104 protein-coding genes, 1 tRNA gene and 6 pseudogenes (1 of these 111 running past the window's edge) are annotated in these 115343 nt (G+C 65.4%); 56 read left to right on the top strand and 55 right to left on the bottom strand.

The window, feature by feature from the left end:
• From AB0L63_RS04535 to AB0L63_RS04500, 8 genes are all read left to right on the top strand, one after another.
• Positions 1-164, top strand: the 3' portion of a protein-coding gene (locus AB0L63_RS04535) for a PAC2 family protein (protein ID WP_364494521.1). The gene continues 781 nt to the left of window position 1, outside the view; 164 of the gene's 945 nt are visible here — the last part of the coding sequence; its start codon lies beyond the left edge, outside the window; it ends in the stop codon at positions 162-164.
• A 49-nt stretch (positions 165-213) separates the two neighbouring features.
• The gene (locus AB0L63_RS04530) at positions 214-2712 is read left to right on the top strand and encodes a DUF3516 domain-containing protein (RefSeq protein ID WP_364494518.1); all 2499 of its coding nucleotides are present in this window, start codon (positions 214-216) and stop codon (positions 2710-2712) included.
• 126 nt (positions 2713-2838) lie between these two features.
• Positions 2839-3939, top strand: coding sequence for a type III PLP-dependent enzyme (locus AB0L63_RS04525; protein ID WP_364495622.1), 1101 nt, complete (start codon positions 2839-2841; stop codon positions 3937-3939).
• A gap of 8 nt (positions 3940-3947) precedes the next feature.
• Positions 3948-5150: an adenosylmethionine decarboxylase gene (gene speD, locus AB0L63_RS04520; RefSeq protein WP_364494516.1), complete on the top strand. Its 1203-nt coding sequence runs from the start codon at positions 3948-3950 to the stop codon at positions 5148-5150.
• Positions 5151-5281: 131 nt separating this feature from the next.
• Entirely contained in the window at positions 5282-8647 is a 3366-nt protein-coding gene (locus AB0L63_RS04515; protein WP_364494514.1) for a DUF4132 domain-containing protein, read from the top strand.
• Positions 8648-8725: 78 nt separating this feature from the next.
• Entirely contained in the window at positions 8726-9808 is a 1083-nt protein-coding gene (locus tag AB0L63_RS04510; RefSeq protein WP_364494511.1) for an AAA family ATPase, read from the top strand.
• A 6-nt stretch (positions 9809-9814) separates the two neighbouring features.
• Positions 9815-13792 (top strand): DUF5682 family protein, encoded by a 3978-nt coding sequence (locus AB0L63_RS04505; RefSeq protein WP_364494508.1) that lies wholly within the window; start codon positions 9815-9817, stop codon positions 13790-13792.
• Between the two features lie 3 nt (positions 13793-13795).
• Complete coding sequence (locus tag AB0L63_RS04500; protein WP_364494505.1) at positions 13796-16246, top strand: hypothetical protein; 2451 nt, start codon at positions 13796-13798, stop codon at positions 16244-16246.
• A gap of 33 nt (positions 16247-16279) precedes the next feature.
• Here AB0L63_RS04500 and AB0L63_RS04495 read toward each other — a convergent pair whose 3' ends face one another.
• Together AB0L63_RS04495 and AB0L63_RS04490 are read right to left on the bottom strand one after the other, a co-directional pair.
• Positions 16280-16741 carry a gamma-glutamylcyclotransferase family protein gene (locus tag AB0L63_RS04495; protein WP_364494502.1) on the bottom strand — a complete coding sequence of 154 codons (462 nt, stop codon included), beginning with the start codon at positions 16739-16741 and terminating at the stop codon, positions 16280-16282.
• Between the two features lie 388 nt (positions 16742-17129).
• Positions 17130-17975 carry an NAD(P)H-binding protein gene (locus AB0L63_RS04490; protein ID WP_364494499.1) on the bottom strand — a complete coding sequence of 282 codons (846 nt, stop codon included), beginning with the start codon at positions 17973-17975 and terminating at the stop codon, positions 17130-17132.
• Positions 17976-18060: 85 nt separating this feature from the next.
• Between AB0L63_RS04490 and AB0L63_RS04485 the strand changes: the two genes are divergently transcribed.
• Complete coding sequence (locus AB0L63_RS04485; protein ID WP_364494496.1) at positions 18061-18495, top strand: MarR family transcriptional regulator; 435 nt, start codon at positions 18061-18063, stop codon at positions 18493-18495.
• A 10-nt stretch (positions 18496-18505) separates the two neighbouring features.
• Here AB0L63_RS04485 and AB0L63_RS04480 read toward each other — a convergent pair whose 3' ends face one another.
• A complete protein-coding gene (locus AB0L63_RS04480; protein WP_364494493.1) occupies positions 18506-19420 on the bottom strand; it encodes a hydrogen peroxide-inducible genes activator in 915 nt (304 codons plus the stop codon).
• A 114-nt stretch (positions 19421-19534) separates the two neighbouring features.
• On the opposite strand from AB0L63_RS04480, the gene AB0L63_RS04475 reads away from it, so the two are divergent.
• From AB0L63_RS04475 to AB0L63_RS04460, 4 genes are all read left to right on the top strand, one after another.
• On the top strand, positions 19535-20122 hold the full coding sequence (locus AB0L63_RS04475; protein WP_364494490.1) for a peroxiredoxin: 588 nt from the start codon (positions 19535-19537) through the stop codon (positions 20120-20122).
• A 49-nt stretch (positions 20123-20171) separates the two neighbouring features.
• Positions 20172-20711: a carboxymuconolactone decarboxylase family protein gene (locus AB0L63_RS04470; RefSeq protein ID WP_364494487.1), complete on the top strand. Its 540-nt coding sequence runs from the start codon at positions 20172-20174 to the stop codon at positions 20709-20711.
• Positions 20712-20844: 133 nt separating this feature from the next.
• Positions 20845-24123, top strand: a complete 3279-nt coding sequence (locus AB0L63_RS04465) for a DUF4132 domain-containing protein (protein ID WP_364494485.1) — start codon at positions 20845-20847, stop codon at positions 24121-24123.
• A gap of 142 nt (positions 24124-24265) precedes the next feature.
• Positions 24266-24940 (top strand): PhzF family phenazine biosynthesis protein, encoded by a 675-nt coding sequence (locus AB0L63_RS04460; protein ID WP_364495619.1) that lies wholly within the window; start codon positions 24266-24268, stop codon positions 24938-24940.
• Between the two features lie 265 nt (positions 24941-25205).
• Here AB0L63_RS04460 and AB0L63_RS04455 read toward each other — a convergent pair whose 3' ends face one another.
• Positions 25206-25898: a DUF5134 domain-containing protein gene (locus AB0L63_RS04455; RefSeq protein ID WP_364494482.1), complete on the bottom strand. Its 693-nt coding sequence runs from the start codon at positions 25896-25898 to the stop codon at positions 25206-25208.
• Between the two features lie 245 nt (positions 25899-26143).
• Entirely contained in the window at positions 26144-27181 is a 1038-nt protein-coding gene (locus tag AB0L63_RS04450) for an AraC family transcriptional regulator ligand-binding domain-containing protein (RefSeq protein ID WP_364494479.1), read from the bottom strand.
• 187 nt (positions 27182-27368) lie between these two features.
• Between AB0L63_RS04450 and AB0L63_RS04445 the strand changes: the two genes are divergently transcribed.
• Complete coding sequence (locus tag AB0L63_RS04445) at positions 27369-28097, top strand: SDR family NAD(P)-dependent oxidoreductase (RefSeq protein WP_364494476.1); 729 nt, start codon at positions 27369-27371, stop codon at positions 28095-28097.
• A gap of 4 nt (positions 28098-28101) precedes the next feature.
• On the opposite strand, the gene AB0L63_RS04440 is transcribed toward AB0L63_RS04445, so the two are convergent.
• From AB0L63_RS04440 to AB0L63_RS04425, 4 genes are all read right to left on the bottom strand, one after another.
• Positions 28102-29745 carry an acyl-CoA synthetase gene (locus tag AB0L63_RS04440; protein WP_364494474.1) on the bottom strand — a complete coding sequence of 548 codons (1644 nt, stop codon included), beginning with the start codon at positions 29743-29745 and terminating at the stop codon, positions 28102-28104.
• A 438-nt stretch (positions 29746-30183) separates the two neighbouring features.
• The gene (locus tag AB0L63_RS04435; RefSeq protein WP_364494472.1) at positions 30184-31164 is read right to left on the bottom strand and encodes a hypothetical protein; all 981 of its coding nucleotides are present in this window, start codon (positions 31162-31164) and stop codon (positions 30184-30186) included.
• Complete coding sequence (locus AB0L63_RS04430; protein ID WP_364494469.1) at positions 31151-32440, bottom strand: hypothetical protein; 1290 nt, start codon at positions 32438-32440, stop codon at positions 31151-31153. Before AB0L63_RS04430 ends, AB0L63_RS04435 begins: the two co-directional genes overlap by 14 nt.
• The gene (locus tag AB0L63_RS04425) at positions 32437-32802 is read right to left on the bottom strand and encodes a hypothetical protein (RefSeq protein WP_364494466.1); all 366 of its coding nucleotides are present in this window, start codon (positions 32800-32802) and stop codon (positions 32437-32439) included. The genes AB0L63_RS04430 and AB0L63_RS04425 overlap by 4 nt, the downstream gene beginning before the upstream one ends.
• A gap of 293 nt (positions 32803-33095) precedes the next feature.
• On the opposite strand from AB0L63_RS04425, the gene AB0L63_RS04420 reads away from it, so the two are divergent.
• A complete protein-coding gene (locus tag AB0L63_RS04420) occupies positions 33096-33560 on the top strand; it encodes a L,D-transpeptidase (RefSeq protein WP_364494464.1) in 465 nt (154 codons plus the stop codon).
• Between the two features lie 60 nt (positions 33561-33620).
• Here the strand turns inward: AB0L63_RS04420 and AB0L63_RS04415 are convergent, their stop codons facing one another.
• From AB0L63_RS04415 to AB0L63_RS04405, 3 genes are all read right to left on the bottom strand, one after another.
• A complete protein-coding gene (locus tag AB0L63_RS04415) occupies positions 33621-35216 on the bottom strand; it encodes an MDR family MFS transporter (RefSeq protein ID WP_364494461.1) in 1596 nt (531 codons plus the stop codon).
• Entirely contained in the window at positions 35213-35845 is a 633-nt protein-coding gene (locus AB0L63_RS04410; RefSeq protein WP_364494458.1) for a helix-turn-helix domain-containing protein, read from the bottom strand. Before AB0L63_RS04410 ends, AB0L63_RS04415 begins: the two co-directional genes overlap by 4 nt.
• A 277-nt stretch (positions 35846-36122) precedes the next feature.
• Complete coding sequence (locus tag AB0L63_RS04405) at positions 36123-36953, bottom strand: SDR family NAD(P)-dependent oxidoreductase (protein ID WP_364495617.1); 831 nt, start codon at positions 36951-36953, stop codon at positions 36123-36125.
• 182 nt (positions 36954-37135) lie between these two features.
• On the opposite strand from AB0L63_RS04405, the gene AB0L63_RS04400 reads away from it, so the two are divergent.
• The 5 genes and pseudogenes from AB0L63_RS04400 (at position 37136) to AB0L63_RS04380 (ending at position 41336) form a co-directional block, all read left to right on the top strand.
• Positions 37136-37531: a hypothetical protein gene (locus tag AB0L63_RS04400; RefSeq protein ID WP_364494455.1), complete on the top strand. Its 396-nt coding sequence runs from the start codon at positions 37136-37138 to the stop codon at positions 37529-37531.
• Positions 37532-37537: 6 nt separating this feature from the next.
• Positions 37538-38080: a YceI family protein gene (locus tag AB0L63_RS04395; RefSeq protein ID WP_364494453.1), complete on the top strand. Its 543-nt coding sequence runs from the start codon at positions 37538-37540 to the stop codon at positions 38078-38080.
• Positions 38081-38215: 135 nt separating this feature from the next.
• A complete protein-coding gene (locus tag AB0L63_RS04390) occupies positions 38216-39160 on the top strand; it encodes an alpha/beta hydrolase (RefSeq protein ID WP_364494450.1) in 945 nt (314 codons plus the stop codon).
• Between the two features lie 117 nt (positions 39161-39277).
• Positions 39278-39451: a hypothetical protein gene (locus tag AB0L63_RS04385; protein ID WP_364494447.1), complete on the top strand. Its 174-nt coding sequence runs from the start codon at positions 39278-39280 to the stop codon at positions 39449-39451.
• 452 nt (positions 39452-39903) lie between these two features.
• A pseudogene (locus AB0L63_RS04380) lies at positions 39904-41336 on the top strand (aminobutyraldehyde dehydrogenase).
• A gap of 12 nt (positions 41337-41348) precedes the next feature.
• Here AB0L63_RS04380 and AB0L63_RS04375 read toward each other — a convergent pair.
• Entirely contained in the window at positions 41349-42572 is a 1224-nt protein-coding gene (locus AB0L63_RS04375) for an aminotransferase class III-fold pyridoxal phosphate-dependent enzyme (RefSeq protein ID WP_364494444.1), read from the bottom strand.
• Between the two features lie 263 nt (positions 42573-42835).
• Positions 42836-43093 (bottom strand): annotated as a pseudogene (locus AB0L63_RS04370) (Pr6Pr family membrane protein); the annotation flags it as partial.
• 214 nt (positions 43094-43307) lie between these two features.
• Here AB0L63_RS04370 and hrpA point away from each other — a divergent pair.
• Complete coding sequence (gene hrpA, locus AB0L63_RS04365; protein WP_364494441.1) at positions 43308-47519, top strand: ATP-dependent RNA helicase HrpA; 4212 nt, start codon at positions 43308-43310, stop codon at positions 47517-47519.
• 228 nt (positions 47520-47747) lie between these two features.
• On the opposite strand, the gene nrdR is transcribed toward hrpA, so the two are convergent.
• From nrdR to AB0L63_RS04350, 3 genes are all read right to left on the bottom strand, one after another.
• The gene (gene nrdR / locus AB0L63_RS04360) at positions 47748-48224 is read right to left on the bottom strand and encodes a transcriptional regulator NrdR (protein WP_364494438.1); all 477 of its coding nucleotides are present in this window, start codon (positions 48222-48224) and stop codon (positions 47748-47750) included.
• A gap of 176 nt (positions 48225-48400) precedes the next feature.
• The gene (locus AB0L63_RS04355; protein WP_364494435.1) at positions 48401-49654 is read right to left on the bottom strand and encodes a hypothetical protein; all 1254 of its coding nucleotides are present in this window, start codon (positions 49652-49654) and stop codon (positions 48401-48403) included.
• Positions 49655-49805: 151 nt separating this feature from the next.
• Positions 49806-50246 (bottom strand): hypothetical protein, encoded by a 441-nt coding sequence (locus AB0L63_RS04350; RefSeq protein ID WP_364494432.1) that lies wholly within the window; start codon positions 50244-50246, stop codon positions 49806-49808.
• Positions 50247-50568: 322 nt separating this feature from the next.
• Here AB0L63_RS04350 and lexA point away from each other — a divergent pair, with 322 nt between their 5' ends.
• A complete protein-coding gene (gene lexA / locus AB0L63_RS04345; RefSeq protein WP_364494429.1) occupies positions 50569-51279 on the top strand; it encodes a transcriptional repressor LexA in 711 nt (236 codons plus the stop codon).
• 27 nt (positions 51280-51306) lie between these two features.
• Here the strand turns inward: lexA and AB0L63_RS04340 are convergent, their stop codons facing one another.
• Entirely contained in the window at positions 51307-51609 is a 303-nt protein-coding gene (locus tag AB0L63_RS04340) for a hypothetical protein (RefSeq protein ID WP_364494427.1), read from the bottom strand.
• Between the two features lie 81 nt (positions 51610-51690).
• On the opposite strand from AB0L63_RS04340, the pseudogene AB0L63_RS04335 reads away from it, so the two are divergent.
• Positions 51691-51966: pseudogene (locus AB0L63_RS04335) on the top strand (cytochrome P450); the annotation flags it as partial.
• 327 nt (positions 51967-52293) lie between these two features.
• Positions 52294-52938, top strand: coding sequence for a TetR/AcrR family transcriptional regulator (locus AB0L63_RS04330; RefSeq protein WP_364494425.1), 645 nt, complete (start codon positions 52294-52296; stop codon positions 52936-52938).
• On the opposite strand, the gene AB0L63_RS04325 is transcribed toward AB0L63_RS04330, so the two are convergent.
• On the bottom strand, positions 52919-53584 hold the full coding sequence (locus tag AB0L63_RS04325; RefSeq protein ID WP_364494423.1) for a class I SAM-dependent methyltransferase: 666 nt from the start codon (positions 53582-53584) through the stop codon (positions 52919-52921). The genes AB0L63_RS04330 and AB0L63_RS04325 overlap by 20 nt on opposite strands.
• A gap of 519 nt (positions 53585-54103) precedes the next feature.
• Between AB0L63_RS04325 and AB0L63_RS04320 the strand changes: the two genes are divergently transcribed.
• The 5 genes from AB0L63_RS04320 (at position 54104) to AB0L63_RS04300 (ending at position 58789) form a co-directional block, all read left to right on the top strand.
• Positions 54104-54847 (top strand): condensation domain-containing protein, encoded by a 744-nt coding sequence (locus AB0L63_RS04320; protein ID WP_364494421.1) that lies wholly within the window; start codon positions 54104-54106, stop codon positions 54845-54847.
• Positions 54847-55605 carry a DUF6875 domain-containing protein gene (locus AB0L63_RS04315; RefSeq protein ID WP_364494418.1) on the top strand — a complete coding sequence of 253 codons (759 nt, stop codon included), beginning with the start codon at positions 54847-54849 and terminating at the stop codon, positions 55603-55605. Before AB0L63_RS04320 ends, AB0L63_RS04315 begins: the two co-directional genes overlap by 1 nt.
• Positions 55606-56025: 420 nt before the next feature.
• Positions 56026-56670, top strand: coding sequence for an SUMF1/EgtB/PvdO family nonheme iron enzyme (locus tag AB0L63_RS04310; RefSeq protein WP_364495615.1), 645 nt, complete (start codon positions 56026-56028; stop codon positions 56668-56670).
• A gap of 356 nt (positions 56671-57026) precedes the next feature.
• Positions 57027-58055 carry an AraC family transcriptional regulator gene (locus AB0L63_RS04305; protein ID WP_364494416.1) on the top strand — a complete coding sequence of 343 codons (1029 nt, stop codon included), beginning with the start codon at positions 57027-57029 and terminating at the stop codon, positions 58053-58055.
• 344 nt (positions 58056-58399) lie between these two features.
• Positions 58400-58789, top strand: coding sequence for a nitroreductase family deazaflavin-dependent oxidoreductase (locus tag AB0L63_RS04300; RefSeq protein ID WP_364495612.1), 390 nt, complete (start codon positions 58400-58402; stop codon positions 58787-58789).
• Between the two features lie 151 nt (positions 58790-58940).
• On the opposite strand, the gene AB0L63_RS04295 is transcribed toward AB0L63_RS04300, so the two are convergent.
• Both AB0L63_RS04295 and AB0L63_RS04290 read right to left on the bottom strand, forming a co-directional pair.
• Positions 58941-59609, bottom strand: coding sequence for a TetR/AcrR family transcriptional regulator (locus AB0L63_RS04295; protein ID WP_364494413.1), 669 nt, complete (start codon positions 59607-59609; stop codon positions 58941-58943).
• A gap of 32 nt (positions 59610-59641) precedes the next feature.
• Positions 59642-60247 (bottom strand): helix-turn-helix domain-containing protein, encoded by a 606-nt coding sequence (locus AB0L63_RS04290; RefSeq protein WP_364494410.1) that lies wholly within the window; start codon positions 60245-60247, stop codon positions 59642-59644.
• Between the two features lie 559 nt (positions 60248-60806).
• Here AB0L63_RS04290 and AB0L63_RS04285 point away from each other — a divergent pair.
• Entirely contained in the window at positions 60807-61433 is a 627-nt protein-coding gene (locus AB0L63_RS04285; protein ID WP_364494408.1) for a histone deacetylase, read from the top strand.
• Positions 61434-61676, top strand: coding sequence for a VOC family protein (locus AB0L63_RS04280; protein ID WP_364494406.1), 243 nt, complete (start codon positions 61434-61436; stop codon positions 61674-61676).
• Here AB0L63_RS04280 and AB0L63_RS04275 read toward each other — a convergent pair.
• The 9 genes from AB0L63_RS04275 to AB0L63_RS04235 form a co-directional block, all read right to left on the bottom strand.
• Positions 61673-62545 (bottom strand): alpha/beta hydrolase, encoded by an 873-nt coding sequence (locus AB0L63_RS04275; RefSeq protein WP_364494403.1) that lies wholly within the window; start codon positions 62543-62545, stop codon positions 61673-61675. The two genes, AB0L63_RS04280 and AB0L63_RS04275, sit on opposite strands and share 4 nt — an antisense overlap.
• Before the next feature lie 153 nt (positions 62546-62698).
• Positions 62699-63844, bottom strand: coding sequence for an acyl-CoA dehydrogenase family protein (locus tag AB0L63_RS04270; RefSeq protein WP_364494400.1), 1146 nt, complete (start codon positions 63842-63844; stop codon positions 62699-62701).
• Positions 63845-64011: 167 nt separating this feature from the next.
• On the bottom strand, positions 64012-65025 hold the full coding sequence (locus AB0L63_RS04265) for an alpha/beta hydrolase family protein (RefSeq protein ID WP_364494397.1): 1014 nt from the start codon (positions 65023-65025) through the stop codon (positions 64012-64014).
• Between the two features lie 99 nt (positions 65026-65124).
• Positions 65125-66024: a lysophospholipid acyltransferase family protein gene (locus AB0L63_RS04260; RefSeq protein ID WP_364494394.1), complete on the bottom strand. Its 900-nt coding sequence runs from the start codon at positions 66022-66024 to the stop codon at positions 65125-65127.
• Between the two features lie 242 nt (positions 66025-66266).
• Positions 66267-67730: a GTPase HflX gene (gene hflX, locus AB0L63_RS04255; protein ID WP_364495609.1), complete on the bottom strand. Its 1464-nt coding sequence runs from the start codon at positions 67728-67730 to the stop codon at positions 66267-66269.
• 234 nt (positions 67731-67964) lie between these two features.
• Positions 67965-68852: a diaminopimelate epimerase gene (gene dapF / locus AB0L63_RS04250; protein ID WP_364495607.1), complete on the bottom strand. Its 888-nt coding sequence runs from the start codon at positions 68850-68852 to the stop codon at positions 67965-67967.
• Positions 68853-68879: 27 nt separating this feature from the next.
• Entirely contained in the window at positions 68880-69725 is an 846-nt protein-coding gene (locus tag AB0L63_RS04245) for a TrmH family RNA methyltransferase (RefSeq protein WP_364494392.1), read from the bottom strand.
• Positions 69722-70639, bottom strand: coding sequence for a tRNA (adenosine(37)-N6)-dimethylallyltransferase MiaA (miaA, locus tag AB0L63_RS04240; protein WP_364494389.1), 918 nt, complete (start codon positions 70637-70639; stop codon positions 69722-69724). Before miaA ends, AB0L63_RS04245 begins: the two co-directional genes overlap by 4 nt.
• Positions 70636-71424: a hypothetical protein gene (locus tag AB0L63_RS04235; protein ID WP_364495604.1), complete on the bottom strand. Its 789-nt coding sequence runs from the start codon at positions 71422-71424 to the stop codon at positions 70636-70638. Before AB0L63_RS04235 ends, miaA begins: the two co-directional genes overlap by 4 nt.
• A 264-nt stretch (positions 71425-71688) precedes the next feature.
• On the opposite strand from AB0L63_RS04235, the gene AB0L63_RS04230 reads away from it, so the two are divergent.
• On the top strand, positions 71689-73119 hold the full coding sequence (locus AB0L63_RS04230) for a DUF349 domain-containing protein (protein WP_364494386.1): 1431 nt from the start codon (positions 71689-71691) through the stop codon (positions 73117-73119).
• Positions 73120-73515: 396 nt separating this feature from the next.
• Here the strand turns inward: AB0L63_RS04230 and AB0L63_RS04225 are convergent, their stop codons facing one another.
• Both AB0L63_RS04225 and miaB read right to left on the bottom strand, forming a co-directional pair.
• Positions 73516-74097 (bottom strand): hypothetical protein, encoded by a 582-nt coding sequence (locus AB0L63_RS04225; RefSeq protein WP_364494384.1) that lies wholly within the window; start codon positions 74095-74097, stop codon positions 73516-73518.
• A gap of 326 nt (positions 74098-74423) precedes the next feature.
• The gene (gene miaB, locus AB0L63_RS04220; RefSeq protein WP_364494382.1) at positions 74424-75980 is read right to left on the bottom strand and encodes a tRNA (N6-isopentenyl adenosine(37)-C2)-methylthiotransferase MiaB; all 1557 of its coding nucleotides are present in this window, start codon (positions 75978-75980) and stop codon (positions 74424-74426) included.
• A 253-nt stretch (positions 75981-76233) separates the two neighbouring features.
• Here miaB and gluA point away from each other — a divergent pair, with 253 nt between their 5' ends.
• The 4 genes from gluA (at position 76234) to AB0L63_RS04200 (ending at position 79553) form a co-directional block, all read left to right on the top strand.
• Positions 76234-76962: a glutamate ABC transporter ATP-binding protein GluA gene (gene gluA / locus AB0L63_RS04215; RefSeq protein WP_364495602.1), complete on the top strand. Its 729-nt coding sequence runs from the start codon at positions 76234-76236 to the stop codon at positions 76960-76962.
• 65 nt (positions 76963-77027) lie between these two features.
• A complete protein-coding gene (locus AB0L63_RS04210) occupies positions 77028-77861 on the top strand; it encodes a glutamate ABC transporter substrate-binding protein (protein ID WP_364494379.1) in 834 nt (277 codons plus the stop codon).
• Positions 77862-77982: 121 nt separating this feature from the next.
• Entirely contained in the window at positions 77983-78657 is a 675-nt protein-coding gene (locus tag AB0L63_RS04205) for an amino acid ABC transporter permease (protein WP_364494376.1), read from the top strand.
• On the top strand, positions 78654-79553 hold the full coding sequence (locus tag AB0L63_RS04200) for an amino acid ABC transporter permease (RefSeq protein WP_364494373.1): 900 nt from the start codon (positions 78654-78656) through the stop codon (positions 79551-79553). Before AB0L63_RS04205 ends, AB0L63_RS04200 begins: the two co-directional genes overlap by 4 nt.
• Here the strand turns inward: AB0L63_RS04200 and AB0L63_RS04195 are convergent.
• Positions 79537-80031 (bottom strand): LysR substrate-binding domain-containing protein, encoded by a 495-nt coding sequence (locus tag AB0L63_RS04195; RefSeq protein WP_364494370.1) that lies wholly within the window; start codon positions 80029-80031, stop codon positions 79537-79539. The two genes, AB0L63_RS04200 and AB0L63_RS04195, sit on opposite strands and share 17 nt — an antisense overlap.
• A gap of 29 nt (positions 80032-80060) precedes the next feature.
• Here AB0L63_RS04195 and AB0L63_RS04190 point away from each other — a divergent pair, with 29 nt between their 5' ends.
• A complete protein-coding gene (locus tag AB0L63_RS04190; RefSeq protein WP_364494367.1) occupies positions 80061-80225 on the top strand; it encodes a hypothetical protein in 165 nt (54 codons plus the stop codon).
• A 163-nt stretch (positions 80226-80388) separates the two neighbouring features.
• Here AB0L63_RS04190 and recX read toward each other — a convergent pair whose 3' ends face one another.
• From recX to AB0L63_RS04165, 5 genes are all read right to left on the bottom strand, one after another.
• Positions 80389-80979 carry a recombination regulator RecX gene (gene recX, locus AB0L63_RS04185; RefSeq protein ID WP_364494364.1) on the bottom strand — a complete coding sequence of 197 codons (591 nt, stop codon included), beginning with the start codon at positions 80977-80979 and terminating at the stop codon, positions 80389-80391.
• A gap of 418 nt (positions 80980-81397) precedes the next feature.
• Positions 81398-82444, bottom strand: a complete 1047-nt coding sequence (recA, locus tag AB0L63_RS04180) for a recombinase RecA (RefSeq protein WP_364494361.1) — start codon at positions 82442-82444, stop codon at positions 81398-81400.
• Positions 82445-82890: 446 nt separating this feature from the next.
• Positions 82891-83340, bottom strand: coding sequence for a nuclear transport factor 2 family protein (locus AB0L63_RS04175; RefSeq protein WP_364494358.1), 450 nt, complete (start codon positions 83338-83340; stop codon positions 82891-82893).
• A 26-nt stretch (positions 83341-83366) separates the two neighbouring features.
• Positions 83367-84254, bottom strand: a complete 888-nt coding sequence (locus AB0L63_RS04170; protein WP_364494356.1) for a pyridoxamine 5'-phosphate oxidase family protein — start codon at positions 84252-84254, stop codon at positions 83367-83369.
• A 36-nt stretch (positions 84255-84290) separates the two neighbouring features.
• Positions 84291-84752, bottom strand: coding sequence for a VOC family protein (locus AB0L63_RS04165; protein ID WP_364494353.1), 462 nt, complete (start codon positions 84750-84752; stop codon positions 84291-84293).
• A 154-nt stretch (positions 84753-84906) separates the two neighbouring features.
• Between AB0L63_RS04165 and AB0L63_RS04160 the strand changes: the two genes are divergently transcribed.
• Positions 84907-85422, top strand: coding sequence for a CGNR zinc finger domain-containing protein (locus tag AB0L63_RS04160; protein ID WP_364494350.1), 516 nt, complete (start codon positions 84907-84909; stop codon positions 85420-85422).
• A 2-nt stretch (positions 85423-85424) separates the two neighbouring features.
• Here AB0L63_RS04160 and AB0L63_RS04155 read toward each other — a convergent pair whose 3' ends face one another.
• The 3 genes from AB0L63_RS04155 to AB0L63_RS04145 form a co-directional block, all read right to left on the bottom strand.
• On the bottom strand, positions 85425-86636 hold the full coding sequence (locus tag AB0L63_RS04155; RefSeq protein ID WP_364494347.1) for a phosphotransferase: 1212 nt from the start codon (positions 86634-86636) through the stop codon (positions 85425-85427).
• Positions 86633-86827 (bottom strand): DUF3046 domain-containing protein, encoded by a 195-nt coding sequence (locus AB0L63_RS04150; protein WP_364494344.1) that lies wholly within the window; start codon positions 86825-86827, stop codon positions 86633-86635. The genes AB0L63_RS04155 and AB0L63_RS04150 overlap by 4 nt, the downstream gene beginning before the upstream one ends.
• 92 nt (positions 86828-86919) lie before the next feature.
• Positions 86920-88080 carry a nucleotide disphospho-sugar-binding domain-containing protein gene (locus tag AB0L63_RS04145; protein WP_364494342.1) on the bottom strand — a complete coding sequence of 387 codons (1161 nt, stop codon included), beginning with the start codon at positions 88078-88080 and terminating at the stop codon, positions 86920-86922.
• Between the two features lie 379 nt (positions 88081-88459).
• On the opposite strand from AB0L63_RS04145, the gene AB0L63_RS04140 reads away from it, so the two are divergent.
• Complete coding sequence (locus tag AB0L63_RS04140) at positions 88460-88780, top strand: hypothetical protein (protein WP_364494339.1); 321 nt, start codon at positions 88460-88462, stop codon at positions 88778-88780.
• Between the two features lie 55 nt (positions 88781-88835).
• Positions 88836-88920 (top strand) — tRNA-Leu (locus AB0L63_RS04135).
• Between the two features lie 107 nt (positions 88921-89027).
• On the opposite strand, the gene AB0L63_RS04130 is transcribed toward AB0L63_RS04135, so the two are convergent.
• The 3 genes from AB0L63_RS04130 to AB0L63_RS04120 form a co-directional block, all read right to left on the bottom strand.
• Entirely contained in the window at positions 89028-89687 is a 660-nt protein-coding gene (locus tag AB0L63_RS04130; RefSeq protein ID WP_364494337.1) for a DJ-1/PfpI family protein, read from the bottom strand.
• Positions 89688-89817: 130 nt separating this feature from the next.
• Positions 89818-90201: an alpha/beta hydrolase gene (locus AB0L63_RS04125; protein WP_364494334.1), complete on the bottom strand. Its 384-nt coding sequence runs from the start codon at positions 90199-90201 to the stop codon at positions 89818-89820.
• Between the two features lie 147 nt (positions 90202-90348).
• Positions 90349-90696 (bottom strand): alpha/beta fold hydrolase, encoded by a 348-nt coding sequence (locus tag AB0L63_RS04120; RefSeq protein WP_364494331.1) that lies wholly within the window; start codon positions 90694-90696, stop codon positions 90349-90351.
• A gap of 1034 nt (positions 90697-91730) precedes the next feature.
• Between AB0L63_RS04120 and AB0L63_RS04115 the strand changes: the two genes are divergently transcribed.
• On the top strand, positions 91731-91934 hold the full coding sequence (locus tag AB0L63_RS04115) for a cold-shock protein (protein WP_327099590.1): 204 nt from the start codon (positions 91731-91733) through the stop codon (positions 91932-91934).
• Positions 91935-92004: 70 nt separating this feature from the next.
• On the opposite strand, the pseudogene AB0L63_RS04110 reads toward AB0L63_RS04115, so the two are convergent.
• Positions 92005-93000 (bottom strand): annotated as a pseudogene (locus AB0L63_RS04110) (IS30 family transposase); the annotation flags it as partial.
• A gap of 478 nt (positions 93001-93478) precedes the next feature.
• Here AB0L63_RS04110 and AB0L63_RS04105 point away from each other — a divergent pair.
• From AB0L63_RS04105 to AB0L63_RS04095, 3 genes and pseudogenes are all read left to right on the top strand, one after another.
• On the top strand, positions 93479-94153 hold the full coding sequence (locus AB0L63_RS04105; RefSeq protein ID WP_364494328.1) for a tyrosine-type recombinase/integrase: 675 nt from the start codon (positions 93479-93481) through the stop codon (positions 94151-94153).
• Positions 94137-94409: a hypothetical protein gene (locus tag AB0L63_RS04100; RefSeq protein WP_364494326.1), complete on the top strand. Its 273-nt coding sequence runs from the start codon at positions 94137-94139 to the stop codon at positions 94407-94409. The genes AB0L63_RS04105 and AB0L63_RS04100 overlap by 17 nt, the downstream gene beginning before the upstream one ends.
• Positions 94410-94804: 395 nt before the next feature.
• Positions 94805-95809: pseudogene (locus tag AB0L63_RS04095) on the top strand (RNA polymerase sigma factor); the annotation flags it as partial.
• Here AB0L63_RS04095 and AB0L63_RS04090 read toward each other — a convergent pair.
• From AB0L63_RS04090 to AB0L63_RS04075, 4 genes are all read right to left on the bottom strand, one after another.
• Entirely contained in the window at positions 95780-96058 is a 279-nt protein-coding gene (locus AB0L63_RS04090; protein WP_364494324.1) for a hypothetical protein, read from the bottom strand. The pseudogene AB0L63_RS04095 and the gene AB0L63_RS04090 sit on opposite strands and share 30 nt — an antisense overlap.
• Positions 96059-96353: 295 nt before the next feature.
• A complete protein-coding gene (locus AB0L63_RS04085) occupies positions 96354-97424 on the bottom strand; it encodes an acyl-CoA desaturase (protein ID WP_364494321.1) in 1071 nt (356 codons plus the stop codon).
• A gap of 617 nt (positions 97425-98041) precedes the next feature.
• The gene (locus tag AB0L63_RS04080; RefSeq protein WP_364494318.1) at positions 98042-98185 is read right to left on the bottom strand and encodes a hypothetical protein; all 144 of its coding nucleotides are present in this window, start codon (positions 98183-98185) and stop codon (positions 98042-98044) included.
• 1031 nt (positions 98186-99216) lie between these two features.
• On the bottom strand, positions 99217-99945 hold the full coding sequence (locus AB0L63_RS04075) for a TetR/AcrR family transcriptional regulator C-terminal domain-containing protein (protein WP_364494315.1): 729 nt from the start codon (positions 99943-99945) through the stop codon (positions 99217-99219).
• A 348-nt stretch (positions 99946-100293) separates the two neighbouring features.
• Here AB0L63_RS04075 and AB0L63_RS04070 point away from each other — a divergent pair, with 348 nt between their 5' ends.
• Positions 100294-100677, top strand: coding sequence for a DUF5994 family protein (locus AB0L63_RS04070; RefSeq protein ID WP_364494313.1), 384 nt, complete (start codon positions 100294-100296; stop codon positions 100675-100677).
• Positions 100674-101168, top strand: a complete 495-nt coding sequence (locus AB0L63_RS04065) for a DUF5994 family protein (protein ID WP_364494310.1) — start codon at positions 100674-100676, stop codon at positions 101166-101168. The genes AB0L63_RS04070 and AB0L63_RS04065 overlap by 4 nt, the downstream gene beginning before the upstream one ends.
• Before the next feature lie 17 nt (positions 101169-101185).
• Here AB0L63_RS04065 and AB0L63_RS04060 read toward each other — a convergent pair whose 3' ends face one another.
• Positions 101186-102277, bottom strand: coding sequence for a glycosyltransferase family 4 protein (locus AB0L63_RS04060; protein WP_364494307.1), 1092 nt, complete (start codon positions 102275-102277; stop codon positions 101186-101188).
• Between the two features lie 246 nt (positions 102278-102523).
• On the opposite strand from AB0L63_RS04060, the gene AB0L63_RS04055 reads away from it, so the two are divergent.
• Together AB0L63_RS04055 and AB0L63_RS04050 are read left to right on the top strand one after the other, a co-directional pair.
• Positions 102524-103705 (top strand): glycosyltransferase, encoded by a 1182-nt coding sequence (locus tag AB0L63_RS04055; protein ID WP_364494304.1) that lies wholly within the window; start codon positions 102524-102526, stop codon positions 103703-103705.
• Positions 103702-104712 (top strand): glycosyltransferase, encoded by a 1011-nt coding sequence (locus AB0L63_RS04050; RefSeq protein WP_364494302.1) that lies wholly within the window; start codon positions 103702-103704, stop codon positions 104710-104712. The genes AB0L63_RS04055 and AB0L63_RS04050 overlap by 4 nt, the downstream gene beginning before the upstream one ends.
• Before the next feature lie 74 nt (positions 104713-104786).
• On the opposite strand, the gene AB0L63_RS04045 is transcribed toward AB0L63_RS04050, so the two are convergent.
• Positions 104787-105089 carry a hypothetical protein gene (locus AB0L63_RS04045; protein WP_364494300.1) on the bottom strand — a complete coding sequence of 101 codons (303 nt, stop codon included), beginning with the start codon at positions 105087-105089 and terminating at the stop codon, positions 104787-104789.
• Between the two features lie 113 nt (positions 105090-105202).
• Between AB0L63_RS04045 and AB0L63_RS04040 the strand changes: the two are divergent.
• The 5 genes and pseudogenes from AB0L63_RS04040 to AB0L63_RS04020 all read left to right on the top strand — a co-directional run.
• Positions 105203-105544: pseudogene (locus AB0L63_RS04040) on the top strand (alpha/beta hydrolase); the annotation flags it as partial.
• Positions 105545-105852: 308 nt separating this feature from the next.
• Positions 105853-106098 carry a hypothetical protein gene (locus AB0L63_RS04035; RefSeq protein ID WP_364494297.1) on the top strand — a complete coding sequence of 82 codons (246 nt, stop codon included), beginning with the start codon at positions 105853-105855 and terminating at the stop codon, positions 106096-106098.
• Positions 106099-107245: 1147 nt separating this feature from the next.
• Positions 107246-107455, top strand: a complete 210-nt coding sequence (locus AB0L63_RS04030) for a hypothetical protein (protein ID WP_364494294.1) — start codon at positions 107246-107248, stop codon at positions 107453-107455.
• Positions 107452-108480 carry a site-specific integrase gene (locus AB0L63_RS04025; protein WP_364494291.1) on the top strand — a complete coding sequence of 343 codons (1029 nt, stop codon included), beginning with the start codon at positions 107452-107454 and terminating at the stop codon, positions 108478-108480. The genes AB0L63_RS04030 and AB0L63_RS04025 overlap by 4 nt, the downstream gene beginning before the upstream one ends.
• Positions 108481-108961: 481 nt before the next feature.
• Positions 108962-109852, top strand: a complete 891-nt coding sequence (locus tag AB0L63_RS04020) for a DUF2637 domain-containing protein (RefSeq protein ID WP_364494288.1) — start codon at positions 108962-108964, stop codon at positions 109850-109852.
• Positions 109853-110012: 160 nt separating this feature from the next.
• Here the strand turns inward: AB0L63_RS04020 and AB0L63_RS04015 are convergent, their stop codons facing one another.
• Entirely contained in the window at positions 110013-110252 is a 240-nt protein-coding gene (locus tag AB0L63_RS04015) for a hypothetical protein (RefSeq protein WP_364494285.1), read from the bottom strand.
• 464 nt (positions 110253-110716) lie between these two features.
• Here AB0L63_RS04015 and AB0L63_RS04010 point away from each other — a divergent pair, with 464 nt between their 5' ends.
• Positions 110717-111325, top strand: a complete 609-nt coding sequence (locus AB0L63_RS04010) for a hypothetical protein (protein WP_364494282.1) — start codon at positions 110717-110719, stop codon at positions 111323-111325.
• Positions 111326-111436: 111 nt separating this feature from the next.
• The gene (locus tag AB0L63_RS04005; RefSeq protein WP_364494279.1) at positions 111437-111559 is read left to right on the top strand and encodes a hypothetical protein; all 123 of its coding nucleotides are present in this window, start codon (positions 111437-111439) and stop codon (positions 111557-111559) included.
• A 477-nt stretch (positions 111560-112036) separates the two neighbouring features.
• Here the strand turns inward: AB0L63_RS04005 and AB0L63_RS04000 are convergent, their stop codons facing one another.
• Entirely contained in the window at positions 112037-112219 is a 183-nt protein-coding gene (locus AB0L63_RS04000; protein ID WP_364494276.1) for a hypothetical protein, read from the bottom strand.
• Between the two features lie 388 nt (positions 112220-112607).
• On the bottom strand, positions 112608-112928 hold the full coding sequence (locus AB0L63_RS03995) for an alpha/beta fold hydrolase (protein WP_364494273.1): 321 nt from the start codon (positions 112926-112928) through the stop codon (positions 112608-112610).
• A gap of 214 nt (positions 112929-113142) precedes the next feature.
• Between AB0L63_RS03995 and AB0L63_RS03990 the strand changes: the two genes are divergently transcribed.
• Complete coding sequence (locus tag AB0L63_RS03990) at positions 113143-113982, top strand: site-specific integrase (protein ID WP_364494271.1); 840 nt, start codon at positions 113143-113145, stop codon at positions 113980-113982.
• Between the two features lie 59 nt (positions 113983-114041).
• On the opposite strand, the gene AB0L63_RS03985 is transcribed toward AB0L63_RS03990, so the two are convergent.
• Entirely contained in the window at positions 114042-114788 is a 747-nt protein-coding gene (locus AB0L63_RS03985) for a hypothetical protein (protein ID WP_364494268.1), read from the bottom strand.
• Between the last annotated feature and the right edge of the window lie 555 nt (positions 114789-115343).

The following is a 115343-nucleotide window of genomic DNA, read 5'->3' as shown; positions in this document are numbered from 1 at the left end:
TCGAGCGCCAGTACGACAGCTTCGTCACCGCCCAGGAACGCCAATCGAGCTTGCTGGTCGGCGACGGTGAGCTGCCGAGCGGCGATGAGTTGGGCGCCGAATTCGAGCGCTTCCTGGCCGAACAGGGCGGCTACGACGGCGACGGGGACGCAGAGTCCAACTGACCCGATCACCCTGACGGGGGCGTGAACGGCTGCACGTAGGGTAGTCGGAGTGGATCTGACCGAACTGCTCGAGATACCGGGAACCGACGCCGACGCGCTCTACGAATCCTTCGGGGCGTGGGCGGCCGAGCAGGGCACCCCACTGTATCCGGCGCAGGACGAGGCGCTGCTGGAATTGGCGTCCGGATCCAATGTCATCCTGGCCACCCCTACAGGGTCCGGTAAATCGCTGGTCGCGGTCGGCGCGCATCTGTTCGCGCTGACTCGTGGTCTGCGCACCTACTACACCGCACCGATCAAAGCCCTGGTCAGCGAGAAGTTCTTCGCCCTGTGCGATGTCTTCGGCGCGGATCGGGTCGGCATGGTGACCGGTGACGCGGCGGTGAATCCGCAGGCGCCGATCATCTGCGCCACCGCCGAGATCTTGGCGAATATGGCGCTACGCGAGGGCGCGGCCGCCGAAGTCGGCCAGGTCGTAATGGATGAATTCCACTTCTACGCCGATCCGGACCGCGGCTGGGCCTGGCAGGTGCCGCTGCTCGAACTTCCACGCGCTCAATTCCTGCTGATGTCGGCCACTCTCGGCGAGGTAGACTTCTTCGCCACCGATCTGGAGCGCCGCACGGGTAATCCGACCGCCATCGTCGCGGGCACCGAACGTCCTGTCCCGCTGAGCTTTTCCTACGCACGCACCCCGATCACCGAAACCCTCGAAGATCTCGTCACGACCAACCAGTCACCGGTGTACGTCGTGCATTTTACCCAGGCCGCCGCGTTGGAACGCGCCCAGGCACTGACCAGCGTCAACTTCGCCACCCGCGCCGAAAAGGACGCCATCGCAACGGCACTGGGCGATTTCCGCTTCTCCTCCGGCTTCGGCAAGACCCTGTCCCGGCTGATCCGCCACGGTATCGGCGTACATCACGCGGGCATGCTGCCCAAATATCGCCGCCTGGTGGAGCGCCTGGCCCAGGACGGCCTGCTGAAGGTGGTGTGCGGCACCGACACCCTCGGCGTCGGCATCAACGTGCCGATCCGCACGGTGCTGCTCACCGGCCTCACCAAATTCGACGGTGTGCGCACCCGCAGGCTCAAGGCCCGCGAATTCCACCAGATCGCGGGCCGCGCGGGCCGGGCGGGCTACGACACCATGGGCACCGTCGTCGTGCAGGCTCCCGACCACGAGGTGGAGAACACCCGGCTGCTGGCCAAGGCGGGCGACGATCCGAAGAAGCAGCGCAAGGTGGTGCGGCGCAAACCGCCGGAAGGGTTCGTCTCCTGGAGCGAGGAGACCTTCGACCGGCTCGTCGCCGCCAGCCCCGAACCGATGGTGTCGCGCTTCAACGTGACGAACTCCATGCTGCTCAACGTGATCGCCCGGCCGGGCAATTGCTTCGATGCCATGCGTCACCTGCTCGAGGACAACCACGAGCCCCGCCCCGCGCAACGCCGCCATATCCTGCGCGCCATCCGCCTCTACCGTGCCCTGCGCGATGCCGGTGTGGTGCAACAACTTCCGGAGCCGGACGCACAGGGGCGCCGCGCCAGACTCACCGTCGACCTACAGCGCGATTTCGCCCTCGACCAGCCCCTGTCCCCCTTCGCCCTCGCCGCACTCGAGCTGCTCGACAAGGACGTCTCCGGCTACACCCTCGACGTCATCTCGCTCATCGAATCGACACTCGAGGATCCGCGCCAACTGCTGATGGCCCAGCAGCACAAGGCCCGCGGCCAAGCGATCAACGAGATGAAGGCCGACGGCATCGAATACGACGAACGCATGGAGCTACTGGAAGAGGTCACCTGGCCCAAACCGCTGGCCGAGCTGATAGAACCCGCATTCGAGACTTACCGCGCCGGCCACCCCTGGATGTCGGAATTCGCCCCCTCCCCCAAATCGGTCGTTCGCGACATGATCGAACGTTCGATGACCTTCGCCGAGTTGATCTCGCATTACGAACTCGCCCGCTCCGAGGGGGTGGTGCTGCGCTATCTCGCCGACGCCTACCGCGCGCTGCGGCGCACCGTACCGGACGCCGCGCGCACCGAGGATCTCGACGATATGACCGAATGGCTGGGTGAGCTTGTGCGCCAAGTGGATTCGAGCCTGCTCGACGAATGGGAACAGCTCACCAATCCGGGCGCGGAGACCGATGCCGATCAGATCGCCTTCGGCGCGGAATCGGTGCGTCCGATCTCGGCCAACGAACGCGCGTTCAAGGTGATGGTCCGCAATGCCATGTTCCGTCGCGTCGAACTCGCCGCGCTGCGCCGCTGGGAGACCCTGGCCGAGCTGGGCACCGGGCCGGACTGGGCGGCCGAGCTGACCCCCTACTTCGACGAGTACGCGAGCATCGGCACCGGCCCGGACGCCCGCGGTCCACAACTGTTCCAGGTGGAACAACGCCCCGGTTTCTGGCGGGTGCGTCAAGTGCTCGACGATCCTGCCGGGGACCACGGCTGGGCGCTGGCGGCAGTGGTCGATCTCGCCGAGTCCGATGCCGCGGGCGAGGTCGTATTCGACGAGGTCACGGTAGTCGCGGGGTGATCATGACCAGGGTATCGTCAACGAGTTGGTTACCGGGGGCATCGCGCTGATACTCTCTCGCGCGGTACCCGAACAGCGGCCGACCCTCAAACGACGGAGAGTTCCCTTAGATTGACCAGTTCAAACCTGCCCGAATCGCCCTATCTGGTCATCCACCCGGAGCGGGTGCGTGAGAACTACCGCGCACTCCGGGCCGCCGTATCCGGAGCCCGAATTCGCTTCGCGGTCAAGGCGAGTCCGGTGCCGGAAATCATCCGTCTGCTCGACCATCACGGCGCGGAGTTCGATGTCGCCAGTGTCGGTGAGATCGAGCTGTGCCTGCGCGAGGGCGTCGACCCGGGCCGCATGTGCTACGGGAACCCGATCAAGAAGGCCGCCCATATCGCGGCCGCCTACGCCGCGGGCGTGCGCCGCTACGCCTTCGACACCGAGGACGATCTGCTGCGCATCGTCGAGCACGCGCCGGGCTCGGAGGTCGAGTGCCGGTTCCTGTCCTCGGCGCCGCAGTCGACGACGCCCTTCGGCACCAAATTCGGCTGCTCCCCGACCGAGGCGCTGCGCCTGCTGGTACGCGCCCGCGATCTCGGACTGATCGTCGGTGGTCCGTATTTCCACGTCGGCTCCCAGCAGACCGATCCACGGGCCTGGCGCATCGGTATCGAGCAGGCGGGCCGCATCGTGACAGCGTTGGCGGACAAAGATATTCCGGTACGCACCGTGAATATCGGTGGCGGCCTGCCCATTTCGTACGTCGAGGCAGCACCCGCGCTCGACGATATCGGTGCCGTCATCGCCGCCGCCGCCGCCGAATTCCTGCCCGAGACCGCCGGACTCGTCGTCGAGCCCGGCCGCGCGCTCGTAGGTTCGGCGGGCACCATTCACGCCGAGGTCATCGGCGTGCGCAGCGCGCCGGACGGACGGCGCTGGGTGTATCTCGACATCGGCCGCTACAACGGAATGGCCGAGACCGAGAACGAGTACATCGCATACCGCTTCGTCACCGAACGTGACGGAGATCCCGTGGACGAAGCGGTGGTCGCCGGACCGACCTGTGATGGCGACGATGTACTGTATCAACGCACGAAGGTCCTTCTTCCGACCTCGTTGCAAGCCGGTGATCGCATCCAGATCCTCGATACCGGCGCCTACACCGCGAGCTATTCGTCGGTGTCCTTCAATGGTTTTCCGCCCTTGACCGTTCATGTCTCGGGCGCTGAGCGAGAGTGAGTTTGCCCATGACGGCGGAATTCACCGGCTGGCATGTGCTGGCCGAGTTCGGTGGTGTCGATGCAGATCTCTGCGACGATCTCGAACGACTCGAATCGGCGTTGCGTGAGTCTCTGATCGCGGCGGGCGTCACCATCTGCGATGTCGTACACAAGAAGTTCGATCCGCAGGGGGTGACCGTCCTCGCGCTGTTGTCGGAGTCCCACGCCTCGATTCACACTTATCCGGAGTCCGGCGACATCTTTGTCGACGTCTTCACCTGCGGAAGTATCGGCGCCGGCGCGTCGAAGGCCGTCGAGCTACTGCGCGATAAGTTGTCTCCCAAAGATGCTCGCGTACAGATCATCCAGCGCGGGCACGGCTCGACACGGATCGAGGAGCCGGTCGGCAATGGCCTGACCCGCATCTGGGATCTGCACGAGGTCATCGTCGACACCCGTACTCCGTACCAGCACATGGTGATCGCGCGCACCGAACAGGGCATCAGCCTGTTCTCCGACGACGATCGCCAGTCGACGGAGTTCTCCCAGCTGACCTATCACGAGGCGATGATGGTCCCTGCCTTCGCGCTGGCCGCGAAGCTGGACAAGGTCCTGATCATCGGCTCGGGTGAGGGTGTGGCCAGCCAGATGTCGGTCGCCGCGGGCGCGACGCTGGTGGATCACGTCGATATCGACCAGCGCGAGGTCGAGTTGTGCGCTGAGCACCTGCCCTACGGTTACACCAGCGACGAGCTGGCCGCCGCGGTGAAGGGCGAAGGCCCGGTCAAGGTGCACTACGCCGACGGCTGGGACTTCCTGGCCAACGCGTCCGAGGCGGGTACCCGCTACGACGTGATCGTCATCGATCTGCCCGACGAGCGGGTCGAGGACGCGCAGCACAACCGGCTCTACGAGTCGGAGTTCCTGTCGCGATGTCAGGCACTGCTCGCACCCGGCGGCGTGCTCAGCGCACAGGCCGGATGCGCGACGATGTGGCGCAACGAGACGTTGAAGCGCTCATGGAAGCGCTTCCACGACCAGTTCGACACCGTGGTGCAGTACGGCAGTGATGAGCACGAGTGGACATTCCTGTTCGGGTTGAACGAGCGAATCGATGACCCGGTGCAGGCGATGACCGATCGGCTGGGCACGCTGCCCTACCGCGCCGACACGATCGACGCGCGCGCGCTGGTGCGCGGCGCGATCGAACCGCACGCACTGCGCGTTTAGCAGCACTCACGAATCGCGCCGGCTCCCAAGGGATTTTCCCTCGAGCCGGTGCGACTCTGCGTTCGGCCGGGTGCGCGCGACCGGACTCGGTTTTCCGGACTTGTCGGAGGGGGCCGCTACATTCGGTGTCGATGACGTTCCAAGAGACCGAGGGATTGATGATCCAGACTGCGCATGCCGATGAGGATCGGTGGGCGGTGCCCGCCGAATGGTGGACGGAGGCACTGCCGTTCCGAGGGTTGGGGCCCGTCCGGGCGCCGGGTGTGACCGAGGATGCGGCAGCACAATGGGTGGCGCTGCTGGCGGAGAACACCGAATCTATTCGACGGTTGTTGTCCCACAATACTTTTCAATCGGATGCCGAGCTTGCACACGCGGCAATGACAATTCTCGACCAGCCGGACGGTCACACGCCGCTCGGGGTGGCGGCGGTCGCGCTGGCCAGTTGGGCCATGTCCGAGGATTGGCGCTGGGACGAGTGGAACACCCGGATCGCCGATGGCTGGATCGCGCGCTATGGTGCGGGCTTCGCCGCGGAGACCGCGGTGCGGTTCGCCGGGCTGGGTTACAGCTATTCGGGACAGCGTCACCGGCTGCCGATGCGTCTGCCATCGGATTCGAACGGTGATCGTGGGGCGTACCAGGTGCTGGCTCGGGTCCGGGCGCACCTCGCGGTGCTGTCGGATGCCGAATACCGCGGCGTCATCGCCAGGCTGTCCGAAGTGCGAGCGTCGGGTCCGCGCTCGGCGCGCATCGCGGCGACCTATCTGATTCCCACCCAACAGGATTGGCTCGACAGCGAACTCGCTGCCGATGAACCGGTGGACAGTCGCGGGCCGTTCCCGCTGCTCATGACCTGCGCCACGGATATCGCCCAGCTGGACCTGCTTACCGAGCGCTTGAACGAGAGCCCGTTCTCTCCCAACCCGCACAGCTACGACGCTGGGCGGAGTCGCGCCCTTCGCAGCGCCCTCGCACATATCGGGCCCGACTGCGCCGCGCTGGTCGGCCGTGCCCTGAACCAAAAGGACCTGCCCAAGGATTACGTCGAGGTGCTGGCCGAGGTATTGGCCCAGTTACCCACCGATCAAGCATTCGAGCTTCTGCTCCGTCATCTCGACCGCCCGGGTGCGGCGGACGCGGTTTTCGCTGCGGTGCAGCGGTTTCCGCGACGGGCGATGCGACTGCTCGCGGCGTCCGCGCGGTCGTCCAGCACGCGGTATCTCCTGCGGACCCATGCGACGACGCATCCGGAGCTGGCGGTCGAATTCGGGGCAGCATCCGAGCACCAGCCGACATGTACCGAGGATCAGCTGCCCGAACTGCTCAGGAATCCTCCCTGGGAGCGTTCCTATGAAAGCCCACGTCCCGTGGTGTTGACCGCCATTGCCCAGCCACGACCGATCGGGCTGGATTGGGCCCCCGGCGAACAGGACGAGTGGGCGGCGATCCGCGTCGCAGTGCCGGCGTACTTCGGCACCGACTGGGCGGACCGGATCGCCGATGCAGTCGAGCAGCGACAGTGGTCGGTTGTCCCTATCTTCGCCGCCGCACCGCCGGACCTCGTCCGGAAGTACCTGCCCACCGCGAAACCGGCCCATCTGTGGGACGCCGAGGATGGAATGCGTCGCATTCTGGCCAGATTCGGCACCGAGGCGCTCGACTGGGTCCTAGCCAGTGCGCGGGAGAATCGTCCGACCCTCACCGCGGTGATACCGCCGATCACCGGCACGGAAATCACCCGGTTGATGACGAAATGGCTCGGCGGAAAACTCACCTCGGTCACCGCACGAGCCTGGTTCGACCGCCATATCGGCACGGCCGCAACGGATCTGATCGGAGACGCACTGGCCACACCGGGCCGGGACCGAACGGCGGCCGAATCGGCACTGCGCATACTCACCGGCCGGGGCCACCGCGCCGCCATCCTCGCGGCCGCCAATGCACTCGGCGCCGAGGTCGGTGCCGCGATCACCGCGATCATCGATACCGACCCTCTCATGTTGCTGCCGAAGAAGATCCCCGCCGCCCCGTCCTGGCTGGTCCCCGCCGCGCTGCCGCCGATCTTGTTGCGGGACAACGGACTCGCGCTTTCGGACGCCGCCGTTACCAACCTGTGCACCATGTTGGCGATGCCGGGTCCGAGCGGTGACTATGCCGGTGTCGAGCAGGTCGCCGCGATCGCCGAACCCGCATCGCTGGCGGCGTTCACGTTGGAACTGTTCGAGGCGTGGAAGCTCGCGGGGTATCCGCCCAAGCAAGCTTGGGTGCTGCGCGCACTCGGCCTGTTCGGCGACGACGAAACCGTGCGGCGGCTCGGCGCTCTCATTCGCCTCTGGCCGGGCGAATCCGCCCACGCCAGAGCCGTTTCCGCATTGGATGTGCTTACGGCCATCGGCAGTGATGCGGCGCTCACGCAGCTGGCGGGCATCGCGGACAAGGTGAAGTTCAAGGGTCTGAAGACCAAGGCGCGGGAGAAAGTCGCCGAAGTTGCCGCCGAACTCGGTCTGACACCGGACGAGCTCGCCGACCGGTTGGTGCCGACCTTCGGCCTCGATGCGAACGGGACCATGGTCCTGGACTACGGCCCACGCGGATTCGTCATCGGCTTCGACGAACACCTCGCACCCACCGTTTTCGACGCCGCACGCGACGACGGTGGGCAGTGGCGCGCCACCACCCGCCGCAAATCGTTGCCGAAGCCCGGCGTGAAGGATGATCCAGAACTCTCGATGGCAGCCTATAAAGCGTTCGGCGCCTTGAAGAAAGAGGTGCGTACCGGGGCCGCCGATCAGATTCGGCGCTTCGAGCGGGCAATGGTCACCGGTCGGCGCTGGACGGCCGATACGCAGCAGCGCCTGTTCGTCGAGCATCCACTCCTGTGGCATCTGAGCCGACGACTGGTGTGGGCCACCTTCGATGAAACCGGTACCGTCACAGGCTCTTTCCGCATTGCCGAGGATCGCACCCGCGCCGACGCCCACGACGATGCTGTTATCCTCGCCGATGACGTACTGGTCGGCATTGCCCATCCGCTGCATCTCGCCGATACGCTCGGCGCATGGGGTGAGGTCTTCGCCGATTACGAAATCCTGCAACCGTTTCCACAGCTCCAACGCGAGGCTCACGCACTCACCGAGGAAGAACGCGCCGGAGTTTTCCTGCCCCGATTCCATCGGCACACCCTGCCCACCGGCAAGGTCCTCGGCCTGACCAAATACGGATGGGAGCGGGATACCCCGCAGGACGCCGGTATCCAGGGCGCGATGTTGCGGACCGTCGGCACGGATCTGACGGTGATCGTCGAACTGGATCCGGGTATCGCGGCCGGATATGCCATGGAATTCGATGAACAGAAGATCACCGAGGTCAAGCTGGTGAGCGGGGCGTACACCCGCTGGCAGCCCACCGCCGCCGAGCACACCTTCGGCGAGCTCGATGCGATCGTCGCATCGGAACTGTTGCGCGAGTTGGAGATCCTGACCAATGGCCGCTGAGGCAGTCCTCGATTCGACCGATGCGCTGACCGCGTCTGAAATACTGCGCGATATCGCTCGGCTGAAGGCAGGACAACTGTGACGACGACCGAGAATCTGCAGCGACCGCCGGCCGAACTGCGCTGGGCCGAGGATTTGGCGCGGCTGCGTGCGGGCGATACCGCACCGCGGCCACCCGGGTGGGCGCTGTCCATCGATGCCGCCAAGCGGTTCATCGTCGGTGATCCGGCGCTCGGTATCGAGCGCAAATTCGTCGGTGACGCCTCGCTCATCGATCGGGCGCTGGTCAGCCTGGCCACCACGCGCGGGCTGCTCTTGACCGGCGAGCCCGGCACCGCGAAATCGCTACTGTCCGAACTACTCTCGGCCGCAATCTCGGGCGATTCGACACTTACCATCCAGGGCGGCGCGGCGACCACCGAGGACCAGATCCGGTACGGGTGGAACTATGCCCTGCTGGTCTCCGAGGGGCCGTCGCACCGCTCGATCGTGCCGGCACCGATGCTGCGCGGCATACGCGAGGGTAAGATCGTGCGGTTCGAGGAGCTGACCCGGTGTCCACTGGAGGTCCAGGATTCGATCCTTTCACTGCTGTCGGACCGGGTGCTCGCGGTGCCGGAGCTGAGCGAAATGGTCTACGCGGTGGACGGATTCAACGTGATCGCCACCGCCAATACCCGCGACCGCGGCGTCAACGATATGAGTGCCGCGCTCAAGCGCCGCTTCAACTTCGAGACCGTCTTCCCGATTCCGGACCTACGCACCGAGCTGGCACTGGTCGAATCCGAGGCGACGGCGCTGCTGACCCGTTCGGGCGTGCCCGAGGCGCCACCGCGTGACGTGCTGGAGGTGCTGGTCACCACCTTCCGTGAACTGCGCTCCGGCGCTACCGATGCCGGCGATTCCCTGGATCGGATGTCGGCGGTGATGAGCACCGCCGAGGCCGTCTCGGTGGCGCATGCGGTCGGCTTGCGGGGCTGGTATCTGCGCGGCGAACCGGGCAATGCCGCCGATATCGTCGAATGCCTCGCGGGCACGGCCGCCAAGGACAATCCGGACGATCTCGCGCGGCTGCGGCGGTATCTGGAACAGCAGGTGCCGCGCAAATCCGGTCGGGCGTGGAAGGCGTTGCACGACGCCCGATTCCAGTTGCCGGGCTGATCGACCGTGCCAACCGGTCCGGTCACCTTCCTCGGCGTGCGCCACCACAGCCCCGCCTGCGCGCGTTTGGTGCGCGATACCATTCGCGCCCTGCGGCCCGCGCATGTCCTCATCGAGGGCCCCGCCGATATGAACGGCCGCTTGGATGAACTGCTGCTCGGACACGATCTGCCGATCGCGATCTTCACCAGCTATTGCGACTCCGCTACCCGCCATCTGTCGTGGGCGCCGCTGTGCGACTACTCCCCCGAATGGGTCGCCCTGACCGAAGGCCGTGCCATCGGCGCACAGGTCCGATTCATCGACCTACCCGCCTGGCATCCGGCCTTGGCGGACACCGAAAACCGCTATGCCGATGCCGAACGCCGCTACGACCGAGCCATCTCCCGCCTGTGCGCGGAATTCGGCGTCGACAATGTCGACACCCTGTGGGACCACCTCTTCGAAGTCGGCGACGAAGCAACACTGCCCACCCGAATCGACACCTACTTCGACCTGGTACGCGGCGAGGATGCGGCCGCAGACAGCGACCACGCGCGCGAGGATTACATGTCGCGGTGGATTCGTGCGGCATTGGCCGATGTCACCTGGCAAGCGCAGCGCGTAGGTGCCGCTCCGGCTCCAGTTGTCGTGGTCACTGGAGGGTTTCACCGACCCGCACTCGTTCGGCGGATTACGGCACTCGGCGACTCATTCGTCCCGTTGACGGCCAGCCCAGTGACCGCGGAATCGCGGACCCAAGAAACCGAACCCACAGCCGAGACCGATTGGCCGGAGATTCCACGCTTCCCCGACGAGAGTGTCGGCGGCAGTTATCTGGTGCCATACGCCTTCCGCCGGCTCGATGCCTTCACCGGCTATCAGTCGGGGATGCCATCGCCCGCGTATTACCACAGGCTGTGGCACGATGGCGCATCCGTCGCCGCCGACGGCATCACCGAGGCTGTGGTTGCGCGGTTGCGTGGGCGCGGACAAGCCGTGTCGACCGCCGATCTGATCGGGGCCCGAGCCCTCACACTCGGGCTCAGTCGGTTGCGCGGGCATATCGCACCCGCGCGCACCGACGTCCTGGACGGGTTGGCGGGTGCGCTGATCACCGAGGCACTGGATCGGCCGTTGCCGTGGACCGGGCGCGGGCAGTTGCGGCCCGGTACCGATCCCGTGGTGGTGGAGATGGTGGCGGCGCTCGCGGGTGACACCGTCGGCCGCCTGCACGAGCTGACCCCGCATCCGCCATTGGTCGCCGACGCCGAGCGGGAACTCCTACGCTGTGGCATTCCGGAATCCGGTCGATTCACTGGCGATCTGACCACCGCCGCCGGACTCGATGCGAGCCGCGTCCTGCATCGGCTGCGGGTGCTCGAGATTCCGGGATTCGAGCGCAACAGCGGTCCGGCCGCCGACCGCGCACCGGAGCTCACCGAAATGTGGCGGATTTCGAGCACTGAACTGCGACTCCCCGCACTGATCGAAGCGGGCGCGCTCGGTGCGAGCTGCGCCGAGGCCGCCGCCGCCCGGCTCGGCGACCGTTTCACCGACAGTGGCGCCGACCCGGCCGCCTTGGCGGCCATTCTGTTCGACGCCACCCTCTGCGGATTGTCGGAACTGGCCGACGACATTGTCGGGACCATCCGCACCCTGATCGGATCAAGCAGCGACACAACAGCTCTCGGCAGATTGCTGGCGGTCGCTCTCGGATTGTGGCGGCACGACAGGATTTTCGGCACCAGCGCCTCGCCCACCCTCGGGGTGCTCATGGACGCCGTCGTCATCCGCCTGCTCTGGCTGGTGGAAGGAATTCGCGGCGGGCCCGGACCCGCCGACGACGGCCTCTTGCACGCGCTCATCGCCGTCCGCGATGTCGCGCTGCACGCCGAATCCACCATAGGTGTCGAACGAATCGATCTCACCGGCGTCTTCGGTCGATGCGCCGCCGCCGATCGACCCCCGGCACTGCGGGGCGCCGCCGTCGGCATAGTCGCGGTGCTCGAACCCGAGCGCACGACGACCGACCTCGCCCGAGCCGTCCGGCTGGCCGCGGCGCCCATCGTGCTCGGCGACTTCCTCGCCGGTCTCTTCGCCCTCGCCCGGGAGCAGGTTCTCGTGGATCCCGCTGCTGCCCAAGGCAGCCAGGCGTCCTCGCTCATCGCGGTCCTCGACGACCTCATCGCCCGCTTCACCACGCCCGACTTCCTCGCCGCTCTACCCGCCCTGCGCCTCGCCTTCGCCTGGTTCCCGCCCCGTGAACGCGCGGCCATTGCCAACCGCCTACTCGAACTCCGCGGGGTCACCGGCTCCGCCGCCGCTCTACTCCGCCTCCCCGCCGACCCCGCCCTGGTCGCTCGTGCACAGGCCGTCGAACTTCGGGTAGACGAGCTGCTCAGCGATCACGGACTGATCGCTATCGCGGCCAACACGCCCGCCTCGGTGAGCCGAGCTCTCGACGGTGTCCCCGATGCGGGCGACACGCGCATCCCACACAGCGACCGCCTGCATGTCGGGCCGCCGGAACAGGATTCGGCGCGCGAAAGCCTCCAGCCACATGTCGAGGCAACGGGCGAACATCCCGCTACCGACGACGGTTCCCACCCCATCGTGCCGCGAGCGGCGATGACGGCAGGTGTGTCGTCCGCATCGGTTGAGATCGCGAGCAACACCACGCCCCGCATGGCCGATCGCCGATCTGGCCCCGGGCGGCAGAGCGACCAGCAAACAACCGAATCGGCATGCACCGCAGATCATTCGGACACCGCGACCGGTCATCGCGCTACGGGCGTCGACCGTGCGAGCTCGCGCATTCGGCTCGACCAGGGAACCACGTCAGGGACGAGGCCGCCCGAATCCGGTAGCAGTGCAGCGAGTTCCGGTGTGGCAGCCATCGATCCGGTGCTCGAACGATGGCGGCTCATCCTCGGATCCGCAGGGGCGGCCGCGAGCGCTCTGAGCGGCCAGGGTGCGGCACAGGATGCCGCGCTCGACTGGCTGTACGAGCGTGACGACGATATGGATCGACGCGATGTTCGACGGACCGGCGGGGGCGGTCCATCGCTGGTCAACGCGGTGGACTGGCTCGACGATATTCATCGGCTGTTCCCGAAGACTACGATCGAGCGGCTCGAACGGGATGCGGTGCAGCGTTTCGGATTACACGAGGTGATTACCGATCCTGGTGTGCTGGAACGGCTCGAGCCGAATGCCGAGCTGCTCGGTGCGGTCTTGCGCACCAAGCATCTGATGAATCCCGCCGTGCTGCGGATGGCGCGGCGCATTGTGGAGCGGGTGGTGCGCGAGCTCATGGCGAAATTGGCGACCGAGATCCGTACCAGTTTCACCGGAACCCGCTCACGTCGGCCGAGCCGCCTACCGCGCGCCGCCGACTTCGACTTCCCGAAGACAGTGCGCACCAACCTCGCGCACTACCGACCGCAAGAACGCAAGCTCTATGTCGAGACCGCGCATTTCCGGGCCCGTTCCCGACGGCATATGGATACCTGGCAGGTCATCCTGCTGGTCGATCAGTCCGGTTCCATGGCCGGCTCGGTCATCCACTCCGCCGTCACCGCAGCGTGTCTGTGGGGTCTGCCCGGCATCAAAACCCATCTGATCGCCTTCGATACCGCGGTCGTCGATCTCACTGCCGACGTCGACGATCCGGTCGAGCTGCTGATGCGCGTACAACTCGGCGGCGGCACCAATATCGCCCGCGCCGTCGCCTACGCCGCCCAACTTGTTGAACATCCGCGCCGCAGCATCATCGCCGTGATCAGCGACTTCTATGAGGGTGGTGACCCGGCCTGGTTGATCCGCACCGCGGCCGCCCTGGTCGCCGATGGCACCATCGTGCTCGGACTCGCCGCCCTCGACGAACAGGCCGATCCAGCCTTCGACCGCGATATGGGGCAACGACTCGCCGACGTCGGCGTCCATGTCGGCGCGATGACACCCGGTGAACTCGCCACCTTCATCGCCGAGACGATCGGATAGCCGATGCGTGCCGACCTCCTCGCCCTCACCGACGACTCCCTCATCGCCCTCGCCAACCGCGGCATAGTCAAACGCGCGATCAAGGAAAACGCCGCCACCCCACCACAACTCACCGAAAATCCGGACACCACCATCGAGGCCGACTTTCCCGACGGCACTCACACCACCCTGCCTCCAGGTGTCACCGTCGACGCCGCGCCCTGCTCCTGCGGCGCACCTACGCTCTGCCGCCACCGGGTAATGACCGTCCTGGCCTACCGCGACACTCGGACTGCGGCCCCCGCACGCACACGAACCATAGTCACGACGCCAGACGCGCCCAACTCCGAAATAGCCGAACCGAATTCGACACCGACCGACGCCACGGCGCCGGATCCCACAGACGCCTGCTCCCCGGAGACCGGCTCTCGGTCTGGTGAGCCACACGCGGGCAACCTGTCGTCGAACACTGACGAACAGCCGCGAACTGGCGACGCGAGTTCCAACCGCCTCGGGCATCGATCTCCAGCACTCGCCGATGGCCGCGATACGACCGGCGACCTACCGCACTCCGACGACACCGGCAGATCTCCGAGCACCGACTCTCAGCTGACCGAGTCGGCATCGGCAGTCTCCGGCGAGGCAGCGGAGCCGGAAACGGACTTCGTCGGTGTCGCCGGCGATCAACCAGTACAAAATTCGGTCGATGTCCCAGCACGGCACCCGCATATAGCCGACTGGGAATCACCCGAGTTGATGCCATCCGACATACCGACCGGCGACCCGCATCCTCATACCAGCACGATCAACAGTCACACTTCGCATACAGGTTGGACGCCTGGTGATTTCACTGACGACCAACTGAACGAGTTGCTGGGCAAGCGCGCGTTCACGGCGGCTCGTCGTGCACGGCGGACCGGGTATCGGGCTACCGTACGGCGCGCGACGGCCCAGGATCCAGTGCCTTCGGTCGAGCTCGCCGCGGTGACAGTACGGTTTCTGGTTCCCGGCGATCTCGGGTATGCGCGGGCCGATGCCGCGCGTGGTGCACGCCCGGACGCTATCGCGTTGGCGGTGTGGGCATTTCAGGTGGCCAATGCGCTGAATCAATCCGCCGAATCGGTCACGGTGACGGTAGGTGATGCCGCGGATGGCGCTGCGGCGGTATCGGCCGTCCGGCAGATTCTGGCACCGCTAGCCGACCTGCTCGCCGATGGTGTGGCTCATGCCGGGCCCGGACTACCCGCCATTTTCGCCAACGCACGCCGCGACCTCGACCGCGCGGGTGCGCGGTGGCCGCATGACGCGCTCGACGATCTGCTCGACCAACTCGCCGCCCATCGGGATCGCAGTGCGCGGCACGACCCGGTCCGAACGGCGGCACTCATCGCGGAACTCGTTGCGCGACAACGTGCCTGCAGGCAAGACTGGGTTCCGGTGCTCGGAACCGAGGAACCGGCCGAAACCCCGCTGCGGCATCTGCGACTGACCGGTCTGGGTGCGCGAGTCGACGGCGATGCCGAAACCCGCGGTGTCGAGCTGTATCTCGCGCATCCGGAGGCGCGCATCGTGCTGACACTGCACCAGTCGATTACCGTTTCCGCAGATGCCGAGCCACCCGAGGGCGCCGCGCTCGGCGCGCGTCGCAGTGGCCCGGCCCGCATCGCCGATATCGCGGCGGGCAATGTGGTCACCGAAAGCGCCGTCCGGTCCGCAAATCGTGCGGTGCGCCTTGCCAACAGCCGCGTCGCCCGCACCTCGGTCATGCCCTCGTCAGGTGCGTGGGAGACACTGCCACCGGAGCTCTTGATCGGCGATCTCGACGCGGAGTCCGCGCGCATTGCCGCGCTCCCACCAGCACCCATCCGTCCCCGCGTCCGCGGCGAATCGGTGCGCGCCCTCATAGTCGATGCTGTCGAGGACATCCGCTACCTCCCCGGCGAACAACGCCTGGTCGCCCAACTACGCGGACCGGTCGGCACCGCCACCGCGATCTGCATGCATTCCAGTACGACAGCAGGTGCCATCGACGCGCTCACCGAGTCCCTTTCCGGCGCAGTGGGTCCGGTCCGCTATGTCGCCGGGATCCTCGAGCGCCATGCGGGTCACCTCACCATCACTCCCACCGCTGTCGTCGCGGGCCAACGCGTCATCGTTCCGAGCTTCGCGCCCACCGGAACCCTGGCACCACCCAACGGATCAGCAGCCATAGACGACCCGCTCACCGCAACCATCACCACCGCACTCGCCCTTACCGCCGAGGTAGCCCACCGCGGCATCCGCCACCTACCACCGAGCTGGTTCGATCGCGCCACCGATGCCGCGGGGACTATCCGCCGCCACGGTTTCACCAACGCAGCCGCCACCCTCGACACACTCCGCACCGCCCTATCCACCCCCACCTCGACAGATACCACCCTAAACCTCTGGTCCGACACCCACCTCCGCCTCCTCGTCACCGCCGAGCAGCTCTGACTATGGCGGATCCACCCCGTGACCAAGCCCGTATCAGAGCAGCCTTCGCCATTCGACGCAGTGAGCCACGAATGCGCCCAGATGCTCGGCGACAAACCGCCCGGCATACCAATCATCCTGTGTGACAACGGAAGTCCACACATACGTCCACGCCGAAGGCGCGGCACCCGGCCGGACCCGCCGCAATTCGTACTCGTCATCCTCGAACGCATCCAGCACCGCCCACTCCCCCGCATCGAGCCCCGATAGCACCACACCCCGGGCGACCCCGCCCGCGGCGGGCACGAGCCCCGGATACACCCGCCCCGGCAGCACCGCCACCCGCCACCCGGTCAGCTCCGCCGCCACTGAATCCGGACACCGCCCGATCAACTCGACCAATACCTCCGGAAACTGCAACGTCCCGTAGACGAACAGCCGATCACCGTCCACAATCGAGCGACCGCCCCGCCGGCCCGGCTCGGTCGACACCATGGCACCCGACTCGTCCACCACGCCCCCTTTCCAACTGCCCACCAGCGGAGATTACGCCCGATAAGCACAGACAATCCCGACACCTACGCCCTGCTACCGGGAAATCCGCATCAGAACGCGTGCCGTGCCACGGGAGCCGATACGACCGCCGGGCCGCGACCACCAGCAAGCCCCTACAGCAAGGCGCCCTTGATCCGGCGCATGCTCGGCGGCGGGGATTGCCGTCACCATCGTTTCGGTCCCCCTGGCCGAGTGCACGAACGCACTTGACCGCCACCTACAGGCGGATCGGCTGCGAGCCGAGGTCGTCGACAGGATCAACTCGCCGCCCGTGCCCGCGAGCTACGCCAACTCGGTACGAGCCTGCCCGGAGCCGCCATCACTTGGACCAACTCCGGTATCGAAATCGTCAGACGAACGCGGCGACGTTGCGCTCGCACCACTCGGCGAACGTGCGCGGATTTCTACCGAGCAGCTCACACACGGTGTCGGTCCGGAACCCCACCGTATCGGCTCGCATCAACTCGAACCCTTCGATGATCGCCGCCGCCAACGCCGGTGGCGCACCGCCGGGGTAGCGGGATTCCAACGCCTCCTGCGGGGTGGCCGCCGCGCGCACGTCGATGGTGCGGCCGATAGCATGGGCGATGGTCGCGACTTGTTCTGCGACAGTGCAGGTTTGCGCGCCCGTGAGGGTATAGGTCATGCCGTGGTGACCGTCGCCGGTGAGCACCTCCGCCGCCACCGCGGCGATATCGGCAGGATCGATCGGGGCGTAGCGACCGGGGCCGGTGGGGTCGAGGACCGTGCCGCCGGAGCGAATCGTGCGCGCCCACGCGAGCGCGTTCGTCATGAATCCGCCGGGCCGCAACACGGTCGCCGGTATGCCGGATTCGGCGACGACTCGCTCGCGCTCGCGATGCCAACGCCCCATGGCTGGTACCGGATCACCCATCGCATTGAACGACGACAACTGCACGATATGCCGCACTCCGGCCGCGTGCGCCGCGTGCACCGCATCGACGGTGTGCTGCAGGCCGACGCCGGGCACCAGCAAGAACAGCGTGTCGGCACCATCGAATGCGGGCGTCAGGGTTGTCGGATCCGCCAAATCGCCGACGATCAACTCACCCCGGCCCGAATCCGCGACACGGGCCGGATCACGCACGAGAAGACGGAATTCCGCACCTCCGGCAGCGAGTTCGCCGACGAGTTCCCGACCGATATTTCCGGTGCCACCGGTGACCAGTATCATCAGATCTCCATATCATTAGCCGTCTAACGAATTAGAACGTTAGACGGCTAATGATCCATCCGTCAATCGCCAGGGAGTCCGACAAGTGCCCGAGTTCCTCGACCTACACGGCCGCAGTTCGAAGGTGCTGCGCGAACTCGCGGACCGCGAAATGCGGACGCATGGACTGCATCTGGGCCAGAATCATGTCCTGGCATTGCTGTGGGAGCAGGACGGGCGCACCCCGGGTGAGGTCGCCGCCGCACTGAATGTCACGACCCCGACCGTCGTCAAAATGGCCACCCGCATGGCCGGCACGGATTTATTGGAGCGCCGTCGCGACGAACACGACAACCGCTTGGTCCGCCTCTGGCTCACCGATAGGGGCCGCGCCCTGCAACAGCCGGTCGAGACACAGCGACAGGCCCTGGAGGACAAGGTGACCGCCGATCTCACCCCCACCGAACGCCGTCACCTCATGAGTGCCCTGCGCAAGATCCATCGCACCGCGACCCAACTCCTCGGCGAGGCCACACCCTGATCCCACGGACTCAATCCACCGCGGGCCGCCGCGACCGAATGATCTCCGCCAGTCTTTCGTAATCGTCCACACGCGCCGTCGACGCGCGAAACGCCAGACCGAGGGTGCGCCCCGGTGCGGGTGCGGCGAAATGCGCGGTTTCCAAGGTGCCGCGCGCGGTTTCGGACGCCACCGCCATCTCCGGAATCAACGTGACCCCGAGACCGCCAGCGACGCACTGGACCACGGTCGCCAGCGACGCGGCGCGGGTATCACCGACCGCGCCCGGATGGGCGTCGGCGGAGCGGCAGAGTTCCAGGGTCTGATCACGCAGGCAGTGGCCCTCGTCGAGCAGCAGCAGTGGCAGCGCGTCCAGGGTGGCGGGTGCGATATCGGTGCGACCGGCCAGCTCGTGCCCGCGCGGGGTCACCAGCACGAATTCCTCGGCGTACAACGAGATCTCGACCAGCCCCGGCACCTCGGTCGGTAGCGCGACCAGTGCCACGTCCAGGACGCCGGTGCGTAACCCCTCCAGCAGCCGAGCGGTTTGGTCCTCGATCACCTGAGGCTTCAAGGCAGGCAATGCTTTGCGCAATTCGGGCAGCAGACCCGGCAGCACATACGGGGCAACCGTCGGAATGATGCCGATCCGCAGGGTGCCACCCAGGCTGTCACCGGTCGCCGAGGCGACGAATCGATCGGCCGCCTCTAGGGTCGCCGTCGCCTGCGGCAGCAGCCGCATACCCGCGGCGGTAACGAGCACGCGCCGAGTGCTGCGCTCGATCAGCTGCAGTCCCAGCCCCTGTTCCAATGCGGCAAGTGCCTGCGATAACGTGGGCTGGCTCACACTGAGCCGCGCGGCCGCGGTGCCGAAGTGGCGGTACTCCGCGACTGCCACGAACGCACGCAGCTGCGACAGGGTCGGCTGATAAGTCTGATCAGTCATGCCTATCAGTGTAGTGCGACTGATCACCTTTACCTTTCGCCGGACTTTGGGCATGATCACTGGTGAGCTTTTCGATCCACGCGCTCTAGCAAACCGACTGACGAGGAGACAAGCATGGCTTTGCTGACCATCGGCGACCAGTTCCCGGCATACAACCTCACCGCGGTGATCGGCGGTGACCTGTCGAAGGTCAACGCTCAGCAGCCTGACGATTACTTCACCCAGATCACCTCCGACGACCACGCCGGTAAGTGGCGCATCGTCTTCTTCTGGCCCAAGGACTTCACCTTCGTGTGCCCGACCGAAATCGCCGCCTTCGGCAAGCTCAACGACGAGTTCGAGGACCGCGATGCGCAGGTGCTCGGCGCCTCGGTCGACAACGAGTTCGTGCACTTCCAGTGGCGCGCCCAGCATGAGGATCTCAAGACCCTCCCGTTCCCGATGCTGAGCGACCTCAAGCGCGAATTGGCCTCCGCCACTGGTGTTCTCAACGCCGACGGCGTCGCCGACCGTGCCACCTTCATCATCGACCCGAACAACGAGATCCAGTTCGTCTCGGTGACCGCGGGTTCGGTGGGCCGCAATGTCGACGAGGTGCTGCGTGTGCTCGACGCACTGCAGTCCGATGAGCTGTGCGCCTGCAACTGGAAGAAGGGCGACCCGACCATCAACGCGGGCGAACTGCTCGCCGCGAGCGTCTGAGCACTATCCGAACACCTGAAACCCCCTGCGCAAGAAGAGGATTCGCCGAATGAGCATCGAGACCCTGAAGAACTCCCTTCCCGAGTACGCAAAGGACCTCAAGCTCAATCTGTCGTCCATCGCGCGCACCACCGTATTGAACGAACAGCAACTGTGGGGCACGCTGCTCGCGTCGGCGGCCGCGACCCGGTCGGCGACGACGCTGCGTGAAATCGCCGAGGAAGCCGCGGACAATTTGTCGGCGGAGGCCTACAACGCCGCACTCGGCGCGGCCTCGATCATGGGCATGAACAATGTGTTCTACCGGGGCAAGGCGTTTCTGGAAGGCCGCTACGACGATCTGCGTGCCGGTCTGCGGATGAACATCATCGGCAACCCGGGTGTCGACAAGGCTGATTTCGAGCTGTGGTCGTTCGCGGTCTCCTCGATCAATGGCTGCGCGCACTGCCTGGAGGCGCACGAGAAGACACTGCGTGAGGCGGGTGTCTCGCGTGAGGTGATCTTCGAATCGCTGCGCGCCGCCGCGATCGTGGCCGGCGTCGGTCAGGCCGTGCAATCCACGGAGACGCTGACCACCGCCGCGGTCTGATATCTCGCAAGAAGCGCACAACGGCTCCGTCCGGATGGACGGGGCCGTTGTCGTTTCCGCGCCGACCGGCACATGTCGGAGCGGCTCGCTAGCCTGTTCGCGATACGCACCTCGTGAACAAGGGAGCAGGCCGATGGCTGTCCGCACGCCGCCGACCGATGAGAATGCCTGGGTGGTACCCGCCGCCTGGTGGTCGAAAACCGATCCGTTCCGCGGGCGGTGGCCCGCGCGCAAGGTTGCCGTGAACGCGGCTGCGGCACAAACGATCTCCGACAAATTGGCGCAGTCCACGGATGCGATCCGCGCCATCCTGAGTCATTCCGCCTCGCACCGGGTGCTCGCCGAACGGGGTGCGCAGTACCTGGCCGATCGCCACGCCGACCCGCTCGGCGCGGCGGTGTGCGCCGCGATCGGGATGGATGCGCAGCTGTGGGATGCCAAGGCCCTCGGCCGCTACTACGACAACCACGCGGATCTGGCCGATTATCTGGTTGCCACCCACGGTCTCGGCTGTGCCGTGGCGACCGTAGCAGCACTCACCGGTATCCGCGCGGAGGCATCGGATACCCAGGGCGGGCAATCGAATCGCGTGGTGGTGTCACGTCCTTATGATCCGCCCGCCACCCTGGTCCGGCGATTGCGCACCCTGCTGGCCGCCGCCGGGGAGATGGACTACGCCGATGCCAAGGACCAGGCACACCAGCTGCGCCGCGGCCCGCTCTCGATCCGGTTGCTCACCTCGTACCTTTTCCCCACCGAACAGGACTGGGTGACAACCGATCTCGCCGATCCGAAGCTCACCGACGGCTTCGGATCGATATTCCTGCTCGCCTCGGTGACCGATTCGGCGCACGCACACCGCATCCTCGATCTGCTCAGCTGGCATTGGCATCTGCTGCGCGACAACACATCGCTGATCTACAGTGTCACGGCACATCTCGGCCCCGACGCTGCTTCGGTCCTCACTCGACTGTGGGAGGCTGGTCAGGGCAACAGTTCCGCGCCGGGCGCGGAGACCCTGTCGCGCATCCTCGCCCACCTCCCCGCCGACGACGCCATGGACTTCCTGGCCAGGCGTTCATGGCGCAATTCGACCGCGGCGGCCCTGCTGGCCTCGACCGAACGGTTTCCGACCCGCGCCATGCGGGTGCTCGGTGAACGGACCACCCGGCAAGAAAACACCGCCGAGTTCTGCCAGCACGTCCGCCGTCATCCCGAACTCGCCGTCGCCATGCGCGATGAACTGCCCGAATCCGCTCGGCAGTTGATCACCGAAAGTCTGCCCGGCCTGCCGATGGACACCACCCCGGACGAACTGGTACCGGCGATCCTGCGCGATCCGCCCTGGAATCGCCCGCACCCCAAGCCGACTGCCGCCGCCAGCCTCGAAGTGCCATCCACCATTCAGGTTTCGTGGCGCGACGGCGAACGCGAGCATTGGCTCGACTCGCGCGACACACTCACCGAAGACGAGCTGCACAGACGTCTGAAAGATGCCGCGTCCAATCCCCGCGACCTCGGCGACTGGGCACTGCAGGCGCTGGCTCGGGCGGATCTCGCCATCGCGGAACCGATCCTGCGAGCCGAACACACCGGCTGGTTGCTCTGGGACATCCACGGCTTGATGGCGGTCACGGCCGCGCATGGTGCCGCGGCCCACGACCTTGTCATCGGTGCGGTCACGCAGGACCCCCGTGAGCTCGCCGCAGCGATCACACCCTTCGAAAGTCCCGCCGCCGCAGCGCTTGTCGTAGAGTGGCTCAGGCTGCGCTCACGCCGCAGGATCGCCTTGGACTGGCTGCGCCGTCATCCCGCCTATGCCGCCACCGCGTTGATTCCGGGTGCTATCGGCAAGGCGCGCAAGACAAGACGCACCTACGGCGCGGCATTGCGCACCCTCGTAAGCCTCGGGCACACCGATGCGATCATGACCGCAGCGGACGCCTATGGCGCGACCGTCGCGGTGCGTGAGATGCTCGAAGCCGATCCGGCCGACATCGTGCCGACGCGGATTCCGGTTCTCCCGCAATGGTTATCGATTCTGGCACTGCCACCGATCATGCTGACGAGCGAGCGACCACTGCCGCACGACGCCATCGCCAATCTGATCATCTTCATGATGTTGTCCGAGCCGGGCGAACCGCATGGCGCGCTGGCGCGAATTCGTGCGCATTGCGACACGTCAACTCTGGCCGCCGCGACAGGTGCGATCTTCGAGCAGTGGACCAATGGGGGTGCGCGCTCGAAGGACACCTGGGTCTGGGAAGCATTGGCAGCCTTCGGGAATGACGACACGGTCGCGAAGTTGCTACCGAAGATCACCTGGGACACCGGTAAGGACAACGCGCTGGACGTCCTCGCCGCCATCGGCTCGGATTACGCCTTGTCGGCACTGATCAAGATGAGTGAGCAGGGGCGAAACGCCGTGGTTCGGTCAGCGGCACAGCTTCGAGTCACCGAACTCGCCGAGGAAATGGGGTTGACCGAGGATCAGCTCGCCGACCGTCTGGTTCCGGATCTGGGCCTGCGCCCCGACGGCACGGCGCTGCTCGACTTCGGGCCACGCCACTTCGTACTCGGCTTCGATGAACAGCTGCGCCCCACCATCACCGGTGCCGACGGCACCCGCTACAAGGCCCTGCCCAAGGCCGGGGTTCGCGACGACGATGACCTGGCCGCCGCGGCGACGGCGGCATATCGCTCGATCCGCAAGTCCGTCAAGAAGTTCGCCGCCGACCAGATCCGGCGACTCGAACGCGCCATGGTCACCGAACGCCGCTTCACCCTCGATGAACTGTGCACCCTGTTCATCGCACATCCGGTGCGCATCAACGTGACTCGCCGCCTGATCTGGGCGACCTATCGCGACGACCAGGTGCTCGACTCGTTCCGCATCGCCGAGGACAACACCTTCGCCGATGCCGACGACGCCGCACTCGACATCGCCGAGAACGCCGTCATCGGCATCGTCCATCCGCTCCACCTCGGCACCGAGCTGACCGCGGCATGGGCCGATGTGCTCGCCGATTACGAACTCCTGCAACCATTTCCACAGATCGGTCGAGAGGTGCACCATCCGGATCCGGAGCTGCTCGCCAGTTCCATGGTGCCGATTGCCGCGAATGCCACTGTCCCCCTCGGCCGCATCCACGGCTTGACCAACCGCGGCTGGAATCCGCCCGAACGCGGCAACGGCGGTCGCATCGACACCTTCGGCAAACGGCTCACGAACGACCTGATTTTCAGCATCGGAATCGATCCGGGCATGGAGCCGTTCGAACCGGTCGCTCCCGTGCACGAACTCAGGTACGCCGCGCTCGCCGGCCGCGCTTCCTCCACCTTCGCCGACCTCAGCCCGGTCACCGTGTCGGAGATCCTGCGGGATCTCGCGTGGCTCCGCGGCCCGCATTGACATGCACTTCGTGAGCGGACGGCGCAGGCAAATCGGCACGTCGCACGGCAATTCATCCCAGACGGCAATCCTGCGGCGGTGCACCAACCATTTCTCGGCCGTTAGGCTCACGACCATGGGCACACAGAGTGAACCAGCGGCCATGGGTACGCGGGTCGAGGTCGTGCGTGTTTTCACGGACCCGGCCGGGCACGGCGGCAACGAGCTCGGCATCGCTCGCGCCGCCGACGTCGCCGAGGTCGATCGCCAGGCGCTGGCGGCGAAGGCCGGGTACAGCGAGACCGTCGTTGTCGAGGACCCCGTCGACGAGGTCGCCAAGGTAAGGATCTACACCCCCGCGGTTGAGTTGCCCTTCGCCGGGCATCCGTCGGTGGGTACCGCGTGGTGGTTCGCCGAGCAGGGCCAGCCGGTGCGGATTCTGCAGGTGTCGGCTGGTCCGGTCGCCGTCGAACTCACCGACGGGCTCGTCTGGATCACAGCACGCGGCGAATGGGCCCCGGAATTCACCTTCCATCAGCTCAACGATCTCGACGAGCTGGCGAATCTGCGCCCCGACGATTTCGACAGTGGTTCGCACTACCTCTGGACCTGGACCGACGAGCAGCGCGGCGCCCTGCGCTCCCGTATGTTCGCCCCCGACATGGGCGTCGCCGAGGACGAAGCCACCGGCGCCGCCGCCGTCGCCCTCACCGCGCTACTACGCCGCGGCCTGATCATCACCCAGGGCAAGGGCTCCCAGCTGTTCACCGAATGGGACTCCGACGGTTGGGTCCGACTCGGCGGCCGCGTCGTCGCCGACTCGATCATCGACCTGTAGGCCGCGATTGTCCGGCGGTAGGTCCGCTCGCACGGAACGTCTTGCCGCTGACCAGGATCGATGTGGGACACGGCTCGGAGGTCGGCTATCTCTGCCTGCCGCGGGTGGACGATGCTGCCGCGCATGGCGGTCGGAGTTGGCGTGGCGCCGCAGCAGCGTGACCAGCAGAACCCGTTCGGCGGGCGAAAATGCCTCGTAGGCAGCGCCGAGGCCGTCTTCCCGAGTCTCGCAGCGGCCTGATCGGACAACGGCAGCCACTGGCGGTCTATCCGGAGGCGGCAGCGATCAGCATGTAGGCCGTGCCCAGGTCCATGACGATATGGGGCACGATTGCGGATCTCAGTGCGCGGCCGACCAAGGAAGCCGAGTGCTGGGAGTCGGTTCGGATGCCGATCGGGTGGCCGAGCCAGCGCTGGCACCGGCCGGTACTCGCCGCGACGATCAAGGCGAGCGCATCGGCGGTGAACAGCGTGGCCAGCGACAGCGCCGGTCCGGGTGCGGGCCCGCCGACGTGCGCGCTGGCATGGTGTCCCGCCATTGCGTACAACATGACGGCCGCGACCGCGATGTGATAACCGAGCGCGATCATTCGATCATCGGGTAGCGCGCGAGTCGCGTTGCGCCACTGTGCAATTCGGTCTGCCAACAATGCCGCGAAGACGATGATGAGTGCGATCAGCACCCCGCGCAGCACTACCGGATCCGCTCCCATCGGAAAGACCAGCATCGCGAGCATCACCATGCACATGATCAGATGGGCGGCATCGGACTCGTGACATGCCAGCGCACCGGGCGAATGCGCTTGCACACGAACGGGTTCGGCCCCGCCGACGCCATCCGATGCCACCAACCGCCCGAGCACCACCGTGGCCGCGAACAGAAACGCCACAACCACCGACCACCGCAGCGCGGCATACTCCTGCGCGAACTCCACCACACCCATCACCTCCCGACCCACATCCTCCCCTCTATGCTCGCACCCCGACACCCCACCCTGCTGCCCCTTCCCCGCCAACACTCCCACAGCCACACCCCATCTCAGCCTCCGCGCGGCCCGTGTGAACACCCACAACAAGCGCGGAAATCCGAAGGCACCCGTTGGCCGAACGTGCAAACCATGGCGGCAAACCGCGAGAAGCCGGCGCTACCTGTTGTGATCTTGGTCGATCGCGGCGAAATGGCTGGCGGCCAGCCGATCTGGGGTCAGCGTGCGACGCTGGGACGAAGGCGGTCGGCGGCGGCGCGAGCGAAGCGGCCGGGTGTGATGCCACGCCATTGTTTGAAGGCGTTGGAGAAGCTCGGTGCGCCGGAATAGCCTATGCGATAGGCGACGTCCTCGACGGTGAGACCGGTGGCGAGTAGTTCCTCGGCGAGGGCGCCGTAGGTCTCGGTACACAGCCGACGATAGGAGGTGCCCTCGTCGGCCAGTCGCCGACGCATGGTGCGCAGGCTCATATGCAGGCGTTCGGCCACATCCTCCTGGGTGATGCGACCGTTCATCTGATGCAGCAGCACCTCGCGCACCGACCCGGCCAGGCCCTGTTTCAAACCCCGGCGTTGCAGCAGCTCGGCACACTGTTCCTCGAAGAGCAGTGCGGTCAGCGGGCTGGCGTTGGGCATCGGCCGATCGATATCGGTGGCATCGAAGACCACGAGTTGGAGCTCCGGGGATTCGGTACTGGGAATCTCGAATTGCTCCAGTATCGGCCGTATTCGAGGCAGCAGACCACCCGCGACCTCGGCCCGCACCACCGGCGGCGGCACCCCGAACACCAGATACCAGTTGTACAGCAGGGCCGCCACATCTCGTTCGGCGAGAAAGGTGCGCACATCCGCGGGCAGATCGCGGTCGTCGCCGTAGAGCCAGATCTCGTCGCCGTGATAGACGTGCCAGGCTCGCGCGAACGAGGTCATCATGCTGAAGTAGCGCATCGCGACATCGATGGCCGAACGCATGGTCGGACTGCTCAGCACCGCCATACCGAGTACGCCGAGGGTGGTGATACGCGTGCGCATACCCGCCTCGAAGCCCAGTCCGGGTTGGTCGTCGAGCAGGGTGACGAGATTGTGGACGAGTAGGAGTTCTTGTGCCGCCGTGATCTCCGCGCCGGGCGTTTTCAATGCCATCGGATCGATACCGGTGCCACGCAGGAGATCCGCGCGCGTCAGCTGGTGATCATCCGCGAGCTCGGCAAGGATCGCCGCGTTCCCCACCGACCGCCGCCACTCCCAAGAGGCCACGGATACATCGTGAGCGCAGGTGGCCATACTCGCAAGGTTTTGGCCGAACATCGGATACACCAGGCGAGTTCGGCTCGAACTGACCGGTATGCGCAATCTCATGACCCGATATCGCATGGCAACCGCACCACCGCGTATCTACCGTCATGGCTATCGTCGAGCGAAGATCAAGGTAGGCGAGAACAACATGCCGAGAAAGACCCTTGTCGGCACGCGCGTCGCGATTACGGGCGGCACCTGCGGTATAGGCAAGGAAGCCGCCTTGGCCTTCCTTGCCGCCGGTGCCGATGTGGCGATCGGTGACGCGGATGCCGGCAAAGTGCGTGCGATCACCGCCCAGCTCAACCGGATTCACGCGGCCGATACCGTCGGCCTACCTGTCGAGGTCACCGACGACGCGCGTTTCGCCGAATTCCTGGCGGCCGCCGAACGCCGACTGGGCGGTCTCGATGTCGTGGTGAATGCCGCCGATGTTGAACCAACCGGTTCGTTTCTGGTCGAATCCGATCAGGAATCGGATCGGCAGATCGATACCAATCTCCGCGCGGTGATCACCGGATCCCGGCTCGCCGGAATGCGTTTCGTCGAACAGGGCCACGGACATATCGTCAATATCGGTTCGGCCATCGGCGTCACGGCCGCACTCGGCGCCGCGGTGTACTGCGCGACCAAGCATGCGGTGGTCGGACTCGGCACCGCACTGCATCGCGGACTCGCCGAACAAGGAGTGCTGGTCAGCACCATCGCGCCCGGTTACACACCCGATCCGGAGGCGGTGGCGGATGCGATCGTCGACTGTGTCGAGCACCGACGCGGCGGACTGGTGGTGGTGCCGCCGACCGGGTGGTTCCGTACCGCAATGCCGGATCCGGTGCAGTTGCGTCATACGTTGTGGCGGATGCTCGGCATTATGTGAGCCGTCAGGCCGGGAGTTCTCGCAGCACCCGTTTGAGCACCTTTCCGGTGGGGTTGCGCGGAAGCTCATCGACGAACAACACCTCACGCGGGACCTTGAAGCGCGCCAGATGCGTCTTGACATGCTCACGCACCTCGTCCTCGGTGAGCGAATGCCCTTCGCGAACCACGACGACCGCGCGCAGGCGCTGACCGTATCGATCGTCCGGCACCCCGAATGCGCTGACCTCCGCTATCGCGGGATGCGCGGCGAGCAGTTCCTCCACCTCGCCCGGAAAGACGTTCTCGCCACCGGAGACGATCATGTCGTCATCGCGTCCTTCGATGAAAAGCCTTCCGGCATAGTCGAAATGGCCGATATCGCCGGTGGACATCAACGGTCCGATGCGCGCCTTGTCACCACCACCGGTATAGCCCTCGAATTGATAGTTGTTGCCGACGAAGATGCGACCTGTCGCGCCCGGAGGTACTTCCCGGTCGTTGTCGTCGAAAATCTTCACGACGGTGCTGGGCACGGGCGAGCCGACGCAGCCGGGCTCGACGGCCAGATCCGCGGGAGTGGCAATCGTCGCGTAGGCCACCTCGGTGGACCCGTACACGTTGTACACCACCGGCCCGAATGCCTCGGTCACCCGGACGCACAGATCGGCACCGAGCTGTGAGCCCGCGACGAAAATGATCCGCAACCGCGAAAGATCACGTCCGGCAAAGACTTTCGGCCCAGCGTCGACGAGTCGTTGCAGCATGACCGGCACCGCGATCATGGCCGTGGCACCGTGCCGATCGAGACTGTCCAGCACCGCCTGCGGATCGAAGCGCCGCCGGATCACCAGCGTGGATCCGAAGCCGACCGCGAGAACGGCATGCGCGAACCCGAGCGTATGGAATAGCGGCGCAGGACATTCGGTGACTTCGCGGGCCCGGAACGGCACCTTGCCGAGGATGGCACCCAGTGGTGACAGGGAGGCCGGTTCGCTGCCGCGCGGCGCACCTTTCGGGGTACCGGTCGTCCCGCTGGTCAGCAGGATGATCCGGGCGGCGGTGCGTGGCTTGCGCGGTGGTGTGCGCGCCGCGCCCGCGATCAGATTGTCGATGGTGTCGACGCCCGGTTTATCGGCCCAGCCGCGGTAGCGGCCCCGGCGCGGTGTGAAATCGCCGAGCATACTTGCGTATTCGTCATCGAAGATCAGCAGATCGGCGCCCTCGCGGCTCATCACCTCACGCAGTTGCGGCGCCGCGAAATCGGTATTGAGCAGGATGATTCGAGCACCGCATTTGGCCGCGGCGAAGACCGCGTAGTGGAAGCCGCGATGGTTGCGTGCCAGGATGGCCACCCCCTCGCCGTCGCGCAGTCCGCGCGCCCGCCAGGCATTCGCAAGCGCGGTGCTGCGCTCGTCGAGTTCACGGAAGCTGACGCGGCCGAGTTCATCGATGATGGCGGTGCGATCGCGATAGCGCAGGGCGGCAACGGTTGTCAGCCCACCGAGCAGTCCGGAGCGCAGCACCGCAGCACCCATACGAGCCAGTCGATCCGGGCGTTCGGGGGTCGCGAGTCCGGCACGCACCGTCAGCGCGGCGTAATAGGTCTCATCGGCGGCCCGACGCGCCGCGGTCGTGGCCAGCACGCCGACTCTGTTCGCAAACTTCATGATTCGATCCTGACGCCAACCGCACCTGAACGCGCGGTGACCCGGATCCCTTCGGCCGCAGCCGATTCGGATACCGCAGCTGTCCGGCCGAATCCGCTGAACACGCCAGTGGTCAGCCCCACTCCATCCGGCAGACAGCGCGGCTCGACCAGCGCACGATCTGTGCATGGCGCGAAGTTCTCGAATTTCGGCATCGTTGTCTACCTACGCGGGGGCGAGTGCCCTCACAGTAAGCGTCGCCGACGGATTCGTCGAGTACCGACCCAGACAGTAGGCCCAGCGCAGGCACGATCCATGATGGACGGATGTCCAGCGGATCCGCGACGCACGGTGGATCAGTTCGAATTGATGACGTGCGTCCGCTGAGGCCACGCATCCGACGGACATCTGACACTCAGCGCGCAAGGTCACGCGGATCGGCGAAGCCAGGAGGATCGGTCAGGCCGCATCGATCGCAGTGATCAGCGTGCGGTTGCCCGCCGTTCGTGTCGTGATGATCTGCGTGAAGGTCTGCGGCTGCTCGCCCGGAACCTGCTGGGTCAGCCGGACCTCCCAATGCGCCTCTCCCGCATCGCTGCCAGCGCGCGTGATCTGCACGCAGTAGAGGGTGCCGATCGGTATCTGGTTGATCCCGCGCTGGATCTGGTCGGCGGCGGGCACGTTCGCGTCGTTGGCAACTACGCCGCGTGCGGCGAATCCAGAACGCTGCACATAGTAGGCGCGTTCGAACGCGAGGATCGCCGATGGCCCATCGCTGGTGCCGCCCGGGTCGGTGCCGGAGATGACATCACCGATGCGCCGCTGTTCGCAGCCCGGGGTCGCGACCGTGGACGTTTGGTCAGCGGGTGTCGTGGTCGCCGGGGCGCGCCCGCCGGTCCCCTGGGCGACCGCCGGTATCGACGCCGCGGCCGGTCGCTTCGGATTGCTCGAACCGCCGAAGACGAACATCAGCACCGAGACCACCGCCAACACCACACCGAGCACGATCAGCACCGCGACGACACGGTTGCCGCCACCGGTCGGCTGCGCATCACGGCGACGCGGAGGATGCCGCAATGCCGGACCGGGATTGCCACCGGACCGATCGATAATCGTCGGTACAACGGAACTGGTCTCCGCCGGTAACTCGGCTTCGACCGCACGCGCCCGTGCCCGACTGGGCTCCGCGGCCAGTGGCGCTTGCGCGGGACGCCGCGGTTCGAGCCACTCCTGCCAATCCCCCGCTGGCCGGGGACGGCGCGGCCGTTCGGGTGGATCGAGGGCATCGGTCAGCGGTGTCCCGCGCTGACCCGAGCCACGGCGTGCGCCTGGACGGCGGCGCCGCTTCGGACTCGGAGCGGCGGGCCGGACCATGGGCAGCCCGGTGTCGAACGGATTGTCCTGGTTCTGGCTCGAAGAGCCGGAATCAGAGCTCGTCATCGTCGAATTCGCCGATCACCGCAGGCGGGACGGTCGCCAATACGGTCGGCACGGTGACGCCGAGTTGGCCATCACGTGGTCTGCGGTCCTCATCCGACTGCGACGACGGCGGCATTGCCATACCGCCGGTGGTGCCAGGCTGATTCGCCGGTTCCGGCCCCGACGGACGCGACGGCGGCGTGTCCGCGCTGGCGGCCGGTGCTTGCGGCGCGGGCGCCGGTGCCGGTTTCGTCGCGGTCGAGCCGCCCATATTCGGCGGGATCACCGAATTGGTTCCAGTATTCGGCGCGGGCTTGGACGACTGCCCCGATCCGCCGCCGAAGTCGATGATGTTCGAAGGCTTGCTCGTACTGTCACCGCCGGTGGGCGAATTCGTGGTGCTGCCGGGATGGATGAGTTCGGGAATCGCCTTATCGATGCCCTTATCCGCGGACGCGGCCACGGTATCCATGGCGTGCGTGCCGACTTCGGCGATCTTATCGATGAGGTGGGTGCCGATATTGACCCCGGCATCGATGGCGGCGGTCCCGACCGAAACGCCCGCGTTGATCAGATACTGCTGCAACTGGAGTTGGGCCGCCTGCACCGGATCCAGTGGCGTCGTTATCGTCATGCCCGCGGCGGTGGTGCCGTTGGTCGTACCGGGCGCGACCGTTTGCTGGGTAGTGCCGACACCCTGCGGTGTGGTGACGGTGAGCGGCCCCATCGCATCCAACCGCGCGGTGTGGCCGTCCATTTCCGACTGCGCCGTGCTGACCGCGGTGACCGCGTCGCGCAGCGCCTGGGTCGCCCGCGCGATCACCGCGTCGGTATCCGAGGACGCGCTCGCGGTGCTCAGGATCTGCTTGGCATCGCGGCGGAAGTCCGCGATGATCTGGTCCACCTTTTGCGCGGCGCGGGCGCTGGTGGCATGGGCGTCGCCGAGCACCGACAGGTACTCGGGTCCGCGGTCAGTGATATCACCGATCTGAGTTTGCGTGGTGCGCAATGCCGGAACGGCATCGTCGGCGGCACGGGAGGTCCAGGTCGATTCGAGGGCGTGCAGGCCCTCGCGGTGCGAGCCCTCGGTATCGGCGGCCTGTGTGGACGCGGCGGACAGCGCGTTGACGACGGTCTGGTCCGGCGTCGCGACGCCACTGCCGAGCGAGGCACGCAATTGCAGCAGCGGCTCGACCAGCGCCGCCACGATCGGCGGATCCACATTCGGATCGATGGGCGTGCTCGCGGGAATATCCGACGCGTTGTGCACGGGCCGCCGGCGCAGCAGTCGTCTCATGGCAGCGCCTCTCCTTGCCGGGCAAGGGCGCCCGCGGAATCGACATCGATACCCTGCATTTCCGTGCTGTAATCGTGCAGTATCTGCCCGTAGGCGGCGACCAATTGCCCCGCGGTCGAGAGCGCCTGCACGTGTTCGTTCACCTTCTCGGTGAATCGGGCCACGAATCCGGCACCGACCGGACCGAGGTCGGCGACCAGCCGCTCGGGGTTGACTGCGCCACCCGCGACCGCCGATGCCGAGGCCAGCTGTTGCGACACTGTATTCGCGATCGTGGTGTAGGCAGCCATAGCCGCCGGGTCGAGCTTCAGCGCGTCCACTGTTCCCCCTTGATCAATACGGAAACCAAACTGTCGCGTCATATTTCGACACTCTGAGCGTACTTGGGCCCCGGACAATGCGCGCGGGGATCCTTTCGTTCCGCTGGAGTCTATGCCGCCGGATCCCTCGCTTATTCGACCCCGGCCCGGTTCCACCGGACACCGAGGTCGAATGCGGAAGTGATCAATTTCACCCGTGTCGGTTCTATGCTTGTCGGGACGAAGTTGGTCCCATCATCGCCCTGGCGATCCACGCGCAGGGTGCCGGCACAGGTTAGAGGGGTGGAAGCGTGAAGAACAGCAAACGTTGTCGAAACTGGTCGGTCAGATCCGCAATGCTCGTCGGTACCGTTTCCGCCGGAGTGCTGATGGCGGCTACGGCGCAGGCCGAACCGTTGTGGCCCGGTGGGCCGGATATCGGCACACCGGCGATCATTCCACCGGCTCCGGTGTCCGCACCGTGCGGCGAGACCGCACGGATGTGCATGCGGCTGTCGACGAACGAGGCGTGGCTGATGGACAACGGCAAGGTCACCTACGGTCCGACCCCGATCTCGCACGGGCGGCCCGGATACGAGACACCGCCCGGCGTCTTCAAGGTCGCCTTCAAGCGGGAAGACTTCTGGAGCACCATGCACAACGCTCCGATGAAGTGGGCGGTCTTCTTCAACGGCGATATCGCCACCCATATCGGCCCCATCGAGGAGCAGTCGCACGGCTGCATCCGGATGACCCCCGAGGGCGCCGAAACGACCTACCATTATCTCAATCCCGGTGATGTGGTCGAAGTCGTACGCTGACACCGGATTTGCGCGTATGAAGGTCCCGGGCGGATTTCGCCCGGGACCTTCTCGTCCGCGTCAGCGTTCGCCGACGAGCTGCGGATCCGTGTCTTCGGCCATGACCGCCTCACCGCGAGCGACCATGCCCGCCTCATCGGCGAGTTTCATATGGGGAATGAACAGGGCGAGCACGAAGGCGATTGCCACGCCCGGGAGCAGGTACGAGAAACCCGGAACCAAGGCGTCCACGTAGGCGCCGACGATGGCATCGTGCAGGCCGTCGGGCAGATGCTTGACCACCGAGGGCACCAATCCGCCCGGATCCAGCTTCGCGGCCGCGGCTTCGGGGCCGTGCGAGACGAAGACATCGGTGAGGCCCTCGGTCAAACGGTTGGTGAAGATGGAGCCGAAAATCGCCACGCCCAGCGCCCCGCCCATTTCACGGAAGTAGTTGTTCGCGCTGGTCGCGGTGCCGATCTGGTCGGGGGCCACGGCGTTCTGAACGACCAGGACGATGATCTGCATGATCAGACCGAGGCCCGCCCCCATGACGAACAGCATGGCGGAGACGACCCACATCGGGGTGTCCGCGTCCAGGCGGGTCAACCACAGCATGTCCGCGAACATCAAAACCGCGCCGAGGGGCGGATAGACCTTGTAGCGGCCGGTTTTGGTGACCATCGTCATCGAGGCGACCAAGGCGATCATCAGGCCGACCATCATCGGAATCAGCAGCAGACCCGATACCGAAGCCGAAGCGCCCGTCGCCATTTGGAGATAGGTCGGGATGAAGGCGAGGGCGGCGAACATCACCAGGCCGACCAGGAAGCCGATCGCGGAGGTCAGCACGAAGGTGCGGTTGCGGAACAACCACAGCGGCAGCATCGGCTCCTCGGCGCGCGCCTCCACGAGTACGAAGGCCGCGACCACCACGGCGAACGCCGCGATCATGGTGATCATAACCGTTGAGCCCCAAGCGTATTGCTTACCACCCCAGTCGGTGATCAGGATCAGCAGCGTGGTCGCGGCCGACATCAGCACAACACCGAGATAGTCGGGCCGGGTCTTGGGCCGGTGACTGGGGAGGCTGAGGTAGCGAAAGGCGATGAACAGCGCGGCGATTCCGATCGGCACATTGATCCAGAAGCACCAGCGCCAACCGAGGTGATCGGCGAAGAAGCCGCCGAGCAACGGACCCGCGACCGAGGTGATGCCGAAGACCGCACCCATCGGGGCCATATATTTGCCGCGATCCTTGGCCGGCACCACATCGGCGATGATGGCCTGCGCCAGAATCATCAGACCACCGCCGCCGACGCCCTGCAGACCGCGGAAGGTGATGAACTCCCAGAAACTCGTCGACGCGGCGGCACCGATGGAGGCCACCGTGAAAATCGTGATGGCGAACAGGAACGGCCAGCGGCGGCCGAACAGATCACCGAACTTGCCGTAGATCGGCATCATGATGGTGGTCGCGAGTAGATATGACGTTGCGGTCCATGCCATATGGGAGATGCCGCCGAGATCGCCGACAATGGTCGGCATCGCGGTGCCGACGATGGTCTGGTCCAGGCTGGCCAGGAACATCCCCGCGATCAACGCGCCGAAGATGAGCCAGATCCGCTTCTGGGTCAGGACAATCGGCATCGGTGGCGATTCAGCCGTAATGGTCATCTGTTCCCTCTCCTTGTCGTGCCGTCATGCTGTTCGAACAGCCGCGCGGCCATCGCGCAGTGTTCACGTACTGCCGCCGCCAGCGATACGGCCGGATCGGCGGCCGAAGCCATCGCCGCCCGCGACGTAATGGTTGTCATGAACCCTGCTGCCAGACCGGCGAATCCGGACGAGACCGGACTGCCCAGCCGAGCCGAGAGCAGGTCGGCGATGACGCTTTCCAAGCGGGCGCCGGAGGCAACGAAGGCCGCGACCACCCGCGGCTCGGTCTTGATGATCTCGATTACCAGCGCAATGCCCTCACGCATCTCGCTTTCGGATTCGAAGCCCTGCGCGAACAACCAGGTGAGATCGTCCAACAGCGCCCCGCTCGGGCCGCCCGCGATGAACCGCTCGCGCAACTCCGGAGTGCCGATCTCGCTGGTCGGCCCCACTATCGCAGCCATTTTCGTCTCGTAGTAGTTGAAGAATGTGCGGGGCGAGACCCCCACGGCTGTCGCGATGTCCTCGACGGTCGTCGCGTCCAGCCCGCGCTCGACCACAAGCCGTCGTGCGGCCAGACAGAGATCGAGCTCGGTCTGGCGTTTCTTCTGCTCCCGCAACCCGATCGGGCGGTCGTCCTTGGACACGTCCGACAAAATAGCACAAACTGCAATTTTTCAGAAACTGCAAGTTCATCGGGCGGTGTGTCACCGCAGGACGCCCGGTTCCGCGCAGGTTCGAGGTCGTCGCTTTCACCTCCAACGCCGCCGACTGTGGGCGGGGGAATCGTCACTCCCACCCCCGCAGCCGATCTATTCGCTCAGCTGTCGAACTGATCCGGATGCGAATCCCGGCCCGGCTCAGGGTTATTCGATTCGAGCCGGGCCGGACTGCGCCTTCACCGGCGATGTAGCCGATTGCCGATCAGGCGGGCGGCGTGTGGCCTTGCGCCTTCATGGCGAGGTCTTGCCAGTTCGACCAGGTCTGGAGTCGGTCGGCGTAGACCTGGGAAACAATTGGGTTGCCCTGGGCACCGAAGAAGACCCGCAGGGGCGGGTTGGGCGAGCCGACGATCTCGAGGAGCGCCCGGCCAGCAGCGGCCGGGTCGCCGGACTCGAGTGCCTGCGCTTGGGCCGCGAAGGCTTCGCGGAGACCGGCGTAGTGGGGGTCGGCCTCGGCGTGGACGGCGCCCGCCGCGCCCTCGGTGGCGTACGAGCCGGGCTCGACCAGGGTCACCGCGATACCGAAGGCGGCAACCTCCTGGGCGAGCGATTCGCTCAGACCTTCGAGGGCCCACTTGGAGGCGTGGTACGCACCACCCAGCGGCCAGGCAGCCAAGCCGCCGACCGAGGAAATCTGGATGATGTGCCCGCCGCCGTTCGCACGCAGCTGTGGCAGCGCGGCCTGCACGACCCACACCGCGCCGAACAGGTTGGTCTCCAACTGATCTCGAAGTTGCTGCTCGCTCAGTTCCTCGACAGCGCCGAGCAGGCCATAGCCCGCATTGTTCACGACGACGTCGAGACGGCCGAAATGCTTTGTAGCACGCTCAACAGTCGCGAAGACTCCTGCCCGATCGGTCACGTCCAGGTCCAGGGGAAGGATGGCCTCGCCGTAGGTGCCGACAAGCTCTGCGAGGCTGTCGGCATTCCGGGCGGTCGCGGCCACCATATCGCCGTTGGCCAGCGCCGCCTCGACGAAGTTTCGGCCCAGGCCGCGAGAGGAACCGGTGACGAACCAGACCTTGCTCATGATGTTCTACCGTTCTTTCTGCGGTGATGTTCCGTGCGGCTGCACCGAACGACCATGAGACGCCGACGACCGGATCGCCGTAACGGCACGGCGATGTGACGTGCACCACCACCGTCGAGCGCCTCTCGCAAAGTGACTTATCTCACGTGTTGTTACATCGTGGTGATGGGAGGTGTCTCGAGGGCATGACTGAGCACAACAGCACCTGCACGAGGGTCGTCGTGATCGGTGGCGACTACGCCGGAACCGGGGTGGCCAACCGCCTGCGGCGGCGCGGCAAAGCCACCGCGGTACGCCAGCTGGTGATGACCGGCGCGAAACAGGTGGCCACGATTCTCACGACCTTGTTGCGCCCGATCCAGCGCCGGCCGGACACGCGGATCGAACCGATGATCTGCAACAGCGAGCCCGCGGTGGCCATCTATTCGGGTGACCTCCTCAAGGCCGTCCTCGTACTCGACATTGCCGACGGCATGGTCATCAACGGTTACGCCATCCGCAATCCCGACAAACTCGCCGCTCTCGCGAGCGCGCGCACTATCACCCGCAATCCCGGCATCCCATCCCCGCTCCAGGAGTGACCAACCATGGCAACCACGATCGAACGCAGCGAACTGACCGGTGACTACCTCCTCGATACCGCCCACACAAGGATCGGGTTCATCGCCCGGCACGCGATGGCCACGAGAGTGCGCGGAAAGTTCGCCGAGTTCGAGGGCAGCGCACACCTGGACGGCGAGGAACCGTCGAAGTCGAGCGCCCAGCTCACGATCCAGGCGAGGAGCATCGACACTCGCAACCGGCAGCGTGACGATCTGCTCGGCAGAAAATTCCTGAGCGTCGACGACCACCCGATAATCACCTTCACCATGACCGAGGTGGAGCAGTTCACCTCGACCAACATCATCGTCACCGGTGATCTGACCATTCGCGGTGTCACCAGGGCGGTCACCGTGGACTTCGAGCCGACCGGTGTAGACCGCGACAAGCAGCGCATCCTCCGGGTCTGTTTCACCGGCAGCGTCACGATCAACCGCAAGGATTGGGGCGTGCATTGGAAGGCGGCCACGGGCATGGTCAGCCCCAAGGTGACGCTGGAGTTCGACGTTGCCGCGATACGGCAGTACTGAGCAGCAAAACCCGACATCGGCATTTCACGAGTGTGACGCGCGGCACCGCGAAGGCGCGTCACGAAAATGCTGCAGGGCTCGTCCAAGGGGGCGGGCCCCGCTGCCGCGGGAATGCCGATACGAGAGGAGAGTCGAATGGCGAGTGACGGGACAGTACACCGTCGACGCCGGTGGTTGGGAGCGCTGTCGACGATCGTCGCGCTGGTGTCCGTCAGCGCGACGATGTCGCGGGCGGACAGCCCGGCGGACCGCAGCACAGCGTCTCCGACTGTCGTTGGCGGGCAATTCGTCGAAACCTCGGTGGCGCGCTTTCATTTTCTGAAGACCGGCGAGGGACCGCCCATCGTGCTGCTGCCGGGCGGCGCGCTCTGGTCGTACACCTACCGCGACATCATGCCCGCGCTCGCCGCCAGCCACACCGTCTATGCGGTCGACCTGCCGGGTTCAGGGTTCACCACGCTGCACGATCCGGATTTCGGATACGACGTGCGAGCGATGACGGAGTCCTTGCGCCAGTTCATCGCGGCGGTGGGCCTGACCCGGGTCTCCGTGCTGGCGCATTCCCTCAATGGTTCTGTCGCAGTGGATTTCGCTGCGCGATATCCCTCGGGGGTGGATCAGCTGGTGCTCATCTCACCGCTGGTGCTGGATACCGAGCTCAATGCGAACCTCCGGCTGATGCGCATGCCCGTCGTAGGTGAACTGGCCACACGGGTGATGACCGAAGACATCTATGTGGCGGGATTGCGCGGAGCGTATGCACACCCCGAGACGTTGACGACAGAACTGGCGCACACGTACTGGATTCCGCAGAGCCGCGCCGAGAACCGCACAGCGATGTGGCAGCAGCCACGCAATCTCGATCCGGCCGAGGTGCAGCGGGAGGCGGGCATGGTCAGAGCGCGGACACTCATCCTTTGGGGAGAACTGGATAGTGTCGTCGACCCGTCGCAGGCACAGCCGCTCGCGCACCTGATCTCCGGGTCGACCTTGCGAATGCTCGCGGGCGCCGGCCACAACGCCCACGAGGATGATCCAGTCGCTGTCACTGCGGAACTGACCGAATTCCTCGGCCCCTGAGGATCGAGGGGCACCCAGGAAGACGCCGACTGTGTGGTGTGGTAGCTGTCGGCAGCGTGGGACCTCACCGCCGCATGGGTGCTGCTCCCCGCGGGCACGGCCGCACGGTTCTTCGACATGTACGCGCAAGCGGACGAGGCGGCGATCCTGCGCGCCCGCGGGCTGGCCGCTATGAAGAGCCTCTTCCTGATGCTCATGGGGCAGAACGGAGATCGTGGCCTCCCCGGCGGCAAGCCGAACTGGGGACCTGCAGGCCGGGCGGCACTTGATCGTGTTCTGAAGGGTGTTTGAAGCACACTTCTTTGCTTTGAACAGCGCACGCGTTCCCCGGCGAATTCGATGCGGTGCCAGTGGAACTCGCGATCGAGCGGCTCAGCCTGGTTTCGAGGCGCATTCCACCGACACCGATGCGATGGCAGAACATGAGCTCGTACCTGAATCGCCGGACAACCCGGACAGCAGGGTTGCCTGACGCACGCATTTTCCGAAACTCGAATGACAACATTGTCACGAAGACGAAATTCGTTGCAACGGAAGACGAAACAATGTTATCCACCGCAAATAAGTAAGGCTCCGACTGCATCGTCCGCAGCAGCGACAAAAGGCGTAAGCTCAATCCATTCGGTGTCGATAACATCGAAATGTTGATGAACTATTAGCAGGCGACGGCGAAAGGATGCCAAGTCGACCGAACGTCCCACGCCCGAGAATTGTCGACTCGACACCGCAACCGAGGAGGCAGCATGACAGTGGTCCAGAACTTCATCGACGGCAAGCTCGTCGACTCGGTCGGTGGTGCGACGATGGCGCTCGTCGACCCTGCCACCGGTGATCGGTACGGCACCGCCCGGCGTCCAACGAACAGGACATCGACAACGCGTACGCGGCGGCGGCCAGGGCGTTCGAGGACTGGAAGCGCACGACGCCGTCGCACCGCCAGAAGGCGCTGTTGGATTTCGCGGACGAATTGGAGACTGCCGCCGACGCGCTTGTCACGGCCGAGGGCCGCAACACCGGCAAACCGAACCACATCACCTCGGCCGCGGAGATCCCGCAGATGCTGGACCAGACCCGATTCTTCGCGGGAGCGGCACGGGTACTCGAGGGCAAGTCGGCCTGCGAGTATCTGGCGGGCCATACATCGTGGATCCGCCGGGAGCCGATCGGCGTCATCGGGCAGGTGACGCCATGGAATTACCCGATGATGATGGCGATCTGGAAATTTGTTCCCGCGATCGCGGCAGGCAACACCGTGGTGATCAAGCCGAGCGACACCACTCCGGTGACGACGGTGATGTTGGCCGAACTGGCCGCCGAGCACCTGCCGCCGGGCGTGCTCAACGTGGTCACCGGTGACCGGGTTGCCGGTGCGGCGGTGGTGGCGCACCCGACCCCGCACATGGTGTCGATCACCGGTTCGGTGGCAGCGGGCCGTGCCGTCGCGGAATCGGCCGGTGCCCGGCTGAAGCGCACGCATCTGGAGTTGGGCGGCAAGGCGCCGGTAATCGTGTTCCCTGACGCCGATATCGCCGCTGCCGCCAAGGACATCTCGGCCTCGGGCTATTTCAACGCCGGGCAGGATTGCACGGCGGCCACCCGGGTGCTCGGTCATGCGTCGGTGGCCGATGATTTGACCGCGGCGCTGGCCGAGCATGCAGGTACTGCCACAACGACATTCGGCAAGCCCGCCGATGACAGCGACGCCTGGGTGCCACCGGTCAACAACGCCAACCAACTACAGCGGGTACTCGGCTTCCTCGATGCTGTGCCAGATCATGCTTCGGTCGTGGTCGGCGGACACCGCCAAGGCGACCACGGGTATTACGTCGAGCCGACGGTCATCGGCGGGCTGCTCCAGCATGACCGGCTGAGCCAGAACGAGATCTTCGGCCCGGTAATCACCGTGCAGTCGTTCACCGACGAAGACGACGCGATCCGGTGGGCCAATGGCGTCGAATACGGGTTGGCGTCCTCGGTATGGACCAAGGATGTGTCGCGGGCGCTGCGCGTATCGGCCGCGCTCGACTTCGGCTGCGTGTGGATTAACACCCACACCGCACTGATCGCCGAGATGCCGCACGGCGGGTTCAAGTCTTCCGGGCACGGCAAGGATCTGTCGATGTACGGGCTGGAGGACTACACGCGCGTCAAGCATGTGATGGCCAAGATCGACTAGTGCCGCAAGGGCTCAGCCCAGCGCGCGGGTGAATCCCTCGACGAGTTCGTCCACCTGGTCGTCGGACATGACGAACGACGGCGAGATCTGCATTGCGCCCTGGCCCGCCGCGCGTCCTGAGATGCCGTGCTCCCGAAGGGTTTTCACGAAGGGTAGTCCCTCGGAAGGGTCGGCGAGCTGGATCGCGGCGACCGCGCCGAGACCGCTGCGGACCTCGGCGACGCGCGGGTGGTCCGCAAGCGGGGCGAGTTTGGTGTGCAGGGTGGATTCCAGGCGCTTCGCCTCGTCGAGCAGGCCTTCCTGTTCGACGATGGCCAGGTTGGCGAGGGCCGCGGCGGCGGCTCCGGCGTGGCCGCCGTAGGTGTAGCCGTGCCGCCACCAGACGCCGCCGCTGAAGAAGGGGGCGGCAATGTGCGGGGCGATGAAGACCGCGCCCATCGGGATGTAGCCGGAGGTGAGGCCCTTGGCGGTGGTCATGAGGTCGGGCTCGAGGTCGAAACGGCTTGCGGCGAACCAGGATCCGCCGATGCGGCCGAAACCGGTGACGACCTCGTCGACCACGAAGAGGATGTCGTGGTCGCGGCAGATACGGCGGACCTCGGCGAGGTAGCCCTGCGGCGGCAGGTAGACCCCGCCCGCGCCGATGATGGGTTCACAGAAGAATGCGGCGATGCGCTCCGCCCCGATCTCCTCGATGAGCGCCAGCAGCGCCTTCGCATCGTCCCATGCGACGGTGCGGGCATCGGCCATCAGCTCGCCATAGCCCTCCCGGTTGACCGGGATACCCGCCAAAGCCGTTCCCGCGACATGCATTCCGTGATACGCGCGCTGACGTCCGACCACAATCGTCTTATCCGGCCGCCCCAGCTCGTGCCAGTAGCGGCGCGCGAGTTTCGCGGCGGTGTCCACCGAATCCGAGCCGCCGGAGGTGAAGAAGATCTTGCTGCCCGGCACGGGTGCGATGCTTGCCAGCTTCTCCGCCAATTCCTGAGTGGCCGGCTCGGTGAAATCACCGAAGTTCGAGTAGTGCGCGACCGTACGCAGCTGCGCGGCAACCGCATCAGCGATCTCCGCGCGACCGTGCCCGACATTGGTGAACCACAGCCCGGCCGTCGCGTCCAGATACCTGGTACCCGCCTGGTCGTAGACGTAGGCACCGTCACCACGCGCCACAACGAACGCACCGTCGCGTTCGACCGCGCCCATATCGGCGAACCCGTGCCATAGCGCACCCATATCTACCACCTCTACTCGACAACCAGATCGCTTCGTCGCTCCCCCGGCTCTTCCACGCCGCAGACCAGCCGGGCCCGCGTTCGGCCGCTCGGACAATACCGAGCGCAACCGGGGCCAGCACCCAGTCCACGATCATCACGATAGGCATGAGGCGATGCGGCACGTCATCCACCCACCCCGGTTCATCTCCCACCGACATTGATGATGGTGAAGGCCCACTTTGTGGATCGCGGTCAGCGGGCTGCCGACCTCGGCGCTCGCGCTCACCGCATCCGGATTCCGTCACCCGTGATCAGCGGTGGTCCTGCCTCGCTGATTCGCGACACGTCGCCGTTCGCCCCTGCCCCGAGGGCGGCGACGACCACTGCGAGTAGGGCGAAGACGCCGGTGCGGATGAGCAGGCCGAGGGTGAGGGACACGTAGCCCTGCTCGCGCGGGTCGATGAAGGGCTACGGGTACCAGTCGACAATGGGGCCGCGGATGAGGGTGTACGTGCCATACCGGGCCGGGTGGATGAGCCAGGCGCCGATGAGTGCGCGGGTAATGCCCAGGGGCACCGGGACCAGGATCCACAGTGGCGCGGTACCAGCTGTCATCGTCGGATCGTCCCACATCAGAACCGCTTCGATCGGTGAACCGGCCGGCGCGAGCGGCACAGTGTCGCCGGTGTGCGCACCGGATGCCCACGCCCGACGCGGATTCGGCGCGCCGGCTTCCGCTACCCTGGTGAACGCAATGACCAGGACAGCCGACGCGAATCTCCGCGAGCTTCGGACCCGCCTGGCCGCCGTAACCCTCCGCGATGAACACCGGTTGCGCCGCAACCTGGATCGGGCCCGCGGTGGCGATCTCACCGACATCACGGCCGAGATCGCGGCGGCCGAGCAGCGCGTCGAGGCCCGCCGCGCCGCGGTACCCGAAATCCGCTATCCGGAACAGCTGCCGGTCTCCGCGCGCCGCGACGAGATCGCCAAGGCGATCATGGATAACCAGGTCGTCATCGTGGCCGGTGAGACCGGATCGGGTAAGACCACCCAGATTCCGAAGATCTGTCTGGAACTCGGCCGGGGCATCCGCGGCACCATCGGGCACACCCAGCCGCGCCGCCTGGCCGCGCGCACCGTCGCCGAGCGCATCGCCGAGGAATTGGGCACCGAACTGGGCGATGTCGTCGGCTACACCGTGCGTTTCACCGATCAGGCCTCCGATCGCACACTGGTCAAGCTGATGACCGACGGCATCCTGCTCGCCGAAATCCAACGCGACCGACTGTTGCGCCGCTACGACACGATCATTATCGACGAGGCGCACGAACGCAGTCTCAATATCGACTTCCTGCTCGGCTACCTGAAGCAATTGCTGCCGCGCCGACCGGATCTCAAGGTGATCATCACCTCGGCGACCATCGATCCGGAATTGTTCGCCCGCCACTTTGCGAAGCAAACAGATAACCCAAGCGCGGACCAATCGGGCACTCCCGCACCGATTGTCGAAGTATCCGGCCGTTCCTATCCGGTCGAAATTCGGTACCGGCCGCTATCGCTGGAGCTACCCGTCGCCACCGATGACGACGACGAGGACACCCGCATCGTGGACCGCGACCCGGTCGATGCCATCGGCGACGCGGTGCGCGAACTCTTCGCCGAGGGCGACGGTGACGTGCTGGTCTTCCTATCCGGCGAACGCGAGATCCGCGACACCGCGGATGCATTGCGCGACCTACAACTGCCGCGCACCGAGATCCTGCCGCTCTACGCCCGACTGTCCACGGCCGAACAGCATCGCGTATTCGCCCCGCATCCAGGGCGACGAGTTGTGCTGGCCACCAATGTCGCCGAGACCTCGCTGACCGTCCCCGGCATTCGCTACGTCATCGATCCCGGCACCGCGCGGATCTCCCGCTATTCGATGCGCACCAAGGTACAGCGTCTTCCGATCGAAGAGGTTTCACAGGCATCGGCCCGCCAGCGCGCAGGACGCTGCGGTCGCGTCGCCGACGGCATCTGCATCCGCCTGTACTCCGAGGAAGACTTCGAATCTCGCCCCACCTTCACCGAACCGGAGATCCTGCGGACCAATCTGGCCGCCGTCATCCTGCAGATGACCGCGCTCGGACTCGGCGATATGGAGAAGTTCCCCTTCGTGGAGGCGCCCGACCGCAGGGCCATTCGCGACGGTATCGCACTGCTCGAGGAATTGGGCGCGCTGGCAGCACGCACCACCCCGAAACCGGCTCGGCGGCAGGCCGATTCGATGTCGAAAGACCAGTCGGATGGCGCCGCGGCCGAACGGATCCGAGCCGAGCAGGTGTCGGATGCGACGCTGACCCTCACCACAACCGGGCGTGAAATGGCCCAGATCCCGGTGGATCCGCGAATGGCGCGCATGCTGGTCGAAGCCCAGCGCAATGGTGTGCTCGCGGATGTGCTGATCATCGTTGCGGCGCTGTCCATTCAGGATGTGCGCGAGCGTCCCGTCGACCATCAGCAGGCCGCGGACACCAAACATGCCCGCTTCGTGGTCGAGGGCTCGGATTTCCTGGCCTACCTGCGGTTATGGGAGTATCTGACTGAGCAGCGGAAGTCGCTGTCGGCCAATCAGTTCCGGCGCATGTGCCGTGACGAGTTCCTGCACTACCTGCGGATCCGGGAGTGGCAGGATTTGCACGGACAGTTGCGGACGATCACTCGGAACCTCGGGTGGTCGGCGCTCAGTGACGGTTCCCGTTCGGAGGAAAGTGGTTCGCGCCGTGGGCGATCCGCCACCGATGGCTCCGGCGGTGGACCGCGGCGTGACGCGGACCGCTCTCGCGCGAGAGCAAATCGCCGCGGTCGCGACAGCTCCGCCGTTGCGAAACAACAAGCCGCCGAGACACCCGAAAATGATGGCACCCCATGGGATTCGACCGCCATCCACCAGGCACTGCTGGCGGGCATGCTCTCCCACATCGGCGTCCGCGAGGCCGAGACCCGCGAATTCCTTGGTGCCCGCAATGCCAAGTTCATGATCTTTCCCGGCTCCTCGCTGGCGAAGAAGCCGCCCCGCTGGGTGATGGCGGCCGAACTCGTCGAGACCTCCCGCCTCTGGGGCCGGATGGCGGCCCGGGTGGAGCCGGAGTGGGCCGAGCGCTTGGCCGGAGATCTGGTGAAACGCACATACTCCGAACCGCATTGGTCGGCCAAGCGCGGCACAGCGCGCGCCTACGAGCGGGTCACGCTGTACGGCGTGCCGCTGGTGGTGAGCCGCGCCGTGGATTACGGTCGGATCGATCCGGAACTGTCGCGCGAGTTGTTCATCCGACATGCCCTCGTCCAGGGTGAGTGGCAGACCCGCCACGAATTCTTCCACCGCAACCGCGAACTCCTCAACGATGTCGCCGATTTGGAGCACCGTGCCCGTCGCCGCGACATCCTCGTCGACGATGAGGTGCTGTTCGAGTTCTATGCCGAGCGCATCCCGGCCGATATCGTTTCGGTGCGCCATTTCGACGGCTGGTGGCGCACCGCGAAGCGCAAAGATCCAGCACTGCTGGACTTCTCGACCGATACCGTGGTGAATGGGGCTGCGGCGACCCTCGACCCGACCGACTTCCCGGACGCCTGGCGCCAGGGCGAGTTGAGCTTTCCGCTCACCTACCAATTCGAGCCCGGCAATGACGATGATGGTGTCACCGTGCGGATCCCGGTCGAGCAACTGGCGCATGTGCGCGCCGTTGGCTTCGACTGGTTGGTGCCCGGTATGCGCGAAGAGTTGGCGACCGCGCTGATCAAGACGCTACCAAAGGCCCTGCGCCGCACCGTCGTTCCCGCGCCGGACTTCGCCGCGGCCGCCCTCGCCGCGCTGACGCCGCGCGCCGAGCCCCTGCGCACCGGCCTGGCCAGGGAACTGTCACGGCTGGGTGCGGTCACCATCACGCCGAGCGATCTCGACCCCGCCGCGCTACCGGACCATCTGCGCATGACCTTCGTCGCGATCGACGCCGGCGGCCAGGTCCTCGCGCGCGGGAAGATTCTAACGCAGTTGAAAACCACACTGTCCGAACAGGTTTCGGCCTCGGTGGCCCGCGCCACCGCGGGCGCGGAACGCGCCCCCGCCACCGTGTGGACCTCGGAATCGCTGGGGACGGTCGAGCCGACAGTTCACAGCGAGGTGGCCGGACAGACGGTCACCGGTTACCCGGCGCTGGTCCCCGAGAGCGAAGGTGTCGCGGTGCGTGTCCTGAGCTCTCCCGCCGAGCAGGCCGCCGCCATGCGCGCGGGCACGCGCGCACTGGTGCTCGGTGCGATTCCCACCTCCGTCCGCACCGTCACCGCGAGTCTGCCACCGCGGGATCGGCTTGCGCTGAGCCAGAATCCGTACGGTTCGCTCGACGCGCTCATCGAGGACTGCCGGGCCGCCGCCGCGGACGAACTGATCGCCGCCGCCGGTGGACCGGTGCGCAGTCCGAATCAGTTCGACGCTCTGATCGTGCAGATCCGCCCCGACTTCGTTTCCGCGGTGGCCCGTATCGTGCGTCTGGTCGTGCCGGTGCTGGCTGAGGCACACCAGGTTTCGTCCGCACTCGCCGAAACTTCCGAACGCGATATCGCCGACGATGTCCGCCACCAACTCGACGACCTGATCTTCCCCGGTTTCATCTCGGAGTGGGGCAGCACTCGGCTGCGCGAACTCCCCCGCTACCTGGCGGCCGCCCGCATGCGGCTGGCGTCGCTACCCGGCTCCGCGGGCCGCGACCGACAGGGCATGGTCGAAATCGACCGCGTCCTGGCCGCATACGACCGCCTCGGCAACGCACTGCCCGAAACCCGCAGGCACGCCCCCGATATCACCGAAATCTGGTGGATGATCGAGGAATTCCGCGTCAGCCTCTTCGCGCAGAAACTCGGCACGCCCTACCCGGTCTCCACCAAGCGCATCGAAAAGGCCATCGCCGCCATCCGCCGCTGATGTCCGTCGCGCGTCGGGGCTTGTCGTGTACCGGTAGTCCTGGGGCGCGTCGAGATACAGATAGCGCGGCCACCGACACCAGAGCCGACACTGGTCCACGCCGATAGCGACATGCTGCGGCAACTGGTTCGGCTGCTCGACACTGGATCGGTCACCATCTGTCCCGGGCAGGCGATGGGCAGCTTCGGCTGCTCATGTCCGCCGGGCATCTGCCTGTGACCGTGGGGATCAGTCTGCGCTGGCCGCTACCGTCGCTGCTTCGCGATGTTTGCGCAGATCGGCGATTTCGCGTTCGAAATCGTCGGCGGAGGTGAAGGAGCGATAAACCGAGGCGAACCGCAGGTAGGCCACCTCGTCCAGGTCGCGCAGCGGGCCGAGGATGGCCAAGCCGACCTCGTGGCTGGGGACCTCGGGGGAACCCTTCGCGCGCACCGCGTCCTCCACCTGCTGGGCCAGCAGGTTCAGGGCGTCTTCGGCGACCTCGCGGCCCTGGCAGGCCCGGCGTACACCGCGGATGACCTTTTCCCGGCTGAACGGTTCGGTCACTCCGCTGCGCTTGACCACGGATAGGATCGCGGTCTCGACGGTGGTGAATCGTCTCCCACACTGCGGGCAGGAACGCCGGCGGCGGATGGCCGCGCCTTCCTCGGCCTCACGCGAGTCGACGACCCGTGAGTCGGGGTGTCGGCAGTAGGGGCAATGCATCCGAGAGATCCTTCGTCGATGCGCGCGCCCGCGTCCGAATCGGCTCCGGTTCGCCAGTCCCGATCCGGCGAGCACGTGTACAGGGGTCTAGACCGATACGTCGATATCGAATACAGGATACCCGGGCGGGGTCACCAACCGTCTCACCCGTCCCAACTATCCCGTCGACCGACCGCTCAGCCGAGTTGCCACTGTGTCGTCAGATCGGCGATCAGATCGGGAATGCGCGCGCTCATCCGGCCGTGCGCGAGCTTACTCCAGAAGGATTCACCGAGCACCACCTCGGCGAACGGGCGGTTGCTCTCCATATCGATATGGCGCTGCGCCAGATCTCCCATGATGTAGACCCAGCGGGTATCGCGGTCGGCCCAGTTGAAGTTCGGCAGCGGGATGCGCAGCGAGACGGCGCGCCCCGCGATATCCGCATTGACGGTGGCGGGCGCGAAAACACCGGGTGCGCGGACACCGGGGACAGCGGGCTTACCGGCCACCGTGCTCACGTAGGTCAGCACCCGCCCCATCCCGCCGCGGCCCGCCGAGGTGGCATCCCATTGGTCGGCGATGACTCGGTTCTGCTCACGATCGGTCATGCGGATGAGCGCGTCCACATATCCGTCGTAGGTATGCGATTCGATGGACTGCCAGGCGGCGCGGATATCGGCATCGATCACCCCGGCCGCATACATCTCGTCGATGCCGACCATCCCGAGTGCGGCATAGGCCTCATGCATCGGGACCAGATCGGTGAAGATGTGCTTCTGCATGATTATCAGCCGAGTCTGGTACCAGGCGATATCCTCGGCGCTCAGGCGCGAACCCTCGGTGGCGAGCAGCCGAATGTCGGCGGGCACCTTGGCCACCAATTCCGGTGGGGTGCCGCGTAACAGGTCGGCGACCGCATCGCCGAGTTGATGGATGCCAGGTACATCGAGTACCAGACCGACATCGCTGAGGTCGAAGAAGCCCGAGGCGAAGGAGCCGCCCGCGATTCCGGCCAAGCCCGCCCACCAGAACTCCGGATACTCATTCGCCAGCCGGAAATAGTTGACGTACACCTGGCTGAAGGTGCGCTGGTTGGCACCTACGCCGAGCGCCGGATCCCAGGCCGCGAGGTCGATGTCGGCATTGCGGGTCGAGATCACCAGCCAGTACTGGTGCAGCAGTATGGCATAGCGGCTCGGTGCCACCCCGTCGGCCCTGGCCTGATCGAGCGCCGCGCGCAATGTCGACTCGTCCAGTGGCAGTGCGGGATTCAGACCTCCGCCGCCGGCACCGTCCCCGCTGAGCACGGGTAGATCCAGGTATGTCTCGTATGCGGGTGCCGCCTGTGCGGCCGGAATCACGGTGAGCCCGAAGATAATACAGGCCAGCAGACCTGCGATCCGGGCGGGCAGACGGACGGCGTGTGCAGCGATGGAGCGATACGTCATTGCGTGGTGTCCGAAATCGTTCGTCGGCAAGTGTTGTCTAGGTCACGTTTTCAGGCACAGTAACAACATGCTCTGATTTGCAATCGACAATTTCGGCCGACCTTCGTGGCGGATCGGCCGATCACCGTCCGCCACACCGGTTTTCGACAAGCTACCGCGGCACACCGACTCCCGCACCGTCCGGAATCGACTGCTGCTCGACCACGACGGGCACCGTCACCGGGGTGTCGCCACCGAAAGTTCCGGCGCGCCAATGCGCCAACCCGACCAAAGCCGTCACCACCAGCGCGCTCAACAGCGCCGCCACCGCGAGCACCGCGAAACCGACCCGCGCCCGTTCGACCCGCTTCATCAGATGCGAACCCCCCGCCTGATGTAGCGCGCGCGTTCGAACGGGACCGCGGTCGCACAGCACCACCGCACCGCTGAGCCGACCGTCGCGCGGACGCCGATCCGCCACGGCGCGCGCGGCGTCCAGCGCCCGAACACCACCGCGATGCGGGCGCCGCACCCGCGGACCGGACTCGAAGCCGAGATCGACGTCGGCCTCGTCCTCGAGGTCGATGCTCAGGGCGCTGATCGCTGTGCTCATCGGACAAACCTCCGTGAAGGGATGGTGGTGGGTGCTCAGGTATGTCATGAGATGATGAGAGGTGACTGTTCGATCAAATGTTCGAAGAAGTTGTGATCGATTTCTACCACGCCCAACCGACAAAGTCAGCAGAAAACGCCGACATGCCTCGAACAGATGTTTGATACATCGACGCGACCGGACTAGATTCGTGGAGACGAAATCAATCGACAGGCGACGAGAGCGACGGACATGGAGGCGGCAGCTTGCGTAACCACCCTGCGTGGATAGTCACGCAGCGCCCTCGCGAACGGCGCAAATCGAACACAGAAGGGCGGTTGCGGTGAGCCACACAGACGACACGGGTGACGAGAGCGGAGTTGGCGCCGTCCCGTCCGGTACCGGGGCGGATCTCACCGTGCGTCAGCGCAAGGTTCTCGAGGTCATCCGCACCTCGGTGAGCGAACGCGGCTACCCGCCGAGCATCCGCGAGATCGGCGATGCGGTCGGACTCACCTCCACCTCGTCGGTCGCCCATCAGCTGCGCACCCTCGAACGGAAGGGCTATCTGCGCCGCGACCCGAATCGTCCACGCGCCGTTGACGTTCGCGGACTCGACGAGGCGGTCCGCGCGGTGACCAGCCTGCCGACCACCGAGGATGCCGAGACCGGCCGGCCGGTCCCGACCTTCGTCCCCGTGCTGGGTCGGATCGCCGCCGGTGGCCCGATCCTGGCCGAGCAGGCCGTGGAGGATGTCTTCCCGCTGCCGCGCGAACTGGTCGGCGACGGATCGCTGTTCCTTCTCAAGGTCGTCGGTGAATCGATGGTCGACGCGGCGATCTGCGATGGCGACTGGGTGGTCGTGCGTCAGCAGAATGTCGCCGACAACGGCGATATCGTGGCCGCGATGATCGAGGGCGAGGCGACGGTGAAGACCTTCAAGCGTACCGGTAAGGATGTCTGGCTCATGCCGCACAATCCGCTGTTCGAACCGATTCCGGGTAACGACGCGCAGATCCTCGGCAAGGTCGTCACGGTCATCCGCAAGGTCTGATCCCAGTTCAGTGCGATCTGCCCTGGTTCAGCGGGGCAGCATGGACGTCCAGAAGTCGGCCCGGTGGTTGGCGGCGTAGGAGTCGATGAGCCGATTTCCACTGCGCCGGAAGGACATGACCGGCGGTGCGGCCGGATCGTAGGCCCGGATCGGCTCTGGACCTGCCGGATCCGGGCGGGCGTCGATGGTGAATCGACGCCAGTACCTTCGCATTTCGGTGGCGCGGCGCTGCTGATCCGGCGCCATGACGGCGCCGTGGAGCCAGCCGAGGTCGCGCAGGCGCCGCGCGGGGAATGCCCGCGAACAACCGATGCCCCGCGGCCAGGACATCACGCAACTGATCGGCCTCGAGGGTGATGAGATCGGCGGCGACCGGCTCGGCCGGCCACGCCGATCAGTGCGATGACCGACCGGCCGGGCACCTTCAGCTGGATTCCGTTCGGCGGCGGCGCCCGGCGCTGCATCGGTGCAGCCTTCGCCACCATGGAGTTGAATGTCGTATTACGCATGCTGCTGCGAGATTTCACCCTCGAACCGACCGATGCGCCGGATGAGCGCACGCACTTCCGCGGTGTCGCACTGGTGCCCGCCAAGAAGGGCCGCGCCGTGGTGTACCGCCGCGCGCCTCGGCCCGTCACGGCCGAGGCCGGGGCCGAACAGGTGACCCATGAGCAGAGCATCGCGTAGCGATTCGATCGGGGGTGGTGGCCGGGCGACGGGTGGGCCCGAGCATGTCGATGTGCACGCCGTGGCCGGATCCGAGCATCGCCCCGGAGCCCCTGCTGAATTTCCAATCCGGCTACATCCAACGCTCCATCGACCGTTTTCCAGGGCCGGATCGCGACGCTCCTGGCGCTTGGGCATGAGCTACGCCCACGATGTACTCGCACTGCGTCACGGGCGAATCGAGGACGGCACGATCCGATTCGCGAGCCGGGCCGCCGCACCCGACCATATTCAGGTGCGTGTGAGGTCATGATCGCCGTCGCGGCGGGGCGAACTAACCTGATTCTCGTGACCCGCGCCCAGCCCGCCGCCAGCATCGCCACCGAGGGGACGCCGGAGTCCGCATTCCGGCGTCGGCTCCTCGACGCGATGGCCGATGCCGTGCGCGATCGTGGTTATCGCGAGACGACGGTCGCCGATGTGGTCCGCATCGCGCGCACGTCCCGTCGCACCTTCTACGAACATTTCGACAGCAAACAGGATTGCTTCATCGCACTGCTCGCCGAGCGCAACAATGAGACGATCCAGCAAATCTACGATGCCGTCGACCCGGCCGCGCCCTGGCGCACCCAGGTCCGACAGGCCATCGAAGCCTGGATCCACGCATCCCATCAGGATCCGACGATCACCCTGGCCTGGATTCGGGACACCCCCGCGCTCGGCGAGGCCGCCCGCCTGGTCCACCACGACGCGGGCGAGGCTTTCATCGAGCTGATCCAAAGCATCACCGCCACGCCGAGGTTCGAAGCCCCCGGACTGCATCCGCCGACCCGTCAGATGGCGACCATCCTCTACGGTGGTTTCCGCGAACTCATCGCCTCCACTGTCGAAGAGGGCAGGGACATCCGCGACATCATCGACGTCGCGGTCGATACGGCCATTGCCCTGGTCGGCCCGCGCTACGAGCAGGGGCCTAGCCCTTCACGGCGGTGAACTGCGCCAGCGCGCCATTGCACACCAACTCGACCGCACGCAGACCCGCCGCGGCGATCCAGTCCGATAGCTCGGCCGCGGTGCCGGACGGACCGAATACGCCCGTCGTCCGCATCACCCGCATCTGTAAGTCGAAGCGCGGCCGGATGCCGCGCACCACACAACTGCCGACCAGCCGTCCACCCGGCGCCAGTACCCGGGCGAGCGAAGCGACGGCGGTGGCCGGATCCGGCATGCAGTGCAGGCCGGCGAAGCTCGCTACCAGATCGAATTCGCCGGTGGCGAAGGGCAGATCGACCACATCCGCGCGCACATAGTCGACATCGGACAGCCCGGCGCGCTCGGCCACACGGCGCGCCGCCGCCAGCTGGTCATCGGAGATGTCCGCGGCCACATAGCGCAGCTTGCGACCGTGTTCGAGTCGACGCAGGGTCACGCCGCCGCCGACCGGCAGGTCCAGCAGCGCGGAACCCTCCGGCAGCTGATTGACGATATCCATCGCCGCATACATCCGGCGGGTATCGCAACCCCACATCACCTGTCCGGCGGGCCGGGCCACCTGCGGATGGTCGAGCACGAAGTCGTATACCGGAGCCCCGAGATTCCCCCAGACTCGGCTCTGCCACAGTTCACGGACGTCGGGCACGGTTGTCTCCTCTTCGCACAGTGCGCGTACAGGCTAGGCCGGAGATCATCGACGCGCCAAAACCTTCTTGGGCTCGATCGGCGGCAACGGTCGGTCTGCCGGTACACCGCGCTATGAGATCCGACGCGACCGGGCGGCGACAGCCGAGCTACCGGCAGTTGGACCGGTTCACCAATTCGGACAAAACCAATCGCAATACCACGATCGCATGTTAACAACGTGCCAGAATTTATATCGTTTTGCGCACCTCGATATTACATTCCGACCGTTCATATATGTTACATACACCATCGAAGGATAGGGCATTCCGTCATCGAATCCAGGACCGAAGGTCCCTGCGTCACACAGTGTTACGTTCGACCCCCTGACATGCGATAAAGCTCTCGAAGAAACCTTTAGAGCACTGCCCGGCACACTCCGGAAGTCGTCGACAATTCCGCGCTGCGGATTCCGAAATCCGGGTAGGCACAGCGAACCATTCCGCCTAGACTGGCCGTGGTCGGGATAGAGGAAAGTTCAATGACCGTTCTGCGACCACAGCTTTATCCCAACGAGGGATCGAGCGAAGTTACCGAGCCGGAAGCGTCAGCAATAACGCAGGTGCCGCTGTCAGCTGGGCAACGTGGGTTATGGCTGGCGCAGAAGTTGAGTCCGGATGTGCCGATATCCGAGGCGCAGTACATCGAGTTGCGTGGAGATCTCGATGTCGATCTGTTGCGCACGGTGACGATTCGAGCAGGCCGCGAGTTCCAGTCGGGATACCTGCGGCTGGAAGAGGTCGGCGGCGAGCCATATCAGTTCTTCGACCCGTCACTGGAGGACGCGGGGCCGCTGATCGATGTGCGCGGTGCACCGGATCCCGTTGCGACGGGTTTGGAGTGGATGCGTCGAGAGTACACCACGCCGCTCGATATGACGCGCGACCGGTTGGTGATAACGGCGGTTGTGCAGGTCGGAGATCGGCATTACCTGCTGTACACCAGAATCCATCACGTCGCTTTCCCGCCGATCGACCCGACCTATCCGGCCGAGCGCATCATCTACTTCAGCGCTGCCGCCCACCCGAAGGACAACGCCCGGCCTGTCCTCGCATGGAACAACCTCGTCACCGGCCGGATCACCGACCATCGCATTCCCATCCGGCACGAACGGATGATCGAACCCGACTCGCTCCGCGCGATCGGATTCGTCCTCACCGAGCACTTCCGCTCATTACGAACTACCGCACCGGAGCCCAACACCCCCACAAGGACAAGCCGATGATGAACACGGACCGAATCGTCGGGACACGTTCCGGCATCGAACCAGTCAACCTGTTCGCTCCCGATCCAGAGACGCCGCGGATCGCCGCGCACCCGCGTGCCGCCGAATTGCGAAGGTGGACTCGCGAATATCTGTGTCAGCCGCACCCCGACCTCGGTCGATCCGGCCCGGTCTGTCCTTATACCAGCCGCGCCATCGCGAACCACTTCCTGTGGGCCGCATTCCTCGAAGGTCGTTCCGTCGACGCCGAGCACCTGACCGCGGTCGTCGACGATCTATTCGACCTGTTCCCCGCCTTGCCGCCCCGGGACGAACCCGATTCCAAGCTCAAGGCCGTCCTCGCGGTCTTCCCGGACCTCACCGAATACGCCGACATCGATGCGATCCAATACAAGCAGAAGTCTCGGTTCGTCGAAATGGGCCTGATGCTGGGTCAGTTCTATCCGGGGTGCACCGCCCCGGGCCTGCACAACCCGGACTTCCCCGCACTCGATGCGCCGCTGCCCATGCTCGCCGTTCGCTATATGGCCCCCACCGACTTCCCATTCCTCAGCACCCGCCATGAATGGATGGACTCCTATCTCAAACTATTCGCCCCCGCCATCCCCAAATTCATCACCAGCACCATGTCCGACAGACTCGTACAACCAACCGAAGACTCGACCGGCCACCGCGATCGGGTTCGGGACACGACAACCGCGCCATCGGCCGCCGATCCGCTGCCGAACCAGCGAAATGGTCGGGATAACCGGAATTGAATGGACGACCAGTGCTTCCTCAACGCGCCAGGTGCGGCAGGACGGCGGATGCCACGGCCCGGGTCACCACTGGATTCGTGCTGCGCGCCGTGACGATCAGCACGAGGCATGCGTGACGAAGCTCCTGTACTCCTGAGAATTCTTCTCCGACAACGAGATCGACGACCACATCACCGTGGCTCTCGCACTCGAAACCGGTGAATCTGTCGTAACCCTGCTGTCGCGCCTGCGCGGGGAATCGTCGTGCGCTCACGGTATTCGAAACCGAGCGCGACATGGACAAAAGTTGTTCAGCCGCATCGGCATTGCCATGATCGGCCAGGCACTGGAGCTCGGCGAACCTCTCCCACCGGGTCGGCGGCATCCGAATCCACGATACGCATACATTACGATCGGCTAGCTGTGCGTGCGGAAATCGAGATGGTGACGCTGCCCGCGGGGCAGGTGACGCTGTCGGATCGGCGGACCCAGCGGAGTTGGGCGGTCGAGGTGGCGGGGTTTCGGTTGGCGGCGTTTTCGATTACCCAGTCGCAGTACGAGCAGGTCACCGGGGAGTTGCCGAGTGCGACGCACGGTGATCGGCTGCCGGTCGAGAGCGTTTCGTGGTTCGATGCGGTCCGGTTCTGTAATGGCCTGTCGCTTGGTGCGGGTTTGCCGCCCGCGTATCGCGTGCACGACGACGAGGTCACGTGGGATGCCGATAGCGATGGGTACCGGCTGCCGACCGAAGCCGAGTGGGAGTATGCGTGCCGGGCGGGCACCGCGGGTCCACGATATGGCGAGCTCGACGAAATCGCTTGGTATTGCGGCAATTCCGCGGAGCGCGTACACGAAGTCGGCGGCAAGCTGCCGAATGCATGGGGCCTGTACGACATGCTCGGCAACGTCTGGGATTGGTGCTGGGATATTTACGACGCCGAGGTGTACGACTCGTATCGGGTGCTGCGCGGGGGCGGGTGGTCCGACGAGAAGTGGAGCTGCCGGGCCTCGGTGCGACGGCGCAGCCATCCGACCTACCGCATCGATGATGTCGGATTCCGGATAGCGCGTTCGATATCCGTCTGAGCCCGCGCTTATCGCTTGCCGACCGAGAACATCGGCGGCTTGCGCTTGCCATGCGCCTACAGCGCGCAGCAATCCGGTCACCGCTCGCAACCGTGTGCGCAAGGCCGGGTACCACCTCAACTCATGCTTCAGCGCCGGTCCGCGGCACCGTAATCGCTTTCTGACGGCAGAATTTCCGGATTCCGGCGGCACCGCCCCAACGCGTACCGATCCCGGAGTCCTTCCATCCGCCCATCGGCAGTGCGAAGCTGAACAGATTCGCGAACGAGTCATTGATTTTCCTGCGATGGATAAGAAAGGTTTGATACGTTCCGCCAATAGCAAGACGGGACCAGCTTCGACCAGGATGCAGTTCAGTGTTCGATTGGGATCTACTGCGTAATACATCCAGCGTGCATGTGCTGATGCAATTGGCACAACAACGCGGCATGTCGCCGGAAGCCTGTCTCGAGGGCACGAAACTGGTGCCCGCGGCGATAAACGATCCCGATGCCGCGGTGACGGCGGATCAAGAGGTGCGCGTCGTGCGGAATCTGCTCATGCGATTCGGCGCCGAACCCGGATTGGGCGTCGAGGCCGGGAACCGCTACCACTTATCCCTGTACGGGCCGTGGGGGCTGGCGCTGCTCAGCAGTCGCACGGTGCGCGAGGTGATCGAGGTTTCGCTGCGCTATGTCGATTCGGCCTTCGTCTGCGGCCGGTTGACCTTCGAGGAGGGACCTGAACAGTCGCGGCTCGTCTTCGACGATTCGGAGATTCCGGCGGATGTGCGCGCATTTTTGACCGAACGCAACATCACCGGCATCCAGACCATCGGCCGGGAGCGGTTCTCCGCGGGTGTGCCCGCCACCCGGATCAGCTTCCGCCATCGCGCTCCGGCGGATACGTCGCGCTACCGGGACGTCTTCGGGGTCGAGCCGGAATTCGACACGGCGGTCAACGAATTGGCCTTCGACAGTACGTATCTCGATGTCGCGCTGCCGCAGGCCAACGAATGGGCGCGCGGAACATGCGAACAGCTGTGCCGCGATCTGCTCACCGCCCGCCGCGCCCGCAGCGGTGTCGCCGGTTCGGTGCGCGATCTGCTGGTTCGCAATCCCGGCGAGATTCCGGACCAAATCGCCATCGCCGCAGCGCTTTTCATGAGCCCGCGCACACTGTCACGCCGCCTCCGCGACGAAGGCACCTCCTTCCGCGGTCTCCTCGACGAAGTACGCCAGATGATGTCGGAGGAACTACTCAGCCACACCGATATGACCACCGAACAGGTGGCCGCCCGTCTCGGCTATGCCGAAGCCGCCTCCTTCATCCGCGCATTCCGCCGCTGGCAAGGCTGCCCACCACAGGAATTCCGAGCACGCGGGACGCTCGTCGGAACCAGGTAGCCCTGGCCCACGCGTGCGGCGCGGAAGCCCGCGACGGCGACCACGGCCGCGACTACCGCGATCAACACTCCCCGGCGTTTCTTCGGTGGCGGCGCGCTCGGCGGTGCGACCATGCGTCCCGCGATCGCATCCTGTGCGGCGGCGAGTTCACCACTGGTGGCGAATTGGTGCGCCCGATCACATCGTCGAAAGCCGTTGACAATGTGGGATTCTGCGGGATCTTCCCTCCCGCTGACGGACGGTAGATTGAGGACGTGAACAGTGGTGGAGAGTCTGAGCCGGTGGAGTTTCGTCCTGAGCGGCGGTACCAGCCGGGTCGCTGGCGTCGCATCGAGAATGTCGTCATGACGGCGTTTACCAGCGGCGGTTTGGTGCCGCACTCATATGTGTTGACTACGTTGGGCCATCGAACCGGCCTGACTCGACGAAACCCGGTCACTGTCGTGGACCACGACAGGCGGCTGTGGCTGGTGGCCCCATACGGGGCGGTGCCTTGGGTTCATAACGCCCGCAACGCGGGGCGAGTGACGCTCACCCGCCGGCGCGGGAGCCGCACCTACACGATCCGAGAGGCGTCGGCGCAGGAGGCCGGGCCGGTGCTCCAGCGCTATGTGCAGATCGCCTCTGCCACTCGACGCTACTTTCAGGCCGACCGGAACGATCCGGTTGAGCGGTTTGTCGCGGAAGCCGAGCACCACCCGGTGTTCGAACTCACCTCGATCGGCGCTGGGTAGTCCGCCTCGAGGGGCCGGTTTGCCCGTGATCCAGCTTGGCCCGAGACCGGAACGACAGCGATCGCCATCGCCGACGCCACTGCGTGACATCGGACTCACCCGCCAAACTACGTGGCATTGACCCGCGCCGACGCCGGGCCGCTCCCCTCCGTCACCGCCGAAAGACGCTATGCCGCAGTGCTGACGGTCCACTCGCCGGCACTGGCGCACGGAGGAACAGATAGTCGAACAGCGCCAGAATCCGGTCGATGCCGAATTGCTCGGGATGGTCGAGCACTAGGCCCGCCGCGGTTTGGATGGTGCACTGTACGACCTGGGCCAACACGTCCGGATCCACGCCATCGGCATCGGACTGCTCGGTCAGCCACCCTCCGAGTGCCTGCCGCAGCGGTGCGCGCAATTCGTCGCGCGCCGCGGTGAGCCGGTCCCGCAGTACCAGCGGCACACTGTCGATCGGGAAGTAGACCAGCCGCCAGGTGTCGGGCATCGAGCAGACCTCGGTGAGGAAGTGCCCAAGCATCGCAGGCAGCTGTTCTGGTGCGGCAGAACCGAAGTCGGGCGTCGTGGCGGTCGAGCGGGCCACCGCCGCGGCCATGCGGGCAGTCTCGCGTTCGATGAGCGCCTCCAGCAATTCGTCGCGGCTGCTGAAGGAGTCGTAGACGACCGGCCTGGTCACCCCGCCGCGCTCGGCAACGGCGGCAATACTCACGCTGGTGAACCCCGCCTCCGCCACAATGCGTAATGCTGCGTCGAGTAGTTGCTCACGTCGGTCGGCAGGCTGAAGCCGCCTGGCGTACTTGCGTTTAGGTGCTCGAGGCATCGATAGCTCATGGAGCGCTGTTTCGGCCATCGCTATTTCTCCCCGACTCCGGCCCAGGCGACCGCCCGGCGTGCCAGCCAGCGCAATGTCTCGGATACCGCCGCGCGCCGTTGCGCGCCACCGTCGGCGAGCACAAGTCTGGCGCCGGTTTCGCTCACACTGATCACCGCGTGGCTCAACAACTCCTCGTCCATTTCTCGCTCGGTAAGCGCGGCGATCAGCTCGAGCACCGCTCGACTGCGCGCCCGCAGGGCCGCACGGCCGCGATCCACCCGTTGGTGCGCGGTTTCGGGCAGTCCGTCGCCATGCATGAGCACGAATCGCCAGCTCTGTGGCGCGGCTGCGACGAGGTCGAGAAAGATATCGACGGCATCGGCCGAGACGTCCGCCGCGATCGCGGCCAGATCCACGCCCTCCTGGAATACCGGCATAGCCTCGGCCGCCATGGCGAGCACTCGTTGTTCCTCACGATCGAGCAATGCCTCGAACAAGTCGTCCCGATCGCGGAATTCGGCGTACAGCGCGGGTCTGGTCAGGCCCGCCGCTCGCGCGATCGCATGCATACTGGCGCCGGCGTAGCCCCCGCGCACGATCAGGTCCCGTGCCGCATCGAGAATGTCGTCGCGTCGTGTTGACAATTACCCCTCCAACGTCGGCTGACTGACACCTGTTTCAGATCAATTCCGGCTGGCAGAAGTGTACGCATTCCGTTCGCGCAGCGCAGATTCCACTTCCCAGCGCAAGTAACGCACCGCCGCAAGGTATGCGTCGAATTCGATTCCGTTGTATCCGGTGCGGCGCCCGCCGATAATCGGTACAGGTGTCGAATCCATTCCAGACAGCATGGGCTGTTGGGACATCTTCGAAGGACAGCGATCTCTGCCGTATCGGCAACGCCGACGCGCGCACTCAACGGATTGGTGACCCACGGCGGGAACCGGGCCGCGCAACTCTACAAATTCTCGATGCGGCCGCCGTGCGGTGACTCACCTACTTTCCGCCGCCGGCGGAGATATGGGCGCTGGTCGAGACGGCCGGACTCACCGTTATCGAACAGCGGCCGGTGCATCCACCGCTGCCGAACTCGCTGGTGCCGGACGTGCTCACGGGCGCAAGGCGCTGGTGCCACCCCCCGTGGCATGCTCGTCTTATCGGCGATTCCGACCCGAAGGTGGGTGCGATGCCTGGACCAGCACCATGACCGAGACCGTGTGGTACGCGTCGTACGGCTCGAATATGCATCTGAGCCGCCTGCGCAGCTACCTGGCCGGCGGCACACCCGAGGGCGGCGCGATGACACTCCCAGGCTGCCGCCACCGGGCCGAACCGCTGCGGTCCGTACCGCTCATGCTTCCCGGCGTGCAATACTTCGCCACCGAATCCCTGACCTGGACCGGCGGGCGAGCCTTCTACGACCCCGACGCGCACGGTGCGACCGCCGCCCGCGCCCACCTGGTCACCATCGACCAGTTCTGCGATATCGCCGCCCAGGAGATGTACCGAACCCCCGGCACCGACCTGGACCTACGCGAAGCAATCACCCACGGCCGCTCGACGCTGGGTCCCGGTCGCTACGAAACCATTGTCTGCACCGGCACTTTCGAAGGACATCCGGTGCTCACCATCACCGCACCTTGGCGCTATACCGACCTCCCTGGCAACCCACCGTCGGCCGCCTACATCCGCCACCTCGCCGCGGGCCTGATCGAATCCCACACCTGGACAGTCGAAAAGATCGCCGCCTATATCGCGACCCGCCCTGGCGCGGATCTCGGCTGGACCGCCACGACCATCGCCACCCTGCTGGGTTGTCAGGCCACATGAATGGTGGCTTCAGATAGAAATGCACCACCGACGTGGCCGAATGGGCCTACTCCCAAGCATATTCACCTGGATCGGTGCGTCGACGATATCGATGTCGGTGCGGCGGAAGCCGTGAAACCCGGTGCGCGCCTTGCCGATGAGCAGCCGAGGCCGGATCGCTGGCGGGTCCTGCTGGACCCGGCTGGCCATCCGTTCTGCCTGACCGCGAATATTCCGTTGCTGCCCTTCGGATCCCGGCCCTAGCCAGTGTTGTTCACGACACGGAGGATTTCGCCGACGATCAGGTCGGGTTCGGTGAACATGATGAGGTGACCCGAACGCTCGGCCTCGACCAGTCGGCCGTTGGGAAAGGCGGCAGCGGTGCGGCGGTGGGCGGCGGTGAGTGCGGTTCGGGTGGTCTTGTCGAGTCGGGGAAGTTTGGTCCCCGTGATGACGCTGACATCGACGGCACCGAGTTCGTGCGGCTGGTCGCGGAGATTTCGCAATCCTGCGCTGAATTGGTCCTGTTCGGCGATCATGGTGCGCGCGGCGCGCGGGGTGAAATCCTCTGCTCGGTGATCGGCGGCGATATCGGCGGGCTGCTTGCCGCCGCTCCGGCTGCCGAGCAGGCGGTAGAGGCCGGAGTGGGCGAGTTTGGGCAGTAGAATCCGGGTCATCGCGTACCGCTTCTGCACCGAGGGCAGGAAGTACAGTTCGCAGTTCTCGTCACTCTGATCGACCAATACGATTCCGTGGATGCGGGCGCGGTTCGCGGTCGCGGCGACCCGGACGATGGGGCCACCCCAGCTGTGTCCGACGAGAATGAAAGGACCCTCCCCCAGTTCCGCCAAGACCACGGCGAGGTCATCGGCCATCCGGGCGAGAGTGCGCGGATTCGGATCGTCATCGCTGCGGCCGGTCCCGGCGCGGTCGTAGACAACGGCACGTACACGCTCGGCGACCACCGGCTGCACCAAACCCCAGATCGACCGGGAGAAACCCATACCCGATTCGAAAACAACGGTCGGCCCGCCAGTTCCGCGCACCATGTAGTGGAGTCGACGGCCATCGGACGTGGTCGCGAATGCGCTCGTCCCGAAGGTGTGCTCCTGTCCGAGGGCCTGCTCTGTCACTGTGCCCAACCTACCTTTTGCTCGCCCTTCGAGCCGCGGTGACCCGATAACCGGACTAGTCAGCTTCGGCCGGTGACGCAACAGGTTCGATTTCGACGAAAAAGCCCCAGCCGCGGACCGGAGCCTGCGGCTGGGGCGCGAAACCGGTTGGCATCAACTCAGTTTCAGCGAACGCCCGATGATTTCCTTCATGATTTCGGTGGTGCCGCCGTAGATGGTCTGGACCCGGGCGTCCATGTAGGCCTTGGCGATCGGGTATTCCTTCATATAGCCGTAGCCGCCGTGCAGTTGCAGGCAACGGTCGATGAGATCGAGTTGCTCCTCGGTGCTCCACCACTTGGCCATGGCGGCATCCTCGACGGACAGCTTGCCCGCATTGAGGTCTTCGATGAAGCGGTCGACCAGAACCCGGACGGCGGTGGTCTTGGTGGCCAGTTCGGCCAGCACGAAGCGAGTGTTCTGCTGGGCGCCGATCGGCTTGCCGAAGGCCTTACGGTCGCGTACGTACTGGATGGTCATCTCCAGGCAGGATTCCATGGCCGCGGCCGCCATGACGGCGATCGACAGGCGTTCCTGCGGCAGGTTGTTCATCAGGTGGATAAAGCCCATGCCCTCGGTGCCGAGCAGGTTCTTGCCCGGGACGCGCACATCGGTGAAGCGCAACTCGGCGGTGTCTTGGGCCTCGAGGCCGAGCTTGTCGAGGTTGCGGCCGCGTTCGAAGCCGGGCATGCCGCGTTCCACGACGAGCAGGCTGAAGCCCATCGCACCCTTCTCCGGGTCGGTCTGGGCGACCACGATGACAATATCGGAGTTGATGCCGTTGGTGATAAAGGTCTTGGCGCCGTTGAGGATCCAGTCGTCGCCGTCGCGGACCGCGCGAGTCTTGATGCCCTGGAGGTCGGAACCGGTGCCCGGTTCGGTCATCGCGATGGCGGTGATGATCTCGCCGGAACAGAACCCGGGCAGCCAGCGCTGCTTCTGCTCATCGTTGGCGAGTTCGAGCAGATAGGGTGCGATCACATCGTTGTGTAGGGCGAAGCCGAGGCCGGAGTACTGGCCGCGCACCGATTCCTCGGCGACGATCGCGTTGTAGCGGAAGTCCTTTACCCCGCCGCCGCCGTACTCCTCCGGCATGGCCATGCCGAGGAATCCCTGTTTACCGGCCTCGAGCCAGACATCGCGGTCGACAATGCCCTGCTCTTCCCAGTTCGCGTGATTCGGCGCGACGTGCTGATCGAGAAACTTGCGGAACGATTCCCGGAACAGCTCGTGTTCGGGTTCGAACAGTGTGCGCTCCACGCCAACCTCCTAGTGACCACACGGCCGGTCCACACCGACCCGTCGTTGCTACATACGGTACCCGGAACGAGAACCTTCGTTTACTTCTGGACCAGAAATCATGGTCTCACCTCGAACGGCGGAGGCAATTCGCCGTGCCGATCGGCAAATACGGAAGCGCGCCGACCCTAGGCGGGCAGCCCGAGACCCCGCGCGAGGACAGGCCACGACGCCTTCAGAGCGTCTTCCCAGTAGCCCCAGGAATGGGTGCCGGTGGGCTGGAAGTCGTAGGTGGCGGGGATGCCCAATTGGTTCAGGCGAGTCTGTAGGTTGCGCGAGCAGTAGTTGGCCGCGGCTTCGAGTGCGCCACCAACGGCGACCTGGTTGACGAGGCCACCGGCGCCGGGCAGGGCGTGCGGGCCGTTCAAGGTGTCCCATCGGCCGGGCATACCAGTGCCGTCGGAGATGTACAGGTTCAGGCCGCGCAGCTGGTCGGCGTGCACGTAAGGGTCGTTGGCGGCCCACATCGGATCACCTTGCGGCCCATACATATTCGCCGAATCACCGCCGCCCGCGGCAACGACGGTGTTCACGAAGTTGTAGCCGACCGGGTCGGAGATCTGCGCGCATCCGCTGTAGGCGGCCACCGATTGGTAGAGGCCCGGTGCGGCGATGGGCAGTTGCAGTACCGAAGTGCCCGACATCGATAGGCCCGCAATCGCATTGGTGCCGTTCGCGCCGAGTCCGCTATCGATGAGCGGGGGCAATTCCTCGGTAAGGAAGGTCTTCCACATATTCACGCCGAGCACCGGATCGGGAGTGCGCCAGTCGGTGTAGTAGCTCCATTTGCCGCCGACCGGTGTGACCACATTCACATTCTTGTCGTCGAAGAACTGCGCGGCATCGGTCTGCGCCTGCCAGGTCGCCGAATCCTCCCCGCCGCCTGCGCCATTGAGCAGATACAGGGTCGGGCGCGGGGTGGAGGTGTCGGCGGGGCGCTGCACCTGGATCTCGATGTTTTTGCCCATCGCGGCCGAGTACACCTGCAAGGTCAGATTGCGGTTGTCGTGCACCGCGACATCGGCGACATATGAGCCATCGGACGAACGCGACGAGATGAGCAGTTTGCCGGATGCGATGACCGGATCGGCGACACCGGCCGCGGACGCGAGAAAGCCACCCGATGCGGCTGGAAATCCCATCAGAACTGCTGTTACACCCGCCACTGCTGCCATTCGCACTCTCGTTCCAGCCATTCGGCCAAGGTATGGAGAGTTACTGACAAATAGCTGAGAGCAGACTCAGAACAGACTGCGCAGTCGGCCGAAGAAGGTGCGACCCGGATCCCGATCGCGCTCGCTGAACAGGAACTTCAGCTCCTCCTCCAATTCCTTGCGCACCACGTCACGTAATTGCACCGCGGCGGCATGCTTATCCGGCGCATTCCGCCACGGCGTCGGGTCGATCGGCGCACCGGCGGAGAAGTAGAAGCGCTCAGGACGCGGGATGCCGGTCGGGCCGACACCGCGGATCAGCGGCGGAGTCAGGTCGCGGTTCAGACCGAGTGCCTCGACAGCCCAGCGCACCGGTCGCATGACCGGATGGTCGCCATCGAAGACGATGTCGTAGGCGTCGTCGACGCCGATCATCGCCACCGGCACGATCGGCGCGCCAGCCTCGATCGCCATATGCGCGAAGCCGGAGCGGCCCTCCCACTTGAGAACGTACTTCTCGTTCTTGCGGCGCACCGCTTCTCGACCACCGCCCGGAAATACGATGACGGCTTCGCCGCGGGCCAGCAGCGCCAGGCAGTTGCGGCGGTTACCGCGCACCGAGCCGAAGTGGTGCAGCAGCTGACGGATGCCGGGCACATTGATGAGCACATTCTCGGCCAGCCCGCGGATCAGTCGACCACGCCTGCGCAGCACCTCGGGCAGCAACAGCGGTGCATCGATGCCGCCCATCAGATTGTGGTTGCCGACCAGCAGCACCGGCCCCTCGGCCGGAATGTTCTCCAGGCCGTAGAACCGCGGACTCGTCCACGCGCGCAGCGGCGCGAGCACGGTGTCGAGCAACCGAATATCGGTGTCGCTGAGCGAAACCGATAGTGGCGCACCGTCACTCAGCACCGGCGCATCGAGCGACGAAGCACCGGAACGCCGATCACCCGAATCAGCCGAACCGGAGTGGTCATGCGACATTTACCCTCCTGATGTCGATTCGATGACGATAGCGCAACGAATTCGCCTGCGCTCCTCCGCCTCTCGGGAACCTCTGTCGGCCCGCGAGTCGTTGGCGACTCGGATCCGGCGAACCGGTCCCCGATCAGCGGGTTGCGTTTCGGACGTACCAGGCGAGTTGCCCATGTGTTCCCGAAATCAATGGCGCGGAAGATGTCTCGTCGAACCACTCGGAAACCGCTACGCCGGTCGCTGGTATCCGCCTAACGAGTCCCATTCGCCTCCGATGAACCCGCGCCGTTGGCGTGGGCTGAACCACCCGCATGTGCGTACGGCGACAACGCCGCCGCCAGTGCGTGCGGTACGCGGGCGCGTACCCGGGTGCCGCCCTCCTCATGCTCGGAGGTGGTGATGCGACCGTCCGCGTGGATGCGGGCGAGTAGATCGCCCCGGGTGTAGGGCAGCAGCACACTGATTTCGACGTCGAGGCCGCCGAGCACCTCAGCGAGGCGCTCACGCAGCTCGGTGATGCCGGTGCCCTTGTGCGCGGAAACGTAGGACGCGTCGGGCAACATCGCGCGCAGCCGAGTGAGCTCGACCGGGTCGACCGCATCGATCTTGTTGACCACCAACAGCTCCGGCGGTGCCGGTGTCCCGGATTGCTTGATCACATCGGTGATCACCTCGCGGACCGCCTTGATCTGTTCGGCGGGCAGCGGGTCGGAACCGTCGACGACGTGCAGCAGCAGATCGGCGCCGGTGACCTCCTCCAGGGTGGACCGGAAGGCCTCGACCAACTGGGTCGGCAGATGTCGCACGAATCCGACGGTGTCGGTGAAGACGACCTCGCGGCCGTCGTCCAGTTCGGCACGGCGGGTAGTCGGATCCAGGGTCGCGAACAGGGCGTCCTGGACCAGCAGCCCCGCGCCGGTCAACGCATTCATCAGACTGGATTTGCCCGCGTTGGTATAGCCGACAATGGCGACCGACGGGATACCGCTGGAGGTGCGACGGGCCCGCTTGGTATCGCGCGCGGTCTTCATTTCCCGAATCTCGCGGCGCAACTTGGCCATTCGCTCGCGAATGCGGCGGCGATCGGTTTCGATCTTGGTCTCACCGGGACCACGCAGCCCCACACCGCCACCATTGCCGCCCGCGCGACCACCGGCCTGCCGGGACATGGACTCACCCCAACCGCGCAGTCGCGGCAGCATGTACTCCATCTGGGCGAGCGATACCTGCGCCTTACCCTCGCTGGAGGTGGCGTGCTGGGCGAAGATATCCAGGATCAGTGCGGTCCGGTCGATCACCTTGACCTTGACGACCTTCTCCAGCGCGGTCAGCTGCGCCGGGGTCAGTTCACCGTCGCAGATCACAGTATCGGCGCCGGTTTCGAGTACCACGGCGCGCAGTTCGTCGGCCTTGCCGGAACCGATATAGGTGGCCGGATCCGGCTTGTCTCGGCGCTGGATCAGTCCTTCGAGCACCTCCGAGCCCGCGGTTTCGGCGAGTGCCGCCAGTTCGGCCATGCTGGCCTCGGCCTGCGTTGCGGTACCGGTGGTCCATACCCCGACCAGCACGACCCGCTCCAGTCGCAGCTGCCGGTACTCGACCTCGGTGATATCGGTGAGCTCGGTCGACAGACCGGCGACACGCCGCAGCGAGGAGCGCTCGTCGAGCTGCATCTCGCCGACCGTGGGGTCGGCAGTCCAACCGGACCGCCGCATCCGCGCGGCGTGCTCGGCGACGACATCGCCGGTGTCTTCCGTCGTGTCCTCGACGGCCTCGACGTGGTCGTTGTCGTCGGCGGCCGGAGTGAATTCATAAATCTTCGATTTCCTCATACGTCATCCATGCTGCCACGACTGCTCACTGATGCGCATTCGGTTATCCCCGGACACGGCCGGCGTCGGTGCCGCACCTGGCCAGCACCGCTCTGCTCAGGCGAGGGTTATCAGCACTCAGCTGGACGACTGCGACGACCACCAGTTTTCCGCGATCCGACCGGTCGCAACCAGCACCGACGGTCCGCGCAACCAGGCCGCGCCCTCGGCGAGCCGAACGGTGACCTCGCCACCAAGCACCCGGACGCGCACCTCGCCGGTATCGGTGGCGATGCGAAAGCCGCGGGCGGACAATGCGGCTGCCGCCGCGGCGACGGTCCCGGTTCCGCAGGAACGGGTTTCGCCGACGCCGCGTTCGTAGACGCGCATATCGACCGCGCCGTCGACCAGTCCGGTCAGGATCTCGACATTCACGCCCTGTGGGAACAGGTCTGGATCGAAGCCAGGGGCGACGGTGAGATCGAGTTTGGCCAGCGCGTCCACGGACATGCTCGAATCGACGCACGCCAGATGCGGGTTGCCGACGTCGATCCCGATGCCGGGGAGGGCCCAGCCGCCGATGGTCGCGGTCGAGGAACCGAGCTCTCGCACGATACCCATCCCCACGGTGACCTCGCCATCGGCAGGCCCACCGGCGTGCACGGTGACCGGACGCGCGCCGGCACGACTACCGACGATGTACTCCGTACGCGATTCGAACCCCTTCGCCGCCAGGTAGTGCGCGAAAACCCGCACTCCGTTGCCGCACATCTCGGCGATCGAGCCGTCGGCATTGCGGTAGTCCATGAACCAGTCGGTCCCGGCGATCCCCTCGGGAATCTCGGCGAGCACACCCGCGTCTCGCAGCGCACCGGCACGCGCCACCCGCAGCACACCGTCCGCGCCGAGTCCGCGGCGGCGATCGCACAGCGCGGCGACCCGGTCCGGCGACAGGTCCAGCCGGACCTCCGGATCGGGCAGCACCACGAAGTCGTTCTCGGTGCCGTGGCCCTTCGTGAACTCGATATCCGACACGTCGTGCATTCTCCCTGCTTATCGTCCTCGAACCAACGTACGGCGCTGCCGCGAAATTTCGTACAGCGCGATCGCGGCGGCCGAGGGCGCACCGAGCGAACTGGCCGTGCCGCCCATCGGGATATAGACCATATCGTCACAGGCCTGCTGCCAGGCCGCACTCATACCGCCGGTCTCATTGCCGACGACCAGGATCGTCGCCTCGGCGAAGTCGCAGTCGAAGACCGCGTCCGCGCCGTGTTCATCAGTGCCGACGATCCGGGTCGGGATGCCGCGCTGGACCTGCCGGTCGCGGAATTCGAGCACCTGCGCAGGCCCGGCCGCACGGAAAACCGGCATGGCGAACAGCGAACCGGTGGATGCGCGGACCGTTTGCGGATCGTATTGGTCGGCACCGTGACCGGTCACGATGATGCCGCTGGCACCGAAGGCGTCGGCGGAGCGGATGAGTGTGCCGAGATTGCCCGGCGAGTTGGGACGGTCGAAAACCACCACGACAGGTGGCGCGGCATCACCGGGCTCGCCAGGCTCGAAAGTATCGAGCTCGGGTTGCCTGGATATCGCGACGGCCACCAATTCCGGTATGCCGCTGGACTTTTCGCCGAGATCGGCCATCAACTCCGGCACCAGGCCGACCTGCGGCACACCGCTGGTCTCCAGTAGTTCGCGGGCCCAGGTCGACAGATCCGGCCCGCCGAGGCGGTAGAGCATCGTCTCCAGCGGCCAGTTGTTGGCGATCGCCTGGGTGATCGGCCGCACGCCCTGCACCAGGAAGCGGCCGTCACGGTGGCGCTTGGTCCGATTGTTCAGATACGCCTGCCACACCTGGACCGAGGCATTGCGGGTACTCACACGACGTGTCACTGCGGCATCTGTTCCTTCTCTAGCAGGGACAACGCGGTCGCGACCAGATCGGGATCGGCGCCGTCCACCCACCGCACCCTTGGATCGCGGCGGAACCACGAGCGCTGCCGCCGGACATAACGCCGGGTGCCGATCAGGGTGCGTTCCCGCGCGTGGTTCAGGTCGTACTCGTTGTCCAGATATGACAGGACTTGTGCATAGCCGATCGCCCGACGCGCTGTGACGCCCGCGCGCAGACCCTTATCAATGAGCCCGCGTACCTCGTCGACGAGACCGGCCTCGAACATCAGCGCGGTGCGCCGTTCGATGCGCGCATCGAGTTCGGTGGTGTCGCGGTCCACGCCGATGATCACGGTGTCCCAGCGCGGTTTTCCGATGACCGGCGCAGAGGCCGCGAACGGGCGACCGGTGAGTTCGACGACCTCGAGCGCGCGCACCATGCGGCGGCCGTCGGTGGGCAGGATGGTCGCCGCGGCCGCCGGATCGGCCGCCCGCAATGCGTCGTGCACCGCACCGACGCCGCGCTCGGCCAGCAGTGCCTCCCAGCGCGCGCGGACCGTCGGATCGGTGGCCGGAAATTCCCAATCATCGAGCAGCGCTTGGACATACATCATCGAGCCGCCGACGATGATCGGTGTCCGGCCACGTGCCATGATCTCGCGCACATCCACACTGGCCGCGGCCTGATAGGCGGCGACAGTGGCGGTTTCGGTCACCTCGAGCACATCGAGTTGATGGTGCGGGATATCCCGGCGTTCGGCGGGCAGCAGTTTCGCAGTGCCGACATCCATGCCCCGGTAGAGCTGCATCGCATCGATATTCACGATTTCGCCGTCGAGTCGTTCGGCGAGATCGAGACCGAGATCGGATTTGCCGGTGGCGGTGGGGCCGACGACGGCGATCGGCGTTATCACCGATCACCTCCCGGTGCGCTCGGCCGCCAGACGCTCACGTGATACCCGACGCCGAACGGGGCATCGCTGTACAGGGTTTCGACGGAGGGCGCGATCGGGTCGGCGGCGAACAGTCCGGCGAGCACCTGATAGGCCGCGCGGCCGGACAGCCCGAGTTCGGCGCACAAGGCCGGATCCAGGGCGAGCAGTCCGGCGGTATCGCCTTCGGCCAGTGCGCGGTCCAGTTCGCGCTGCACATCGACGGCGCGCTCGTCGAGGTAACCCGGTGCTTTGCGGGTCAGCGTCGCCGCACCGTCCGCGACGACCAGTACACCCGCCCGCTGGGGCGCATCGTCCAGCGCGGTACGCAACTGCGCGCCGATCCGGGCGCACTCGTCGGCGGGGGTGTCGGCGGCGACGAGGGTGGTCGCGGCCACCGCCTCGGGCGCAACCTGACCACGCAACCACCCCGCGATCAGCGCAGGTAGCGGCTGCTGCGGATCTGCTGCGCCGGGCGTGTGCCGCGATCGCGACAGTGCGTCCTCCGAAAGCCCGACCTGCACGTTCGCACCGAAACCGCGGAAGGTGCCGACCGCATCCGATCCTACGGCCTGCGCGGCGGCGCCCACACCGACAACCGTCCAATGCCGAGTCGTCGCGGCCAAGGCGCCAACCGCCGCGAGTGCGGCCGCGCGCAACACCGCGGGCGCGTCATCGGAATCCGACTCGGCCGCCCGCACGACGGCGCCGCAGAGCTCGGGCACCAGGATCGGCGGCGACGGTACCAGGGCCGCAATGGAGAACACGCCGTAACCGTAGTCGTTCGCCGAATGTGCGATCCACACCACTGCTGCCACGCCCGCAACCACGGGCTTCGAGTGTCTCTGCCGCAAACTCGGCCGGGATTGATAGTGTTCGAGGTGCTACAACCCAGGTCATCACGGTTTGATTTCCCCGGGAATCATCAGTCGGAGGGCATTGATCGATGGTCTACCGGGCTCGAACCGGGTTCAATGGAGTGAGCTAGGACGTAACCAGGCAGCCGTGACGCGCGGCAGGGACGAGGAGCAATGAGCGATAGCAACGGAACGGCGAAAGCGACCCCCGGCAGCGCGCCGCGCCCCTCGGATTCCCCGAAGGCCGCCGCGCCTAAACCTTCCGCCACCCCGAAACCATCCGCGACCCCCAAACCAGGCGGGTCGACGGCCCATCCCAAGCCGCATGCGGTCAAGCCGGCGCCGGGACCGGCCGCGCAGCAGCATCCGCATCCTGTGGTCGTTCCGACTGTCAGCGATCCGAGTGCGTGGGGTCGCGTCGACGACGACGGCACCGCATGGGTGAAGACCGCCGAGGGCGAGCGCGTCGTCGGATCCTGGCAGGCAGGGGACGCCGCCGAGGGCCTGGCGCATTTCGGCCGCCGGTTCGACGATCTGGCCACCGAGGTGGCGCTGCTCGAAGCGCGACTAGCCGCCGGGGCGGATGCCCGCAAGACCAAGGCGGCCGCGGTCGCCATCGCCGAATCGCTGCCCACCGCGGCGGTGATCGGTGATGTCGACGGGCTGGCGCGGCGACTGCAGGCCATTGCCGAACACTCCGAAGAGGCCGCCGCGCACGCCAAGGAGGAGAAGGAAAAGGCCAGGCACGAGCACACCGAGCGCAAGGAAGCGCTGTGCGCCGAGGCCGAGAAGATCGCCACCGAATCCACCCAGTGGAAGGCCGCGGGCGATCGGCTGCGCGAAATCCTGGACGAATGGAAGTCCATCCGCGGAGTGGATCGCAAGGTCGACGACGCACTGTGGAAGCGCTACTCCAAGGCGCGTGAGGCCTTCAACCGCCGCCGTGGCGCGCACTTCGCCGAACTCGATCGCGAGCGCGCGGCCGCCAAGTCGCGCAAGGAAGAACTCTGCGTGCGCGCCGAGGAACTGTCCAGCTCCACCGACTGGGCCGGTACGGCCGGTGTGTTCCGCGAGCTGCTCGCCGAGTGGAAGGCCGCGGGCCGGGCACCGCGCGAGGCCGACGAGGCACTGTGGCGGCGTTTCAAGAGCGCCCAGGACGTCTTCTTCGCCGCGCGCAATGCTGCCGTCTCCGAGCGCGACGCCGAATTCGAGCACAACGCCGCCGCCAAAGAAGAACTGTTGGGCGCCTACGACCACATCGATCCGGCCACTGGTCTGGACGCCGCCCGCGCCGCCCTACGCGAACTCCAGGACAAATGGGACGCGATCGGCAAGGTCCCGCGCGACCGCATCCAGGAACTCGAAGGCAAACTCCGCACTATCGAAAAGCGCGTCCGCGACGCGGTTGACGCCCAATGGCGCCGCACCGACCCGGAGGCCGTGGCCCGAGCCGCCCAGTTCCGCGAGCGCGTCGCCCAGTTCGAGGAACAGGCCGCGAAGGCAACCGCGGCAGGCAATAAGCGCGATGCGGAGAAGGCCCTGGAGCAGGCCAAACAGTGGCGCGAATGGGCCGAGGCCGCCGAAGGCGCAGTCAGCAACCGCTGACCCGGCGACCTGCACTCTGGTGCGGACCGCATCGGTCGGTCGCGCGACCGGTTGCCGAGTTCGGCTGCGATCGGCAACCGGCCGCCGATGCGACTGTGCCCGGTCCGGGACACCGAGCGCCGAAGCGCGCGCAGGACAGCTCAGGGAGTCGCCAACTTCCATGAGCGCGCGTGCTCCGCCGAATCGAATAGTTCCTACCGCATTCTCGCGAAATTGCGCACAAGAGCATTGCATACCGGCCCATCGTCGGCGGCGGATGTTCAAGCCAACAGACGCCGGCAGCTCAGGGCACAGTCAACTCCATGAGCGCTGGTGCTGTGCAGATTCGGGTGGTTTCTGCCACATGCCGCCACAGTGCACGGTCGGCGCGGGTCCGGCACATACGCGCCGGGTAGTTCAGGAGTCGCCGGTGCGGCGACGGCGGTCGCGTTCCTCGGCAGCGGCCGCGGCGTTGCGGCGCTGTTCTTCCGCGGCGAGTTGCAGGGCGGTGCGGCTCCAGACGACGCGGATCCAGTGGAAGGTCAGGATGCTGATGGCGATGGCACCGAGGATGAGGCCGATGCCGGGGCCGGCGCCGTGGTAGTTGCCGAGGCCGGGGGTCTGACGGTGCCAGATCGAGAAAACGCCGAAGGCGCTGCCGACGGCGGAACCGGCGACCGCGATCCAGGCGAGCACCCAGCGGCGGGTCATCAGCGCGAGCAATGAGAAGCCGATGCCGAAGACCACGGCGAACCAGACGAAGATCCGCGACGGCAGGCCGATGTGCTCCGCGCGCGCGGCATCGGTGCCGAGCAGCACATCGAATCCGCGGGCACCACCGGCATGCGATAGCACGAGCGAAAACAGCAGCAGGAAAACCGCGCCCGCGACCACCATCGCGCGCACCCCCGGATCGATCTCCCCCGCGATGCGCCGCTCTACGGCATCGAGATCGTTCTTGAACTGCTCGAAGCCATTACTGCTCTCGACCGAGTTCACTGACCCCTCGTCTCCTTCGGCTGATCCCTGCTCCGCTGCCTTATCGGCATCAACTGTGCCATTACCGCGCCCATACCCCGCAGCCACCCCACTACGTCCGGTAGTACGCCCATCCCCCGCACCCGAATCCCCGAGCGAGTCCACTGCGGGTGAGTTCGGCGTGTCCTCGCCGCGTTCACTGTTCAACGCGGCACTGTCATCAGTACCCGCCCTGCGATCCGGCGCCGCGCCAGCCGAATCCGACTCGGGCGAACCCGCCCCGGACGCACCGGGTGCGCGACCCGCTCCCGCGGCTCGCGTCAGGTCGTCGTCACCCGGCCGGGTGCTCATGCGCCGCAGCCGGTTGAGCAGCCTGTGGCGACGGGTTCGGGGGCTGGGGCACCGATGCGGGGGAGGCCGAGGCCGACGCCGATGGGTTCGGTTTTGGGGGTGATGCCCCTTTCGTGCGCGTCGCCCGCGCGGGTACGGCGGTGGGATTTGACAGGCGCGTCGGCGATCAGATGGTGCGGGGCCGCGTTGGTGATGTCGACGGTGATGATGTCACCGGGGCGGATCTTCTCCGCGGCGCCTTCGGGGCGGAAATGCACCAGTCGGCCGTCGCGGGCTCGGCCGCTCATGCGGGCGGTCGCGGCGTTCTTCTTGCCCGCGCCCTCGGCGACGAGCAATTCGACCTCGGTGCCGATGAGCGCCTTGTTCGCGTCGAGGGAGATCTCCTCCTGCAGCACGATCAGTCGGTCGTAGCGCTCCTGCACCACCGCCTTGGGCAGCTGGTCGGGCATATCCGCGGCGGGTGTGCCGGGGCGCTTGGAGTACTGGAAGGTGTAAGCACTGGTGAACCGCGCCTGCCGAACCACATCCAGGGTCTCCTGGAAATCCTCCTCAGTCTCGCCGGGGAAGCCGACGATGATGTCGGTGGTGATCGCGGCATGTGGCATCGCGGCCCGCACCTTCTCGATGATGCCGAGGTAGCGCGCCTTGCGGTAGGACCGGCGCATCGCCTTCAGCACTCGATCCGACCCGGACTGCAGCGGCATATGCAATTGCGGGCAGACATTCGGCGTTTCGGCCATCGCCTCGATCACGTCATCGGTGAATTCGGCCGGATGCGGCGAGGTGAAGCGCACCCGCTCCAGCCCATCGATGCCCCCGGCCGCGCGCAGCAATTTAGCGAAGGCACCGCGATCGCGCGCCTCATCGGGATCGGCGAAGGACGCACCATAGGAGTTCACGTTCTGGCCGAGCAGCGTGACTTCCAGCACGCCCTGATCGACCAGCGCCTGCACCTCGGCGAGCACGTCACCCGGACGCCGGTCGACCTCCTTGCCACGCAGCGACGGCACGATGCAGAACGTGCAGGTGTTATTGCAGCCCACCGAGATCGATACCCAACCCGCATAGGCGGATTCGCGCTTGGCGGGCAGGCTCGACGGGAATGCCTCCAGCGATTCCAGGATCTCCACCTGCGCCTCGGCATTGTGCCGCGCCCGTTCCAGCAGCACCGGCAGCGATCCGATGTTGTGTGTGCCGAACACCACATCCACCCACGGCGCCTTGCGCACAACGGTGTCGCGGTCCTTCTGTGCCAGGCAGCCGCCGACGGCGATCTGCATACCCGGCCGGTCGGCCTTGATCGGCGCGAGGTGCCCGAGGGTGCCGTAGAGCTTGTTGTCCGCGTTCTCGCGCACCGCGCAGGTGTTGAAGACGACGAGATCGGCCGTCGCGCCCGGCGCGGCCTTCACATAACCCGCATCCTCGAGCAGGCCCGACAAGCGTTCGGAATCGTGCACGTTCATCTGGCAACCGAAGGTACGGACCTCGTAACTGCGTGCGCTGGCCGCGGCCGCAGGGGCGGGAGACAGCACTGCCTGTCCGATCGAATCCACCCGTCCAGGGTACGGGGGTGCGCAACGCTGGTTTTCAGCGCATCGGCGCAGGCTCTGGGCTGCATCGGAAGGGTTACAGCGCTGTGTCGTGTCGGCGCGGCGTTACGGTGTGTCGCCGAAACTCGGGCAAATCGCCGTTTTCCGCTTAAGGTCTTGAACCATGACCGACGACGCCACCGCACCCGACACAATCGGGTTGGCCAAAACCGGGGCAGCTAGTTCTGATGAGGGCAGTACCGCTATGAACGCACCGATGATTTCGATGAGCAATGTGGAAAAGCACTTCGGTGACCTGCATGTGCTGCGCGATATCAATCTCGAAGTCCCCAAGGGGCAGGTCGTCATCGTTCTGGGCCCCTCGGGGTCCGGGAAGTCGACGCTGTGCCGCACCATCAACCGACTGGAGCCGATCGATTCCGGCGATATCGCCATCGACGGCGTACCGCTGCCCGCGGAGGGCCGCGCGCTTGCCGCATTGCGCGCCGATGTCGGCATGGTGTTCCAATCTTTCAACCTCTTCGCGCATAAGACGATCGTCGAGAACGTGATGCTCGCCCCGCTGAAGGTTCGCAAGGCGAAAAAGGAGGATGCCCGCAAGCGCGCGATGGAGCTGCTCGAACGCGTCGGGATCGCCAATCAGGCTGATAAGTATCCGGCACAGCTGTCCGGCGGCCAGCAGCAGCGCGTGGCGATCGCCCGCGCGTTGGCGATGAGCCCGAAAGTGATGCTGTTCGACGAGCCGACCTCGGCGCTGGACCCGGAGATGGTCAATGAGGTGCTCGACGTCATGGTGTCGCTGGCCAAGGAGGGGATGACGATGCTGGTCGTCACCCACGAGATGGGCTTCGCGCGCAAGGCAGGTAACCGGGTGCTGTTCATGGCCGACGGGCTGATCGTCGAGGACGCCACACCCGAGGTGTTCTTCACCGCGCCGAAGTCTGACCGTGCCAAGGATTTCCTCGGCAAGATTCTGAGCCACTGAACCGAGGAATCACCGCATCCGTAAAGACCACGGGCACCGAAATCACCAGAAAGAGAAGGAAATCGATGAGGATCAACCGTACGCTCCGACTCGGCATCGGGGCGTTAGCCCTGGCGCTGGCCGCAACAACCGCCGCGTGTGGCGGTGGTAGCGATAAGTCCGCATTGGACAACGCCAAGGGCGGAAAGCTCACCGTCGGCATCAAATTCGACCAGCCGGGTCTCGGCCTGCGCAATAAGGACGGCTCGTTCAGCGGCTTCGACGTCGAAGTCGCCAAGTATGTCGCGGGCAAACTCGGTGTGCAGCCGGAGAACATCACGTTCAAGGAGTCCCCGTCCGGTCAGCGCGAGACGCTGATCGAGAATGGTCAGGTCGACTACATCGTCGCGACCTACTCGATCAATGACGCGCGTAAGCAGAAGGTCGACTTCGCCGGGCCGTATTACGTTGCGGGCCAGTCGCTTTTGGTGAAGGCCGACAACAACAGCATTAATAGCCCCGACGATCTGAAGGGTAAGAAGGTCTGCTCGGTGAAGGGCTCCACCCCGGCCCAGAACATCGAGAAGAACTTCCCCGCTACGCAGCTGCAGACCAACGACACCTACTCGCTGTGTCTCGAGGGTCTGCAGGCTGGTTCGTACGACGCGGTGACCACCGACGACATCATCCTGGCCGGTTACGCGGCGCAGAGCACGGGCACGTTCAAGGTCGTCGGCAAGCCGTTCACCACGGAGAACTACGGCATCGGCCTGAAGAAGGGCGATAAAGAGCTGCGCGGAAAGGTCAATGACGCGATCGAGGCAATGATCGCCGACGGGTCGTGGAAGAAGGCGTTCGACTCCACGGTCGGCGTCTCCGGCTACCAGGCGCCGACACCGCCGACGGTGAACCGGTACTGAGATTCGTGATCGGGTGGCCCGCACGGGCCACCCGATCGCTTCGCTACGAGCAACCTGTACACCGCGCGCGGCAGGACGATCTCCGGCCGCCGCACAATCCGATCGGAGGGACGCGTCTACCGTGTTCGACCTGATCTCGAGGTATGACGTCCTCGGCGCCTTCTGGGTGACCATCAAACTGACCGCATCGTCGGCGGTCCTCGCCCTGATCCTAGGCACATTCGTCGCTGCGCTGCGCGTCTCGCCCGTGCCGGTCGGCCGCTTTCTCGGCGCCGCCTACGTCACTATCTTCCGCAATACCCCACTGACGCTGATCATCGTGTTCTGCTCACTGGGCCTCTACTCCACCATGGGCTGGAAGCTCGCACCGGAGGGACCGAACTCGCTGGCGCAGAACAACTTCCGCTACGCAGTACTCGGACTCAGCATCTACACCGCGGCATTCGTATGCGAGTCATTGCGCTCGGGCATCAACACCGTGCCCATGGGCCAGTCCGAGGCGGGCCGTTCACTGGGCCTCACCTTCACACAGAATCTGCGAATCGTGGTGCTGCCGCAGGCATTCCGCTCGGTCATCGCCCCGCTGGGCAGTGTCCTGATCGCGCTCACCAAGAACTCCACGATCGCCTCGGCGATCGGTGTCGCCGAGGCCGCGACCCTGATGGCCAAGATGAACGAGAACGAGGCCGCGCTGATCACCATCGGCTTCATCTTCGCACTCGGCTTCGTAATCCTGACCCTGCCGACCGGCCTGCTGTTCGGCTGGCTGGCCAAGCGATTCGAGGTGACTCGGTGAGTGCTGGAGCTTCGGTTCTGTTCGATGCGCCCGGACCCCGCGCGCGCATTCGAAACCAAATCTATTCCGTCATAGCGATTGTCGCGGTGCTGGCACTCGGCTGGGTGTTCTACCGTGGTTTCGCCGATAAGGGGCAGTTCACCGCCGAGAAGTGGAAGCCATTCATCGAGGCGGACGTCTGGAAGACCTATCTGCTGCCCGGTCTGCGCGGCACCCTGGTCGCGGCGCTGCTGTCCATCGTGTTCGCACTGGTGATCGGCATGGTCTTCGGCATCCTGCGCCTGTCCGAGCACCGGGTCGTGCGCTGGGTGGCGGGCGCGATCGTTGAGGTGGCCCGGTCCATTCCGGTGCTGATCCTGATGATCTTCCTGTTCTACGTCTTCTCCGATTACAAGGTGTTCAAGGTCGACCAGCTCGCGCTGTGGGCCGTAGTGATCGCACTGACCGTCTACAACGGTTCGGTCATCGCCGAAATCGTGCGCGCGGGCATCAAATCGCTGCCGAAGGGACAGACCGAGGCCGCCGTCGCATTGGGCCTGCGCAAGGGGCAGCTGATGCGGTTGATCCTGCTGCCGCAGGCGATTACCGCCATGCTGCCCGCATTGATTTCGCAAATGGTTGTGGCGCTGAAGGATTCGGCGCTCGGTTATCAGATCACCTACCTCGAGATCGTGCGTCAGGGGTCGCAACTCGGTGCGGCCGAGCGCAATACGGTGCCCGCACTGATGGTCGTCGCCGTCGTGATGATTCTGCTGAACAGCACGTTGACGATCGTGGCCAATAAGCTGGAGCAGCGGTTGCGCTCGCGCAAGCGGGCCAGGGGCGCGGCCGTCGTGGCTGCCGACTCGATTCTGACCGATGCGACTCCCGGGATGGATATCACCCAGAAGCCATGAGTCCAGCTGGGTAGGTGACTGCCGCTATGGAAGTGGCCGCGCAGACGAAGGCCGCCACTGCGGGTGAGTGGCAGTTTTGCGGCCAGGCTACCGCGAGGGTGGTTGGTTTCAGGTCGGTGACGGGCCGATAGGCGATGCCAGGGCGGGGGTGGCGACGGGCGATCGAGGCGGGCGGGAACCAGATGTTGTCGCCTACTTCGATCAGGTTGAAGATCTGCGCCAGATCCAGACCCCGACGCGGGGTTTCGGGAGGCGAGGCGAGGCCGTCGCGGTCGGCGGGCGCTCCGTCGGGGAGCGTTCGACCGGCCAGGTCGGCCAGGCTCAGGTCTATCCGGGTGGCGAGCGGATCGGATGCGGCCAGCGCGACCAAGCGGGGTTCGGTGAGCAGCGGTTCGACGTCCAGGCCACGGTCGTCGAACGGGCTGGCCAGGAGGGCGACATCCGCGCGGCCCTGATGCAGGGCCGGGACCTGTTCCAACAGTCTCCGGCGCAGCCTACAAAGCCGCCATGCTCGAATCCGACATGTCCGAGGCCATGGCTCAGGGCATGTACGACATGCTGGAAGCAAAGGAGAACGGTCTCGACAATGCCGAACCCCGCACTCCCCAAGCCACGACTCCGACCACCTTCCGCCAGTGGTGCGAAGAAGTCCTCGCCCCCCTCGACTGCTGACTGTCGCCGCAGCGGACCGCTCATCGGCAGAGCACCGAGGCGAAACCGGTACAGGGGCACACTGCGGTCCAGCTGCACGGAGTGCGCACCTCGCGGCAACCATCTCCAGGACAATTCGCCAGAGTAACGACCGCCGCGAACGGAGCGGGCGCGCGACTGCGGCTCAGTCGGAGTCCGGTGCGTCGGACTGTGCCTGTGCGAGTTCAGCTTTCACTACGGTGAAGGCGGTGGATTGGTTGTAACCGCGGCGGGCGAGCATGGCTACGAGACGGCGGATAATTTTGTCGCGGTCCAGGTTGGTGGGCACGGTGCGCAGTTTTCGGCGAACCAGTTCGGCCGCGCGCTGTTCCTCGTCATCGGCAGTGATGGCGTCGAGGGCGGAGGCGGCGTCGGATTGGGATACGCCCTTGCGGCGGAGTTCTTGGGCAAGAGCCTGTTTGCCCTTGCCGGAGAAGGTGTGGCGGGAGTGGACCCATTGTTCGGCGAAGGCGGCGTCGTCGATCAGGCCGACCTCGGTGAAGCGGTCGAGGGCCCGTTCGGTGATGTCGGGCGTAAAGCCCTTGGCCGTGAGACGCTGCGCTAGTTCGGCACGGCTGCGGGCGCGGACGGCGAGCAGGCGAAGACACACCTCCTTCGCCTGCTCGACCGTCCCGCCTTGGGGAGTGCGCTCGGCATGGGACCGCGAATGGTCCCCGTCTGCGCGGGAACCGACGGCACCTGTCTGCTGCGCACCCTCCTCGGATCCGGCCGCCACCGGATCCGCCCATCGGCCTTCGGAACTCTGGAAGTCAGCCGAGTGGGAGTCGTTGCGCCGGAATTCCTTCCGGCGCACGCGACCGCGCCGGGACCCAGTCGAACGCGCCCGCTGCGGATCGGGCGCGCTCGACCGAGTTCCCATGATGTCCGAATCGGCCAAACCACCTTCGGCCAACCGGACTCGCCTATCCCCCCGCCCCCTGACCCGAAAACCCGAGTCCTCCGTATCCCTCTCAGACCACCGGCCCCGGTCCGGCTCTTGCTCGCCTGAGCCGGATCCGGTGGAGGTTGGGACGGGTGGGCGGCCTGAGGCGGAGAGTAGTTCGTTCAGGCGGCGGCGGGCGTCGGTGACCGGGTCGGGCCGCGTTGTATCGGGTGCAGGCCAGGTGGGGGCTGGGCGCCGAGAGGTCATCGGATCAGAAGTCAGCGGGAACCTCAGTGGCCGCGCCATCCGCGGTAACGTCGGCGCCGATGCCGAGCTTCTCCTTGATCTTCTTCTCGATCTCGTCGCGGACGTCGGTGTTCTCCAGCAGGAACTTGCGGGCGTTCTCCTTGCCTTGGCCGAGCTGATCGCCCTCGTAGGTGTACCAGGAGCCGGACTTGCGGATAAAGCCATGCTCGACGCCCATATCGATGAGCGAGCCCTCCTTGGAAATGCCCTGGCCGTAGAGGATATCGAATTCGGCCTGCTTGAACGGCGGCGAAACCTTGTTCTTCACGACCTTCACGCGGGTGCGGTTGCCGACCGCATCGCTGCCGTCCTTGAGCGTTTCGATGCGGCGCACATCCAGACGCACCGAGGCGTAGAACTTCAGCGCCTTACCACCGGTCGTGGTCTCGGGCGAACCGAACATCACGCCGATCTTCTCGCGCAGCTGGTTGATGAAGATGGCGGTGGTGCCGGAGCTGTTCAGCGCGCCGGTCATCTTGCGCAGCGCCTGGCTCATCAGGCGCGCCTGCAGACCGACATGGCTGTCACCCATCTCGCCCTCGATTTCGGCGCGCGGTACCAGCGCGGCCACCGAGTCGATGACGATGATGTCGATCGCGCCCGAACGCACCAGCATGTCGGCGATCTCCAGCGCCTGCTCACCGGTATCGGGCTGGGAGACGAGCAGCGCGTCGGTGTCGACTCCCAGCTTGCGGGCGTAATCGGGATCGAGCGCGTGCTCGGCGTCGATGAAGGCGGCGACACCGCCCGCGGCCTGGGCATTGGCCACCGCATGCAGTGCGACGGTCGTCTTACCCGAGGACTCCGGACCGTAGACCTCGACGATGCGGCCGCGCGGCAGACCGCCGATGCCGAGCGCCACGTCCAGAGCGATGGATCCGGTCGGGATCACCGAAATGGGCTGGCGCGCCTCCTCACCGAGACGCATGACCGCGCCCTTGCCGAAGCTCTTCTCGACCTGAGCCAGCGCCAGCTCGAGCGCCTTGTCACGGTCGTACGCCTGTGGTGCCATATCCTGATCCCCTTTTCGACGGGTAAGTCTCGTTCGTGGTTGGCGCCCACATTAGAGGGCGGCACCGACAAGTTCTGGCGACCAGCCTAGCCGAACAGATGTTCGAGTCAAGCGACGCGCCCGACAACACGCGCCGCAAACTTTCCGAACACGGCAACCGCCACGCTACCGCCGATCGCGGCACCGAATCTCACCGCACCAGCGAGATCCGATCACTGTCCAGCACTGTCTGCGCCTGCTTGTACACCGCGCAACGCGGCCGCCACCTCCACATCCGTGATCCCATCCCGCCCCGTCCAGCGGGAGACCGTCGTCGCCTGAGCATCGACTGTCGCGACCGTCATCAGCCCCGGCAACCCGCGATCCGGCCAGGCACCCCAAGCACCAACCGGGCACCCCATACACGGAGCGCCCGGCCTGGCGACCGGATGCCCGGCACCTGCCGATTACTGCTGCGGCAGAACGGATTCGTCACCTTCGGCCCGCGGGCCGGAGATACGGCGGTCGGATTCATCGATGCGGACGTCGTTGATGCTGGCCTCGCGCCGCGACATCAGGCCTTCCGGGGTGAACTCCCACTGTTCGTTGCCGTAACTGCGCCACCACTGGCCGGATTCGTCGTGCCATTCGTACTGGAAGCGAACCGCGATGCGGTTGCCTTCGAACGCCCAGAGGTCCTTGCGCAGTGCGTAACCGTTTTCGATGGACCACTTGCGGGTGAGGAATTCGACGATGGCGGCGCGGCCGGTGCAGAACTCATCGCGATTGCGCCACACCGAATCCTCGGTGTATGCGGCGGCGACGCGCTCGGGATCTCTGGTGTTCCAGGCATCCTCGGCGGCGCGCACCTTTGCTTTGGCGGATTCCAGGTCGAACGGCGGCAGCGGAGGTCGCATGGCAATTCCCTTTCGGGTATCGAAGGTCAGGGGTTGGCCGGGGAGAGTTCGGCGGGGCCCCAGCGGAGCGGGCCCGCGCCGTGGACTTCGATCACTTCCGCAATGGTGAAGTCGATCGAACACTGGGCCCCGGCGGTGAAGGTTTCGGGCGCCCAGGACAGTTCGGCGGTTCCGGTGAGTTGTAGAACTCCGCCGGTGGTCCAGTCTGGGATCAGGATGCCGCAGCGTGGATTCACCGCGATGTTCCCGAGCGTCATGAACATCGAATTGCCCTGGTAGTCGGGCCATCTCAGCCGAGTAGACGAAAGCACCCGGAGGAAGCCGGGATTCCCGCCACGATGGGAGGCATCGGCACTGCCATCGGCACCCGCGGTGGCGACGAAGAAGGTGTCCGCCGCCGCGATCAGCACACGCTGGCGCGCATCGAGTTCCGTGTCATGACGGGGCGGCGGTAGGTCGACATCGGACCGGTACGATTCGAGCTGCCTGCGCGAGATGTACTTCGGACAGTTCGAATACACCTGTTCGACGGTAATCCGCAGCCCCGACTCCGTCGGCACCGCGAATCCATTGACGCGCATTCGCCTACGCCGCTGTGGCTGCAGCGCGATCATGCCGATCCGAGCCGGACGGGTCAGCGCTTCGTGCAGCGGATCTCCGACGGCCGCAAATGCGTCGACCGCGATCGTCTCGGCATCGATGACGTGCACGAATCCAGGCGACCCGACCAACGCACCTGCCCACATCCGCCCAGCACGATCCGCAGCCGCGATCACAACCATCGGCTGCTCCGCCAGGAAACCCGCCGCGATATCCGGGATATCGGCGCGAATCATTCGTCCCACCCGATCGGCGATATGCGCCTGACCCATTCGCTGCTGCACGGCGACCTCGCCCGAATGAAAGTGCGTCATCTCCGATCCTCCCGCGACGTTCAACAGGAATCGGGCTCAGAAGAATCCACACGTCGGGGCGACACCGCTGGGCGCGGGAGCGGATTCCGCGCCCGTGGGGGCGTATACCTCGAGGCGGATACCGTCGGGATCGGTGAAGAAGATGCCACCCGAGGCGACGCCCTCGCCGTGCGCGACCACACCATCGTGGGCAAAACTCACCGAGAGTTCGCGCAGCAGCGCCTCGATCGAGCGCACCTGTTCGATGGTGTCGACCTGGAACGAAAGATGATGCAGGCCAGGGGTTTCGGCGGAGAACACGCCATCGGACTGCTGCCAGAGGGTCAGCACGAGTTTGCCGTTCGCGCCGAGGAAGGCCCAGCGCCGGTCGTCGTCGGCACTGGCCGCGAGCTGCTCGAAACCGAATGCGCGGCGATAGAAGTCCACCGATCGGTCCAGATCGGAGACGTTCAGGCCGATGTGTCCGGTAGCGAACTGGGGCGCGATGGCTGTCGTCATAGTGATCCTCCTCGGATTGCTTAACCGCTATATAGCGCTTTAACAGTTAGAACATAACGAGAAACGATACGCGAGTCAACCTCTAAAATGAGAATGACTGGTTAGAACGGTGGTGGTTGCCTTGGCGACGAAAGGGAGATCGTTACCCTCAGGTATGCCCGATCCACGCCCCCACCTCGGTGAACCGCTGGCACTCGACCTGCTGAATACCCGGTGGATCCAGGATGGACCGCAGGATCTGCTCACCGATGTCACAGGTCTCGACATCTGGTTGACCACGGCCGGAATCGACGATCGCGCGAATGCGGACGAGCCGACCCTGCAGGCAGTACTCGCCACCCGCACCGCCATCTACGACGTGGTAAAACATGCCTCGCACACCGCGCTCAACGACGTGCTCGACCACGGCCGGATCCGACGCACCCTGACCGACACCGGCCCCGCCGATCTCGTCGACGTACCCGAAACCACCTGGCTCCCTGGCTGGCTCGCCGCCGACAGCCTGCTCCAGCTACTGGCCGAGGCACCGGACCGGATCCGTCAGTGCGCCCATCCGGACTGCGTGCTGTTCTTCTACGACACCTCGAAAAACGGCACCCGACGGTGGCATTCGATGGCGACCTGCGGCAATCGCACCAAAGCCGCACGCCACTACGCGAAAAAGGTCTGAGCTCAGAAGAGTTCGTCGAGCAATCGGTAGTAGGCCAGGCGCCGCCGGTCCGGCTCGACGAGCCCATAGGCGGTGTAGAACGCGCGCAGTTCGTCGGCTTCGAAGTCCGCGCGCAGATCGCGCTCGACCAAGGCCAGATCGCGGTATCGATCCGCGATACCCAGACCGCCCAGGTCGATCAGCAGACCGCCGTCCAGCACATTGGACGGGGTGAAATCGCCATGCGCGACAACAAGATCCTCGTCCGACGGACGTTCGACGAGCAGTCGTTGGTAGATCTGTTCCGGCGTCAGCCCTCGATTGTCGTCGTCGAAGTCGTCGGCGTCGACCAAACCCTCGAGCACGCGCCGCCGCGCCTGGGCCAGCATGACGTCCAGCGTGCCGTCGAACGGGCATTCGGTAACGGGAATGTCGTGCAGACGCCGCAGCAGCGCACCCATGACCGCACCCACCGATTCCGTCGGTTCGGCAGCCAGACTCGGCAGACCCGCGTCGACCAGAACGAGGATATCCGCTTCGAACACAGCGGTGTCCGGGAGCTGAATCCCCTTGTCCCGCAACCAATTAAGCCGCTCATATTCAGCAGTGGCCCGCGGCCCTCGCTTGACCCAGTACGCACCATCGACATGCGCGACACCGCCACTCATCCCCTCGTGCTCCGCCGACCATATGGGGTCGTCACCCAGCACCGCGGCGACCTTCGGCGGCAAGGTCGCCGGCAGGTCGTCCAGGAGGTCGAGGGTGGTGCGCGTGGATTCGATCAGCTCGGCATCCCCCTCGACGACACGCAATTTCAGCGCCTCGGTGAGCCGTGCCTTGGCCTCGGGCAACCGGCCCTGCTCGGCGAGGGCCTTGCCCAGATGCTGTAGCGCGAAGGACAGCACCTCGGAATCGCCAGCTCGGTCCACGGCTCGGCGATACAGCGTTTCGGCGGTGACGGTGTCACCCCAATAGCGGTAGACATCACCCCAATAGCGGTAGACATCACCGAGATTGATCCAGACAGACATCCGGCGATAGTCACTATCCGCGAGTTCGAGTGCGCGATCGAGGTGATCGAGGGCCTCAGCGTAGCGGCCGAGCAGCATCAACTCGATGCCGATCTTGCGGAATTCAGCGAAGTCGACGGGCCGTGCGGCCGCAACGCGGGCGGCCAGCTGCGCATGATCGGTCGCGATCATGCGCAGCCGCTCGTCGAAGCGGTACCTGCTCACCAGCGTGATCTCGGTACGTCGAAATCCGCGCACAGCGCGCGCCACACGTCACGCGGGTCGGTGCCCGCCTCGATGGCGGCGGCACCCGTCCGCCCACCCAATGCCGGGATGGTGTGGTCCTTGAGCAGCGCATCGCCGCGGGCCACACCGAACTCGGTGTGCAACAGCTCCTGGAACTCGGTCAACCGCACCGTAGTCAAGATACTCGCGCCGCTGCGGTACCTCACTCGAGCCGTTCGATTGGCGTCAGCGTGTATCCGGTGAAATCCGGTCGAACCTTGCGCTAGTGGGTCCGAACGCTGAGCACGTCGTGGCAGATGCGGATCGGGTCGGCGACTTCCGCGATACCCGCGGCCGCTCGTTGCGCTGCGGCCGTGTAGTCGGGCGTGTTGAGTAGATCGAGGACCGCGGTGCGCACCGCATCGGCGGTCAGCGGGCGGACCAGGATAGAACTGCCTTGGCGGGCAGCGCGATTGGCCAATTCCCATTGGTCGCCGCCGCCGGGAACCGTGACGATCGGAACACCCGCGAGCAGCGATTTCGCGAGCAGGCCGTGGCCGCCGCCGCCCACTACGACCGAGGCGTGGGTGAGCAGTTCGTCTTGGCGACCGAGTCCGGCGGTCGCCCACGGCGGCAGATCGGTGGGCGGTGTGTCGAGCATGGAAATGGCCACCCGGACGCCCCCACCGTCCAGTGCGGCCAGCACGGTTTCGACCATGCCCGTGACACCGGTGTGCGCGGTCGACGGTGCCACCATGACCAGCGGCTCGGCACCGAGGGGTGGTTCGAGGATCTTCGGAGTCGGCTCCCACAGCAACGGGCCGATGATGTGGGTGTGCTCGGGCCAATCGGGGCGCGGCACCTCGAGCGCGGGCAAGGTGGCGATCAGGCGGGCCGCCGGGCCCGGATCGGCCGCGGGCAGTCCGACACTTTCGCGGGCCCGCTCCCGTTGACGCACACCGTTGCGAATGGCGCGTGCGGTCATGGTGCGCAACATGCCGTCACGCAGTCGTCCGCGCACCCCCTCCCCGGGCGCGAGGCCACTTCCGATGGGCGGCAACGCTTTCGACGGCAGATATAGCGGATGCGGCGATAGCTCGACCCACGGCACCCGGAGTCGCTCGGCAGCCATGCCACCGCCCGCGGTCAGCACATCCGACACCACGAGCTCGGGCAGCATCGCGCTCAGATCGGGCAGGATTTCGGTCGAAATATGCGCCGCACGCTCATGGATGCGCTGACCGGCGTCATCGTCGTCGTCGACCGTACGCGGCGCGAGCCCCTTGAGCCTGCGCACCGCGATGCCCGCCTCCTTGGCGGCGTCGAACCAACGCGGTCCGGTGAACAGCACCGGATCGTCACCGGCGGCCAGGAACCGTTCACACAGCGCCAGCGCCGGGAACGCATGGCCGGGATCCGGCCCGGCAACAACGGCAACACGCATGCGGCCAGCCTGCCACATCGATATCGGAATTCGGTGCGACGCGGTTCGGGTTCCCGATCCGCCCCCGGGTGCGTTCATCGAAATGCCACCCAGGTGCAACGCACCGAGCGCCGATCGACGGCATGCTGGCCTAGACCATTCCCCGACGATCGACAGATTGGGGTCGAGGTGCCGTCACCACCGTCGACGAATTCCCGGACCTGCTGACCGAGTGCGCCGACATCTGGGATAGGCCCGACCGCAGCGACGACCCATCGACATACTGGACCAGGACCTGCCATGCACGGAACTGCTGCGCCGATCTCACCGTGACGACGAGGAACTGCACCCCCGGACGCCTGCACGATATCGGCCACAAACTCGTCCCCGGCTACGGGCCATGGCAAGCACGGCGCGGACGCGATCCGAGCGCTACTCGGCGACCGCGTCCGCCCGACTTGTCGAACTGCACGTTGTGGCCAAGCGCTACTTGGCCGCCACCCGAGACCGCCCACCCTCTCTCCCCCGCCAGCCGGCGCCCCCTGCTCGCCCAGGGCGGCCCCATGACCGAGCCGAAATCGCCGAATTTCGAACCGATCCCGACTTCACCGCCGCCCTCACCCTCCGCCGGGCCGACGACCCGGCCAAGGTGGTCGGTCTGCGCGTCGCCTCCGTCGAGTCCTGGCGCCCAGTGATCGAACGAGTCGCGGACACCCACTGACCCCAACCGATTTCAACACTTCCCCACCCATCCGTTACCCTTGCTGAGCACACCGGTCCGGGTGGCGGAATGGCAGACGCGCTAGCTTGAGGTGCTAGTGCCCTTTATCGGGCGTGGGGGTTCAAGTCCCCCTCCGGACACAACCAATACGGCACGTCACCCGCTCTACCTGCGGTTATGTAGGAAGGGTTGATGATAGTGGCGAGCCGCATCAGTGCAGAACCGCAGGTAGAGGCCCTGTGGGGGTTCAATTCGGGTTCAGCTGAGAGAATCCTGAGAAGCCGACAGGTCGACCCGATGGATTTGGCCGCCGGAGCAGCGGGTGAAGACGACGAAGGCGCGGGCGATCTGCTGGGCCATTTCGCGGCCGTGATCGTCCTCGACCAGGGCCAGGGCCAGGTCGATCCCGGCCGCGACGCCCGCGGAGGTCCAGCGGTTGCGATCGTGGACGTAGATGCGGTCGGGCTCGACGACGACGCGAGGGTAGGTGCGGGCCAGTCGCTCGGTTGTACCCCAGTGGGTGGTGGCTCGGTAGCCGTAGCAGGCCGGCGGCGGCGAGCAGCAGCGCGCCGGAGCACACCGAGGTCACTCGGCGGGATTTGCGGGCCAGGGCCGGTAATTCGCGGACCACCTCCGCGGACACCGGGCCGGAGACCCAGCCGCCGACGACCATCAGGGTGTCGATCTCGTCAGCGGAGGCGGCCAGGTCATGCAGCGAGTGTTCGACCGCGACGGTCAGACCGCCGTCGGTCTTGATCGACCGGCCCTGCGGCGAGGCCGTCACGAGCCGGTACAGCGTCGTCTCGGTGATCGCGTTGACGAACCCGAAAACATCCATCGGCCCGGCCAATTCGACCAACTGCATGCCCTCGTAGGCGACGAAAACGATGGTGCGCGGCGCGGGCATTGCGTCATCATCGCAGTCGGAAGAGGTGGCCGCCACGGTCAGTGTGTGATCGTGACGGCAATCGGGCTCCCACATCGCCGCAATATCGCCGCGCGCAATGGCGATCGGGAGACTCGCCCCGGCAGCCACATCAGCCGACGCGCCCGCCCTCCGTGTCCTTGCCGCGCACCACGTGCTGATCGAGGAATGGGATGATCACTGCGGCAACATGATCTGAGAACTGGGCGTGCGGATAGTGTCCACCGTTGTCGACCATCACCACCCTGCCCGAACTGTCCGGCATGGCGGCCACGATCGCGTTCGCCTCTGCCTCGGGATCGGCGAAATCCGGGTCCGCCGAACCCATGATCACCAGCGCCGGGCAGCGGACGTCCGCCAATCGGGCGTGCGCGTCCGCAGGGGTGGTCTGTCCGGCTTTCATGAATTCCGCCCAGCGCTCAGGCTGCCGCAGGATGTTCTCGAGGCCGGCGAGGTATCGGTCGTAGTCGGCGGGCCCTGGTCGGATAGGCCACATCCAGATACCGCCGCCACCAGGCGAGCGATTTCATGATCGTGGTGAGCGCCAGCCGCACCCCTCCACGGCGGTAGCGACGGTTGGTGAACAAGGCTGCGACATTCAGGCTTTGAGTGAGGGTGAATGGGCCGATCTCGACGATCGCGGTCACCAGCTCCGGGGCCTGCGCCGCGGCGATCGCGACCCGCCCGACAGCGAGTGCCCGACGATCACCGCCGGGCCGCAGAAGTGCCGGATTACGCCCAGCAGGTCCTCCGCTACATCGGTGCGGCTGATGGCGGCTTTTCCGGTCACCGACGGCCAGTCGAGGCTCGATTCGCCGTGCCCGCGCATGTCTACGTTGACCACCCGGTAGCCCGCGTCGGCCAGGGGGCCGACGAGGTGGCGGAAGTCGTGCCGCACGGTGCCCATGCCGTGCGACAGCACCACGAGCGGTCCGTCGCCGACCACATCGCAGGCGAGCTGTCCGTGTTCGAGCGTCACATACTCGGTCATTGTCGTTTCCTTCCAGCGGAATCATCTGGTGGCCGCGACTGCGACCTGCTGGAATTGAACGTCGGAAAATCGGCGCGGCCCGATACTGAAGGCCGGAAGGGTCAGTCGGACAGCCGATTTCGTCAGATCCTGACGAGTGTCACCGCGAGACGTCAGTCGCTCACCGCGGTTTCGACTGTGCCTTTCCGCTTTCGTGAACTCGGTCCGCACCGCCCCGAGGTACGCCCGACAAGGCGAGGTTCAGTGGCCAGATGTTCGGTACGGCCGGGGCAGAACGACTGGATGCTGGCATTGGTTGCACCGGGCAGCGGATTTTTCTCTGCCCCTGCGCTTTCGGAGAAGAGGTGACAGGCGGTCAGGCCCGGCGACACCGCCGGATCCGCGTTGAGCCGGGTCAGAAACGGAGAGCCCGGGACCATATCCCGACAGCCCGGTGACACCCCAGCGCACACCGACGAGAGATCATCGCCTTGTTCCGGGGTGCCGTCATCGATATAGCTTCCGACCGAATCGAGTCCGCCGAGGAACTTCACTTAGTCACGTTGCGCAAGACCACCCATTGAGTGACCGACGAGATCCACCCGCCGAGCGCCGGTCTGCTGCCGGATGTCGGCAGCCTTGTCGGCCACCGCCTGCGCCGACTCCGAGATCGCCTCTGTCCCACTGGGATTCCCGAGCAGCACCATCGAAAGGGCGTGGTAGCCCTGCGAACCGAGCCATGCCCGAAAACTTTCCAGCGCCCCTGGTCCGCGGCGATCCCCCCGATCATGGTCGCCCGCGATCCGTAGACTTCGGCCGCGATATCACTCACGCGGATGGGGGCTCGACCACTGGCGGTCTGTGCGCTCGGATCGGCAGTGGCGTCAGATCAGTCACCCGACAGGACACGGCAGTCAGTGTCCGTACCGGGCGCTGAGGGTCGGTTGGCTCACATTTTGCGTTTCTGCCGTGTATCCATGGGATGGTTATCCGGTGAGATCAGGCTTATCGACGTGATCCGCTTGGCTCATCTACAGAAAAGAATGAATTAAGCAATGACTCAAGGCAGTGTGAAGTGGTTCAACGCCGAAAAGGGCTTCGGTTTTATCGCGCAGGACGGTGGCGGCCCTGACGTCTTCGTGCACTACTCCGCCGTATCCGGCTCGGGATTCAAGTCCCTCGAAGAAGGACAGCGCGTGGAGTTCGAGGTCGGACAAGGACAGAAGGGCCCGCAGGCCCAGGACGTCCGCGCTATCTGATCGACGCAGCTCGGTACAGCCCCGCCCCCTCAGGCGGATTCGAGAGGTCGTCGCAACACTGGTGGTCGAGTTAAGCGGCCGTTAGCTTGGCCAGACGCTCGGCTGGGGTATCCCAGCCGAGCGTTTTGCGTGGTCGGCCGTTGAGTTCGGCGGCGACGGCGTCGAGGTGTTCGCGGGTGTGCACGGACAAGTCGGTGCCCTTCGGGAAGTACTGCCGGAGCAGGCCGTAGGTGTTTTCGTTGGAGCCGCATTGCCAGGGACTGGCCGGATCACAGAAGTAGACAGGGATGTCGGTGGCGATACTGAACTGGTGGTGTTCGGCCAGTTCACTGCCCTGGTCCCAGGTCAACGACCTCATCAGGTGTCGAGGTAGCCGAGACACGGTGTGTTGCAAGGCATCTCGCGCATTCTCCGCGTCGCGGCCGTCGGGTAGATGGACCAGCATGACGTAGCGGGTGCTGCGTTCAACGAGGGTGCCGATCGCCGAGGCGCTGTCCCTGCCGATGATCAGATCGCCTTCCCAGTGCCCGGGCACGGCCCGGTCCTCCACCTCGGCGGGCCGGTCGCTGATCATGACCATCGGGTGGGTGAACCGCAGCTGGCGGCAGGAAGCCCGACAGCGTGGTTTGCGGCGGGCGCGGGCCGCTGCGCAGCGACCGCGCCAGTTCGCGGCGTAGTTCGCCGCGGCCCTGGACGTAGAGGGCCTGGTAGGTGGTCTCATGGACCACGTGCAGCTCCGGCCGGTCGGGGAAGTGTTCACGAAACAGCCTGGCAGATCTGTTCCGGGCTCCACCGTTTGGTCAACCGCTGCTGAATGAACTCGGCCAGCTCGGGGTATCGGGCGGTCTTTTCGAACCTTCGGGCGGGGTCGGCGTGCCTCAGCGCGTGTCTGAGCAGCGTGCGGTCGGTAGGCCAGCTGCCCGGTCGGGCTCACCGTGCCGTTACGGCGGATCTCGCGGCTGATCGTGGACGGATCACGTCCCAACTCGGCCGCGATCGTGCGGATACCGGCTTTCTCCCGCCGCCGGTCGGCGATGTGGATGCGTTCGTCCTCGCTCAGATACCGCGACTTCGACGCAGTGGAGGCTGCCCGCTCGACACGAGCGGGCAGCCTCCTGCGTTTCGGATCATCACGGCCGTTGCGCCACTCGCGCCGGTGCGCTCGTTGACGCCGACCACCTTCGATGCCGCCTTGTTGCTATAGCCGAGTTCCACAAGACGCAGATACTCCGCCCTCTCAGCCCGCAACTTCTTACCCGGCCCCGTACTACGGCCCGTCCGAATCCTGAAGTCCATCGCAACCTCTCCTGAACTGGAGTGTTGCGACGACTCCTAGAACTCAAGTCAGGGTGCGGGGCTGTTGCGTGTTCCGGGGCAATGAACCAGGCCGCCGCCGCTGACCGTCCATCGGAGAAATGGCTTGATTCCAGCCGTACAGAATCGGCTCGAGCGCAACGGTTCCTTGGGGGCTATTTGATCTGAATGGTATTGAGGCTGAGTTGCCGTGGATCCCCACCGAGACTCAGTGGCTGGAGCTGCTGGCCGTGGCTGCCGAGGAGCCGATCCGCAACCGGGTGAAGCTCGCGCTGGCCTACGATGCGGCGCTGCGGCAGGAAAAGCTGTGTTCGATGCGCACTGATGACGTTGATCCGGCTCATCGGACGCTGCGGGTGCGGGCGCAAACAACGAAGAACCGGCTCGAGCGGGTGGTGCCGCACAGTTCATGGCGCCTGCAGCCTGCGCAAGGTGGGTACGCCAGGCCCGGTCAGATCATCGAGATAGGCAGTGCGGCCGGCCATTGCCATGGTCAAGGCGATCGTCGTTCCGCTGACCACAGGGCCTGTTCCGATGGCGAAGGGGCCGTCGGTCGCTTCGAGACGGAGCCCCTCGATCATGCTCCGGCTCGGAACCGTGAAGTCGCGGCTGGCGTAGAAGTGGGCAACTTCGGTAGCGGCTTCGCTCGACGGTTCGCGCAGCATCTGCAGTGGTCGTCGGCGTGGACGACCACCTCCTCGAGCCACGCCGCTGTATGCCCGGCCGCAGATCGACCACATCGTCTGACCGATGGCGCGCCATTCGGCAGAAGCGGGCGATCGCGAGATCGACTGCTAGCCAACGTTTGCGCCTGTTCAACGCGCGGGTCGCGGCATGACAGGATGATTTCGTGGGTGGAAGAGTTCGACTGTGCGGCAGCTTGTTTTGATGTCCGGGAGTCGTGAAACGGCGTCACCGACTCCGTTCAGCGGCGCCGCTGTCGCGGCGGGGATCACGGTGGGGGCGCTGCTGACCTGGCTCGCCTTCTACGTCCGCATCGCCAAGCCGATCAATTCCCAGCAGACCGCCGCTGCGCAGAGCGGCATCATTCCGGTCAATGCCCGTGCGCTGCAGGACAAGTGGGACAGCATTCTGAAGTACCGGGTCACCCTGCAGTTCATTGCTATCGCCGGACTGTGCGCCGCGCTGATCCTATTTTGATCTCAGAGCACGCGATAGGCGGTGTCGCCTTCGTCGGTGGCATGGACAACCCGGGGTTCGACCGGACCTGGACCGAGGAAGACCACCCCGCACTACGCGAAGTGCAACGGTGGGAGGTTGCCCTCCCTACCGCCCACCGCACGGCGGTCCTCCGTACTGATCACATGGCAGATCGCCCCGAAGCGTAGTGGCAGGTATGGGCTGGGGCCGGTAGTCGCCTCACTTCGTCTGTTGACCAGTACGCTGGTCATTGGTCCCGGTGATTGCCGAGCCGCTCAAGGCCTCTCTGCGGTCCTGTTTCTCGAATCGCGATGCCGCCCGAATCACTCGGAGAGGCGAATGTGGCAACGACCGCAGGCGAAACAAATGACCAAGATGCCACTGGCACCTTGGCGGAGCAAGATGACGCCGCGGACGACATCTGGGATGAGGACGAGTCTCCGGCGCTGCGTCGGGCGCGCAAGGAAGCCGAGTTCACCGCCGGTGGGGACTCGACACGCGCGTATCTAAAGCAGATCGGGCGAGTTCCCCTACTCTCCGCGGCCGAGGAGGTCGATCTCGCGGTCCGGATCGAAGTCGGTCTATATGCGGTGCAGAAACTGCAGGCCGAATGCGAGGGCCCCTCGGGTCTCACGATCGCACGTCACCGAGACCTGACTTGGATCGTACAGGACGGCATCGCGGCCAAAGATCATCTGCTCGAGGCAAACCTGCGGCTGGTGGTGTCGATCGCCAAACGGTACACCGGGCGGGGCATGGCCTTCCTCGACCTGATCCAGGAGGGCAATCTGGGTCTGGTGCGGGCGGTCGAAAAGTTCGACTACAGTAGAGGATTCAAGTTCTCGACCTATGCCACATGGTGGATTCGCCAGGCGATTTCTCGCGCCATGGCCGACCAGGCCCGCACCATACGAATCCCCGTGCACATGGTGGAGATCATCAACAAGCTCGGGCGTGTAGAGCGCGAACTGCTTCAGCAGCTGGGCCGCGAGGCAACAGCGCAAGAGCTTGCCGCAGAATTAGGTATTACACCCGCGAAGATTCTCGAGGTTCGGCAAATCGCACGGGAACCGATCTCGTTGGACCAGACGCTCGGTGACGAGGGCACGACCCAGTTCGGCGATTTCATCGAGGACTCCGAGGCTGTCGTAGCCGTCGAGAAGGTAGCGTTCACCCTGCTGCAGGTGCAGTTGCGGTCGGTACTCGACACGCTCAGCGAGCGCGAAGCCGGCGTCATGCGCCTGCGTTACGGCCTGGGTGATGGGCGGCCTCGAACGCTCGACGACATTGGGAAGGTCTACGGCGTCACCCGTGAGCGGATCCGGCAGATCGAGTCGAAGACGATGTCGAAGCTACGTCACCCATCGCGCTCACAGTTGCTTCGGGATTACCTCGAATAGAGGGCAATGGTCCTGCGGACGGTTGCAGGTCAGCAGCGGGCCCTGCCGCAGTTGTCCAGCGTCATCGAGAACACCGCGTAGTCGGTCGAGGCGCTGGCGCACCTCCAGCAGTTTTCGTACGAGATCATCACCGAGGGTCGGAAAGACCGTGACACCGACGTCGTCGTCAGTGAGATCGTCGGAGGCTACTGGCCGCGACCCACTCAACTGTGTCGACCAGTGACCGTCGGTCCCCGAGGAGGCGCTCATTTTCCGTCTTCCCGGGATGACGGCGTGGAGATCGAACAGCGAGCCTTGTCGAGCAGCGTCATGGTGGCGCTTCCATCTCCAGGAGGGCGAGTCGGAGTACCCCCACAAGCGCTGGCAGGATAGCCAACTCGCGGCGGGAACAACACTGCTGGATATAGCTAGCGATAGTGAGCGTACATGTCGCATATCGCGCGTTGATCAGCCATCCAGACCGGTTGGCCGGCAAGGCTTCCGACATGCTGGATGCCGGGTTGAGCGGGCTGCAGACATCAGGCGCGGAGCAGTGCGGGAACTTTCATCCGGCGTTCTGCTGTGAGCCGGTGGTGCGCAGGGGTGCGCCGACGTGGTGCAGGTGCTTTAGTGCCTCGCGGTACGAGGAGATCAGCCCGGTCTCGTAGTATGGCACACCGATTTCGGCGCAGTAGTCGCGGACGATCACCTGGGCGTGACGCAGATTCGGTGTCGGCATGCTCGGGAACAAGTGGTGCTCGATCTGATAATTGAGCCCGCCGAGGGCGAGGTCGGTCAACACGCCACCCCGCACGTTGCGGGAGGTCAGCACCTGTCGGCGTAAGTAGTCGGGGCGGTCGTCGCCGATCAGAGTTGGCATGCCCTTGTGGTTCGGGGCGAAGATGCAGCCCATGTACAGGCCGAACAGCGCTTGGTGGACAGCAAGGAACGCGAAAGCTTTGTCGGCGGGCAGAACCGCGAACAGTGCGGCCAGATAGGCGACGAAGTGGCCGAAGAGCAGCGCGCCCTCCAATCCGCGGTATTTGACCGATCGGCTTCTGAGCGCACGGGCGCCGGCCACATGTAGGTTCAGGCCCTCCAGCATCAGTAGCGGGAAGCACAGGAACGCCTGCGCCCTCCCTATGAGACGAGGCAGACCACGGCTGGCCCGCGCCTGCCGTTGTGACCAGACCAGAATGTCGGGCGCGACATCGGGGTCGAGTTCCTCATGGTTCGGGTTGGCATGATGCCGGGTGTGCTTGTCCTGCCACCAGCCGTACGCCAGGCCTATGCCGGCATTGCCGACGAGTCGCCCCACGACCTCCGTCAGCCGCCGCAGCCGGAAGACTTGGCGGTGCGCGACATCGTGCATGACGAGGGCGACCTGAGCACACGTCACGGCCATGAACGCCGCGACCACGAGCGTCCACCACGAGTCCCCGACGAGGACGAACGCCGCCCAGCCGACCGTGAACGCGATCCCGACGCCGCCGAGCCGGACCGCGTAGTAGAAGGGACGCCGGTTCATCAGACCCGCATCGGAGATCCGGCGCAACAGACGGGCGTAATCACCGTCGGCGCCGCCGCGACGCGATGATCGTGGAAACAACTCGGGCGCCAAGGCTGGTGTCGTCATAGATCTTCCTGAAAGCTGGGTCGAAGAGGCCACATTCGGCCGTCCTGAATGCCGACCCGAGGCTGTGACTCGAGTGGGAACTGCTCGGTGCGTCGGTTCGGAGGTGACGATTCGAAGCTATCGGCCGGATTCTCGTTCGATGTAATACCTTGGTATGACATGGGTTCGGACTGCGATGTGATAACAAGCGCATACCGCAGACCAGCCTCGGCGGGCCGGGTGCAGAGCGGTCGACACGCGAGATCGACTGCGGCGCAAAACATCCGGAAACGCCCGATTATTGTGCGCCGTCCTGATGCTTCTGGCATGCAGGCGGCGCGATCGTGCTGCGAATCCGCCAAGCCCGCCGATCGTCGCGAACTACCATCGGTACCTTCGGATTCAGGAAGGGAGCCTCGGACCTCCGTCAGATCGCCGGTTGCTCCACTGTCTTGGGCGATCGCCGCCGGACTCATACCGTACACGGTGCGCGTGGGGTCGCCGAGCAAGGATCGCGCGCGTCCCCAGTGGCTCGACGAGTCCGGGGAGATTCGTTCGTCGACTCGGTAGGACGTCGATCTCCCCATATCGGAGCCAAGCCCGTGAGGGCTGAGCTCCGATGCCGCACAGGAGTATGTCTACTTGCGCTTCTTGTCCCTGTTCTCCGAGGCTTCAACGCCGGATTGAGCGGCGGCTGACTTGGCCTTCTTCTCCGCTCGTTTCTCCTTGATCGATTTCCCCTGCTTTTTGGACATCGTGCTACGCGGAGATTTGTCGGACAACTGGGCATCCTTTGGTTGCAAGACCTCTGCGGTCTCGTTCCCTCGACAGTACGCCCCCGGGGAGATTCCGGCCCGGAGCAGGGCGAGGCGCGCTGGCATTCAAGCGTTTCCTCGACGAGCGCGATCATCTTTGGCGCTGCGGGTGCCGAGAGGATGAGCAACGCCCTGTCGACGCGCTCACGCTTCACGACGGCACATACCCGACCAAGGATGCGCTCGTCGGCTATTTACGGACGTTCGGCTGGGCCCGGATGCGTTGTCGGACAACCGCTCAGGCGCGCCACGCCGAACGCGCACCGTGCGGCAGAACGGTGTGGTTCTGTCAGTGACGCGCTTTCGTTGCACTACTTGTCCCGAGCAGGACTCCCATTGTCGTATCAGGACTACGAACAGCTTTCGAGATCGGCCGCCGGCGCGCGTCAAAACAGACCGAACCTACCGGCACTATCTCGCGGCTCTGAAACAAGCTATTCCAAAGGACCTTCTCTCCCAAAGCGATCGGATGGGGAGCGGCGTATGGGTATCACCCCGGTCCGCGGCCGTGGGTTAACGACACCGACAGACCGTGGACCATGGCGACTTTCGCTCGGCCAGTCCGATCAGGAGTGTTCGAGCGACTATTTCAGGTCGCCGTAATGGGCGTTGTGCTGTGGTTATTGCTCGAAAAGGACGACCTGAAGCCGGTACAGGGCGACCATCGCTGGCGGGCCCTAGCCCTCGCATGGACGGGTTTGATCGTCTTTGTCCAGGGACGGTCGAGTCGATATCGTTGAGCCCCTGAGCGCAGTCCTCATTTCCGACCACCCCGACTTGCTCGGCGTCGCCGGTCTGCCCGCCTCGTCGGTTCCAATCGTTCGGTATCGAGGCGCTCGGGCACCCGCTGCGCCACCGACGGCATATGCCCCACCAGGTGAGGGTGCTGATCAGCACGATATCGGCGGCGCGATAGCCGGTTCGGTCGGCGGAGTGTGGTGCCCGCACAGTAGCGTTGGGAATCCCCGAAGGCGGGGCGGGGTTTGAGCGGCAAACGATCATTGGTCTTTGCTCGGCAGCGTTGCCGCGAGTCCGGTGAGCAGAATATCGAGACCTCGTTCGAGTTCGGTGGCGCCGTCATAGCCCACCAGCGCCGGGGCGAGCTCGCGCAGCAATGGGAACTCCGTGATAGGCAGCCGATGCAGTCCGAGGCGCAGTACCTCGTCGGTTTCCTCGGGTCGCTCCACGATCTCCTGCAATTCGTTGAGGACGTGACCGTAGAGAAAGCCGAACAATGCACGGTAGATGTGCAGAGCGTCCGCACCGGAAAATCCGGCACGGGTGAGCAGTGCGAGGATGTCCTCGAGCGGACGGACCACCGCCTGGGGGCGCAGCCCTAACGGCGTCGCCAACGGCCGGGTCACCAGCAGCGGTACCGCCTTCGGATGGGCCAGTGCCAAGCGTCGGAAATCGCGTGCGATCACCCGCAATTGGGCGGCCCAGTCCGCGTCGGAGGCATCGACCGACAACTGCGCGAAGACGACTTCGGCGATGCCGTCGAGCACCGCCGCCTTGTTGGCCACATGCCGGTAGACCACCATCGGATCCCGTCCCACCGCATTGGCCAGCCGCCGCATCGAGAGTCCGTCGATCCCGTCTCGATCGACGATCTCGAGTGCCGCGTGCAACACCGTTGCCCTGTTCACCGGACCGCCGCACCGGGCTCCGGTGACCGTGGCGTGCCGCCCGGATCGGGAGTTCGTGTGACTGGTCGGTGGTTCGGTCATTTCGGCAGTTTTCTCCAGTCCTAGCAACGCCGGTGTATACGTCGTGTATCGTAGACCTACAGCGTTGACACGACGACATAATCGGCGTCTACTGGAAGAAGCAACAGGTCTGAGGATCTGATGCGGTCGCACTTGGGTCGGTGCTCATGTTCGCGGGCACCAACGGCCACCCCATCCGCGGTCGTCGCCACCTCTACTGACCGTCCAGACGGCACGCGCGCCGTCGCGCATTCCCGCGACGCCGATCATCGGCGGGCACCACAGCCGAAACAGGAGCGCCACATGGCACCGAAAAAGATCCGCTCACCGTCCCCTCGGCATCGTGTCGCACCGGAATACACACTTCGATTGAGACTGAGGCCGAAGGCCGAACGCGATGGATATATCGATGGCGCCTGGTGGCCCCGATCCGGCGTACTCCCCGCCGAACTCCCAGATCTGCTGGCAGTCCTATCAGTGGGGCTCGGACCGGTCTGGCGCGTCGTCTATGACCCCGCGTGCTGGTCACGCGCACCCCAGCAAATAACCGTCGACAACCACGTGGTCCGACTCGATCCCTATCGCTTCGAGCGGTGGAACACGATGTTCGTCTTCGGCCGTGACAGCGGCTTGATCGTGCTCCGGGTAATCCCGTCGGCCACCGCCGAGGGCACCGCGCGCGCGGCCCTGATGGCCGCCGTCGAGCCCGAACCGGCGACCCTGGCCGCCGGTGGAATCGAGACCAGATCATGACTCACATCAAGGCGCAGCGCCCGATAACCAATCACCGCGGCATGGTCGGGGATATCGGCCCGCCTCCACGCGACCTGCAACCGTTCCGGACACCTACCCGCACGCCACGCCTGCTGCTGCGTCGAAGCGGCTCCAGTTCGGGGCAGGTCGACGGCGCGTGGTGGCCGTGGACGGCCAATCTCACCGCTGAACTGCACGATCTGATCAGCGTCCTTACCCCACGCCTCGGCGCGACTGTGCGAATCGGCTTCGGCTGGAACGCGGTCAGTCTCGCCCAACGCCGCATCGACGGCGATGACGGCATCCGGTTGCACGGGCCGGGTGCTGCCCAACCACACGATGTCATGCACATGGTCGGCGCTGGCGGCACTCATCTGGCATTGCTGGTCATCCCCGCCGACACCCCGCCCGATCAAGCGAACAAGCGAATGCGGTGGGCATCACGAACCGAAACACCGAACCAACTCGGCATCCAGTCTGAGAACCAGTAGCCTTGGGGCACTGTCGATTACAGTCCGGCGTGTGAGAACAGACCGGGCGAGCCGATGGCCTGTTGCGGTGCCGACTCGGCCGATTCGGCGCGACGTCCGCAATCTCGTACGATCCGTGCGAACAGAGCTAGATAGGCATCGATCATGCGGTCAGCGGTGAAGCGTTCGAAGACGTCGTCCCGGCAGGCGGAGCGGTCGATTCGCTCGATATCCGATACCGCCGCGACGGCACCCGCGACATCGGCGACGAGGAATCCGGTGCGACCGTGGCGGATGATCTCCGGCATCGAACCCAATGGTGTTGCGATGACCGGTGTCCCGGTGGCCATGGCTTCGACGACCGACAGGCCAAACGGCTCGGCGAAACCGATCAAATGCAGTAGCGCACGGGCACCTCCGAGTAGCGCGTCCCGCTCTGCCGGACCAACCGGACCGAGGTAGGTCAAATCGGTGCCGGTGAGATGCGGTTCGACCGCCGATCGGAAGTATTCCTCGTCTTGGATCACGCCCGCGATGATCAATGGCAGTCCGGCCTGCCGCGCTACCTCGATCGCCAGGTGCGTCCCTTTATCCGGATGAATTCTGCCCAGAAAGAGCAGATATTCGCCGTGCTCGGGCCGAAATGTGAACTGGGTGAGATCGATACCGTGATGAATCGTCGCTGCATAGCGCAGATCCAGGTCGCGATCGGCGTCGGAGATTGCCACATAGTGGGCGATGTCACCGAATTCCCGGTAAACCGGAACGATTTTCGGTGAGGAGAAGCCGTGAATCGTCGTCACCATCGGTGTCGACACCAGCCTGCTGTAGGTCAGCGGCATGAAGTCGAAATGGTTTGCGAGTACGTCGAACTCACCGGCCCGCGCGAATGCCGTCGAATTATGCAGCGCTTCGTAGACTTTCGCATCCGCACCCGCCGTCACTTCGTATCCCGACGGTACGGCGGAGACCAGCCGTGCCGACGTCTCGGAGTCCGCCGTCGCGAACAGTGTGACATCGTGCCCACGCGCGACGAACCCCTCGGCCAGCGTCGAAGCGATCTGCTCCCACGGACCATAGTTTTTCGGAGGTGTACGGTGTGCGACCGACGCGATAACGCCGATTCTCATAAAATCCTCGATTACTGGCGGCAAAACCGCCGAGAGCCGCCCCAGATCTGGGCGAACATGATGCGCCGATCATATCACACTAATTTCCGCAGATCCGAGTGTTACGATCGAGGCCTGGTTGCCGATCCCTCCGTGTCTTTTTCCCGGAACGGATTCTCAAGCGCTTCAGCGCAACACGATCAGCCAATTGAGTGGCTACAGACAGCGGCACCTTCGGCGCTGCCTCGAAGTAGAAAGGCTGGCGTAGTGTCGGTTCAGTCCTATGGCGTTCTGAGTACCTATTCGCCGACCCAGTGCGGGCTGGCGACCTTCACCGGCGCACTCGTCGATGCGTTGACCGCACCCGGCGAAATCGGTTTCGTATCGGTCGATTTCGAGCGTCGCCCAGCCATCGGCGTCGTCGCCGTGGTCGACAGTCCGGATCCGACACCGCCCGCTGAGGTGGCGCATCAGTGGGAGCGCAGCGACCACCGCGGTGCCGCTGCCGCGGCTATCGCGCTCAACCGCTTCGATATTGCGATCATCCAGCACGAATATGGCATCTATAGTGGGCGCGACGGCGTCGATGTCCTCGAAATCGTTCGGGCCCTTCGGGTTCCGGCCATCGTCGTGCTGCATACGGTGCTGGTCACCCCGACACCACAGCAGCGGATGATCCTCGAGCAGCTCGCTGGCAATTGCGCGGCCGTCGTCACCATGACGAACACGGCTCGCCGCCGACTCGTCGACCACTACGCCGTCGACCCGGCCAAGGTCCGGGTAATTCCGCACGGTGCCAACGACAATCGCCCCGGACAGCCCGGCGACCAACACCAGCCGATCTCCCGGACGCCGGTAATCCTGACCTGGGGACTGCTCGGCGAGGGGAAAGGCATCGAATGGGGCATCGACGCGATGGCCCACATCGCCGATTTGCGCCCGGCCGCACAGTACCGGGTGGTGGGACAGACACATCCGAGAGTGCTTGCGCGCCACGGTGAGTCCTATCGCGCCGGCCTCGTCGAGCGCGCTCGGCGCTACGGCGTTGCCAATGCCGTGCACTTCGACGCCCGCTACTTGTCCAACGTCGAGCTGTACCGGCTCATCAGGCAGGCGGATATCGTTCTGCTGCCCTACGATTCCCGCGAGCAAGTGACGTCCGGCGTGCTGATCGAGGCGGTCGCGGCGGGCAAACCGGTGATATCGACGGCCTTCCCGCATGCCGAAGAACTGCTGTCGAGCGGCGCAGGCCTGCTGGTCGATCGAGAGTCGCCGACCGATATCGCCGCCGCTCTGCGCCGCGTGATCACCGAACCGGGCCTTGCGGCGAGCATGGGTGCCGAAGCGAAACGTATCGCACCCGGACTGCTGTGGACTTCGGTAAGCGGAAAGTACCGGGACCTGGCAGCGGAAACGCTGCGGGCCGATAGGAAGCTGGCCACGGCATGAATACCATCAGCATCTCCTTCGCGCACCTCTACCGACTCAGCGACGAGTGCGGCATCTTCGAGCACGCGAGGTTCACCACGCCCCGCATCGAAAACGGTTACTGCGTCGACGATGTCGCGCGCGCACTTGTGGTGGCCGTTCGCGAGCCCGAGCCGAGCGAACAACTACTCGACAACGCCGGCGTGTATCTGGACTTCATCATCGCGGCACTGAACAAGGACGGCAGCTGCCACAATCGTCGGGGCTCGGACCGGAGTTGGCAGGACGAACCGAGCCTCGAAGATCACTGGGGCCGTGCCCTGTGGGCACTCGGCTCCGTCGTCGCCCGCCAACCCGATCTGGCGCAGATCGCGTTGGCACACTTCACCATCGGGGCACCACGGCGCTCCCCATATCCCCGGGCAATGGCCTTCGCCGCACTCGGCGCCGCCGAGGTGCTGTGTGTCCAGCCGGGAAACACACAAGCACGTGAACTACTGGCCGCCGCCGCCACCCGGATCGGCCCGCCCACCCGCCGCCTCGACTGGCGCTGGCCCGAGCCACGATTGCACTATGCCAACGCGGTGCTGGCCGAAGCGCTGCTCGCGGTCGGCACATTGCTGCCTGGACAGGGCCGCGTCTATGCCGATGGACTCGCGATGCTGCGCTGGTTACTCGAGATCGAAACCTCGGGTGATCATTTATCGGTCACCCCCGTCGACGGCTGGGCGACCGGCGAAACCCGGCCCGGCTTCGACCAGCAACCCATCGAGGTCGCGACCCTGGCGGACGCCTGCGCCCGCGCCTACGACGACACCGGCGACCAGCAGTGGAAGGATGCGGTACTGCTGTGTGAGGCGTGGTTCCGCGGCACGAACGATGTCGATACTCCCCTGATCGACCCGGTCAGCGGCGGCTGCTGTGACGGACTCGAGCACACCGGCCGAAACGAGAACCAGGGCGCCGAATCGACGCTAGCGCTGATCTCCACGCAGCAACAGGCGCGCCGACTCACCCTGGCCGGGTAGTGGCCAAACCCGCCGATCCCGTCCGGCGCAGTACCTTGGTGCTGCTGCCGGATACCCGCAGAGTCTCGGCCAGGCTATTTCTGCCCGGCCAAGAGATTCTCGGACAAGGGATTTCCCGCGCCAAGGCCATCATCGACCGGGTGCTCGCACTCACCGATGCGGACATGCTGGCCGGCCTGGCTTCCGTGCGTCGCCGGTTCGGCGACCGCCACCGCGATATCGACGCGACCTTCACCACGCACGCGGCGCTCGTCGAACATCTGCTGCCACGGAGGGGGACACTGACGCCCGCCCGTAGACGGCTCATCGGCGCGTACTTCACCCAGGAGTACGCGGTCGAAGCCGCGGCGCTGTTCAATCCGTCGATCGTCGCGCACCCGGACCAATCCGGCCTGGCGGCGGGCGAACTACGGTTCGTCATGAGTGTGCGCGCACTCGGCGAGAGGCACCTTTCGAGCGTCGAGTCCTCGAACAGGAACTCGATCGATGGGGGGCCGAGACCATGGGCAATAATCCGGAGGACGTACGGGCGACGGCGGCCCGGATCTGGGACCGGACGCCGTCGAGCAATCCCGCGGTGCACCAGGCGAACCAGCTCGGGATGGTTTTCTCCCGGATCGACTGCGCCCCGCGCTGGCGGTTCCGGCTAGGTGAGCTCGACGTGCCCACACTCGTGGTGCACGGTCGCGCCGACCCGTTCTTCCCGGTCGGCAACGGCGAGGTCCTCGCCGCCGAAATCCCAGGGGCACGACTGCTCGTCCTCGACGACATGGGTACCGCTCTGCGCCACGCCGCGGCCGATCAGGTCGCTGCCGCCATGCTCGCCCTGTAACCGCCCGGCTCGGAGGCATCCTGAGCGGCGGAACGCACAACAATGCCGCATATCGGTTGTTCGGCAGCCCGAAAAGTGCTGTACAGCAGCTTATCTCACGCCGCCACAGTCAAAGGGGTGCAGTATCGTTCGTTGCCGCCTTTGACGCCATCGAGAACGGTGGCTGTTCGGACATCAATGTGTCGCCTGTTGCGGCGGTCGTGCCAGGCTGGTGACCATATTCGTGGCCAGCCGCAAGGCGACCTGCGACGGTACGACCCATACCGGAAGCTTGACGCGAACTTGCCTTCAGGTAGGACAGTGGACGCATGACAACTCCGACCAACACCGTTACCCGGCGGGGCAAACTCGAGATTCGCGGCGTCCGTCATGATCCGCCCGATGCCGGCAAGATCGCGAAGGTGCTCGTCGAACTCGCGCGAGAACAGATGGCCGACAAGCCACGTCGTCGTGACGACCGCACCGCAATCAGTGGCGAGAGTTCACCGCTGCCGCCCGCCGGTCCACACCGAGGCGGGCACGACAACTCGATCAGAACCACATCCAGATGCTGATACACGACTATGTCGCTGGCGCAACGACCTACGAACTGTGCAACCGACTCGGTATCGACCGCCGCACCATCAGCGCCATCCTGCATCGGCACGACGTGCCGATGCGCCGACGCGGCCTGTCCCCCGACCAGACCGCCTCTACCGTCTCGGTTGGTCCCTGGCACGAGTCGGAAAACACTTTGCCGTCGATCCGGCCACCGTGTTGAATCGTCTGCGCGAGCGTGGCGTCCGCACCCGCGACACACATGGGCGGGCTCGATCCCGACATCAATCCACGATGACCAGGTGAGACCGCACCTGCGACGAGCATGGCTCGTGATCGCGGTAATGAACGAGCGCCTTCCGACTTAATCAACACCGAGCCGAAACAAAAACACCTTGGGAGCTAACTAGAACAAGAAAACAGGCGCTGACCAGGCGATATGAGACACCCGACCGAAGATGGCCCTCATCTTCGAAAGACAGCAAACCCGTGAGCAACGGCCCTATTCGTGTCAATTTGTGGAGCTAAGGGGACTCGAACCCTGACCCCACTCAGGAGTTCGTGATGTCTCGTGATTACCGCTAGGTCCCGCTCCTAGGCAGAACGATCCCTCATCCCAAGTGCCTGTTTCTTGGAATATCAGCGGTCCCCCAGGAAACCACCGGTCAGAACCGTCCCCTCCTTTAGTTCCCCGCCGTGGGGCACGAACCTGCGGCAACCGGACCAAAACCATCACGCCACCGCTATTTGCCGATGACCAGCAGTTTTCGGTGTTGCAGGAGGTTGGCGTACTGGTCGATACCCCCTCCGGACACAAAATTGTGGCATTTATGCCCCCAAAACCGGGTCCGGGCATCGCCTAGACACTCTGTCCTGGCCGTACACCCCCCACCTGCGGTTTTGCTCGGCGATGGTCGATGTGACCGATGACACAGCATCTCCGCTGATCCCTTCCTTCTCCTCCATCGGGCTCGTCGGCGACGATGGCTGCGGAATCGGTGCCGGTCTGCCGATGGCGACCATCGAGCAACCACCCGCACACCGCGGTGTACAGCGTGCGGCCGGTCGACACCAACGGGCGCGTGGTCGACAAAGCCGTTCTGGCAGCGCTGGGATTGGCACCCCGGTGACCTGCTGTCCTGGCGGATCGCCGCGGGGCTGATCGTGATCACCCGGCCCGGCTACGGCCGCCGCGGGGTCACCAAGCACGGGCATCTATCCCTGCCCGCCCATGCACGGCGCGCCGCGGGCATCCAACATCACGACCGGGTCCTGCTGGCCGCCGACCCTCATCAACGCCTGCTGGTGGTTTTCCCACCACACGTCCTCGACGAGATGGCCGCTCGCCGCTTCTGCGAGGGGATACGCCGATGAGCGCACGCAGCGACGCCGACATCGCCGCCGTCCGGATGGACCGGCTCGATCTCACCGTCGCCGAGCTCAGCGACGACACCGGTGCGGCCACAAGCGTCCCGACCTTCGGTGACTACATCCCAGTCGTCGCCGACAGCATGCCCGCGAGCCGGACTCGCGACCACTACCAGACATACTGGACCAAGATTCTTGCCCAGCCGGGGTGGGCCGACCGAGCATTGAACGAGCCGACTCCCGCCCAGTTGCAGGGGCTGTGCGAGGTGATCGAAACCCAGCGACTAATCCGCCGCAACGGGCGAGACGGACGTGACGTCGTCCGCCGCGTCTACACCCACGCCGAAGACAACCGGATCATCGACCCACGCGACAACCCCGCCGCGAGACTGACCAAACCCCGGCGCACTCGATCCAACCGGCGCGCTCTCCCGGAAGAGCTCCTCACCGAGATCAACCGCGTCGCCGCCACCACCGGCAACGACCCGCAACTCGACACCCTGCTGCTGCGCCTGCACACCGAAACCGCCTGCCGCCGTGGCGGTGCACTCGCCTTGCGTCCCCGAGATCTCGATCCCGTGCAGTCGCTGATTCTCTTACGGGAGAAGGGCGGCACCGAACAATGGCAGCCGGTCTCCCCCACCCTGATGCGCGCGCTGTGTCGCCACGCCGAACAGCGCGGAGCCGCACCCAACGAGCAACTACTGCGCACACGCAACGGCAAGCCCATCACTCGCCGCCGCTACAACCACCTGTTCGAGCGCCTGGGCCGATACCTGCCCGGGGTCACCACCCACGGCATCTCCATCCACTGGCTGCGCCACACAACAACCACCTGGGTCGAACGCCGCTACGGCGCCGCGATCGCACGCGAGTTCGCCCGCCACGCGGTCGGCGCAGCCGCACCCACCGGCATCTACACCACCGCAACAATCAACGAAGTCGCATCCGCCCTCGCCCACCTGACAGGAGAACCCCACCCACTCGCCACAGCGGTCAAACCGCCGACCACGAACACCATAACGACATGAAGATGGCGCGAACAGTTCGTTTGCGGCGGTGGCTGATTCGCATCCCATCCCAGCACTGACCGTCCCGGCGCCGTCCTGTTTCGTCAACGGACCAATGCGGTCCTAGACGGCCTTCGGCCCTTCGCACACCCACAGTGACGTTCTTGCCGGCAACCCGGCACGGGAGTCCTCGCGCACGGATCTGCAACATCTTTGGTGGATATCGGTGCCGTGTGCGAGGGGTCAACCCCGTCCTGGCGACGTACCCCTGAGTGTGGCTCAGGTTGAGGGGTTGGTAACGATCTCGGCGGCTCTCCTCGGGGAAGGCCCGGACACCGAGGCAAAGCCGCGGGCACGACTGCCACCTACGTCAAATTCCCATCTTCAAGAAGTCGCCGCTGCGCTGTCGATACTCACCGCCGGCCGCATCCGCTCGCCCCCGGCACCAGCCGGACACGCATACGCCGTCCGCACGCTGATCACCTCGCGACAAAGGACTTTCATGACCGAGATCGCCCTCACCTCACCCACAGCCGTCGTCGTGCGCACCGCCCGGACCGAGGCGACCTCACCGAAGCCGCGTGCGCACGGCTTCTTCTGGACAGTGCTCACCACGGCAGCTGCGGTCAGCATCACTGGCAACGCCACCCAAGCCGTCCTGCACGACACCGCACTCCCCGCTGTCGCCGCCGCGGTCGCGATCATCCCACCCCTCGCTTTACTGGCGGCCGTCCACGGTGTTTCGGTACTCGCGCGTGCGCACGCAGGAGCCCGCAGCACCCACCTGATCGCCACCGCGATGACCGCTCTCATCGCGATCGGCGCGTTCTGGTTGTCGTTCACCGCACTACGATCACTCGCGATCACCGCCGGTATCCCGCACCGGGAGGCATGGCTGTGGCCGCTGATCATCGAGGGCTCAATGGCCCAAGCGACGGTCGCGCTGCTCGCGCTCGCCCACTCCGGCGACCACAGTGACAGCGGTTCGGCCACCACTGAACCGTGCGCACCGCACAACACGTGCACACCATCGGCCACACCGGCATCGACTCAACCCGAGGTGATGATCGACAGCGATCATGCGCGCACGCCACCACCGATAGCCGACCGCACCGACGCAGAGTTCAGGGAACTGGCGGCGCTTCTGTGCGCACGTGACCCCGGCCGCCGCCGCGATCCCGACACAGTCGCCCGAGCACTGACTCACCACCACCTCGATGGGTGGACACCAACCCGAATCGCACGGGAACTGAACAAAAGCCGCTCAACCATCAGCCGAATACTCAGCGACGCAGCGACAATCGACATCCTCGCCGCATCCCGACACGCCCACGTGGACCAGGCTGACACCGACAAACTTCCCTTGGAGCCGTGCTCCCACATCGGCTGCTGACCATCGCCACCCCGCAGGCCCGAAGGCCGGGCCTGCGGGGCGGCGAACGAGATTCTGACGGGGAACTGGCACCGACCGAGGCTCGGCCGCTGCGTGAGTGGTGACCGCCGTCAGTATCGCGGATTCCATTCCATTCCATTGCATTCCGATTCATTCCGATTCACGGGGAATGGAATGCAATGGAATGGATTTCGGTCCGCGGATGCGTACTGGTGTGTGCGGTCAGACGGCCCCGGGCGAGCATGTTCGCACGCACCCGGGGCAGCCGGCGCGCGATGACCTGAGCGGCGGATTCGCTGGCGCGGCGGTCGTTGTGGCCGTAGACGCGGTCGGTAACCGTGACCGATCCGCGCCCGGCGTCGCGGAACACCACGAACATCAGCACGCCGTCCTGCAACATCCACGAATCCCAGTGTGACGCAGCGTGTACTGCATCAGATGCCTGATCCGCAGGGGCTCCAGCGCCGTGCCGTAACGGGCAATAAACTCCTCCGGGCCCGCGCCCGCCACAACGCCCGGCGGGTGAAGGGAATCAGATGTCCACGCGCACCGAACTCGTCGCCGCGCTCGAACGCGGAGGCAGCACGAGCGAACCCGTCGACACACCGCCGGGCGGGTTGCCACGCCTTCTCGAAGAAGTAGGAGACGGTGATCCCCTTTGTCGGTCTGGGCCCATGTGCAGCTGGATCAGACGAACCTGCCTCAACCGTCGGCCACAAGGAAGGACTCATCAATGCATCAGCACGCCAATACCTCTCGACAGCGGCTCGCTGAAGGTGTTGGATACCCCACAGAGCCTTCGTTGCAGGTACCAGCACCACAAACGCGGCGCTACAGCGCAACGGCTTGGGAGGGGGTCCCCGCATGGACATCGACCTCACGTGTCCACACTGCCAACAACTCGACTTCGTCCAAAGCGTGCCAGCCATACACGCCGACGGGGTTTCGACCAGCTCTGGAACGGACGTCTATTCTGGCGTTGGTGTGGCTTCAACTGGCCTGGTCCCGGTGTTCGGTACTGCCACGGTTGAGCGCACTCACACCACATTGCTTGCGCGGAGTCTGGCCCGCGAGCCTGCACGTACTCCAGCCGGGCGCCTGACCTTCTTTGCGCTTGTGCTGCTGTTGCCAGCGATGTGCTGGATCGTTCCGGCAATCATCTCAATCGCCGATCCGTATCCCGGCGTATCACCGTGGATCGCCGCTCTTTCCACCGTAATCTTCTTCGTGGTCCTGACGACGCCCGGCGGCCTCCTGCTCAGCGTTGCTGTACGTCGTATGCGTCGCAACGGGAAAGTCGTACGAGGACGTCGGCGCGCTCACGCTGTATGGCAAGCCGGCTTCTACTGCCATCGGTGCGGTGTCGCGTTCTGGCCCTTGTCGCCAGCGCCGGGCATTCCTTCACGGCAACCCTTCGCGCCGCAGCACTTCCGGTGGTTCGTGTGGAACGCCGGTGGGTACGCCAGCGCCTGAATCCACCATCGAGTCGGAAGAGGTGTTGGTCGGCGTGGCGGTCGGCTTCGGTGATGCACTCGCCGAGATTGTGCCGCCCGTTGCGCGTGCGGCGGTGATCAGTTGCCGGGCTTGTTTGACACTGATTTCGAGCAGATCAGCGACGTCTTCGTCGGTTTGATCTTGGTCACGGATCACTGCGGCGGCAAGAGCCTGGTCGGCGCGGTGGCGGGCGATCTCCTCACCGGCTCGTGATTCGACTGCGCTGATCTGGCTGGCGCAGCGCCTCGATTTCTTGGTCACGCTTGGCTTCACACGCCGTGATCGCCTGCCAATCAGCCAGGTACCGCTTCACCGCGTCGGTGATCGCTGCCTCCCGCTGACGTGCCTGTTCTCGGAGTTCACGAATACGCGCACGCGAGCGTTCCAGTCGCTCAAGGACTTCCGGGGATCGAGCTGTCCGCGGTGACCGCGGCGAACGACGCGACGACATGGCCGACCTCCTAGTCGGGTCTGCCCGCTGATTCTCCCGCGATCGATCATACTCCCGCACTCGCGCGCGGAAGTCTCGGTCGTATTTTCAACGATGACCTGTCGAATCCATTCCTGCGGTCGCCCAAACCGGCGACGAGTGCTCCAGCACTTGTGATCTGGTCGCCGCAGTCTTTCCGCTCAGCTAACCGGCTGACGCCTGATCCAGATTGCGAGCAAATTCCGAGCCAGATCCGGGCGTTATCCGCTCAGGTTGGCGAGCAGAAAGTCGCGGGCAACACTGGAGGCTCGTTGAAACTGCTCCTCGTATACGGCGAAATGCGGGCCCGGGATCAGAGACAGTTGTTTGGGTTCCAGTGCCTCGGCGTAGCTCTGCAGAGCGATATCGGCGGGTGTCAGGGTGTCCTGATCGGCGATCACCATCAGCAGGGGTGTCGGAGATACGCGGCGTAGGAACGCTTCCGGGGCGTAGGACTGAAACTTGTCGATCGCTGGAGAGGGTGACCTCGTTGCGCCAGGTCGGGACCTGCGGGCCGTTGGCCATCAACCAGTTGTAGACCTCGATACCGGGCATGGCCACGAGTTCGGTCGGATCATCGGAAGCCGCCTTGATCGTCTGATGCGGTTTGCCCGAGGCGCGGGCCTGGCGGTCCGCGGCGATGGCCGCATGCACGGTCGGCAACATGACCGACGGCACCAAGCTGCGGAAGTTGGCCCACCCGTTGGTCAGTGGAACCTGCGATACGACCGCACGCACCCGTCGGTCGGTCGCCGCGACCACCAGGACGTGGCCGCCCGCGAAGCTGGTTCCTCAGATTCCGATGCGTTCCGGGTCGATACCATCGAGGGTCTGCGCGAAGGTGATCGCATCGCGGTAACCCTCGATCTGTGCGAAAGGGTCGACCTCGAAACGCGGTTCACCATCAGAGGTCCCGAATCCGGGGTGGTCGTAGACAAGACAAGCCAAACCGGCGTTGCTGAACACTTCGGCGAACGGGGCAACCCATTCCTTTACGCCGGCGAATCCGTGCGTCATCACCACCAGCGGGACCGGCCCCGACGCCTGCTCGGGCCGATACAGCCAACCCCGCAAGCTCACTGCGCCACTGGTGAATTCGACATCAACACGCATCGCAGTTCCTCCCATTGCATCCGTCTTGTAATCAACGTACGGCCCAGGAGATCTGCTGTCGAAGGCTTCTCAAATCCTTGCCTCTGACCAGCTTTGAGAGCTGCGTGGTCAGTGCTGTTGGCAGGTCCCCCTGTCTCGTCGGGTATCGGCCTCCACTCCGCGCACCTCCCCCATCCAATTTCGGCGGTGGCCGGCGTGCACAGCTCCATTCCCAGTGACCGCGGACCCGATCAGGGCCACGACTCAACACACCATCGTCCAGCGCTTACGCAACCCGGACGGCTCCATCCCACTGATCGTCTCATACGACGTCAGGGAGAAAATCTGGAACCCGCCCATGCCAGTGCTGTTCCAGCGCGGAATCGGCAACGAACGCCGGGCCTACACCCCGACCGCGATCCGCAAGGTGCTCATCAACGCCCTCGCCGCGACCCGGCTCACCGATCCGAACGGCGACCCACTGATTTTCAGTCCTCACGACTTGCGCAGGATCTTTGTCACCGACGCCATCATGAACGGCCTGCCACCGCATATTGCGCAGGTCATTTGCGGTCACAAGAGCATCGATACGACGATGGGCTACAAGGCCGTCTACCCGGTGGAAACCATTGAGGCGCACTGGGCTTTCATCGCACGACGGCGGTCCGTTCGGCCCGGCGAGGAATACCGTACTCCAACCGACGAAGAGTGGGATGCATTCCTGTCCCACTTCGAGAAGCGGAAGGTGTCAGTCGCGACCTGCGCGCGAGCATTCTCCACCCCGTACATTCATGAGCACGCATGTGTCCGGTGTTCACTCCTGAGACCGGAACCGGCCCAACGAGCCCGGCTTGAAGAGATCCGCGACAACTTCGAAGCCCGCATCATCGATGCCAAACGCGAAGGCTGGCTCGACGAAGTCGAGGGCCTGCAAGTCAGCTACAGCGGCGTCAATGACAAGCTCGCCCAGATCGAAACCTCGCTTCAACGAACCACGGCAAAGACCGGTCTCGGAATGCCCACGTTCGGGTCTATTTCTGGAAGAACTTCTGCCCCAGGAGAATTAAGATCGTAGGCACTGCGTCCGGTCGATACGCGGCGTCACGGGTTGTTCGGAGTCCTCGGGGCTCGTGCTCATTCGTCGGATGGTGTGGTTTCCGCGTCGGGTGGAAGCCGTTTGCGGGGAGGATAGATCGGATCCGGTTGGTGTCCGAACAAGAAGTCGCGGAAGGTTCGCAGATATTCGTCCTGCTGCTGTTGATCGCGGAACGTGGTCGTGTTCGGGTCGAACCAATCGCTCGGTGTCGGACGTCGCGCGATCACGTAGTCGAGGGCTTCGCGCACCATGTCCCCATAGCTAGGCTCCTTGATGATGGCGAAGCGCAGTTCTGATGCGTAACGCCACATCTGATCGCCCAGATAGGTGTAGGGCATCTTGCCGACCGGCCATAGCAGACTATCGACATGCGGGATTTCGTCCCACCACTCCGGCAGTGGGTCGGGGCGCACGCTGGCCCCCGGCTGTGCGGGTGAATCCGTGAGGCGTTCCGGGCTGGAGGCGGGTGCGCCGGGATTTCGGCCGACGCCACGGGGACGCCACATCGGCCCGGTCCGGAGGTTGCTGGGCGGGTACCAGATGCCGCGCCACACGGGGACTCCGAGATGGGAAGGGTTCAGCGGGAGTTTCTCCGCGAGCGAGATGTCGACCGTGATGTGGCGCACGGGGGGTAGCTCTGTGTCGTCGGGGAACAGATCCGCCACCATCGATAAGCAGTCCCGCTCGTCGAATCCGGTCACACCAACGCCCTGGCTCAGCTGCGGCCAGGAAAGTCGTCTGCTCCCCAGATCGAATTCGATCCAGAACCGCCGCACCGTGGGCATACGCGCCCTCCTCCTATGCCCCTACCGCCGAGCGCTTACCCACGATACCGACGTCCGATCGGTGCCCGCCACTCGATAGTCGACGTTTCAGTGCGTTCGGCGGGCCTCGGATGGGCCGGGGCCCGTTGGTTCAGAGAAGCCTGCCTGCGCTGTAGTCAACTCCACGTCAACCCGAGCATGCTGTACCGCCTCGACCAGCTCGAAGCCGATCTCCAAGATCGTAAACGTCGAGCCGCCGCCCAAGGCTGGCTGGGCGAGATCGAGGGCATCGATCGCACTCTGTCCTGTCTCCGTGAGAGACGAGCGAACGCACAACGGCTCCAAACCACGACCAGAGAGGTGAGTCTCGGGTTCCCGACCGCCAGACCTGAACCAGCGAAGCAAGACCCGTCGACGACGTCCGTACTCGCGTCAGAAGCGGCGGAAGAGTGCGTTCCGGCGGACTTGGTCCGCGATGAGCGATGAGCGATGAGCGATGAGCGATGAGCGATGAGCGATGAGCGATGAGCGATGAGCGATGAGCGATGAGCGATGAGCGATGAGCGATGAGCGATG

Source organism: Nocardia sp. NPDC051990, from assembly GCF_040680755.1.
GTDB lineage: Bacteria > Actinomycetota > Actinomycetes > Mycobacteriales > Mycobacteriaceae > Nocardia.
Note: the sequence above shows the minus strand (reverse complement) of the source record. Positions and strands in the feature narration are given on the sequence as shown.

Bases quoted from the DNA above. Each gene is read 5' to 3' on its own strand.
- AB0L63_RS04090 (WP_364494324.1), bottom strand. From the start codon at position 96,058: ATGAGCGCCTCCTCGGGGACCGACGGTCACTGGTCGACACAGTTGAGT.
- AB0L63_RS04075 (WP_364494315.1), bottom strand. From the start codon at position 99,945: ATGACCGAACCACCGACCAGTCACACGAACTCCCGATCCGGGCGGCAC.
- AB0L63_RS04060 (WP_364494307.1), bottom strand. From the start codon at position 102,277: ATGAGAATCGGCGTTATCGCGTCGGTCGCACACCGTACACCTCCGAAA.
- AB0L63_RS04285 (WP_364494408.1), top strand. From the start codon at position 60,807: ATGACCGAGACCGTGTGGTACGCGTCGTACGGCTCGAATATGCATCTG.
- AB0L63_RS04115 (WP_327099590.1), top strand. From the start codon at position 91,731: ATGACTCAAGGCAGTGTGAAGTGGTTCAACGCCGAAAAGGGCTTCGGT.
- AB0L63_RS04230 (WP_364494386.1), top strand. From the start codon at position 71,689: ATGAGCGATAGCAACGGAACGGCGAAAGCGACCCCCGGCAGCGCGCCG.
- AB0L63_RS04130 (WP_364494337.1), bottom strand. From the start codon at position 89,687: ATGCCCGCGCCGCGCACCATCGTTTTCGTCGCCTACGAGGGCATGCAG.
- AB0L63_RS04035 (WP_364494297.1), top strand. From the start codon at position 105,853: ATGACAACTCCGACCAACACCGTTACCCGGCGGGGCAAACTCGAGATT.
- AB0L63_RS04010 (WP_364494282.1), top strand. From the start codon at position 110,717: ATGGACATCGACCTCACGTGTCCACACTGCCAACAACTCGACTTCGTC.
- AB0L63_RS04175 (WP_364494358.1), bottom strand. From the start codon at position 83,340: ATGCGACCTCCGCTGCCGCCGTTCGACCTGGAATCCGCCAAAGCAAAG.
- AB0L63_RS04145 (WP_364494342.1), bottom strand. From the start codon at position 88,080: ATGCGTGTTGCCGTTGTTGCCGGGCCGGATCCCGGCCATGCGTTCCCG.
- AB0L63_RS04265 (WP_364494397.1), bottom strand. From the start codon at position 65,025: ATGGGATTTCCAGCCGCATCGGGTGGCTTTCTCGCGTCCGCGGCCGGT.
- AB0L63_RS04025 (WP_364494291.1), top strand. From the start codon at position 107,452: ATGAGCGCACGCAGCGACGCCGACATCGCCGCCGTCCGGATGGACCGG.
- AB0L63_RS04050 (WP_364494302.1), top strand. From the start codon at position 103,702: ATGAATACCATCAGCATCTCCTTCGCGCACCTCTACCGACTCAGCGAC.
- AB0L63_RS04355 (WP_364494435.1), bottom strand. From the start codon at position 49,654: ATGACGTATCGCTCCATCGCTGCACACGCCGTCCGTCTGCCCGCCCGG.
- AB0L63_RS04400 (WP_364494455.1), top strand. From the start codon at position 37,136: ATGACTGAGCACAACAGCACCTGCACGAGGGTCGTCGTGATCGGTGGC.
- AB0L63_RS04440 (WP_364494474.1), bottom strand. From the start codon at position 29,745: ATGAAGTTTGCGAACAGAGTCGGCGTGCTGGCCACGACCGCGGCGCGT.
- AB0L63_RS04430 (WP_364494469.1), bottom strand. From the start codon at position 32,440: ATGAGACGACTGCTGCGCCGGCGGCCCGTGCACAACGCGTCGGATATT.
- AB0L63_RS04375 (WP_364494444.1), bottom strand. From the start codon at position 42,572: ATGGGTGCGCTATGGCACGGGTTCGCCGATATGGGCGCGGTCGAACGC.
- AB0L63_RS04125 (WP_364494334.1), bottom strand. From the start codon at position 90,201: ATGTGGCCTATCCGACCAGGGCCCGCCGACTACGACCGATACCTCGCC.
- AB0L63_RS04065 (WP_364494310.1), top strand. From the start codon at position 100,674: ATGACTCACATCAAGGCGCAGCGCCCGATAACCAATCACCGCGGCATG.
- AB0L63_RS04190 (WP_364494367.1), top strand. From the start codon at position 80,061: ATGCTCGAATCCGACATGTCCGAGGCCATGGCTCAGGGCATGTACGAC.
- AB0L63_RS04120 (WP_364494331.1), bottom strand. From the start codon at position 90,696: ATGACCGAGTATGTGACGCTCGAACACGGACAGCTCGCCTGCGATGTG.
- AB0L63_RS04165 (WP_364494353.1), bottom strand. From the start codon at position 84,752: ATGACGACAGCCATCGCGCCCCAGTTCGCTACCGGACACATCGGCCTG.
- AB0L63_RS04395 (WP_364494453.1), top strand. From the start codon at position 37,538: ATGGCAACCACGATCGAACGCAGCGAACTGACCGGTGACTACCTCCTC.
- nrdR (WP_364494438.1), bottom strand. From the start codon at position 48,224: ATGCATTGCCCCTACTGCCGACACCCCGACTCACGGGTCGTCGACTCG.
- AB0L63_RS04425 (WP_364494466.1), bottom strand. From the start codon at position 32,802: ATGACGCGACAGTTTGGTTTCCGTATTGATCAAGGGGGAACAGTGGAC.
- AB0L63_RS03985 (WP_364494268.1), bottom strand. From the start codon at position 114,788: ATGCCCACGGTGCGGCGGTTCTGGATCGAATTCGATCTGGGGAGCAGA.
- AB0L63_RS04385 (WP_364494447.1), top strand. From the start codon at position 39,278: ATGTACGCGCAAGCGGACGAGGCGGCGATCCTGCGCGCCCGCGGGCTG.
- AB0L63_RS04475 (WP_364494490.1), top strand. From the start codon at position 19,535: ATGGCTTTGCTGACCATCGGCGACCAGTTCCCGGCATACAACCTCACC.
- hflX (WP_364495609.1), bottom strand. From the start codon at position 67,730: ATGCGGCGGTCCGGTTGGACTGCCGACCCCACGGTCGGCGAGATGCAG.
- AB0L63_RS04315 (WP_364494418.1), top strand. From the start codon at position 54,847: ATGAACACGGACCGAATCGTCGGGACACGTTCCGGCATCGAACCAGTC.
- AB0L63_RS04140 (WP_364494339.1), top strand. From the start codon at position 88,460: ATGGCAAGCACGGCGCGGACGCGATCCGAGCGCTACTCGGCGACCGCG.
- AB0L63_RS04515 (WP_364494514.1), top strand. From the start codon at position 5,282: ATGACGTTCCAAGAGACCGAGGGATTGATGATCCAGACTGCGCATGCC.
- hrpA (WP_364494441.1), top strand. From the start codon at position 43,308: ATGACCAGGACAGCCGACGCGAATCTCCGCGAGCTTCGGACCCGCCTG.
- AB0L63_RS04415 (WP_364494461.1), bottom strand. From the start codon at position 35,216: ATGACCATTACGGCTGAATCGCCACCGATGCCGATTGTCCTGACCCAG.
- AB0L63_RS04310 (WP_364495615.1), top strand. From the start codon at position 56,026: ATGGTGACGCTGCCCGCGGGGCAGGTGACGCTGTCGGATCGGCGGACC.
- AB0L63_RS04390 (WP_364494450.1), top strand. From the start codon at position 38,216: ATGGCGAGTGACGGGACAGTACACCGTCGACGCCGGTGGTTGGGAGCG.
- recA (WP_364494361.1), bottom strand. From the start codon at position 82,444: ATGGCACCACAGGCGTACGACCGTGACAAGGCGCTCGAGCTGGCGCTG.
- AB0L63_RS04320 (WP_364494421.1), top strand. From the start codon at position 54,104: ATGACCGTTCTGCGACCACAGCTTTATCCCAACGAGGGATCGAGCGAA.
- AB0L63_RS04350 (WP_364494432.1), bottom strand. From the start codon at position 50,246: ATGAGCACAGCGATCAGCGCCCTGAGCATCGACCTCGAGGACGAGGCC.
- AB0L63_RS04460 (WP_364495619.1), top strand. From the start codon at position 24,266: ATGGGTACGCGGGTCGAGGTCGTGCGTGTTTTCACGGACCCGGCCGGG.
- AB0L63_RS04300 (WP_364495612.1), top strand. From the start codon at position 58,400: ATGACGGCGTTTACCAGCGGCGGTTTGGTGCCGCACTCATATGTGTTG.
- speD (WP_364494516.1), top strand. From the start codon at position 3,948: ATGACGGCGGAATTCACCGGCTGGCATGTGCTGGCCGAGTTCGGTGGT.
- AB0L63_RS04260 (WP_364494394.1), bottom strand. From the start codon at position 66,024: ATGTCGCATGACCACTCCGGTTCGGCTGATTCGGGTGATCGGCGTTCC.
- AB0L63_RS04295 (WP_364494413.1), bottom strand. From the start codon at position 59,609: ATGCCTCGAGCACCTAAACGCAAGTACGCCAGGCGGCTTCAGCCTGCC.
- AB0L63_RS04015 (WP_364494285.1), bottom strand. From the start codon at position 110,252: ATGTTGCAGGACGGCGTGCTGATGTTCGTGGTGTTCCGCGACGCCGGG.
- AB0L63_RS04100 (WP_364494326.1), top strand. From the start codon at position 94,137: ATGTCCGGGAGTCGTGAAACGGCGTCACCGACTCCGTTCAGCGGCGCC.
- AB0L63_RS04280 (WP_364494406.1), top strand. From the start codon at position 61,434: ATGGTGGCTTCAGATAGAAATGCACCACCGACGTGGCCGAATGGGCCT.
- AB0L63_RS04340 (WP_364494427.1), bottom strand. From the start codon at position 51,609: ATGTCCTGGCCGCGGGGCATCGGTTGTTCGCGGGCATTCCCCGCGCGG.
- gluA (WP_364495602.1), top strand. From the start codon at position 76,234: ATGATTTCGATGAGCAATGTGGAAAAGCACTTCGGTGACCTGCATGTG.
- AB0L63_RS04435 (WP_364494472.1), bottom strand. From the start codon at position 31,164: ATGACGAGCTCTGATTCCGGCTCTTCGAGCCAGAACCAGGACAATCCG.
- AB0L63_RS04170 (WP_364494356.1), bottom strand. From the start codon at position 84,254: ATGACGCACTTTCATTCGGGCGAGGTCGCCGTGCAGCAGCGAATGGGT.
- AB0L63_RS04160 (WP_364494350.1), top strand. From the start codon at position 84,907: ATGCCCGATCCACGCCCCCACCTCGGTGAACCGCTGGCACTCGACCTG.
- AB0L63_RS04480 (WP_364494493.1), bottom strand. From the start codon at position 19,420: ATGACTGATCAGACTTATCAGCCGACCCTGTCGCAGCTGCGTGCGTTC.
- AB0L63_RS04490 (WP_364494499.1), bottom strand. From the start codon at position 17,975: ATGATACTGGTCACCGGTGGCACCGGAAATATCGGTCGGGAACTCGTC.
- AB0L63_RS04085 (WP_364494321.1), bottom strand. From the start codon at position 97,424: ATGACGACACCAGCCTTGGCGCCCGAGTTGTTTCCACGATCATCGCGT.
- AB0L63_RS04000 (WP_364494276.1), bottom strand. From the start codon at position 112,219: ATGGTGATCGCCGATCAGGACACCCTGACACCCGCCGATATCGCTCTG.
- AB0L63_RS04210 (WP_364494379.1), top strand. From the start codon at position 77,028: ATGAGGATCAACCGTACGCTCCGACTCGGCATCGGGGCGTTAGCCCTG.
- AB0L63_RS04420 (WP_364494464.1), top strand. From the start codon at position 33,096: ATGCTCGTCGGTACCGTTTCCGCCGGAGTGCTGATGGCGGCTACGGCG.
- AB0L63_RS03995 (WP_364494273.1), bottom strand. From the start codon at position 112,928: ATGCGTGTTGATGTCGAATTCACCAGTGGCGCAGTGAGCTTGCGGGGT.
- AB0L63_RS04020 (WP_364494288.1), top strand. From the start codon at position 108,962: ATGACCGAGATCGCCCTCACCTCACCCACAGCCGTCGTCGTGCGCACC.
- AB0L63_RS04500 (WP_364494505.1), top strand. From the start codon at position 13,796: ATGCGTGCCGACCTCCTCGCCCTCACCGACGACTCCCTCATCGCCCTC.
- AB0L63_RS04470 (WP_364494487.1), top strand. From the start codon at position 20,172: ATGAGCATCGAGACCCTGAAGAACTCCCTTCCCGAGTACGCAAAGGAC.
- AB0L63_RS04445 (WP_364494476.1), top strand. From the start codon at position 27,369: ATGCCGAGAAAGACCCTTGTCGGCACGCGCGTCGCGATTACGGGCGGC.
- AB0L63_RS04465 (WP_364494485.1), top strand. From the start codon at position 20,845: ATGGCTGTCCGCACGCCGCCGACCGATGAGAATGCCTGGGTGGTACCC.